This window comes from Serratia sp. Tan611 (genome assembly GCF_905188235.1).
GTDB lineage: Bacteria > Pseudomonadota > Gammaproteobacteria > Enterobacterales > Enterobacteriaceae > Serratia_B > Serratia_B rhizosphaerae.
This window is the reverse complement of record NZ_LR994655.1, coordinates 861,519-976,039: the sequence shown is the minus strand read 5'-3', so window position 1 is coordinate 976,039 and position 114,521 is coordinate 861,519. Positions and strand designations below refer to the sequence as shown.

At 57.6% G+C, this 114,521-nt stretch carries 107 protein-coding genes, 6 tRNA genes, 3 rRNA genes, 1 other RNA gene and 1 other annotated feature (2 of these 118 cut by a window edge); of the genes, 44 read left to right on the top strand and 73 right to left on the bottom strand.

The window, feature by feature from the left end; genetic code table 11:
• From TAN611_RS04530 to rluD, 18 genes are all read right to left on the bottom strand, one after another.
• On the bottom strand, window positions 1-527 hold the 5' portion of the coding sequence (locus tag TAN611_RS04530) for an outer membrane lipoprotein carrier protein LolA (protein WP_203067330.1). The gene continues 79 nt to the left of window position 1, outside the view; the window shows 527 of its 606 coding nt (coding positions 1-527); it begins with the start codon at window positions 525-527; its stop codon lies off the left edge, out of view.
• On the bottom strand, window positions 524-952 hold the full coding sequence (locus tag TAN611_RS04525; protein WP_105229888.1) for a thioesterase family protein: 429 nt from the start codon (window positions 950-952) through the stop codon (window positions 524-526). The genes TAN611_RS04530 and TAN611_RS04525 overlap by 4 nt, the downstream gene beginning before the upstream one ends.
• Window positions 949-2,667 carry a glycosyltransferase gene (locus TAN611_RS04520; RefSeq protein WP_203067329.1) on the bottom strand — a complete coding sequence of 573 codons (1,719 nt, stop codon included), beginning with the start codon at window positions 2,665-2,667 and terminating at the stop codon, window positions 949-951. Before TAN611_RS04520 ends, TAN611_RS04525 begins: the two co-directional genes overlap by 4 nt.
• Entirely contained in the window at window positions 2,658-3,002 is a 345-nt protein-coding gene (locus TAN611_RS04515; protein ID WP_105229886.1) for a 3-hydroxyacyl-ACP dehydratase FabZ family protein, read from the bottom strand. Before TAN611_RS04515 ends, TAN611_RS04520 begins: the two co-directional genes overlap by 10 nt.
• A complete protein-coding gene (locus TAN611_RS04510) occupies window positions 2,999-4,366 on the bottom strand; it encodes an AMP-binding protein (protein WP_203067328.1) in 1,368 nt (455 codons plus the stop codon). The genes TAN611_RS04515 and TAN611_RS04510 overlap by 4 nt, the downstream gene beginning before the upstream one ends.
• Window positions 4,333-4,911, bottom strand: coding sequence for a hypothetical protein (locus TAN611_RS04505; protein WP_197951321.1), 579 nt, complete (start codon window positions 4,909-4,911; stop codon window positions 4,333-4,335). Before TAN611_RS04505 ends, TAN611_RS04510 begins: the two co-directional genes overlap by 34 nt.
• Before the next feature lie 15 nt (window positions 4,912-4,926).
• A complete protein-coding gene (locus TAN611_RS04500) occupies window positions 4,927-5,178 on the bottom strand; it encodes an acyl carrier protein (protein ID WP_105229883.1) in 252 nt (83 codons plus the stop codon).
• A 9-nt stretch (window positions 5,179-5,187) separates the two neighbouring features.
• Window positions 5,188-5,448 carry a phosphopantetheine-binding protein gene (locus tag TAN611_RS04495; protein WP_105229882.1) on the bottom strand — a complete coding sequence of 87 codons (261 nt, stop codon included), beginning with the start codon at window positions 5,446-5,448 and terminating at the stop codon, window positions 5,188-5,190.
• A 4-nt stretch (window positions 5,449-5,452) separates the two neighbouring features.
• Window positions 5,453-6,262, bottom strand: coding sequence for a 1-acyl-sn-glycerol-3-phosphate acyltransferase (locus TAN611_RS04490; RefSeq protein WP_105233217.1), 810 nt, complete (start codon window positions 6,260-6,262; stop codon window positions 5,453-5,455).
• On the bottom strand, window positions 6,255-6,962 hold the full coding sequence (locus TAN611_RS04485) for a beta-ketoacyl synthase chain length factor (protein WP_105229881.1): 708 nt from the start codon (window positions 6,960-6,962) through the stop codon (window positions 6,255-6,257). The genes TAN611_RS04490 and TAN611_RS04485 overlap by 8 nt, the downstream gene beginning before the upstream one ends.
• A gap of 310 nt (window positions 6,963-7,272) precedes the next feature.
• A tRNA-Asp gene (locus tag TAN611_RS04480) sits at window positions 7,273-7,349 on the bottom strand.
• Between the two features lie 91 nt (window positions 7,350-7,440).
• A 5S ribosomal RNA gene (rrf, locus tag TAN611_RS04475) occupies window positions 7,441-7,556 on the bottom strand.
• 106 nt (window positions 7,557-7,662) lie between these two features.
• Window positions 7,663-10,570, bottom strand: a 23S ribosomal RNA gene (locus TAN611_RS04470).
• Window positions 10,571-10,791: 221 nt separating this feature from the next.
• Window positions 10,792-10,867 (bottom strand) — tRNA-Glu (locus TAN611_RS04465).
• A gap of 173 nt (window positions 10,868-11,040) precedes the next feature.
• A 16S ribosomal RNA gene (locus TAN611_RS04460) occupies window positions 11,041-12,582 on the bottom strand.
• Together the 16S, 23S and 5S rRNA genes with 2 tRNA genes alongside form the textbook arrangement of a ribosomal RNA operon.
• 500 nt (window positions 12,583-13,082) lie before the next feature.
• A complete protein-coding gene (clpB, locus tag TAN611_RS04455; RefSeq protein ID WP_105229880.1) occupies window positions 13,083-15,656 on the bottom strand; it encodes an ATP-dependent chaperone ClpB in 2,574 nt (857 codons plus the stop codon).
• A 129-nt stretch (window positions 15,657-15,785) separates the two neighbouring features.
• The gene (gene yfiH / locus TAN611_RS04450; protein WP_111737689.1) at window positions 15,786-16,517 is read right to left on the bottom strand and encodes a purine nucleoside phosphorylase YfiH; all 732 of its coding nucleotides are present in this window, start codon (window positions 16,515-16,517) and stop codon (window positions 15,786-15,788) included.
• Window positions 16,517-17,494: a 23S rRNA pseudouridine(1911/1915/1917) synthase RluD gene (gene rluD / locus TAN611_RS04445; RefSeq protein WP_105229878.1), complete on the bottom strand. Its 978-nt coding sequence runs from the start codon at window positions 17,492-17,494 to the stop codon at window positions 16,517-16,519. Before rluD ends, yfiH begins: the two co-directional genes overlap by 1 nt.
• A gap of 131 nt (window positions 17,495-17,625) precedes the next feature.
• Here rluD and bamD point away from each other — a divergent pair, with 131 nt between their 5' ends.
• From bamD to pheA, 4 genes are all read left to right on the top strand, one after another.
• Window positions 17,626-18,357: an outer membrane protein assembly factor BamD gene (gene bamD, locus TAN611_RS04440; protein WP_015671036.1), complete on the top strand. Its 732-nt coding sequence runs from the start codon at window positions 17,626-17,628 to the stop codon at window positions 18,355-18,357.
• A 312-nt stretch (window positions 18,358-18,669) separates the two neighbouring features.
• Window positions 18,670-19,014 carry a ribosome-associated translation inhibitor RaiA gene (gene raiA, locus TAN611_RS04435; protein WP_105229877.1) on the top strand — a complete coding sequence of 115 codons (345 nt, stop codon included), beginning with the start codon at window positions 18,670-18,672 and terminating at the stop codon, window positions 19,012-19,014.
• Window positions 19,015-19,135: 121 nt separating this feature from the next.
• Window positions 19,136-19,262: a sequence feature (Phe leader region), on the top strand.
• Window positions 19,137-19,184: a pheA operon leader peptide PheL gene (gene pheL, locus TAN611_RS04430; RefSeq protein ID WP_102024999.1), complete on the top strand. Its 48-nt coding sequence runs from the start codon at window positions 19,137-19,139 to the stop codon at window positions 19,182-19,184. (Overlaps the previous feature by 48 nt.)
• Before the next feature lie 32 nt (window positions 19,263-19,294).
• Window positions 19,295-20,452, top strand: coding sequence for a bifunctional chorismate mutase/prephenate dehydratase (gene pheA / locus TAN611_RS04425; protein ID WP_105229876.1), 1,158 nt, complete (start codon window positions 19,295-19,297; stop codon window positions 20,450-20,452).
• Between the two features lie 221 nt (window positions 20,453-20,673).
• Here pheA and tyrA read toward each other — a convergent pair whose 3' ends face one another.
• Both tyrA and TAN611_RS04415 read right to left on the bottom strand, forming a co-directional pair.
• Entirely contained in the window at window positions 20,674-21,795 is a 1,122-nt protein-coding gene (tyrA, locus tag TAN611_RS04420) for a bifunctional chorismate mutase/prephenate dehydrogenase (RefSeq protein ID WP_105229875.1), read from the bottom strand.
• A gap of 6 nt (window positions 21,796-21,801) precedes the next feature.
• Window positions 21,802-22,875: a 3-deoxy-7-phosphoheptulonate synthase gene (locus tag TAN611_RS04415; protein WP_105229874.1), complete on the bottom strand. Its 1,074-nt coding sequence runs from the start codon at window positions 22,873-22,875 to the stop codon at window positions 21,802-21,804.
• A 548-nt stretch (window positions 22,876-23,423) separates the two neighbouring features.
• Here TAN611_RS04415 and TAN611_RS04410 point away from each other — a divergent pair.
• Entirely contained in the window at window positions 23,424-24,767 is a 1,344-nt protein-coding gene (locus TAN611_RS04410) for an anaerobic C4-dicarboxylate transporter (RefSeq protein ID WP_187043592.1), read from the top strand.
• Window positions 24,768-24,795: 28 nt separating this feature from the next.
• On the opposite strand, the gene TAN611_RS04405 is transcribed toward TAN611_RS04410, so the two are convergent.
• Complete coding sequence (locus tag TAN611_RS04405; RefSeq protein WP_370576239.1) at window positions 24,796-25,431, bottom strand: phage repressor protein CI; 636 nt, start codon at window positions 25,429-25,431, stop codon at window positions 24,796-24,798.
• A gap of 461 nt (window positions 25,432-25,892) precedes the next feature.
• Here TAN611_RS04405 and TAN611_RS04400 point away from each other — a divergent pair, with 461 nt between their 5' ends.
• The 20 genes from TAN611_RS04400 (at window position 25,893) to TAN611_RS04310 (ending at window position 38,661) form a co-directional block, all read left to right on the top strand.
• Window positions 25,893-26,087 carry a hypothetical protein gene (locus TAN611_RS04400; protein ID WP_105229872.1) on the top strand — a complete coding sequence of 65 codons (195 nt, stop codon included), beginning with the start codon at window positions 25,893-25,895 and terminating at the stop codon, window positions 26,085-26,087.
• A gap of 207 nt (window positions 26,088-26,294) precedes the next feature.
• Window positions 26,295-26,498 carry a tail protein X gene (locus TAN611_RS04395; RefSeq protein WP_105229871.1) on the top strand — a complete coding sequence of 68 codons (204 nt, stop codon included), beginning with the start codon at window positions 26,295-26,297 and terminating at the stop codon, window positions 26,496-26,498.
• 3 nt (window positions 26,499-26,501) lie between these two features.
• Window positions 26,502-26,720: an HP1 family phage holin gene (locus tag TAN611_RS04390; protein ID WP_105229870.1), complete on the top strand. Its 219-nt coding sequence runs from the start codon at window positions 26,502-26,504 to the stop codon at window positions 26,718-26,720.
• Window positions 26,704-27,216: a lysozyme gene (locus TAN611_RS04385; protein ID WP_203067327.1), complete on the top strand. Its 513-nt coding sequence runs from the start codon at window positions 26,704-26,706 to the stop codon at window positions 27,214-27,216. The genes TAN611_RS04390 and TAN611_RS04385 overlap by 17 nt, the downstream gene beginning before the upstream one ends.
• Window positions 27,213-27,626: an Rz-like lysis system protein LysB gene (gene lysB / locus TAN611_RS04380; protein WP_105229868.1), complete on the top strand. Its 414-nt coding sequence runs from the start codon at window positions 27,213-27,215 to the stop codon at window positions 27,624-27,626. The genes TAN611_RS04385 and lysB overlap by 4 nt, the downstream gene beginning before the upstream one ends.
• Entirely contained in the window at window positions 27,529-27,762 is a 234-nt protein-coding gene (lysC, locus tag TAN611_RS23455) for an Rz1-like lysis system protein LysC (RefSeq protein WP_105229867.1), read from the top strand. The genes lysB and lysC overlap by 98 nt, the downstream gene beginning before the upstream one ends.
• Complete coding sequence (locus TAN611_RS04375) at window positions 27,737-28,201, top strand: phage tail protein (RefSeq protein WP_203067326.1); 465 nt, start codon at window positions 27,737-27,739, stop codon at window positions 28,199-28,201. Before lysC ends, TAN611_RS04375 begins: the two co-directional genes overlap by 26 nt.
• A gap of 88 nt (window positions 28,202-28,289) precedes the next feature.
• A complete protein-coding gene (locus tag TAN611_RS04370; RefSeq protein WP_105229865.1) occupies window positions 28,290-28,925 on the top strand; it encodes a phage baseplate assembly protein V in 636 nt (211 codons plus the stop codon).
• Complete coding sequence (locus TAN611_RS04365; protein WP_105229864.1) at window positions 28,922-29,272, top strand: GPW/gp25 family protein; 351 nt, start codon at window positions 28,922-28,924, stop codon at window positions 29,270-29,272. Before TAN611_RS04370 ends, TAN611_RS04365 begins: the two co-directional genes overlap by 4 nt.
• A gap of 4 nt (window positions 29,273-29,276) precedes the next feature.
• Window positions 29,277-30,185, top strand: coding sequence for a baseplate assembly protein (locus TAN611_RS04360; protein WP_187043594.1), 909 nt, complete (start codon window positions 29,277-29,279; stop codon window positions 30,183-30,185).
• A 163-nt stretch (window positions 30,186-30,348) separates the two neighbouring features.
• Complete coding sequence (locus TAN611_RS04355) at window positions 30,349-31,518, top strand: phage tail sheath protein (protein ID WP_203067325.1); 1,170 nt, start codon at window positions 30,349-30,351, stop codon at window positions 31,516-31,518.
• A 13-nt stretch (window positions 31,519-31,531) separates the two neighbouring features.
• Entirely contained in the window at window positions 31,532-32,041 is a 510-nt protein-coding gene (locus TAN611_RS04350) for a phage major tail tube protein (protein ID WP_203067324.1), read from the top strand.
• Between the two features lie 69 nt (window positions 32,042-32,110).
• Window positions 32,111-32,398 (top strand): phage tail assembly protein, encoded by a 288-nt coding sequence (locus TAN611_RS04345; protein WP_105229861.1) that lies wholly within the window; start codon window positions 32,111-32,113, stop codon window positions 32,396-32,398.
• A 20-nt stretch (window positions 32,399-32,418) separates the two neighbouring features.
• On the top strand, window positions 32,419-32,553 hold the full coding sequence (locus TAN611_RS04340) for a GpE family phage tail protein (RefSeq protein ID WP_105229860.1): 135 nt from the start codon (window positions 32,419-32,421) through the stop codon (window positions 32,551-32,553).
• Window positions 32,546-34,588: a phage tail tape measure protein gene (locus TAN611_RS04335; RefSeq protein WP_203067323.1), complete on the top strand. Its 2,043-nt coding sequence runs from the start codon at window positions 32,546-32,548 to the stop codon at window positions 34,586-34,588. Before TAN611_RS04340 ends, TAN611_RS04335 begins: the two co-directional genes overlap by 8 nt.
• 12 nt (window positions 34,589-34,600) lie before the next feature.
• Window positions 34,601-35,083, top strand: coding sequence for a phage tail protein (locus TAN611_RS04330; protein WP_203067322.1), 483 nt, complete (start codon window positions 34,601-34,603; stop codon window positions 35,081-35,083).
• Complete coding sequence (locus TAN611_RS04325) at window positions 35,080-36,231, top strand: contractile injection system protein, VgrG/Pvc8 family (protein WP_203067321.1); 1,152 nt, start codon at window positions 35,080-35,082, stop codon at window positions 36,229-36,231. The genes TAN611_RS04330 and TAN611_RS04325 overlap by 4 nt, the downstream gene beginning before the upstream one ends.
• A gap of 76 nt (window positions 36,232-36,307) precedes the next feature.
• Window positions 36,308-36,541 (top strand): ogr/Delta-like zinc finger family protein, encoded by a 234-nt coding sequence (locus TAN611_RS04320; protein ID WP_105229856.1) that lies wholly within the window; start codon window positions 36,308-36,310, stop codon window positions 36,539-36,541.
• Between the two features lie 3 nt (window positions 36,542-36,544).
• Complete coding sequence (locus TAN611_RS04315; RefSeq protein ID WP_105229855.1) at window positions 36,545-37,111, top strand: phage tail protein I; 567 nt, start codon at window positions 36,545-36,547, stop codon at window positions 37,109-37,111.
• A gap of 11 nt (window positions 37,112-37,122) precedes the next feature.
• Entirely contained in the window at window positions 37,123-38,661 is a 1,539-nt protein-coding gene (locus TAN611_RS04310) for a phage tail protein (protein ID WP_203067320.1), read from the top strand.
• A gap of 219 nt (window positions 38,662-38,880) precedes the next feature.
• Here the strand turns inward: TAN611_RS04310 and rplS are convergent, their stop codons facing one another.
• From rplS to ffh, 5 genes are all read right to left on the bottom strand, one after another.
• Window positions 38,881-39,237 (bottom strand): 50S ribosomal protein L19, encoded by a 357-nt coding sequence (rplS, locus tag TAN611_RS04305; RefSeq protein ID WP_004932484.1) that lies wholly within the window; start codon window positions 39,235-39,237, stop codon window positions 38,881-38,883.
• A gap of 43 nt (window positions 39,238-39,280) precedes the next feature.
• A complete protein-coding gene (gene trmD / locus TAN611_RS04300; RefSeq protein WP_105229852.1) occupies window positions 39,281-40,048 on the bottom strand; it encodes a tRNA (guanosine(37)-N1)-methyltransferase TrmD in 768 nt (255 codons plus the stop codon).
• Window positions 40,049-40,100: 52 nt separating this feature from the next.
• Window positions 40,101-40,649, bottom strand: coding sequence for a ribosome maturation factor RimM (gene rimM / locus TAN611_RS04295; protein ID WP_105229851.1), 549 nt, complete (start codon window positions 40,647-40,649; stop codon window positions 40,101-40,103).
• Window positions 40,650-40,667: 18 nt separating this feature from the next.
• On the bottom strand, window positions 40,668-40,916 hold the full coding sequence (rpsP, locus tag TAN611_RS04290; protein WP_004712517.1) for a 30S ribosomal protein S16: 249 nt from the start codon (window positions 40,914-40,916) through the stop codon (window positions 40,668-40,670).
• A 215-nt stretch (window positions 40,917-41,131) separates the two neighbouring features.
• Window positions 41,132-42,493: a signal recognition particle protein gene (gene ffh / locus TAN611_RS04285; RefSeq protein ID WP_105229849.1), complete on the bottom strand. Its 1,362-nt coding sequence runs from the start codon at window positions 42,491-42,493 to the stop codon at window positions 41,132-41,134.
• Between the two features lie 167 nt (window positions 42,494-42,660).
• On the opposite strand from ffh, the gene TAN611_RS04280 reads away from it, so the two are divergent.
• Complete coding sequence (locus TAN611_RS04280; protein ID WP_015671002.1) at window positions 42,661-43,452, top strand: inner membrane protein YpjD; 792 nt, start codon at window positions 42,661-42,663, stop codon at window positions 43,450-43,452.
• 59 nt (window positions 43,453-43,511) lie between these two features.
• Window positions 43,512-44,801 (top strand): HlyC/CorC family transporter, encoded by a 1,290-nt coding sequence (locus tag TAN611_RS04275; protein ID WP_203067319.1) that lies wholly within the window; start codon window positions 43,512-43,514, stop codon window positions 44,799-44,801.
• A gap of 69 nt (window positions 44,802-44,870) precedes the next feature.
• Here TAN611_RS04275 and luxS read toward each other — a convergent pair whose 3' ends face one another.
• The 14 genes from luxS to pncC form a co-directional block, all read right to left on the bottom strand.
• On the bottom strand, window positions 44,871-45,386 hold the full coding sequence (luxS, locus tag TAN611_RS04270) for an S-ribosylhomocysteine lyase (protein WP_105229847.1): 516 nt from the start codon (window positions 45,384-45,386) through the stop codon (window positions 44,871-44,873).
• A gap of 167 nt (window positions 45,387-45,553) precedes the next feature.
• Window positions 45,554-47,155, bottom strand: a complete 1,602-nt coding sequence (gshA, locus tag TAN611_RS04265) for a glutamate--cysteine ligase (protein WP_187043601.1) — start codon at window positions 47,153-47,155, stop codon at window positions 45,554-45,556.
• A gap of 111 nt (window positions 47,156-47,266) precedes the next feature.
• Window positions 47,267-47,695 (bottom strand): YqaA family protein, encoded by a 429-nt coding sequence (locus TAN611_RS04260; protein ID WP_105229845.1) that lies wholly within the window; start codon window positions 47,693-47,695, stop codon window positions 47,267-47,269.
• On the bottom strand, window positions 47,692-48,258 hold the full coding sequence (gene yqaB / locus TAN611_RS04255) for a fructose-1-phosphate/6-phosphogluconate phosphatase (protein WP_187043603.1): 567 nt from the start codon (window positions 48,256-48,258) through the stop codon (window positions 47,692-47,694). The genes TAN611_RS04260 and yqaB overlap by 4 nt, the downstream gene beginning before the upstream one ends.
• Before the next feature lie 162 nt (window positions 48,259-48,420).
• Window positions 48,421-48,539, bottom strand: a non-coding RNA gene (locus TAN611_RS04250) — RtT sRNA.
• Window positions 48,540-48,567: 28 nt separating this feature from the next.
• Window positions 48,568-48,644: transfer RNA gene (locus TAN611_RS04245), tRNA-Arg, on the bottom strand.
• Window positions 48,645-48,694: 50 nt separating this feature from the next.
• Window positions 48,695-48,771 (bottom strand) — tRNA-Arg (locus TAN611_RS04240).
• 107 nt (window positions 48,772-48,878) lie between these two features.
• Window positions 48,879-48,955 (bottom strand) — tRNA-Arg (locus TAN611_RS04235).
• A gap of 3 nt (window positions 48,956-48,958) precedes the next feature.
• Window positions 48,959-49,051: transfer RNA gene (locus tag TAN611_RS04230), tRNA-Ser, on the bottom strand.
• A gap of 312 nt (window positions 49,052-49,363) precedes the next feature.
• On the bottom strand, window positions 49,364-49,549 hold the full coding sequence (csrA, locus tag TAN611_RS04225) for a carbon storage regulator CsrA (protein ID WP_004091602.1): 186 nt from the start codon (window positions 49,547-49,549) through the stop codon (window positions 49,364-49,366).
• 252 nt (window positions 49,550-49,801) lie between these two features.
• A complete protein-coding gene (gene alaS / locus TAN611_RS04220; protein ID WP_105229843.1) occupies window positions 49,802-52,429 on the bottom strand; it encodes an alanine--tRNA ligase in 2,628 nt (875 codons plus the stop codon).
• Between the two features lie 134 nt (window positions 52,430-52,563).
• Window positions 52,564-53,094 (bottom strand): recombination regulator RecX, encoded by a 531-nt coding sequence (recX, locus tag TAN611_RS04215; protein WP_203067318.1) that lies wholly within the window; start codon window positions 53,092-53,094, stop codon window positions 52,564-52,566.
• Window positions 53,095-53,155: 61 nt separating this feature from the next.
• The gene (gene recA / locus TAN611_RS04210; RefSeq protein WP_203067317.1) at window positions 53,156-54,208 is read right to left on the bottom strand and encodes a recombinase RecA; all 1,053 of its coding nucleotides are present in this window, start codon (window positions 54,206-54,208) and stop codon (window positions 53,156-53,158) included.
• 112 nt (window positions 54,209-54,320) lie between these two features.
• Window positions 54,321-54,809, bottom strand: a complete 489-nt coding sequence (pncC, locus tag TAN611_RS04205) for a nicotinamide-nucleotide amidase (protein ID WP_187043605.1) — start codon at window positions 54,807-54,809, stop codon at window positions 54,321-54,323.
• A 237-nt stretch (window positions 54,810-55,046) separates the two neighbouring features.
• Here pncC and TAN611_RS04200 point away from each other — a divergent pair, with 237 nt between their 5' ends.
• Window positions 55,047-56,450 carry an MFS transporter gene (locus tag TAN611_RS04200; RefSeq protein WP_105229839.1) on the top strand — a complete coding sequence of 468 codons (1,404 nt, stop codon included), beginning with the start codon at window positions 55,047-55,049 and terminating at the stop codon, window positions 56,448-56,450.
• A 38-nt stretch (window positions 56,451-56,488) separates the two neighbouring features.
• On the opposite strand, the gene mltB is transcribed toward TAN611_RS04200, so the two are convergent.
• Complete coding sequence (gene mltB, locus TAN611_RS04195) at window positions 56,489-57,580, bottom strand: lytic murein transglycosylase B (RefSeq protein ID WP_203067316.1); 1,092 nt, start codon at window positions 57,578-57,580, stop codon at window positions 56,489-56,491.
• A gap of 323 nt (window positions 57,581-57,903) precedes the next feature.
• On the opposite strand from mltB, the gene mutS reads away from it, so the two are divergent.
• Window positions 57,904-60,456: a DNA mismatch repair protein MutS gene (gene mutS / locus TAN611_RS04190; protein ID WP_111737704.1), complete on the top strand. Its 2,553-nt coding sequence runs from the start codon at window positions 57,904-57,906 to the stop codon at window positions 60,454-60,456.
• Window positions 60,457-60,529: 73 nt separating this feature from the next.
• On the opposite strand, the gene rpoS is transcribed toward mutS, so the two are convergent.
• The 8 genes from rpoS to ftsB all read right to left on the bottom strand — a co-directional run bounded on the left by rpoS (window position 60,530) and on the right by ftsB (window position 66,829).
• Window positions 60,530-61,528 (bottom strand): RNA polymerase sigma factor RpoS, encoded by a 999-nt coding sequence (gene rpoS / locus TAN611_RS04185; protein ID WP_105229836.1) that lies wholly within the window; start codon window positions 61,526-61,528, stop codon window positions 60,530-60,532.
• Window positions 61,529-61,582: 54 nt separating this feature from the next.
• Window positions 61,583-62,584 (bottom strand): murein hydrolase activator NlpD, encoded by a 1,002-nt coding sequence (gene nlpD / locus TAN611_RS04180; protein ID WP_203067315.1) that lies wholly within the window; start codon window positions 62,582-62,584, stop codon window positions 61,583-61,585.
• Between the two features lie 319 nt (window positions 62,585-62,903).
• On the bottom strand, window positions 62,904-63,530 hold the full coding sequence (locus tag TAN611_RS04175) for a protein-L-isoaspartate(D-aspartate) O-methyltransferase (RefSeq protein WP_105229834.1): 627 nt from the start codon (window positions 63,528-63,530) through the stop codon (window positions 62,904-62,906).
• The gene (gene surE / locus TAN611_RS04170) at window positions 63,524-64,285 is read right to left on the bottom strand and encodes a 5'/3'-nucleotidase SurE (protein ID WP_105229833.1); all 762 of its coding nucleotides are present in this window, start codon (window positions 64,283-64,285) and stop codon (window positions 63,524-63,526) included. The genes TAN611_RS04175 and surE overlap by 7 nt, the downstream gene beginning before the upstream one ends.
• Window positions 64,266-65,312, bottom strand: coding sequence for a tRNA pseudouridine(13) synthase TruD (gene truD, locus TAN611_RS04165; protein WP_105229832.1), 1,047 nt, complete (start codon window positions 65,310-65,312; stop codon window positions 64,266-64,268). The genes surE and truD overlap by 20 nt, the downstream gene beginning before the upstream one ends.
• Window positions 65,313-65,316: 4 nt before the next feature.
• Entirely contained in the window at window positions 65,317-65,790 is a 474-nt protein-coding gene (ispF, locus tag TAN611_RS04160) for a 2-C-methyl-D-erythritol 2,4-cyclodiphosphate synthase (protein WP_105229831.1), read from the bottom strand.
• Window positions 65,791-65,801: 11 nt separating this feature from the next.
• The gene (ispD, locus tag TAN611_RS04155; RefSeq protein WP_105229830.1) at window positions 65,802-66,509 is read right to left on the bottom strand and encodes a 2-C-methyl-D-erythritol 4-phosphate cytidylyltransferase; all 708 of its coding nucleotides are present in this window, start codon (window positions 66,507-66,509) and stop codon (window positions 65,802-65,804) included.
• 2 nt (window positions 66,510-66,511) lie between these two features.
• A complete protein-coding gene (ftsB, locus tag TAN611_RS04150; protein WP_105229829.1) occupies window positions 66,512-66,829 on the bottom strand; it encodes a cell division protein FtsB in 318 nt (105 codons plus the stop codon).
• Window positions 66,830-67,232: 403 nt separating this feature from the next.
• Between ftsB and TAN611_RS04145 the strand changes: the two genes are divergently transcribed.
• The 3 genes from TAN611_RS04145 to TAN611_RS04135 all read left to right on the top strand — a co-directional run bounded on the left by TAN611_RS04145 (window position 67,233) and on the right by TAN611_RS04135 (window position 69,525).
• Window positions 67,233-67,994 carry a basic amino acid ABC transporter substrate-binding protein gene (locus TAN611_RS04145; RefSeq protein WP_105229828.1) on the top strand — a complete coding sequence of 254 codons (762 nt, stop codon included), beginning with the start codon at window positions 67,233-67,235 and terminating at the stop codon, window positions 67,992-67,994.
• A gap of 105 nt (window positions 67,995-68,099) precedes the next feature.
• Complete coding sequence (locus tag TAN611_RS04140; protein ID WP_105233214.1) at window positions 68,100-68,819, top strand: amino acid ABC transporter permease; 720 nt, start codon at window positions 68,100-68,102, stop codon at window positions 68,817-68,819.
• Window positions 68,803-69,525 carry an amino acid ABC transporter ATP-binding protein gene (locus TAN611_RS04135; RefSeq protein WP_111737705.1) on the top strand — a complete coding sequence of 241 codons (723 nt, stop codon included), beginning with the start codon at window positions 68,803-68,805 and terminating at the stop codon, window positions 69,523-69,525. The genes TAN611_RS04140 and TAN611_RS04135 overlap by 17 nt, the downstream gene beginning before the upstream one ends.
• A 51-nt stretch (window positions 69,526-69,576) precedes the next feature.
• Here the strand turns inward: TAN611_RS04135 and TAN611_RS04130 are convergent, their stop codons facing one another.
• The 6 genes from TAN611_RS04130 to TAN611_RS04105 form a co-directional block, all read right to left on the bottom strand.
• Window positions 69,577-69,894, bottom strand: coding sequence for a DUF3561 family protein (locus TAN611_RS04130; RefSeq protein WP_105229826.1), 318 nt, complete (start codon window positions 69,892-69,894; stop codon window positions 69,577-69,579).
• Window positions 69,895-69,988: 94 nt separating this feature from the next.
• On the bottom strand, window positions 69,989-70,618 hold the full coding sequence (gene cysC, locus TAN611_RS04125; protein ID WP_105229825.1) for an adenylyl-sulfate kinase: 630 nt from the start codon (window positions 70,616-70,618) through the stop codon (window positions 69,989-69,991).
• A gap of 2 nt (window positions 70,619-70,620) precedes the next feature.
• Window positions 70,621-72,048, bottom strand: coding sequence for a sulfate adenylyltransferase subunit CysN (cysN, locus tag TAN611_RS04120; RefSeq protein WP_105229824.1), 1,428 nt, complete (start codon window positions 72,046-72,048; stop codon window positions 70,621-70,623).
• A gap of 11 nt (window positions 72,049-72,059) precedes the next feature.
• Entirely contained in the window at window positions 72,060-72,968 is a 909-nt protein-coding gene (cysD, locus tag TAN611_RS04115) for a sulfate adenylyltransferase subunit CysD (protein WP_105229823.1), read from the bottom strand.
• A 10-nt stretch (window positions 72,969-72,978) separates the two neighbouring features.
• Complete coding sequence (gene cysG / locus TAN611_RS04110) at window positions 72,979-74,409, bottom strand: siroheme synthase CysG (protein WP_105229822.1); 1,431 nt, start codon at window positions 74,407-74,409, stop codon at window positions 72,979-72,981.
• A 194-nt stretch (window positions 74,410-74,603) separates the two neighbouring features.
• On the bottom strand, window positions 74,604-74,984 hold the full coding sequence (locus TAN611_RS04105; RefSeq protein WP_105229821.1) for a hypothetical protein: 381 nt from the start codon (window positions 74,982-74,984) through the stop codon (window positions 74,604-74,606).
• 236 nt (window positions 74,985-75,220) lie between these two features.
• Between TAN611_RS04105 and TAN611_RS04100 the strand changes: the two genes are divergently transcribed.
• The gene (locus TAN611_RS04100; protein WP_105229820.1) at window positions 75,221-76,294 is read left to right on the top strand and encodes an aminopeptidase; all 1,074 of its coding nucleotides are present in this window, start codon (window positions 75,221-75,223) and stop codon (window positions 76,292-76,294) included.
• A 64-nt stretch (window positions 76,295-76,358) separates the two neighbouring features.
• On the opposite strand, the gene TAN611_RS04095 is transcribed toward TAN611_RS04100, so the two are convergent.
• From TAN611_RS04095 to cysJ, 3 genes are read right to left on the bottom strand one after another with little or no spacing between them, the layout of a single operon-like run.
• On the bottom strand, window positions 76,359-77,090 hold the full coding sequence (locus tag TAN611_RS04095) for a phosphoadenylyl-sulfate reductase (protein WP_105229819.1): 732 nt from the start codon (window positions 77,088-77,090) through the stop codon (window positions 76,359-76,361).
• Window positions 77,091-77,107: 17 nt separating this feature from the next.
• Window positions 77,108-78,823 carry an assimilatory sulfite reductase (NADPH) hemoprotein subunit gene (gene cysI / locus TAN611_RS04090; RefSeq protein ID WP_105229818.1) on the bottom strand — a complete coding sequence of 572 codons (1,716 nt, stop codon included), beginning with the start codon at window positions 78,821-78,823 and terminating at the stop codon, window positions 77,108-77,110.
• Window positions 78,823-80,628, bottom strand: a complete 1,806-nt coding sequence (gene cysJ, locus TAN611_RS04085; protein ID WP_105229817.1) for an NADPH-dependent assimilatory sulfite reductase flavoprotein subunit — start codon at window positions 80,626-80,628, stop codon at window positions 78,823-78,825. Before cysJ ends, cysI begins: the two co-directional genes overlap by 1 nt.
• Window positions 80,629-81,042: 414 nt before the next feature.
• Here cysJ and queD point away from each other — a divergent pair, with 414 nt between their 5' ends.
• Window positions 81,043-81,402, top strand: a complete 360-nt coding sequence (gene queD / locus TAN611_RS04080; protein WP_105229816.1) for a 6-carboxytetrahydropterin synthase QueD — start codon at window positions 81,043-81,045, stop codon at window positions 81,400-81,402.
• Between the two features lie 63 nt (window positions 81,403-81,465).
• On the opposite strand, the gene queE is transcribed toward queD, so the two are convergent.
• Window positions 81,466-82,137, bottom strand: a complete 672-nt coding sequence (gene queE / locus TAN611_RS04075) for a 7-carboxy-7-deazaguanine synthase QueE (protein ID WP_105229815.1) — start codon at window positions 82,135-82,137, stop codon at window positions 81,466-81,468.
• A 264-nt stretch (window positions 82,138-82,401) separates the two neighbouring features.
• Here queE and TAN611_RS04070 point away from each other — a divergent pair, with 264 nt between their 5' ends.
• The 8 genes from TAN611_RS04070 (at window position 82,402) to hutH (TAN611_RS04035) (ending at window position 93,197) form a co-directional block, all read left to right on the top strand.
• Window positions 82,402-83,742, top strand: coding sequence for an aromatic acid/H+ symport family MFS transporter (locus TAN611_RS04070; RefSeq protein WP_203067314.1), 1,341 nt, complete (start codon window positions 82,402-82,404; stop codon window positions 83,740-83,742).
• A gap of 386 nt (window positions 83,743-84,128) precedes the next feature.
• The gene (hutU, locus tag TAN611_RS04065; RefSeq protein ID WP_105229813.1) at window positions 84,129-85,820 is read left to right on the top strand and encodes a urocanate hydratase; all 1,692 of its coding nucleotides are present in this window, start codon (window positions 84,129-84,131) and stop codon (window positions 85,818-85,820) included.
• Window positions 85,817-87,352 (top strand): histidine ammonia-lyase, encoded by a 1,536-nt coding sequence (hutH, locus tag TAN611_RS04060; RefSeq protein ID WP_105229812.1) that lies wholly within the window; start codon window positions 85,817-85,819, stop codon window positions 87,350-87,352. The genes hutU and hutH (TAN611_RS04060) overlap by 4 nt, the downstream gene beginning before the upstream one ends.
• A 101-nt stretch (window positions 87,353-87,453) precedes the next feature.
• Window positions 87,454-88,848 carry an amino acid permease gene (locus TAN611_RS04055; RefSeq protein ID WP_203067313.1) on the top strand — a complete coding sequence of 465 codons (1,395 nt, stop codon included), beginning with the start codon at window positions 87,454-87,456 and terminating at the stop codon, window positions 88,846-88,848.
• Between the two features lie 63 nt (window positions 88,849-88,911).
• Window positions 88,912-89,892, top strand: a complete 981-nt coding sequence (locus tag TAN611_RS04050) for an ABC transporter substrate-binding protein (RefSeq protein ID WP_061324952.1) — start codon at window positions 88,912-88,914, stop codon at window positions 89,890-89,892.
• 59 nt (window positions 89,893-89,951) lie between these two features.
• On the top strand, window positions 89,952-90,800 hold the full coding sequence (locus TAN611_RS04045) for a proline/glycine betaine ABC transporter permease (protein ID WP_054305148.1): 849 nt from the start codon (window positions 89,952-89,954) through the stop codon (window positions 90,798-90,800).
• Window positions 90,800-91,663: a glycine betaine/L-proline ABC transporter ATP-binding protein gene (locus TAN611_RS04040; protein ID WP_238404507.1), complete on the top strand. Its 864-nt coding sequence runs from the start codon at window positions 90,800-90,802 to the stop codon at window positions 91,661-91,663. The genes TAN611_RS04045 and TAN611_RS04040 overlap by 1 nt, the downstream gene beginning before the upstream one ends.
• Before the next feature lie 10 nt (window positions 91,664-91,673).
• Entirely contained in the window at window positions 91,674-93,197 is a 1,524-nt protein-coding gene (hutH, locus tag TAN611_RS04035) for a histidine ammonia-lyase (RefSeq protein ID WP_203067312.1), read from the top strand.
• Between the two features lie 56 nt (window positions 93,198-93,253).
• On the opposite strand, the gene TAN611_RS04030 is transcribed toward hutH (TAN611_RS04035), so the two are convergent.
• The 8 genes from TAN611_RS04030 to rlmD all read right to left on the bottom strand — a co-directional run bounded on the left by TAN611_RS04030 (window position 93,254) and on the right by rlmD (window position 104,283).
• On the bottom strand, window positions 93,254-94,441 hold the full coding sequence (locus tag TAN611_RS04030; protein WP_203067311.1) for a methionine gamma-lyase: 1,188 nt from the start codon (window positions 94,439-94,441) through the stop codon (window positions 93,254-93,256).
• Window positions 94,442-94,469: 28 nt separating this feature from the next.
• A complete protein-coding gene (locus TAN611_RS04025) occupies window positions 94,470-94,850 on the bottom strand; it encodes a hypothetical protein (protein WP_105229809.1) in 381 nt (126 codons plus the stop codon).
• Window positions 94,851-94,861: 11 nt separating this feature from the next.
• A complete protein-coding gene (locus TAN611_RS04020; protein ID WP_111737713.1) occupies window positions 94,862-96,052 on the bottom strand; it encodes an NAD(P)/FAD-dependent oxidoreductase in 1,191 nt (396 codons plus the stop codon).
• 262 nt (window positions 96,053-96,314) lie between these two features.
• A complete protein-coding gene (gene eno / locus TAN611_RS04015) occupies window positions 96,315-97,610 on the bottom strand; it encodes a phosphopyruvate hydratase (RefSeq protein WP_105229807.1) in 1,296 nt (431 codons plus the stop codon).
• A gap of 82 nt (window positions 97,611-97,692) precedes the next feature.
• Window positions 97,693-99,330 (bottom strand): glutamine hydrolyzing CTP synthase, encoded by a 1,638-nt coding sequence (pyrG, locus tag TAN611_RS04010; RefSeq protein WP_105229806.1) that lies wholly within the window; start codon window positions 99,328-99,330, stop codon window positions 97,693-97,695.
• 380 nt (window positions 99,331-99,710) lie between these two features.
• Window positions 99,711-100,505, bottom strand: a complete 795-nt coding sequence (gene mazG, locus TAN611_RS04005; RefSeq protein WP_197951279.1) for a nucleoside triphosphate pyrophosphohydrolase — start codon at window positions 100,503-100,505, stop codon at window positions 99,711-99,713.
• A gap of 181 nt (window positions 100,506-100,686) precedes the next feature.
• On the bottom strand, window positions 100,687-102,918 hold the full coding sequence (relA, locus tag TAN611_RS04000; protein ID WP_160028317.1) for a GTP diphosphokinase: 2,232 nt from the start codon (window positions 102,916-102,918) through the stop codon (window positions 100,687-100,689).
• Window positions 102,919-102,954: 36 nt separating this feature from the next.
• Window positions 102,955-104,283, bottom strand: coding sequence for a 23S rRNA (uracil(1939)-C(5))-methyltransferase RlmD (rlmD, locus tag TAN611_RS03995; RefSeq protein ID WP_203067310.1), 1,329 nt, complete (start codon window positions 104,281-104,283; stop codon window positions 102,955-102,957).
• A 62-nt stretch (window positions 104,284-104,345) separates the two neighbouring features.
• Here rlmD and barA point away from each other — a divergent pair, with 62 nt between their 5' ends.
• Window positions 104,346-107,075 (top strand): two-component sensor histidine kinase BarA, encoded by a 2,730-nt coding sequence (gene barA / locus TAN611_RS03990; protein ID WP_203067309.1) that lies wholly within the window; start codon window positions 104,346-104,348, stop codon window positions 107,073-107,075.
• Between the two features lie 42 nt (window positions 107,076-107,117).
• Here barA and TAN611_RS03985 read toward each other — a convergent pair whose 3' ends face one another.
• Genes TAN611_RS03985 through TAN611_RS03960 form a run of 6 tightly spaced genes read right to left on the bottom strand, consistent with a single transcriptional unit; the run spans window position 107,118 to window position 114,043 of the window.
• Complete coding sequence (locus TAN611_RS03985) at window positions 107,118-108,257, bottom strand: glycerate kinase (protein ID WP_105229801.1); 1,140 nt, start codon at window positions 108,255-108,257, stop codon at window positions 107,118-107,120.
• 18 nt (window positions 108,258-108,275) lie between these two features.
• Complete coding sequence (garR, locus tag TAN611_RS03980; protein WP_105229800.1) at window positions 108,276-109,160, bottom strand: 2-hydroxy-3-oxopropionate reductase; 885 nt, start codon at window positions 109,158-109,160, stop codon at window positions 108,276-108,278.
• 10 nt (window positions 109,161-109,170) lie between these two features.
• Window positions 109,171-109,944, bottom strand: a complete 774-nt coding sequence (gene garL / locus TAN611_RS03975) for a 2-dehydro-3-deoxyglucarate aldolase (RefSeq protein WP_111737718.1) — start codon at window positions 109,942-109,944, stop codon at window positions 109,171-109,173.
• A gap of 44 nt (window positions 109,945-109,988) precedes the next feature.
• Complete coding sequence (gene gudD / locus TAN611_RS03970; protein WP_105229798.1) at window positions 109,989-111,329, bottom strand: glucarate dehydratase; 1,341 nt, start codon at window positions 111,327-111,329, stop codon at window positions 109,989-109,991.
• Window positions 111,330-111,353: 24 nt separating this feature from the next.
• Window positions 111,354-112,691, bottom strand: coding sequence for an enolase C-terminal domain-like protein (locus tag TAN611_RS03965; RefSeq protein WP_203067750.1), 1,338 nt, complete (start codon window positions 112,689-112,691; stop codon window positions 111,354-111,356).
• Entirely contained in the window at window positions 112,691-114,043 is a 1,353-nt protein-coding gene (locus TAN611_RS03960) for an MFS transporter (protein WP_105229796.1), read from the bottom strand. Before TAN611_RS03960 ends, TAN611_RS03965 begins: the two co-directional genes overlap by 1 nt.
• Window positions 114,044-114,494: 451 nt before the next feature.
• On the opposite strand from TAN611_RS03960, the gene garD reads away from it, so the two are divergent.
• A protein-coding gene (garD, locus tag TAN611_RS03955; RefSeq protein WP_111737719.1) for a galactarate dehydratase crosses the window boundary here: on the top strand, window positions 114,495-114,521 show its 5' end (the start). It continues 1,539 nt past the right edge of the window; 27 of the gene's 1,566 nt are visible here — the first part of the coding sequence; its start codon is at window positions 114,495-114,497; its stop codon lies beyond the right edge, outside the window.

Here is a 114,521-nt window from a genome sequence, read left to right as displayed (position 1 = left end):
GCGTCGTTTTGTTTATCATCGATATCGATGGTGTTCAGGAATTGGGCGCCGTTGAGCGTGATGCGGGTAAACAGCTTGTCCAGCGGCGTGGTTTTCGGCGTCAGCACCAGGCGCCAGTTTTCATCACCCCGATCGCTGAACTGCAGGGTAAAGTTTTGCTCCAACGCCTGACCGTCCGCATGAAATAGCGCGCTCAGCAGATGGTTGAACTGAAACATCTGCGGGTTATTTTCCGCCGTTATCACCTGCGGCGCCTGCCCGCCCACGGTTTGCACCATGCGCTTGTCATCCAGCAACAGCGTCAGCGGGAAGGGGCGCTGCTGCGCCCACCACAGCCCTTTCTGCTGGGAGATCAGCAACTCGCCGCCTGAGTACAGCGGCTTGGCCATGCCGCTGATGCTGCGCTGTTGCTCAAATTCGGCGCGCAGCACCGCCTGCTGGCTGAAGCGCTGTTGCAGCTGCGGCAGCGTGACGGCCTGCGCCCCCACGGCAAACAAGCACAGCGTCAGCAAGAGCCACTTTTTCATCGCTTACCCTCCAGCTTGTCCAACAGCACCTGCGGCGCAGCAAAGCACATCTCCTGGCTGCTCGCCTCCACCGCCACCTGAATGGTGTAACCGCTGGTAGTACGCTGGCCGCTTTCCGCATCCAGGATCTGATAGCCGATACGCAGGCGATTCTCATACTCCTGCAGCATCGCGCAGACAATCACCCGCTGTTCAAAACGCAGCGGCGCGATATATTTCACCCGCGTATCCACGATCGGCCAGATATAGCCGGAAGCCTGCATCTGCCGATAGCCATAGTCGAACTGTTTCAGCAGCGCTTCGCGCGCCACTTCAAAGTAGCGAAAATAGTTGCCGTGCCAGACTACGCCCATCGCATCAACGTCGTGGAACGGCACGGTCATCTCCACCCGTACGGAAAAACGCGGATCGTCTTGCAGATTCATACCTCAGGCTCCTGTCGTGCAAGCGGCGTGGCCGCCAAGTGCCAGAAATCGAAAAAATTAAACCAGTCGAGCGGTGCCTGCAGGCAATAGTGCTCCAGCCGAGCCGCATAGCGATCCACCGCCTGCTGCAGCGCCCGCTGCCGATCGCCGCGCGGCAGAGGCAGCGGGTCGGCGAAGGGTTCAAAGTAGACCCGCAGCTCGCCCTGCTGTTTAAGGCCGAACATCAGAAAGACCGGGCAGCGCAGCGCCGCGGCCAGCACGAACGGCCCCTGGGGAAAAGGCGCCGCCTGGCCGAGAAAGTCGCTCCAGACTACGCGCGGCTGTTCGCCGCGCTGGTACTGTCCGGCGGAGGTGCGGTCGCCGACGATGGCCACCCATTCGCCGGCGTTCAGCTTATCCATCAGCCGCATGGCCGTTTCCGGTCCCAGTGAGGAAACCTGGATCAGGTTCAGGTTGGCGCGCGGATTTACCTCTTGCATCACCTGGTTAAAGCGTTCGGCGTGTTTGGTAAACACCAGCGCATTGACCTTGACCGCGTCGCCCAATTCGCCCAACGCGCGGCACGATTCGATATCGCCAAGGTGCGATGCCAGAATCAGCGTGCCTTTGCCCGAGTCGATCTGCTGCCGACAACGCTGGCGATCCATCAGCCGGATTCCCTGCAGATCGCCCTGCCAGCTGGCCAGCTTATCCAGCATGGCATCGCCAAAACGCATAAAGTGGCGAAAGCTGTTCAGCGGCTGCGGTAACGGCTGTTGACGCTGCTGCGCAAAACGCCGCAGGCGCTGTAAATAATCGCGCGATGCCCGGCGCTGCGCGCGTCCGGTCAGCCAGAAATAGCCGGCCACCGGATACAGCAGCAGCTGAAACGCCCGGCGGCCGAACAGCTTGTACACCCTGAGCATCAGGCGAATGCCCCACAGCCCCTGGCGCTCACGCGCCGCCGACCAGTGCTGCGGTTCCGCCTGCCGCCGGCGCTGGCGTAATAAACGCGGAATGCGCGGCAGCATGCCGATAAACAACCGGGTATGCATCCAGGAAATACGCAGGTTGTCACGCAGCGCGTCGAAGTGGGAAATGCCGCCCGCCGGATAGATCACGCGGGTCGGTAAAAAGCGGCTGGGTACGCCGCGCCAATACAGGCGCACCATCACTTCAGTATCGAAATCCATGCGCTGCCCCAGCCGGCGGCTGTTCAGCAGCGCCAGCGTTTCTGCCAGCGGATAGACGCGAAAGCCGCACATGCTGTCCTGCAGAGAAAAGGAGAGCGTTTCCAGCCATACCCAAAAGTGGGTGATATAGCGGCCATACAGTCGCGCCTTCGGTACCGATTCATCGTATACCGGGCGGCCGGAGATCAGCGTATGCGGATAACGGCGGGCCTCATCCAGCATGGCTGGAATATCGCTTAATTGATGCTGGCCGTCGGCGTCCAGCTGCAGCGCATGGCTGAAGCCACGCTGCTGTGCCAGTTGCAGGCCGGCGCTTACCGCGCCGCCTTTACCGCGGTTTTGTTCCAGCCGCTGCAGCGTCATCCACGGCCACTGCGCCGCCAGACGCTGTAATTCCGTCGCCGTCTCGGCATCGCTGCCGTCGTCAATCACCAGGCACGGCAGTTGATAGGCCGCCAGTTGCTCCAGGACACCGGCCATCATCGCGCCGTGATTAAAACAGGGGACGATCAGGCAGGGCAGAAACTCACGATTTAGCGGCATAGTGCAATCTTCCCGCTGCTGGCGATAACCTCACCGACGCGATAGCTGAACAGCAGTTTCTGCCGGGCCGGCTGCCACTCCAGCAACAGCGTCACCGTCTCCAGCGGCAGAATCGGCCGCTGAAACTTCAGCACTTCCATACCGCAGAAATCACCGTCAATCGGCAACAGCGCGGCGGCGAACTGCATCGCCCAGTTAACCTGCGCCACGCCGGGCAAGATAGGGTGCCGGGGGAAATGACCGCGAAACCACGACAGCTCTGCGGGCAGCCGCATCGTCACCGTGGCGTGGGTCGTATCCGTTGTCTGCTGTTGCAGCACCTCGGGATGCATCATAAAAAGAGTTCCTGTAATTCAGCGTAGGCGCGTTTCCCCTGCGGATTGCGCGGGATCGCCGTGACAATCCGCCAGCTGCGCGGCAGCGCCACCGGCTCCAGCCACGGGCGCAGCGCCTGATGTAAACGCCGGGTGAACAGACCTTCCGACAGCGTCTGCCGTTCGGCGCGGCCCTGTGCCGACAGGACAATCACCGCCCCCAGGCTGATGCGCCCTTTACGCCGTAACGGCAATACCGCCGCATCGCTGACGGCCGGCAGCGCCCGCAAGCGTCGTTCCACTTCAGTCAGCGACAGGCGCTTTTCTTCGATTTTAATAATGCGGTCGCTGCGCCCCAGCAGGTGAAAATAACGCGTATCCGCCGCCGGTTGCAAAATATCATTCAGCGACAGCGGCGCATCCAGCAGCGGTGAGTCAATCTGCGGCAGCCCCTGCGCATCAACCTGCAGGGTGACGCCGTCAAACAGGCGCCACGCCGTCTCTGGCTGATGCTGCTGCCGCCAGCCGATAATGCCGGTTTCCGTCGCACCATAAATCTCCAGCGGTAACGTCCCCAGCAGATGCTGCGCGCGCTGCGCCTCTGCGAACGGCAACGGGCCGCCGGCGGAGAACACCAGCGCGCAATCCAGCGGGCTTAGCGCAGCGTCCAGCCGTGTTAGCCAGGCCGGGCTGCTGATAAACAGCAACTGCCCCACCTGACGTTTGGCAATCAGTTGTTCATGATATTCCGTAAGTTGCGCATCGAACGGCACGCCGCAGGCCATCGGCATAAAAAGCCGGAAGCTCAGGCCATATAAATGCTGATGAGAGACGGAGGCCGCGATCCAGCGCCCCTGAAACTGCGGCAACCAGCGGGCTGCCAGTAACGCGCATTCTTCATCCAGCGCCGCGACCGGCTTGTGTACCTTCTGCGGTTCCCCCGTCGAACCGGAGGTATAGAGAACCAGGCTGGCGGCATCCGGCCAGTCCGGCAACGCGACACTGCCTGCGGCGCCTTCTTCGACCGTCAGCCTCGGTACGCCAAGCATCAGCGGCAAATCACTCAACAACGCATCAAAATCCGCGCGCTGCTCTTGCAAAATGGCTTCTCGCTGATGGCCGAAGATAATCGGCACTTTGCCGCAGTACAGCGACGCTAACAACGCGACCGTAAAACGGTAGCAGTCATCGAAGCAGAGCGCCCAACGCTTTTCCCTGTACGCGTTAAGCTCGCGATACAGCCCGGCGACATCGCGACGCAGCTGAGCCAGCGTTATGCGCAGCTCACCGCGCCAGGCGACCACGGTATCAGGCGCTCGCTCCTGCGCCAACCAGCGGCTCATCGGCAAGGTCAGCGGCGTTTTACCCTTTGTCTCGCGATCCATTCTCCCCCCATCAGGGCGCCCATCAGCAGGTAACTGATCCCGCCGTTGTATAACGTCCATAGCTTGATATCCCCCAGTTGGCAGGTGATTAATGCTATTGAGGCGTTGACAATAAAGAACCCGCACCAAACCTGGGTGACCCGGCGCGTATAAGCCACGCCCGCGGCAGACAGCGCCGGTTCGCGCAGACGCGCCAACCGCTCGACCACCGTCGGGGGAAACCACAAGGAATAGGCGAATAACGCCAGCAACAGCAGGCTGACCAACACCGGGTAGTACAGCAGCCAGTGGGATTGCCCCAGCAACCAACTGCTCACGGCCAGCACGATGCCCACCAGAGCCAACATTTTCGCCAGACCGCCATGCTGACGCCATCCGCCGCGCAGCGACAGCAGGCGCAGGGTGAAGAGTAAAGCCAGCAATGGCGCCAGCAGCTGCGTACCCCAGCGGCTGACGCCAAACCATACCGCAAACGGATACAGCACCAGCAGCAGCCAGGTCAGCGCCTGTAACAGCGTCCGACTATGCGCCAGCCAGCGTCTCACCGTGCGCCACCTGTATCAGTTTCCAGGGTTAAGCAATTGATCGATAGCATCGACCACGTCTTGTACCGTACGCACCGATTTGAACATTTCCGGTTTGATCTTCTCACCGGTGATCTTTTGCAGATGCACCACCAGGTCTACGGCGTCGATGCTGTCCAGATCCAGCTCGTCATACAGGCCGGACTGCGGCGTAATATCCTGGGCATCAAGCTCAAACAGCTTCGCCATCAGCGTCTGAACCTCTACAAAAATCTGCTGCTTATCCATGAAAACCCCTTATTTGCTACGCTGTGCGGAAACAAACGCGGCCAACGTTTCCACAGAATAAAAATGCTGACGCATATCGTCGCTTTCGGCCGACAGCACAACGCCATAGCGGTTTTTCAACGCCAGCCCCAATTCCAACGCATCAATGGAATCCAGTCCTAATCCTTCGCCGAACAAAGGCGCCTGTGTGTCAATCTCATCCGGCGTCATGCCTTCAAGATTGAGCGAATCAATAATCAATTGCTTGATTTCGGTGCTCAATAAATGCATTCCACTATTTCTCATTATTTATAGAATCTGACTGTAAGGCGTCAGTTAAATGCTGGGTTAAACGTCTTGCTGCGCGGGCAGGAGAAACATCGTCCTCGCGCATAAAAGTGCGCGTATCGATCTTATCCAGAACAGTTACGCGAAACTGCGGTTTTGTCGCCGGGATATTATACCATTTGCCCTGTTTCGTCAGCATTGGCGGCTCGCAGTGGATCTGCACCAGTCGGATGGGACATTGGCTGCGAATCGCGATATTCGCCGCACCGCGCTGCAGCGTCAGCATGGTTCCCGGCGTGGTGCGCGTCCCCTCCGGGAAGATGAGAATCGTGCCGCCGCTGGCCAGACGTTGCCGGCACTGCTCCAGTAAACGCTCAGATTCGGCATTCGCCAGATAACCGGCCGCCTTAATCACGCCGCGCACGAATACATTGCGCAAAAGCGCCTGTTTAACGATGCAGTCACAGCGCGGCATGCGCGAAGCCAGTAGCACATAGTCCAATAGGCTGGGATGATTGGCGATCACCAGACAGCCGGCATCCTCTTGCAGACGTTCTTCATGCTCGAAAGCATAATCGAGTACGCCGAAAAAACGGCAGGCGGCCAGAAAAACGCGAAAGCTGTGGCGGATAGAATCCTGAGTTAGCTGATGACGCCGGGCCGAATCACGCACCAGCAGGCGCAGCAGATTGAACCAAACGCAGGAGAGCAGCAGGCCGCCGACGCCAAACAGGGCGAATAATCCGCCGGTCGCAACCACGCGCCAGCTGCGGTTCAGCCACGATGAGGGTGGCGTGGGGTTAGCTTTCCTAGCCATCATACGTCCAGCGCCAATCGTGTCGCGGACCCGGCACGATAAACTCTGTTTGCCCGCTTAACCAGTGGCGCAGGAAGGATAAACTTTGTGGTAAAGACTCAGCGGCCGCTTGCCTGGCGACCGGCACGCATTGTAATGACTCCCCCGCCGCCAACAGCAGCGCCAGCGCATAGGGGCGAGCGGTTAACGTGACAAAAGGCTGGTAGTCCTCAGGCAGCGCACCGTCAAAATCCACCAACAAAACCCGTTCCGCCGCGCCGCTGGCCAATATCCCCTGCGCTTCCAGTATTCCCTGTTGAAAACTGTCTTCGCCAGCGGCCAGAGAGGTGGTGGGTAAGGTATTTTTAGCAATGATGGTTAACCAGCCTGCGGCGGTATTATGCACCGACATGGCAAAATCGGTCGGCGACAGCGGTTGTTGCTGGTTCAGGTGCTGCAGGATCTTATGGGTGCGCTCCAGCTCGCCGTGGCGGCTGGTAAAGATGGCCATATCCACAGCCTGCTGCTCCAACAATGTCAGACCACATTCGACGGCCAAGCGTGTGCCTGCGCTCATGCGTCGTAAAGACATCATGGGAATATGTGGGCAAGGAGGCAAAGTCTGCGTGGTTATCTCGCCATGTGGCTGTCTGGCCCACTGACGCCAGCTATCTGCAGTTTCACGCCCGTCGGCCAACGCCCACCAATTGAGTATCTTCATGCGACCCGCTTGTCACCAGAATATATCGTGCATAAATTTATGATATTTACCCCCGGATAACATGGCTAAAAGTCTGATTTTATAACCTGCATTTATTTTAGTGAAAATAAATTTTATTTATTAGTCAGTTAACTATATATCAACCTGCCAGTGTCGCATTGTGCTAACGCATTAAAGCCGAACGAGACAGGAATAAAATAGGCTGATAACCGCAGCGTTCTTTCCAGAGTAAGGTACTAAGAGTTTTATTAGGTGTGATTTTTGCACATGAAAAAGCCCTGAGTCAGAGACTCAGGGCTTATCAATAAAGTGGCGGAACGGACGGGGCTCGAACCCGCGACCCCCTGCGTGACAGGCAGGTATTCTAACCAACTGAACTACCGCTCCACCGATTCTGTTACGTTGCTTTTTTCAAAGCAGCAAGGCTTCTTCTGAGCCTTGCAATTATCAGGCGTCACTCTGATAACGTTTATTTGATGCCTGGCAGTGTCCTACTCTCGCATGGGGAGACCCCACACTACCATCGGCGCTACGGCGTTTCACTTCTGAGTTCGGCATGGGGTCAGGTGGGACCACCGCGCTATTGCCGCCAGGCAAATTCTGTTTCAATCAACCCGCAACGCTTCCACGCCGCCAGTCAATCCAATCTCGGAACTTCACTGAAAATCAAATCGCGTCTCTAAAACACCTTCGGTGTTGTAAGGTTAAGCCTCACGGTTCATTAGTACTGGTTAGCTCAATGCATCGCTGCACTTACACACCCAGCCTATCAACGTCTTAGTCTTAAACGTTCCTTCAGGGGCCTTAAAGGCCCAGGGAAGACTCATCTTGAGGCAAGTTTCGCGCTTAGATGCTTTCAGCGCTTATCTTTTCCGCACTTAGCTACCGGGCAATGCCATTGGCATGACAACCCGAACACCAGTGGTGCGTTCACTCCGGTCCTCTCGTACTAGGAGCAACCCCTCTCAATCTTCCAACGCCCACGGCAGATAGGGACCGAACTGTCTCACGACGTTCTAAACCCAGCTCGCGTACCACTTTAAATGGCGAACAGCCATACCCTTGGGACCTACTTCAGCCCCAGGATGTGATGAGCCGACATCGAGGTGCCAAACACCGCCGTCGATATGAACTCTTGGGCGGTATCAGCCTGTTATCCCCGGAGTACCTTTTATCCGTTGAGCGATGGCCCTTCCATTCAGAACCACCGGATCACTAAGACCTGCTTTCGCACCTGCTCGAGCCGTCACTCTCGCAGTCAAGCTAGCTTATGCCTTTGCACTAACCTCACGATGTCCGACCGTGATTAGCTAACCTTCGTGCTCCTCCGTTACTCTTTGGGAGGAGACCGCCCCAGTCAAACTACCCACCAGACACTGTCCTCACCCCCGATTAGGGGGCCGAGTTAGAACATCAAACATTAAAGGGTGGTATTTCAAGGTTGGCTCCATGCAGACTGGCGTCCACACTTCAAAGCCTCCCACCTATCCTACACATCAAGGCTCAATGTTCAGTGTCAAGCTATAGTAAAGGTTCACGGGGTCTTTCCGTCTTGCCGCGGGTACACTGCATCTTCACAGCGAGTTCAATTTCACTGAGTCTCGGGTGGAGACAGCCTGGCCATCATTACGCCATTCGTGCAGGTCGGAACTTACCCGACAAGGAATTTCGCTACCTTAGGACCGTTATAGTTACGGCCGCCGTTTACCGGGGCTTCGATCAAGAGCTTCTGGTTACCCATAACCCCATCAATTAACCTTCCGGCACCGGGCAGGCGTCACACCGTATACGTCCACTTTCGTGTTTGCACAGTGCTGTGTTTTTATTAAACAGTTGCAGCCAGCTGGTATCTGCGACTGGCTTCAGCTCCATCCGCGAGGGACTTCACCTACGCGCCAGCGTGCCTTCTCCCGAAGTTACGGCACCATTTTGCCTAGTTCCTTCACCCGAGTTCTCTCAAGCGCCTGGGTATTCTCTACCTGACCACCTGTGTCGGTTTGGGGTACGATTTCGTGTTACCTGGAGCTTAGAGGCTTTTCCTGGAAGCTTGGCATCAACTACTTCTGCACCGTAGTGCATCGTCATCACGCCTCAGGGTTAACAAGTAACCGGATTTACCAGGTCACTCCCCCTACACGCTTAAACCGAGACAACCGTCGCTCGGCTAGCCTAGCCTTCTCCGTCCCCCCTTCGCAGTAACACCAAGTACAGGAATATTAACCTGTTTCCCATCGACTACGCTTTTCAGCCTCGCCTTAGGGGTCGACTCACCCTGCCCCGATTAACGTTGGACAGGAACCCTTGGTCTTCCGGCGTGCGGGTTTTTCACCCGCATTATCGTTACTTATGTCAGCATTCGCACTTCTGATACCTCCAGCATGCCTCGCAGCACACCTTCAACGGCTTACAGAACGCTCCCCTACCCAACAACACCTAAGTGTCGCTGCCGCAGCTTCGGTGCATGGTTTAGCCCCGTTACATCTTCCGCGCAGGCCGACTCGACCAGTGAGCTATTACGCTTTCTTTAAATGATGGCTGCTTCTAAGCCAACATCCTGGCTGTCTGTGCCTTCCCACATCGTTTCCCACTTAACCATGACTTTGGGACCTTAGCTGGCGGTCTGGGTTGTTTCCCTCTTCACGACGGACGTTAGCACCCGCCGTGTGTCTCCCGTGATAACATTCTTCGGTATTCGGAGTTTGCATCGGTTTGGTAAGCCGGGATGGCCCCCTAGCCGAAACAGTGCTCTACCCCCGAAGATGAGTTCACGAGGCGCTACCTAAATAGCTTTCGGGGAGAACCAGCTATCTCCCGGTTTGATTGGCCTTTCACCCCCAGCCACAAGTCATCCGCTAATTTTTCAACATTAGTCGGTTCGGTCCTCCAGTTAGTGTTACCCAACCTTCAACCTGCCCATGGCTAGATCACCGGGTTTCGGGTCTATACCTTGCAACTAGACGCCCAGTTAAGACTCGGTTTCCCTACGGCTCCCCTATTCGGTTAACCTTGCTACAAAATATAAGTCGCTGACCCATTATACAAAAGGTACGCAGTCACACCACGAAGGTGCTCCCACTGCTTGTACGTACACGGTTTCAGGTTCTATTTCACTCCCCTCGCCGGGGTTCTTTTCGCCTTTCCCTCACGGTACTGGTTCACTATCGGTCAGTCAGGAGTATTTAGCCTTGGAGGATGGTCCCCCCATATTCAGACAGGATAACACGTGTCCCGCCCTACTCATCGAACTCACGACCTGTGCATCTTCGTGTACGGGACTATCACCCTTTACTGTGCGACTTTCCAGACGCTTCCACTGACACACAAGCCGATTCAGGTTCTGGGCTCTTCCCCGTTCGCTCGCCGCTACTGGGGGAATCTCGGTTGATTTCTTTTCCTCGGGGTACTTAGATGTTTCAGTTCCCCCGGTTCGCCTCATGCCACTATGTATTCATGACATGATAGTGTGTCGAAACACACTGGGTTTCCCCATTCGGGTATCGTCGGTTGTAACGGTTCATATCACCTTACCGACGCTTTTCGCAGATTAGCACGCCCTTCATCGCCTCTGACTGCCTAGGCATCCACCGTGTACGCTTAGTCACTTAACCTCACAACCCGAAGGTGTCTTTCGACATCGTCGCGTTGCTACATTTGAGAGACTCTATGACAGGTTACTCCTCATCCCAAACGTCTACGGGGGACAAGTTTCAGCTGCCATGTTTCAATTTTCAGCTTGTTCCAGATTGTTAAAGAGCAAATATCTCAAACATGACTCGCAAGCCAGTTTTGAGATATCGTTTGATACCGTCTTTCACCCGATATCAGCAAGTGGCGTCCCCTAGGGGATTCGAACCCCTGTTACCGCCGTGAAAGGGCGGTGTCCTAGGCCTCTAGACGAAGGGGACACGAAATTTGCTTAGCGAATCACTGATTCGCTAATTTCGTGTAAGGGCGAGATTTTCCCAGGAAAATCGAGCGACAGTGTTATTTGTCACCGTACCCCCAACGCATCGACGCTTTGCTCGTTCTTTTCATCAGACAATCTGTGTGGACACTGCACAGTCAGGATATCTTTAGGTAAGGAGGTGATCCAACCGCAGGTTCCCCTACGGTTACCTTGTTACGACTTCACCCCAGTCATGAATCACAAAGTGGTAAGCGCCCTCCCGAAGGTTAAGCTACCTACTTCTTTTGCAACCCACTCCCATGGTGTGACGGGCGGTGTGTACAAGGCCCGGGAACGTATTCACCGTAGCATTCTGATCTACGATTACTAGCGATTCCGACTTCATGGAGTCGAGTTGCAGACTCCAATCCGGACTACGACGTACTTTATGAGGTCCGCTTGCCTTCGCAGGTTCGCTTCTCTTTGTATACGCCATTGTAGCACGTGTGTAGCCCTACTCGTAAGGGCCATGATGACTTGACGTCATCCCCACCTTCCTCCAGTTTATCACTGGCAGTCTCCTTTGAGTTCCCGGCCGAACCGCTGGCAACAAAGGATAAGGGTTGCGCTCGTTGCGGGACTTAACCCAACATTTCACAACACGAGCTGACGACAGCCATGCAGCACCTGTCTCAGAGTTCCCGAAGGCACCAATCCATCTCTGGAAAGTTCTCTGGATGTCAAGAGTAGGTAAGGTTCTTCGCGTTGCATCGAATTAAACCACATGCTCCACCGCTTGTGCGGGCCCCCGTCAATTCATTTGAGTTTTAACCTTGCGGCCGTACTCCCCAGGCGGTCGATTTAACGCGTTAGCTCCGGAAGCCACGCCTCAAGGGCACAACCTCCAAATCGACATCGTTTACGGCGTGGACTACCAGGGTATCTAATCCTGTTTGCTCCCCACGCTTTCGCACCTGAGCGTCAGTCTTCGTCCAGGGGGCCGCCTTCGCCACCGGTATTCCTCCAGATCTCTACGCATTTCACCGCTACACCTGGAATTCTACCCCCCTCTACGAGACTCTAGTCTGCCAGTTTCAAATGCAGTTCCCAAGTTAAGCTCGGGGATTTCACATCTGACTTAACAAACCGCCTGCGTGCGCTTTACGCCCAGTAATTCCGATTAACGCTTGCACCCTCCGTATTACCGCGGCTGCTGGCACGGAGTTAGCCGGTGCTTCTTCTGCGAGTAACGTCAATGTAATGCCGTATTAAGACACTACCCTTCCTCCTCGCTGAAAGTGCTTTACAACCCGAAGGCCTTCTTCACACACGCGGCATGGCTGCATCAGGCTTGCGCCCATTGTGCAATATTCCCCACTGCTGCCTCCCGTAGGAGTCTGGACCGTGTCTCAGTTCCAGTGTGGCTGGTCATCCTCTCAGACCAGCTAGGGATCGTCGCCTAGGTGAGCCATTACCCCACCTACTAGCTAATCCCATCTGGGCACATCCGATGGTGTGAGGCCCGAAGGTCCCCCACTTTGGTCCGAAGACGTTATGCGGTATTAGCCACCGTTTCCAGTGGTTATCCCCCTCCATCGGGCAGTTTCCCAGACATTACTCACCCGTCCGCCGCTCGCCGGCAAAGTAGCAAGCTACTTTCCGCTGCCGCTCGACTTGCATGTGTTAGGCCTGCCGCCAGCGTTCAATCTGAGCCATGATCAAACTCTTCAATTAAAAGCTTGATTCGCTAAGTTAATAGCTGTTGCTCAAAGATTTACTGCATGAATTTTACTTCAGTTAGTCACTCTTCAAGACTTGATATTTTTTTTGCATCCGAAGATGCTGGATATCGTCTTGTGAGTGCCCACACAGATTGTCTGATAAATTGTTAAAGAGCATCGCCGGAGATAATTCTCATCGGCGCGGGCTGCGTATACTACGCTTTTCGCCCGGAGAGTCAAGCGTTTATTTCGCTTTCTTCTCGCTGACCCGGCGGCTTGTCAGTCGTTGTTCCCGGTCAGTGGAGGCGCATTATAGGGAGTTCTCAGAACGCCGCAACCCCTAATTTCAAAAAAAATGCCAACCGCACAAAAAACACGCGATATTGTCATTTTAGGATATTTATTAGGCAAAAAAGGGACTTTTTTGCCCCTCTTCAGTGACAACCCCGACAAAACCGCCAAAAAGAAAAGGAGCGGTTACCCGCTCCTCTTTATAGATACCACTCACGCCCTTTACTGTTTGGCGACAATATGGTCGTTTTCCACGTCCAGCGTCACCGGTTTGCCGGGCACCAGCTCACCGGAAAGGATTTGCTGCGCCAGCGGATTCTCAATCTCCTGCTGGATAGCGCGTTTCAACGGACGTGCGCCATAGACAGGGTCGTAACCGGTCTTGCCAAGCAGCTCCAACGCCGGCTCGGTGATGGTGACTTCGTAACCGCGCTCTTCCAGACGTTGATACAGACGATCCAACTGAATCTTGGCGATAGCGGCGATGTGTTTTTGCCCCAGCGGGTGGAATACCACAACCTCATCTATACGGTTGATGAATTCAGGACGGAAGTGATGCCCCACCATTTCCATCACCGATTCTTTCATCTGCGCATAGTTCATCTGGCCAAAGTGTTCCTGAATCAAATCAGAACCCAGGTTAGAGGTCATGATCACCACGGTATTACGGAAGTCGACGGTACGCCCCTGACCATCCGTCAGGCGACCATCATCCAGCACCTGCAGCAGAATATTGAACACGTCCGGGTGCGCCTTTTCCACTTCATCCAACAGGATGACGGAATAAGGACGACGGCGGACGGCTTCCGTCAGGTAGCCCCCTTCTTCATAACCAACATAGCCCGGAGGCGCACCCACCAGCCGAGAGACCGAGTGTTTCTCCATAAACTCGGACATATCGATACGCACCATCGCGTCGTCGCTGTCGAACAGGAACGATGCCAACGCTTTACACAGTTCGGTTTTACCCACCCCGGTCGGGCCGAGGAACAGGAAGGAACCGATCGGCCGGTTCGGGTCAGACAGGCCGGCACGGCTGCGGCGAATCGCATTGGATACCGCGCTGACCGCTTCATCCTGACCAATCACCCGTGAATGCAGCTCTTGCTCCAAACGCAGCAGCTTATCGCGCTCGCCTTCCAGCATGCGCGCCACCGGAATACCGGTCGCTTTGGCCAACACCTCGGCGATTTCCGCATCCGTCACGCGGTTACGCAGCAGCTTCATGGTCTTGCCTTCAGCCTGCGTTGCCGCCGCCAGCTGTTTTTCCAAATCAGGGATCTTGCCGTATTGCAGTTCGGACATCCGGCCCAGGTCGCCGACGCGACGCGCCTGTTCCAGCGAGATCTTCGCCTGCTCCAGCTCAGCCTTGATATTCTGCGTGCCGGAGAGGGAGGCTTTTTCCGCTTTCCACTCTTCTTCCAGTTCAGAATATTCACGCTCTTTCTGTTCCAGTTCGGTGCTGAGCATTTCCAGCCGTTTCTTACTGGCGTCGTCCGACTCTTTATTCAGCGCCTGCTGCTCCAGCTTCAGCTGGATAATGCGGCGCTCCAGACGGTCGAGCGATTCCGGTTTGGAATCCATCTGCATACGGATGCTGGAAGCGGCTTCATCGATCAGGTCGATGGCCTTGTCCGGCAACTGGCGGTCAGAAATATAGCGGTGCGACAACGTTGCCGCGGCCACGATCGCTGGGTCGGTGATCTGTACGTGGTGGTGCAGTTCATAGCGCTCTTTCAAGCCACGCAGGATCGCAATGGTGTCTTCCACGCTCGGTTCTGCCACAAAGACTTTCTGGAAACGACGTTCGAGCGCCGCATCCTTCTCTATATACTGACGGTATTCGTCCAGCGTCGTGGCCCCAACGCAGTGGAGCTCACCGCGCGCCAGCGCCGGCTTCAGCATATTACCGGCGTCCATCGCGCCGTCGGCCTTACCGGCCCCGACCATGGTGTGCAGTTCATCAATAAACAGAATGACGCTGCCTTCCTGTTTGGCGAGATCGTTCAGTACGCCTTTTAAGCGCTCTTCAAACTCGCCGCGATATTTGGCGCCGGCAATCAGCGCGCCCATATCCAACGACAGCACGCGTTTGTTCTTCAGACCTTCCGGCACTTCACCGTTCACAATACGTTGCGCCAGCCCTTCGACGATCGCGGTTTTACCCACGCCTGGCTCACCAATCAGCACCGGGTTGTTTTTGGTACGGCGCTGCAGCACCTGGATGGTGCGGCGGATTTCCTCGTCACGGCCGATTACCGGGTCAAGCTTGCCCTGCTCAGCGCGTTCGGTAAGGTCGATAGTGTATTTTTTCAATGCCTGACGCTGATCTTCAGCCCCTTGATCTTCCACGCTGTCACCACCCCGCATTTGGTCAATTGCCTTGCTGATTTTGTCGCCCGTTGCGCCGGCGGCTTTCAGCAGTTCGGTCAGGGTGCCGCGATCTTCCAGCACCGCCAAAACGAATAATTCGGAAGAGATAAATTTGTCGGCGCGCTTCTGCGCCAGTTTGTCGCACAGGTTCAGTACACGCACCAGTTCATGGGACGGCTGTACGTCACCACCGGTACCTTCAACCTGCGGCAGGCGCGATAGTGCCTGTTCGATGTCAACACGCACGCGACCGGCATCAATACCGGCGGACGTTAATAAAGGACGAACCGAGCCCCCTTCCTGATTGAGCAGCGCGCTCATCAGATGTAACGGTTCGATAAATTGATTGTCGTGCCCAAGGGCGAGAGACTGGGCATCGGCGAGGGCCAGCTGGAATTTGTTGGTAAGACGATCCAGACGCATAACACCTCCAATATGGTCAAAATTGCTACTGGAGATTAAATGAGGTCATTCCTCAAATTTTCAAGGTTATTTCGACACTATATTATCGGTACTACGTTATGCGTCAGTGGATCGTCCTAATTCAATAGGTTATATCAGCCAGATTAAACTTGCCAGACGTCCGGTTATGCCATCGCGCCGATAGGAAAAGAAATCGCTCTTTTCGCTAACGGTACAGCGGTCACCGCCGTAAACGGCGTTGATGCCGGCGCGTTGCAGTCGCTGGCGCGCCAGCAGATAAATATCGGCAAGATATTTCTCCCCGAATGGGGTAAAGGCCCGCTCGGCAAGCGCATCCGCAGCGATAAACGCCGTCCGCACCTCAGCACCGACCTCAAACTGCCGCGGGCCGATCGCCGGCCCCAGCCAGGCGCTGATCTCGCCCGGCTCGGCATAAAACTCGGCGATCGTCTGCTCCAGCACGCCATGGCACAACCCGCGCCAGCCGGCATGGGCGGCGGCCACTTCGTCGCCGCGACGGGAGCAAAACAGCACCGGCAGACAATCCGCCGTCATCACCGCACACACCTGCCCCGGCTCACGGGTATACACCGCATCGGCCTGCAGATCGTCCGGCGTCTGCCCGTTAAGGCGTACCACCCGCGTACCATGCACCTGGTCCAGCCAGTGCGGCATCTGCGGCAGGCCGGCGACGCTCACCAGGCATTCCCGGTTTTGCTGTACCGACTGTGGCCGGTCGCCGACGTGCATGCCGAGATTCAGGGAATCATAAGGCGGCAGGCTGACTCCGCCCCGGCGGGTGGTGCTGCAGGCCTGAACGCCTTGCGGCAACGGCCAGTCGGGCAGAATCAACGTCTCCATCACCAATCCATCTGGTCTTTAAATTCTTCGGTATCCGCTTTCAGCGCGTCGATAAGGTCGACCATATCCTGCGGCAGCGGCGCATGCCACTCCATCTGGATGCCGCTGATCGGATGATACAAACGCAGCATGGTGGCATGCAGCGCCTGACGGTCAAAACCGCGCAGGGTATGGATAAACGCGTCCGATGCGCCTTTAGGCGGACGCGGACGGCCGCCGTACAGCGGATCGCCTACCAGCGGGTGGCTGATATGCGCCATATGTACGCGAATCTGGTGCGTACGCCCGGTTTCCAGCCGCAGCCGCAGCCGCGTATGCGCGCGGAAGTGCTCCATAATGCGGTAATGGGTTACCGCCGGTTTCCCCATCGGATGCACCGCCATGTGGGTACGTTTGGTGGAGTGGCGCGCAATCGGCTCCTCCACCGTACCGCCGGCGGTCATGGTGCCAATCGCCACCGCTTCATACTCGCGGGTAATATCACGCGCCTGCAGCGCTTCCACCAGGCGCGTCTGCGCCGGCACGGTTTTGGCGACCACCATCAGGCCGGTGGTGTCTTTATCCAGACGGTGCACAATGCCGGCGCGCGGTACGTCAACAATCTCGGGATAGTGGTACAGCAAGGCGTTAAGCACCGTGCCGTCCGGGTTGCCTGCCCCCGGGTGCACCACCAGATCGCGCGGCTTGTTGATCACCAGAATATCCCCGTCTTCATAGACGATATCCAGCGGGATGTTCTGCGGCTCCCAACGCGCTTCTTCTTCAATCTGCGCATCAATGGCGACCGTCTCTCCTCCCAGCACCTTCTCTTTCGGTTTGTTTATCGTTTTGCCGTCGACCTGCACCCGATCTTCCAAAATCCACTCTTTTATGCGAGATCTTGAATAATCAGGGAACAATTCGGCCAAAGCCTGATCTAAACGTTGTCCGAGTTGAGATTCGGCCACCGTTGCGGTGAGTTGTACTTGTTGTGCCATATGCAGCTTCTTCGTTAACGTTGGGTTTTCACGGCGATGCCGTTTAATATAATGTGCTATTGTAACTGGTCTTTGTCGGGAGCTTAACGGACAGTCTCCCGGAATAACACCCTGAGGATAATCAAAACGTCATGACGCGTATGAAATATCTGGTGGCTGCAGCCACGTTGAGCCTGGCGCTGGCAGGTTGCTCCAGTTCCAAGGATGCGGTTCCCGACAACCCGCCTTCGGAAATCTATGCTAACGCCCAGCAAAAACTGCAGGACGGTAACTTCAAGGGCGCGATTACGCAACTCGAAGCGTTAGACAACCGCTATCCATTCGGGCCTTACTCCCAGCAGGTACAGCTCGATTTGATCTATGCCTACTATAAATCGGCCGATCTGCCGCTGGCGCAGGCGTCTATCGATCGCTTTATCCGCCTTAACCCGACGCACCCGAACATCGACTATGTGATGTATATGCGCGGGCTGACGGATATGGCGCTGGATGACAGCGCGCTGCAGGGCTTCTTCGGGGTCGATCGTTCAGACCGTGATCCGCAGCACGCCCGTGCCGCGTTTCGCGACTTCAGCCAGCTGATTCAGCAGTATCCGAACAGCCAGTATGCGACCGACGCGCAAAAGCGTCTGGTGTACCTGAAGAACCGTCTGTCCAAGTATGAGCTGTCAGTGGCGGAATACTACACTAAACGCGGTGCGTACGTCGCGGTTGTTAATCGCGTCGAGCAGATGATGCGTGAATACCCGGATACCAAAGCGACCCGCGATGCGTTGCCGCTGATGGAAAATGCGTATAAGCAGCTGCAGCTGAACAGCCAGGCGGACAAAGTGGCGAAAATCATCGCCGCCAACCGCGCCTGATGCATCCTGCACAGCAGAAAGACAAAACGGCAGCCCAGGGCTGCCGTTTTTTTTGGCGCATTCTTAACGGATGATGACAAATACGCCAGTCAAAACACGGCGTTAGCAAAGAACTTTCACCGGTTAACCTATCGATAATGCGCCATTACGCACCAAGACTCAAGCGCCAGTTAACAGTTTCCGAAAGCAAATCACAGATTGAACTAACTTTGCAAAAAGTGACAAAAAAAGGCGATTTTCGTCGCCCATTTACGCCAAAACGGGGGTATGCTGAATTTATCCAAAGACGGAAAGACAAGAGAGGTAAGTCATATGACAATCAACATTACCAGCAAACAAATGGATATCACCCCCGCAATCCGTAGTCATGTCGAAGACCGTCTCACCAAACTGGATAAATGGCAGGCCCAACTGATTAACCCGCATATCGTGCTGTCCAAAGAGCCGAAAGGGTTTGTGGCCGACGCCACCATCACCACGCCGAATGGCCCGCTGGTTGCCAGCGCCAAACATGAAGACATGTATACCGCCATCAACGAGCTGATCGCCAAGCTGGAACGCCAACTGAACAAGGTGCAGCACAAGGGTGAAGCACGCCGCGCCTACGCCAGCGTGAAAGATATCGTGCCGGAAGCGGCGCCGGAGCAAGAATCCTAATATCAGGCCTGTGCCACATCAAACGCGCCTCCCGGCGCGTTTTTTGTCTGCCGGTTTTTATTGACACAGGGAAAAGCCTGCGGTTACTTTAAAACCTGTTGGCAACAGACTTGGATACCCAAATGCAACGCACACCGTTTTTCTTCGCATTCTTTTTTACCTTCCCCTGATTGGGAGGCGTTTCGTCGTGTGATAAAGAATGCGAAGACGAACAGCAAAGCCTCCTGGAGACAGGGGGCTTTTTTTATGACTATTAGAAAAACATAAGGCACAACTGATTATGACCGATAACCCGTTACTGGTGCTGCGCGAACGCATCAGCGCGCTGGATCTGAAGCTGCTGGCACTGCTGGCAGAGCGCCGTGAGCTGGCACTGGAAGTAGGAAAAAGCAAACTGCACTCTCACCGCCCGATCCGTGATAAAGAACGCGAGCGCGATCTGCTGGATGCGCTGATTGCCGCCGCCAAGCCTTATGACCTTGACGGCTTCTACGTCACCCGCCTGTTCCAGCTGATTATCGAAGACTCGGTGCTGACCCAGCAGGCGCTGCTGCAGCATCAGCTGAACCAAACCAGCCAGCATTCCGCGCGCATCGCCTTCCTTGGTCCTAAAGGCTCCTATTCGCATCTGGCGGCGCGCCAGTACGCCGCGCGCCATTTCGACCAGTTAATCGAACACGGTTGCCAGAAATTCCAGGACATCTTCACCCAGGTTGAAACCGGCCAGGCGGACTACGCAGTGCTGCCGATTGAAAATACCAGCTCCGGCTCCATCAACGACGTGTACGATTTGCTGCAGCACACCAGCTTGTCGATCGTCGGCGAACTCACCAATCCGATAGACCACTGCGTACTGACCACCGGCAACGGCACGTTGGATCAGATTGAAACCGTCTACAGCCACCCGCAGCCGTTCCAGCAATGCAGCCAGTTTATCAGCCGTTATCCGCACTGGAAAATCGAATACTGTGAAAGCACCGCCGCGGCCATGGAGCAGGTCGCCAAACTCAATTCACCAACGGCCGCCGCGCTCGGCAGCGAAGCCGGCGGCGCGCTGTATGGCCTGCAGGTGTTGGAACATAACCTGGCCAATCAACAGCAAAATATCACGCGTTTTATCGTGCTGGCGCGCAAGGCCATTGATGTCTCCGAGCAGGTGCCGGCGAAAACCACGCTGATCATGGCGACCGGCCAGCAATCCGGGGCTTTGGTGGAGGCGCTGCTGGTGCTGCGCGAGAACGGCATCATCATGACCAAGCTGGAGTCGCGCCCGATCAACGGTAATCCGTGGGAAGAGATGTTTTATCTTGATGTGCAGGCAAATATCCGCTCAGAGGCGATGCAGAAAGCGCTGCAGGATCTGACGCCAATCACCCGCTCGCTGAAGGTGCTCGGCTGTTACCCCAGCGAAAACGTGGTACCGGTCAATCCTTCCTGATACGCGTAAAAAACCACCTGCTTAGCAGGTGGCATTGATTTCGCCCCAGAGGGGCGTACTAAAAGCCCTACAATTAGTCTCTGCCTGTTCTGAACGATTTAATTCCAAAGACAATAAGGCAAAGCCAAAACCTGTTGCTGACCACCTCCATAGGAGGTGGTGTTCATGCAGGGATAAAAAAGGTCTGGCGAATGCCAGACCTTGTTCTTTCACCAAGATGTTTAGCGACGGCTGTCGTTCGCCTGACGCAGCAGTGAGCGGCTCTCAACCAGGAAACGCTGGGCGTAATCGCCAAACCAGTGCTCAACCTTGCGGAAACTGTCGATAAACGCCTGTTTATCGCCCTGCTCCAGCAGTTTGATCGCCTCGCCAAACCGGGTGTAGTAGCGTTTAATCAGCTGCAGGTTGTCGCCTGAAGACATAATAATGTCAGCGTACAGCTGCGGATCCTGCGCAAACAGCCGCCCTACCATCGCCAGTTCCAGGCGATAAATCGGTGATGACAGCGCCAGCAACTGCTCCAGTTGCACATTCTCTTCTGCCAGATGTAGTCCGTAAGCAAAGGTGGCGAAGTGACGCAGCGCCTGAATAAACGCCATATTTTGGTCGTGCTCCACCGCGCTGATGCGGTGCAGTCTGGCGCCCCAGACCTGCAGCTGTTCCAGCAGCCACTGGTACGCCTCCGGCTGACGGCCGTCGCAGTACACCACCACCTGCTTGGCTACGCTGCCGACATCCGGCCCGAACATCGGGTGCAATCCCAATACCGGCCCGCTATGCGCCGTCAGCATCGCCTGCAGCGGCGGATTTTTCACCGAGGCCAAATCCACCAGAATACAGTCATCCGGCAGCTTGGGCAGACGGCCAATCACCTGCTCCGTTACGTGGATCGGCACGCTGACGATCACCATCCCGGCATCGCTGAGCAGGCTTTCCGCCTGCGGCCAGTCCTGCTGATCCAGCACGTTGACCTGATAGCCGGACAGCGTCAGCAGGCGGTTGAACAAACGCCCCATCTGCCCGTTACCGCCGATAATCACGATAGGCCGCAGCTGCGGACACAGCGTTTTAAAGCCTTTGTCGTTTTCGCTGGTATAGGATTCACGCATCACGCGGCGCAAAATATCCTCAATCAAATCCGGCGGTACGCCGAGCGTTTCCGCCTCCTGCCGGCGTGACGCCAGCATGGCCGCCTCCCGCTCGGGAACATAGACCGGCAAGCCGTAGCGGCTTTTTACTTCTCCCACTTCCGCCACCAGATGCAGGCGCTTTGCCAGCAGATCCAACAGCGCCTTATCCACCTCGTCGATTTGATCGCGTAATGCGGTCAGTTCAGCCACCATAACTTGCTACTCTCCAGTGCGGGCCATCAGCGCGGCGCCCAATTGCTGATGCATATCACGCAGCAGCGTTTCCGTGCTTTCCCAGTCAATGCAGGCATCGGTCACGGACACGCCGTAGCGCATCTCCGCGCGCGGTTGTTCGGAGGACTGATTGCCTTCATGCAGGTTGCTCTCCAGCATAATGCCGGTAATTGAGCGGTTGCCCGCGTTAATCTGCTCAACCACGGAAGCGGCAACCGCAGGCTGACGACGGTAATCTTTATTTGAGTTGCCGTGACTGCAATCTATCATCAGGGACGGGCGGAGTCCCGCATCGCGCATCTGTTTTTCACAGGCGGCGACGTCTTCCGGGCCGTAGTTCGGCGTTTTGCCGCCGCGCAAAATCACATGGCCGTCCGGGTTGCCCTGCGTCTGCAGCAGGCACACCTGTCCGGCCTGATTGATGCCGACAAAGCGGTGCGGCATTGCCGCAGCGCGCATGGCGTTAATGGCCGTACTCAGGCTGCCGTCAGTGCCATTCTTAAAGCCGACCGGCATCGACAGGCCAGAGGCCATTTCACGGTGGGTCTGAGATTCGGTGGTGCGTGCGCCAATCGCCGACCAGCTGAACAGATCGCCCAGGTATTGCGGGCTATTCGGATCCAGCGCTTCGGTCGCCAGCGGTAATCCCATTTCCACCAGATCCAACAGCAGACGACGTGCAATGTGCAAACCGGCTTCAACATCAAACGAACCGTTCATATGAGGATCGTTGATCAGGCCTTTCCAGCCGACGGTGGTTCTCGGTTTCTCAAAATAGACGCGCATAACGATATACAGCCGATCGCTCAAGTCGGCCGCCAGTGCTTGCAAACGACGGGCGTAGTCCAGCGCCGCATCAGGATCATGGATAGAACACGGCCCGCAGACCACCAGCAGACGGGGGTCGCGCCCCTGCAGAATATCGGCGATGGTTTTGCGCGCCGTGGCGATTTGGGCCTCATCCGCCACGCTGAGCGGGAATTGATTCTTCAGTTCTTCCGGCGTAATCAAAACCTGTTCTGCACTGATGTGCACGTTGTTGAGCGCGTCTTTTTGCATGGTGATATGTCCTGTCGTTTGCCGTTATGCATAAATGAAGTAAAACATTGAGCGTTTCGAGGACTACCTTATCACGCATTGTAAAGTTTTCAATCCATTATGTGTAAATAAAAAATTACCACGCAGGTCAGCATGAAGGAATCAATTAAAAAACCATAAATAACAATAAAATAACCAAACAAAATAAAACAACAAATGACATTACACAAGAATAAAAACACCGCAGTGTAAATAAAACATTACATAATTTCTAAGACCGGCGCCCAGACGGCACTTAAATGCCATAGCCCCGCCAGGCCATTTCAGACAATGTAAAAACACTGGCGCCACAAACAACAACCCGTTGATTTTCAATAATTACGCATTACTACACTGATAAGAATCACGCGATTCCCTTATAAACATTGAGCTATCTCAGGGTTATGTCTGCGCAATTCATGAATGATGGCAGAAACGGCCAATACCTCTTTCCGGTTAGCTTGCGGTCAACGCTAACGTCGGCGGCAAAGGTAATAAGCCGGCCTCTCTTTTTCAGCGAAGGAACCCGCATGATAACTCTGGAATTCGGCATCATCATTGCTTGTTTATTGGTCGGCACGCGCTATGGCGGTATGGGGCTGGGATTAATCAGCGGTGTCGGTATCTTTGTGCTGTGCTTTGTCTTTGGGCTGCAGCCGGGCAAGCCGCCTATTGATGTGATGCTGACCATTCTGGCGGTAATCGGCTGTGCCTCGGTACTGCAAACCGCCGGAGGACTGAACGTATTGATGCAATATGCCGAACGTCTTCTGCGCCGGCACCCTCAGCATATTACGCTACTCGCGCCGTTCACCACCTGGATGCTGACATTTCTGTGCGGTACCGGCCACGTGGTATACACCATGTTCCCGATCATCGGCGATATCGCGCTGAAAAAAGGCATCCGCCCGGAACGCCCGATGGCCGTGGCCTCGGTCGCCTCACAAATGGCCATCACCGCCTCGCCGGTTTCCGTCGCCGTCGTGTCTCTGGTATCGATTATCGCCGCCGGGCACGGTATCGGCCGCGCCTACTCCCTGGTGGAAATCCTGGCGGTTTCCATTCCCTCGTCTTTGGTTGGCGTGCTGATCGCGGCGCTCTGGAGCCTGCGCCGCGGTAAAGATCTGGAGCACGACGCCGATTTTCAGGCGCGTATCAGCGATCCTGAGCAGCGCGCCTATATTTACGGCGCCGGCGAAACCCTGCTGGATCAGCGTTTTGCCAAATCTGCCTATGCATCAACCCTGATCTTTTTTGCCGCAATCGCCGTCGTGGTCTTGCTCGGTGCCTTCTCTGAACTGCGTCCGGCCTTCGCCGTCAAAGGCGTGATGAAGCCGCTATCGATGAACCTGGTAATTCAAATGATGATGCTGATTGCCGGCGCCGTCATGCTGATCGGCTGTAAGGTCAAGCCAGGCGATATCGCCAACGGCGCGGTGTTCAAGGCGGGTATGGTCGCCATTTTCTCGGTATTCGGCGTCGCCTGGATGAGCGACACCTTCTTCCAGGCGCATATGGGAGATTTAAAACTGCTGCTTGAAGACGTGGTTAAAAGCCAGCCCTGGACTTACGCCATTGTGCTGTTTCTGGTATCGAAACTGGTTAACAGCCAGGCCGCCGCGCTGACCGCAGTTGCGCCAATGGCGCTGCAGCTGGGCGTCGAACCGAAAATGCTGCTGGCTTTTTTCCCGGCGGCCTATGGTTACTTCGTATTGCCGACCTACCCCAGCGATCTGGCCTGTATCGGCTTCGACCGCTCAGGAACGACGCGCATCGGGAAATTTATCATCAACCACAGTTTTATCCTGCCGGGGCTGATTGGCGTTTCATCCGCCTGCGTAACCGGCTACCTGCTGGTTACGACCCTGCTGTAAGAGGATGCTGCGGCCCGACACGGGCCGTTTACGCCTGCGGCGTCAAGGTCAGCCACACCATACCCAGCGCTTTTACGGCATCGGTACTGCACTGAAAATCTGTCCCGTTGCCGCTGACCTGCAGCTGATTGCCCGGCAAACGGGCAATATCATATACGTCCAGGTTGCCGTCGATATCGAGCAGCCAGCGTCCGTTGGCAATGTTCGTTACCGACAAATCCACCAGCCAGGCTACACGCCCACCGTCCACGTATGCGGGCTGCTCGGCCGTTGATGGAATCAACGTTCGATCGGCCAGCCATTCACCGCCATCTTTCAGCTGGCCGGCAATCAGTCGATACAGCGGCACGGCACGTGCTGGCGGCACCATATCCTGCGGATCGGACGCGCGCATTTCCCCCTGCCCGGTAGCCAGCCACTGCAGAGAAACGCCGGTATCCAACGCGCAGGTCACCACAATATCCCCCGGGAAGTAATTACGGCGCACCCAGGTGCTCATGGTGCCGGATGAAATACCCAGTAAATCCCCCAGCTCCTTCTGCAAGCTGAAACCATAGGCATCCAGAATCCTACGCAGCACGCCCTTGCCGCCGGACGCCAGTACGCGCTCATACAACGCCTTACCATGCGCCGCAGCCCGCCCATTCACAGTATCTTCAGCCATATTTTCCCCGGTCATCATTAAAACTTGCAGAAGCAAGCCGTACTTTTCGACTTAACGCACATAGGATTCGTTATTAACGCCAGGCTCGCCTGCTATTTAACCTATGGTTAAATGATGCAATATAGTCGCCGAAAATACAAATGCCGATACCTGCCACAAACATTGCTCAGCACTGAAAAATTACGTGATGCACCTACTTCACAATGATAATTAAGGGAAAAATACAAAACTTGAATTTGCGAGAAAAATAAAAAACTTATGACATTTCCCCCTTCCCAGACGCACAAGGCATAGCAGCAAACAACGCCGCCCTCTACGGGCCGAGCCGACGTTATCCTGCCAGGCTTGTCCGTTTGTGCCGCTCGGCCATACCAATAAATGGCGTCGAGAACCATTGACCCATTTAGCGTTTTGCTTAATACTGTATAAATACACAGTATATTTAAGCGAGGGCAAACACGGTGGAAATTACGGATAAACAACAACTAACACTGTCACGCATCCAGTTCATCGCCGATGTATCACAGGCAGCCCAGTGCAGTCCGTCCGAATACCTGATCGCACTGTCACTGATTTCCGATCTGGCCGCTCAGGAACTCCCCGAGCACGACTACCAAGCCGTCTACTATCCGGCAGACCAGCAACACTCCCGCTAGCACCGCCCCCCGCTTCTTAATACCGATTTTTACCCGCCATCCGGCGGGTATTTTTTTATCCGCCTTCCGGGGATTTATCCCGATCCGTTGTGCCACAACGACCACAACCCTATTGCATTGTGGCGGCAGGCCGTCATCAGGAAACTACTGCTAACCGGGCGCACTCCCCGCGTCCTCAACCAACAACCGCATCGCAGGATGGTAATGATGAAAATTTATGCACAACAAGGCGACACCATTGACGCGATGTGCTGGCGCTATTACGGCAGCACAGAAAACGTGGTGGAACAGGTTTATCGCGCCAATCGCGGGCTGGCGGCATACGGAGCGCTGCTGCCGCACGGCTGCCCGGTAGAAATGCCCGAACTCAACGCCGCCGCCAGGCGGGAAACGGTGAAACTGTGGGACTAAACGATGGAAAAATTTACCTCAACACTTTCCTACCTTATCGCCGCCTGCCTGGCCTGGTTCGGCCGTCACTCGACGGAAGACATCGCCATGATGGTCGGCGCTGCGGTAGGCGTAGGCACCTTTGCGGTGAACTGGTACTACCGCCATAAGAGCTACCAGTTACTGAAATCGCTCAGAAAGAAAATTCTCAAACGGGGGAAATACGATGAACCCACTCCTTAAACGCTGCAGCGCCGTCGCCATTTTGGCGCTGGCCGCTACTCTGCCGCAGTTTGGCCAACTGCATACCTCCGAACGGGGACTGCGCCTGATCGCCGACTTCGAAGGTTGCCAACTGTCCCCCTACCAGTGCAGCGCCAACGTCTGGACCAACGGCATCGGCCATACCGCGGGCGTGAAACCCAATACGGCGATCACCGAGCGTCAGGCGGCAGCCAACCTGCTGGACGACGTACGCAATGTGGAAAAAGGCATCGCGCGCTGTATGAGTGTGGATATGCCGCAGCCGGTTTACGACGCGGTCAGCGCTTTTGCCTTTAACATCGGCGTCGGCGCCGCCTGCCGCTCTACGTTGGCCGGTTTCATTAAACAACGTCGCTGGCAACAAGCCTGCGATCAACTGCCGCGCTGGGTATACGTCAACGGCGTAAAGAGCAAAGGACTGGAGCGTCGTCGTCAGGCCGAACGTGCGCTGTGTTTGCAGGGGGTGTCGCCATGAATCGCTGGCTGCTCAGCCTTGGCGCGCTGCTATTGACCCTGCTCGCGGCGTCGCAGTGGCAGAACCAGCGTCTGCAACAAACGCTGGCGCATCAACAGCAACGCCTTGGCGAGGCGCAGGCCACGCTAACGACACGCGATGCCCAGATCAACCAACTGAAACAACAGCGCCAACGGCGTGAACGCGCTGAACTGGCGCTGCGTCAGGCGCTGAGCAGCGCGCAGGATTTAACGCTGCAGCGAGAAAAACGATTACAGGAGTTACTCAATGAAAACAAGAAATTGCGCGACTGGTATCGCACTGGGTTGCCTGATGATGTTATCCGGCTGCAGCAGCGCCCCGCCTTCGCCAGGCCCGGAGATTACCTACGCTGGCTGTCCGAAAGTCAGCAGTTGCCCCATTCCCGGTAATCACCTCGCCACCAACGGCGATCTCAGCGCCGACATCCGCCAGCTTGAGCATGCGCTCATACAGTGCGCATTACAGATAGAAGCGATTAAACAGTGTCAGGAGGAACACGATGTTAAAACCCGACCAGCTGCGTGACGCCTTATTCAAGGCGTTACCGGACCTACAGGCCCAGCCGGAAAAACTGACGATGAAACTGACGGACGGCCGCGTCGTCGCCACGCCAGGCCCATCGTTGTCATTTGAATACCGCTACTCGTTGAAGTTAACGCTGGCCGATCGCGCGGCCGACTGCGAGCTGGTGATGGTCACCCTATTGGCATGGCTGCGCAGCCACCAGCCGGATCTGCTGGCTAACGTGGAAAAACGCAACGGTGATTTTGCTTTTGCCCTGCACGACGAAGCGCACGGCCAGCTCGACATTCAGTTGCAGCTCACCGAACGGATCTTGGTGGAACAGCGTGAGGAGACGTTGCATATCACGCCGCTGCCGGAACCGCCGGAGCCGCAAGACGTTTTGCGTTTTACCGACGTCTACCTGCATGGGGAGTTGATCAGCCACTGGCAACGCTCTTAACCCCGGGCAGGCGGCGGGTTTTGTTGTGCTGTCAGCCGTCAAATCCCGCCGCGTTGCCGCCCTTTTCTCTTACCGGCATGGTAACCACATGAACACATATAACCCTGATATTCAGCGCCTGGTGCGCAACCTAATCCGCATTGGCACCGTCAGCGACATCGATCTCGAACGCGGACGCTGCCGCGTGAGGACCGGCGGCAATCATACCGACTGGCTGTGTTGGATGACCAGCCGTGCCGGCAGCGCCCGCAGCTGGTGGGCGCCGAGCCTTGGCGAACAGGTGCTGGTGCTGTCGCTGGGCGGCGAGTTGGATACCGCTTTCGTGCTACCCGGCATTTTTTCCAATGCCTTCCCGCCGCCGTCGCATTCGGCCGAGGCGCTGCATATTACCTTTGCCGACGGCGCAGTCATTGAGTACGAGCCAGCGCAAGGCGCTTTGAAAGCCAGCGGCATGAAAAGCGCCACGCTGGAGGCGACGGAGACGGCGACGGTCAGCGCCGCCAATATCGTCTGCCGCGCCAGCAGCAAAATCACCCTGGATGCCCCGGAAGTGGAGTGCACCCAGCACCTGGTTACCGGTTCACTCGCCGTCCGTCAGGGCGGTTCAATGACCGGTGATGTCACCCACTCCGGCGGCAGCATCACGTCTAACGGCATTGTGGTGCATACCCACACCCACGGCGGCGTACAAAACGGCGGAGGCCAAACGGATAAACCCTTATGAACAACGCAAAATATATTGGCATGGGCCGCAACTCCGGCCGCGCCATTAACGATATCGAACATATTCGCCAGTCGGTGAGCGACATTCTGGTCACCCCGATAGGTTCACGCGTGATGCGTCGCCAGTACGGATCGCTGCTTTCCGCACTGCTGGATCAACCGCAAAACGATGCGCTGCGCCTGCAAATCATGGCCGCCTGTTACAGCGCCCTGCTGCAGTGGGAACCAAGGATCCGTCTGACCGAGATCGCGGTCAACACCACCTTCGACGGAAAAATGGTGGTCGACCTGACCGGCAGTCGTACCGACACCCCGGATAATTTTTCCCTTTCAGTTTCAGTGAGCTAACGCTATGCCTACGATTGATTTGAGTTTATTGCCCGCCCCGACGGTGGTGGAACCGTTAAATTACGAAAGTTTACTGGCCGAACGTAAGGCCAGGCTGATCGCCCTTTACCCCGAAGATCAACGCGACGCCATTGCCCGCACCCTGGCGCTGGAATCGGAACCGCTGGTCAAACTGCTGCAGGAAAACGCCTACCGCGAGATGATTTTGCGCCAACGCGTAAATGAAGCGGCACAGGCGGTAATGCTCGGCTACGCCACCGGCAGCGATCTAGATCAGATCGGCGCCAATTTCCAGGTTGAGCGCTTAGTGGTGCAAAAACCCGATAACAGCGTCGTGCCGCCGGTGCCGGCGATTATGGAGTCCGACAGCGATTTCCGCGTTCGCATCCAGCAGGCATTTGAAGGATTGAGCGTGGCGGGATCCAGCGGATCCTATGAATATCACGGCCGCTCGGCGGACGGGCGCATCGCCGACGTTTCCGCCACCAGCCCCAGCCCGGCAACCGTCGTTATCGCCGTGTTGTCCCGTGAAGGCGACGGCACCGCCAGCGACGATCTGCTGGCCGTTGTCGAACGCGCGCTGAACGACGAAGACGTGCGACCGGTCGCCGACCGCGTGACGGTGCGCTCCGCCGATATTGTCAGTTACGCCATCGACGCGACGCTATACCTGTATCCCGGCCCGGAAGCCGAGCCGATTCGTCAGGCGGCCGAAGCCAAACTCAAAAAATACATCAGCGCCCAGCACCGTCTGGGACGCGATATCCGCCTGTCGGCCATTTACGCCGCCCTGCATGCCGAAGGGGTACAGCGCGTCGAGCTGGCCAGCCCGAAAAACGACATCGTGCTGGACAAAACTCAGGCTTCTTACTGCAACAGCTACGTACTGAAAATCGGGGGGTCGGATGAATAATTACTTTTTCCACCTCTATACCACCTACTGACACGCCCCTTTGGGGCGTTTTTTTATCTTATTTTTCCTGATGTTGTGTCAGATTTAGTACATACCCAATGACGTGCACGCCCGCCTTGAGAAGCGCATCCTACTCCTACCAACCAACAAACGGAGTAATACTATGGGTGACTATCACCACGGCGTACGTGTCCTTGAAATCAATGAAGGCACTCGCGTAATTTCTACCGTCTCAACGGCGGTCATCGGCATGGTTTGTACCGCAGAAGATGCCGATACCAGCGTTTTCCCACTTAACCAACCGGTGCTGATCACCGACGTACTGGCCGCCAGCGGCAAAGCCGGTAAAAAAGGCACGCTGTCCGCCGCGCTGCTGGCCATCGCCGAACAGGCCAAACCGGTCACCGTGGTCGTACGTGTCGCCGAAGGTCAGGACGAAGCGGAAACCACCACCAATATCATCGGCGGTGCCGATGAGAGCGGCAAATACACCGGCATGAAGGCCCTGCTGGCGGCACAGGCCGAACTGGGCGTAAAACCACGTATTCTCGGCGTACCCGGCCTCGATAACCTGCAGGTAGCAACGGCGCTGGCAACCATTTGCCAGCAGCTGCGCGCCTTCGGCTACATCAGCGCTTACGGCTGCAAAACCGTTACGGAAGCCATTGCCTACCGTAAAAACTTCAGCCAGCGTGAACTGATGCTGATTTGGCCTGACTTCGTCAGTTGGAACACCGCCACCAACAGCAGCGATATTGCCTACGCGACCGCCCATGCGCTCGGCCTGCGCGCCAAAATCGACCAGGAGACAGGCTGGCATAAGTCGCTGTCCAACGTCGGCGTTAACGGCGTCAGCGGTATTTCCGCCAGCGTATTCTGGGATCTGCAAACTGCCGGCACCGATGCCGACCTGTTGAATGAAGCCTGCGTGACCACGCTGATCCGCAAAGATGGCTTCAAATTCTGGGGTTCGCGCACCTGCGCCGACGATCCGCTCTTCCAGTTTGAAAACTACACCCGCACCGCGCAGGTTCTGGCGGACACCATGGCCGAAGCGCATCTGTGGGCGGTGGATCGCCCCCTGACGCCAACGCTGATCCGCGACATGATCGACGGCATCAAAGCCAAATTCCGCGAACTGAAATCCGCCGGTCTGATTATCGACGGCGACTGCTGGTACGACGAAAGCGCCAACGATCAGGAAACCCTGAAAGCCGGCAAGCTGTTTATCGATTATGACTACACCCCTGTGCCGCCGCTGGAAGACCTCACCCTGCGTCAACGCATCACCGACCGCTACCTGGCGAACTTCGCCGCATCCGTAAACGGCTAAGGAGAACAACAAAATGGCATTACCAAAGAAATTGAAATACCTGAACCTGTTTAACGACGGCTTCAACTATATGGGCGTGGTTTCCTCGCTGACCCTGCCAAAACTGACCCGCAAGCTGGAGAAATACCGCGGCGGCGGCATGAACGGCGCGGCATCGGTCGACTTTGGCCTGGACGACGATGCGCTGGTGGTCGAATGGACTATGGGCGGTATCGATGAACTGGTGCTGAAGCAATGGGGTCAGGTCGATGCAGTTCCGCTGCGTTTCACCGGCTCGTTCCAACGCGATGACAGCGGCGACGTTTCCGCGCTGGAAGTGGTGATGCGCGGCCGCCACAAAGAGATCGACAGCGGCGACTTCAAGCAAGGCGAAGATACGGAAACCAAGGTTTCGACCGACTGTACCTACTTCAAGCTGAGCATCGACGGCAAAGAGCTGATTGAGATCGATACCGTCAACATGATCGAGAAAGTGGACGGCGTCGACCGGCTGGCCGCACACCGCAAGGCCATCGGCCTGTAATCGTTATACCCACGGCCAGCCGTACGCTGGCCGCTTTACCCCATAGCCAACACAGTTAAGGAAAAAACAATGGAAATGATCACCTCTCAGGATACCAGCGTCGTACTCGATACCCCAATCAAACGCGGCGACAGCGAAATTAGCGAAGTCATGGTCACCAAGCCCAACGCCGGCAGCCTGCGCGGCATCGGCCTGGCTGCGCTGGCCAATGCCGACGTGGATGCGCTGATCACCATTTTACCGCGCGTCACCTATCCGAACCTGACCAAAGAAGAGTGCGCCCGTCTGGAACTGCCGGATCTGATCGCGCTGGCAGGCATGGTGATCGGTTTTTTAGCGCCGAAGTCGGCGGAGTAAGCATCGACCCGGCGCTGACCGTGGACGATCTGATGGCGGATATCGCAGTGATTTTTCACTGGCCGCCATCAGAGATGAACGGTATGGGGCTGGGGGAGTTGATCGACTGGCGTCGCCGTGCCCTTCAACGTAGTGGAGCAGAGACCAATGAGTAATCAACAGGCAGTCAACGATAGCACCATCAAGACCGCCAATCGTAATGTGATCCTGTCGACCAAACAGGTCCACTATGCGCAACGACAGCTCGCACAGCTGAAAAAGTTGGCGGCACTGAAGCGTCAGACTGACGATATTCAGCAACAGTTAAATAACAACCGGGCGGTGCGTACATCGCTGCCCGCCGCGATTTCCTCTATCGAGGATATTCAAACCGTCCAACAATTAAACTTCGACGACGTGCTCCAACGGGCACACCGTAAACTCCTCGCTTTCCAAAAGGGGCAGTTAAGTAAAAAGCTCGAAAAAAAAGGTTTCAACACCGCACGGCTGGACGAGGCGCAGCAACAGCAAAGCCAGCATCTGAATAATGCGCAGGCATCTCTGGGCGCCAACAAAGCTGAACAAAGCCGCCTGCGCCAGCAACATCGTGCGCAAATTTTTGCCAATCACGACCGTCGTCAGGGCCGTATTGATGCGCTGGGCAAATTTACCGAACCTGCCGCCGCAATCAGCAATCAGCTGTTTGCCGGCGGTAAGCAGTTGTTCACGCCCGGCGCGCAATTCGAGCAGCAGCTTTCCGCTCTGCAGGCACGGTTGGGATTAAAGCAAAACGATCCTCACTTGCTGGCGCTACAGCAGCAGGCCAGCCAACGACAAAACGGCGCGAATACGCCAGCCGATATACAGCAGGCGCAGGCGGCGCTGGCAAACAGCGGTTATGACGCCGAAGCCGTGCTGGCCGCCACGCCGGCCGCGTTGAATTTGGCCAAGGCGAGCGGCAGCAGCATTAAAGATGCGGTAAAAGCACTCACCGGCGTGCAACAGGCCTTTAAGCTGCCCGTCGATCAGGCCAACAACATCGCCGACGTCATGGCCAAAGCCAGTAACAGTTATGCACTTCCCCTGACGGATCTGAACAAACAGCTGTTATCGGCGGCGCCCGACGCGCTCAGCCGAGGGACTGGCCTGGAGCAAACGGCGGCGCAGCTGGCTCCGGCCGACAAACAGCTGGGCAACGTCGCGGGCGCCGCTCAGGCCATCGTGACGGTACGTGGCGACAACCTGGACGGCGATATCCAAAAGCTGTTCGCCAGCTGGGACCGCATTCGTATCAACCTTTTTGACGGACAGAACACCGCGCTGCGGGCACTGACGCAAACGGCGACCAAGTGGCTGGATACGCTACAGCAGTGGGTTACCAATAATCCGGATCTGACCGCAACGCTGATAACCGTTGCCGGCGCCGTATCCGTGCTGCTAGGCGGCCTGGGTTCCATCGGCACCTTTATTGTTCCGGCCCTCGGCGCCATCAATATGCTGATGAGCGGCGCCGCACTGCTCGGCGGTATTTTCACCGGTGTCGGCAGCGCCATCGCCGCCGCATTCGCCGCGCTTGGCCTCCCAATTATCGCTGTCATCGCCGCCGTCGTCGCGGGCGCGGCGGTAATTTATAAATATTGGCAGCCGATTTCTGCATTTATCGGCGGCATTATCGACGGCGTTCTTGAGGCGCTGGCGCCGTTTAAAACCCTCTTCGAGCCTATCGGTCAGGTGTTCAGCTTCGTGGTTGGCAAAATTAAGGAGTTCCTTACTCCGGTAAAAATGACGCAAGAAGGCTTAAACAAAATTTCAGACGTTGCGAGATCCCTGGGAAAAACCTTGGTTGAAGCCTTAACCGATCCGCTATCGCTAGTGAAAACTGCCAGCGATTACGTCGTCGGGTTGCTGGAGAAAGTGGGGGTAATCAAAAAAGAGGCAAAACAGGAAAACAGCCTGCCGTCGCCTGCAACGACCATATCGGAACACGATACCGTAATTAATCCGCCACGTTCCCCGTTGACGGCCTATCAACCGGCCCTAACGCCCGGCGCCGCCGTCACGGCCAATCATCGAACGGTGACCAATAACGTGACGATCCATACCACGCCGGGCATGGACCGCGAGGAAATACAGAATATCTATCATCAACTGAATCAGCAGCAGCAGCGGGAACAGGAGCGTGTAGCGCAATCCCAATTCGCCAATATTTAAGGAACCAACACTATGATGCTAACCCTTGGGATCTACGTATTTATGCTGCGTACTCTCCCCTACCAAACCATCAAACGTGACGTCACCTATCAGTGGCCGGAAAACAAACGCATGGGCCAACGTGCGACCTCGCAGTTTCTCGGCCCCGACGTCGAAACCATCACCCTGGCGGGACAGTTAATGCCGGAACTGACGGGAGGCCGCGTCTCGCTCGCCGCTTTGCAGGCAATGGCGGATCAGGGGCGCGCCTGGCCGCTGATTGAAGGGAGCGGAACGATTTACGGCATGTTTGTGATTCAACGATTAAGTCAGACCGGTACGCAGCTGTTCCCTGATGGCCAGCCAAGACAAATCAATTTTGATATCACGCTGAAACGCGTGGATGAGTCTCTGCACGCCATGTTTGGCGACCTGCGTACGCAGATGGAAGGCGTGTTACACAAAGCCGGAGCGTTGCTGGATAAGGCGCAGCAGGCAGCGGGGATTAATTCATGATAACCGACACCTCTCTGCCAATGGGGGGCAAGATTGCCCCTGATTTTATTATCACGCTGGACGACAAGGATATTACCGCGTCAATCGCACCCCGGCTGATTTCGCTGACGTTGAAAGACGTCAGCGGCTTTGCCGCCGACTCTCTGAGCATCACTTTGGACGATAGCGACGGCCAGCTCATCATGCCCAGACGCGGCGCGCTGTTAACACTTTATATCGGCTGGCAAGGTTCGGCGTTATTTGGACATGGCTCATTCGTCATTGACACCATTACCCACACCGGCGCACCGGACCAGCTGACAATATCGGCTAACAGCGCTGATTTTAGACGCTCACTTAACCAATTACGCAGCCAGTCTTATTCAGGTATCGAGCTGGGAGACATCATTAAACAAATATCGGAGCGCAACCAACTGCGCGCCCCTAATGTAGATGCCGAGATAAGCACAATAACCATTCCGCATATCGATCAGACCAATGAGTCAGACCTGCAGTTCCTGGTGCGGCTGGCGACGCTCAACGGCGCCAAGGTGAGTATTCGCTTCCAGAAAATTTCATTTAGCAAACCGGGAGCGGGCGGTGTCAGCAACGGTCAGCCGCTGCCCATAAGCGTTCTTACCCGCAATGATGGCGATCGGCATACCTTCAATATTGCGGATAAAAACGCCTATACCGGCGTCAGCGCCGTCTGGCTCAACACCGACAATCCTGACGAAGCGAGTAAAAAAATTCGTCTCGACCGTCAATTGCCCGGAGCTCAAAAAACAGCCTCTGCATCACCGCCGGCGACGTCAAACGCTCAGAAATCGCCAAATAACTACCTGCTTGGTGCTGCAGACAATGTATTCAATATCCCTAAACTATTTCGGGATAAAAATGCTGCGATGCGTGGCGCCGAGGCCGTATTCAAACGAATACAGCAAGGATTGGCCAAGTTCACCATCAACCTGGCTATCGGGCGTCCAGATCTGGTGCCAGACACGCCAATCATTGTCCGCGGCTTCAAATCACAGATTGATAGTCAGCGATGGCTCATCAACGCAATCACTCACAACCTGAGCAGCAGCGGCTACACCTGCACCTTGGACTTACAGGTGATGCTTGATGACGTCACGTACCACACAACAGAAACACGAACTCAAATTTGAGCTCGAAACTTGTATTTACAAGATTGAGGTGTAATATGAATATTACTGTTTGAATAAACACTAGAGGAATTTAATTATGATGCACTGTCCAGTATGCGGTAACGTCGCTCACACCCGTTCCAGTCGTTACCTGAGCGAATCAACCAAAGAACGCTATCACCAATGTCAAAACATCAACTGCAGCTGTACGTTTGCCACGCATGAGTCGGTTGCACGCGTCATCGTTAAGCGCGGTGATAACCCACAAGTGCCGGCGGCGGTAGCCACGGGCAAGGCACGCCCAGCGGCGCAGACTGCGGCCAAGAGGTAAACCATGCTGCCGTTTGACTCCGATTTACTGCCGACTCCGGCAACCAACCGGCTACTGCCGGTTGGTTCAGCACCGCTCGAAGTCGCCGCCGCACAGGCCTGCGCCGAACTGGAACACATATCGGTATCGCTGCGCGATTTATGGAACCCGGCAACCTGCCCAGCCAATTTATTGCCTTATTTGGCCTGGGCCTTTTCCGTCGATCATTGGGATGAAGCATGGCCGGAGGAGACAAAACGCAGCGTCATCGCATCATCCTTTTTTGTCCACCGGCATAAAGGAACGATCGGCGCGATACGCCGCGTGGTTGAACCGCTGGGTTACCTGATTAACGTTGACGAATGGTGGCACGGCGGCGATGACCCACCCGGTACTTTCCGGCTCAATATCGGCGTATTGGAAAGTGGCATCAGCGAAGAGATGTACCTTGAGATGGAACGCATGATCGCCGATGCCAAACCCGTAAGCCGGCATTTGATTGGCCTGACGATTTCACAAGCCGTGACAGGATATGCCTATACAGGCGCGGCGGCTATTGACGGTGATGTCACCACCGTTTACCCCGGATAGAGATAACCCGTATGACAAAATATAAAGCGATAGTGACCACTGCCGGCGCGGCAAAAATTGCCGCAGCAACGGCCGGCGGGACACAGTTAAAGATTACACACATGGCCGTCGGCGACGGCAATGGCACACTGCCCGAACCAACGCCAGAACAGACACAGCTGATTAACGAGCAATACCGCGCTGCGCTAAACGCATTGGATATCGCCAATGCGTCACAAAACCATATTGTCGCTGAACTGATCATCCCGGCAAACGTCGGCGGTTTCTGGCTGCGCGAGATGGGGCTGTTCGATGAGTCGGGCGAACTGATCGCCGTCGGCAATATGGCCGAAAGCTACAAACCCAAGCTGGAAGAAGGCAGCGGGCGTACGCAAACGCTGCGCATGGTCCTGGTTGTCAGCAGCATCAATGCCATCCAGATCATTGCCGGTGGTGATACCGTGCTGGCAAGCAGGGACTTTGTCGAAAAAGCCATATTGGAGCATGAAGGCTCACGCAATCATCCTGACGCCACCACCACGGTGAAAGGCTTCGTGATGTTGTCAAACGCAACCAACAGCCCGAGCGAAAGCAAGGCGGTAACACCGGCAGCGCTGAAACAGGTCAGTGATGCAGGATTAAAGAAAGCATCAAATCTGAGCGACCTGCAAAACAAAGAGGCAGCCCGCAGCAATCTGGCTCTGGGCACGGCAGCAATGCGTAATGTCGGTACGGAAACCGGACAGCTAATGGCTGCAGACGAAATAGACCGGCGCTATTTGAAAAAATCTGGCGATACAATGGATGGATCGCTCGAGTTAAAAAGCACGATCGCCGCGAATTACTACGAATCGATGCCGGATCAATACCCTGAGGGCAGCGGTGCATATGATGGGCAACTCAATTCAAAAGCACCGTTTTATCAGCCAGATTTTTACTGGCAAATAGCTCCTGGTGGGCATTACGTACCATTGGTGAAAGGACGCAGTACGAGAAAAAATAGAGGTTGGCCGACAGCGGTCAGTTACGGCTATCTGATACCGGAGCAAGATATGCACGCCCATCCAGTCATTCATGCGCAAGGTGATAGCGGTGTGAAATGTTCCTGGGAATTCAACACGATATCCGGAAAAATCACCAGCAAGGCTGGTGAATTCACACCAATTAATGAAACACTTAACACCATCTATCCCATTGGGATTGTCGTTCTGTTTGCGAATACAACGAATCCAAACACTGCTTTCCCTGGCCAACGCTGGGAGGATTTAAGCGCTAAAGGCTATGACACGCGTGTTCTGGCTTTAGGGTATAACCCACTAACAACAGGGGGAAGTAATAATGTGACCATTAGCGCTCATAACTTGCCAGACCACAGCCATAAGGGTGGAATGAATGCACCTGGCAAGTGGTATGACACTACCGTAACAGGTACTGACAATAGCGGGAATTATAAATTAGGTTTGACAACAAACACATATACCGACGGAACGGGAAATGAATTTGTCAGAAATGAACCGCTCAACGTTAGAAACGAGTATGTCCATATGCGTGGCTGGATGAGAGTTGGATAAAATATATCCTGTAACGCCACCGATTAAAAAGGCGGCCCTTTAACTGTCATTTACGAACGCATATGTACACCTATCAAAACCTGAAGATGATGTACGACCGTAAGCTCGAGGCCAGCAAACAAGACTTAAACCGGTAATGTCCCGTCAAAAAATGCCAATAAAAAAAGGGTCTGCCAGCAAGGCAGACCCTTTATTCACTATTAACTTTCGGATGCAGCGTTAGCCGACGCGGTTCAGACGCTCTTTGATACGAGCAGCCTTACCAGTACGCTCACGCAGGTAGTACAGTTTGGCTTTACGAACGGCACCACGACGTTTCACAGTAATGCTGTCGATTACTGGGGAGTGAGTCTGGAATACGCGCTCAACACCTTCGCCGTTGGAAATCTTACGAACAGTGAATGCAGAGTGCAGACCGCGGTTACGGATAGCGATAACCACGCCCTCGAATGCCTGCAGACGTTTTTTGCTACCTTCAACGACCCATACCTTAACTTCCACGGAATCACCCGGACGGAACGCAGGTACGTCTTGCTTCATCTGCTCTTGTTCAAGTTGCTTAATAATGTTGCTCATAATATGTCTCTTACCCTAGGTAAACTGATATATCGGCGTCGTCTTAGACGTTGCCTTCATAGTCCTGTTGCGAAGCCCGGTGTTCCCGTTGGAACTCGGCCAGCAACACCTCTTGCTCGTCAGTCAGAGCTAGGCTTTCTAGAAGTTCAGGTCTTCTAAGCCAGGTTCGGCCCAGCGACTGCTTTAAGCGCCAGCGACGTATCTCGGCATGGTTGCCCGACAGTAAAACCGGCGGTACTTCCATCCCTTCCAACACCTCAGGCCGGGTATAGTGCGGGCAATCCAGCAATCCGTCGGCAAAAGAGTCTTCTTCTGCTGACGCCTGACGTCCCAGCACGCCCGGAATAAATCGGGCGACAGAGTCGATCAGGGTCATTGCCGGCAGTTCCCCGCCGCTGAGAACGTAATCGCCGATTGACCACTCTTCGTCAATTTCGGTTTGGATCACGCGCTCATCGATCCCTTCGTAGCGGCCACACACCAAAATCATCTTTTGGTTGGCCGCCAATTCGCAAACGCCGGTTTGATCCAGCTTGCGCCCCTGAGGTGAAAGATAAATCACCTTTGCACCCTCGCCTGCCGCTGCCTTCGCAGCCGTGATGGCTTCCCGTAAAGGTTGCACCATCATCAGCATTCCCGGGCCGCCGCCGTATGGGCGATCGTCCACGGTACGATGCCGGTCGTAGGTGAAGTCACGCGGACTCCAACACTGGACGCTCAGCAGGCCATTCTTTACTGCCCGGCCAGTCACTCCGTAATCGGTGATTGCGCGAAACATTTCAGGAAACAGGCTTACAATACCAATAAACACAAGCCAATCTCCGTACCGTTATTCCGCTTGCTTCGACCACATGATCCGGAGGTCAAAAACCAGGATCCCAATCTGCCTCGATCACCTTGGCAGCGAGATCGACTTTCTTGATAACCTGCCCATGAAGGAACGGAATCAACCTTTCCTTCATACCGAATGCATCTTTCAGGTTTGCCCGCACGACCATTACGTCGTTTGATCCGGTTTCCATCATATCGATGACTTTGCCCAGATCGTAGCCGGAGGCGGTGACTACCTGGCAGCCCATCAGGTCTTTCCAGTAGTAATCATCCTCTTCCAACTGCGGAAGCTGATTGGAATCCACGACAATTTCGCAATTGGTCAGCAGATTCGCCTCATCCCGATCGTCAATGCCTTTCACCTTAACGATCAGATCCTGATTGTGACGACGCCAGCTCTCAAGCTCAACGTGCTGCCACTGACCCGCCTTCTGGATAAACCAGGGCTGATAGTCAAAAATGCTTTCGGCGTTTTCGGTGGATGAAAACACTCTGAGCCAACCACGAATGCCGTAACTGGAACCCAGTTTGCCGAGTACAATCGGCTGTTCAGGCACCAGCGGTTTATGTTGCTTGCTCATTGCCACCACCGCGACAGATTAAGCTGCTTTCTTAGCGTCTTTGATCAGCGCAGAAACGCGATCAGAAACGGTTGCACCCAGGCCGACCCAATGTTCGATACGGTCCAGGTCCAGACGCAGTGCTTCAGCCTGACCAGAAGCGATCGGGTTGAAGAAGCCTACGCGCTCGATGAAGCGACCGTCACGAGCGTTGCGGCTGTCGGTCACTACTACTTGATAAAACGGACGCTTTTTAGCGCCGCCACGTGCCAAACGAATTGTTACCATAACATCCTCTTTAGTTAATAAAACAGCCGGGCCCCATTGAGGGACGGGGCCCGGTTGCAATATAAAAAGCCCGAAAATTTTACTCATTTTGGCGCAAAAAGCAATCTAAAGCGTAGATCACCGCTAATTCGTTTTGGCGCCATCACACTTTCGGGCATTTTTTTGCCGCAAGCGGCAATACGGTCAGCGCCGAGATCTCCAGGAGATCGCGACGCTTAGCGGCCCGGGAAGCCCGGCGGCATCATGCCTTTCATGTTGCGCATCATCTTCGCCATGCCGCCCTTTTTCATCTTCTTCATCATGCGCTGCATTTCGTCAAACTGCTTGAGTAGACGGTTAACGTCCTGCACCTGCATGCCGGAACCCATCGCGATGCGGCGCTTGCGCGAGCCTTTGATGATTTCCGGTTTGGCGCGCTCTTTCTGCGTCATCGAGTTGATGATCGCTTCCATACGCACCAGCACCTTGTCGTCCATCTGCGATTTGACGTTATCCGGCAGCTGGCCCGCGCCCGGCAGTTTGCTCAGCATGCTGGCCATACCACCCATATTGCGCATCTGCTTCAGCTGATCCAGGAAGTCGGTCAAATCGAAGCCGTCGCCCTTTTTCAGCTTGCTGGCCAGTTTTTCAGCCTGCTCGCGGTCAACCTTGCTCTCGATATCTTCGATCAGCGACAGCACGTCGCCCATGCCGAGAATGCGCGAGGCAACGCGATCCGGGTGGAACGGCTCCAGCGCTTCGGTTTTCTCGCCGACGCCCAGGAATTTGATCGGTTTGCCGGTGATGTGACGAATGGACAGCGCGGCACCGCCGCGTGCATCGCCGTCAACCTTGGTCAGCACCACGCCGGTCAGCGGCAGCGCTTCATTAAAGGCTTTCGCGGTATTGGCGGCGTCCTGACCGGTCATGGCGTCAACCACAAACAGCGTTTCCACCGGGTTAATCGCCGCGTGCACCTGTTTGATTTCGTCCATCATCGCTTCGTCGACGTGCAAACGGCCGGCGGTATCGACGATCAGCACGTCATAGAACTTCAGCTTCGCCTGCTGCAGCGCGCGGTTGACGATATCAATCGGCTTGTCTTTGGCGTCGGACGGGAAGAAGTCGATGCCGACGTTTTCGGCCAGGGTCTCCAGCTGTTTGATCGCCGCAGGGCGATAAACGTCGGCAGACACCACCAGTACTTTCTTCTTCTGTTTCTCTTTCAGGAATTTGCCGAGCTTACCGACGCTGGTGGTTTTACCGGCGCCCTGCAGGCCCGCCATCAGCACCACCGCCGGCGGCTGTGCCGCCAGGTTCAGTTCGGTGTTCACCTCGCCCATCGCGGCGATCAGCTCGCCCTTGACGATTTTGACGAACTCCTGCCCCGGCGTCAGGCTCTTGTTGACTTCATGACCGACCGCGCTCTCTTTCACGCGATTGATAAAGTCCCGCACCACCGGCAGCGCCACGTCGGCTTCCAGCAATGCCATGCGCACTTCGCGCAGGGTTTCCTTGATATTCTCTTCTGTCAGCCGCCCGCGGCCGCTGATATTGCGCAGTGTGCGCGATAATCGATCGGTTAAATTTTCAAACATCGTCTCAGGCTCAACGTAATGACAGGCCGCCATGGCGACACAATTGCGGCGATTATAACACGAAGCGTTAACGATCTCTGCCTCAGCGTTGGAGATCGGTTGGAGTGCGGCGCGCTCAACGCTATACTGACCGTTCGATTAACCACGCCGATGCCTAAAATAACGCTATGCCAGTATTTTCCATCGTGGCTTTGATAGCCTACCTGCTCAGCCTTGGACTGATCATTCCCAGCTTGTTGCGGCAGAATAGCGCATACCGTCGGCTTGCCATCATTTCCGCCGTGGTGGCGCTGGTCAGCCATGCCATTGCGCTGCAACAGCGGGTATTCGACGTCAGCACCGGGCAAAACCTGAGCCTGCTGAATATTGGATCCATCGTCAGCCTGATCATCTGCACCGTGATGACGATTGTCGCTTCACGCAACCGTGGCTGGTTCCTGCTGCCGATCGTCTACAGCTTCGCCATGATTAATCTGGCCTTCGCCAGCCTGCTGCCCGGAGAGTTTATCACTCACCTGGAGGCCAGCCCCGAACTGATGGTGCATATCGGCCTGGCGCTGTTCGCCTACGCCACGTTGATTATCGCCGCGCTGTACGCGCTGCAGCTGGCGTGGCTCGATTATCTGCTGAAGAACAAAAAGCTCAGTTTCAGCGCAGATATGCCGCCGCTGATGAGCATTGAACGTAAAATGTTTCATATCACGCAGATCGGCGTGGTGTTGCTGACGCTGACCCTGTGCACCGGGCTGCTGTATATGGATAATCTGTTCAGCAAAGAGAACGTGCACAAGGCGGTGCTGTCGATCATGGCATGGTTTGTCTATATCGTTCTGCTGTGGGGCCATTACCATGAAGGCTGGCGCGGTCGCCGCGTGGTCTGGTTCAGTTTCGCCGGGGCGTTCTTACTCACGCTGGCCTATTTTGGCAGCCGACTCATTCAGGAAATCATGGTGCGCTGAGCGCGCCATGCCTCATTCACCCATGAGGCAATCTTTCTCCATATATAAGGAATCTCGCGTTGGAGCACGTTTCGACAGCCACCCTAATCATCATTCTGGTGATCATGATTGTGGTTTCCGCTTATTTTTCAGCTTCCGAAACCGGCATGATGACGCTCAACCGCTATCGTCTTCGTCACCTTTCCAAACAGGGCAACCGATCTGCCCGCCGGGTAGAGAAGCTGCTGCAAAAGCCTGACCGCCTGATCGGACTGGTGCTGATCGGCAACAACCTGGTGAACATTCTGGCCTCGGCGTTGGCGACCATCGTCGGGATGCGTCTGTACGGCGATCTGGGCGTGGCCATTTCCACCGGCGTACTCACCTTCGCCGTCCTGCTGTTCGCCGAGGTGCTGCCGAAAACCTTTGCCGCCCTGTACCCAGAGCGCATCGCGTTCCCCAGCAGCATGCTGCTGGCGCCGCTGCAAAAAGTGATGTTCCCGCTGGTCTGGGTGCTTAACGGCATTACCAGCATGGTGCTGCGGCTGTTCGGCATCCGCATGAATCAGCAAATCAGCGACGCGGTCAGTAAAGAAGAGCTGCGTACCATCGTGAACGAATCCCACTCGCAGATTTCACGCCGCTATCAGGATATGCTGATTTCGGTGCTCGATCTGGAGAAGGTCACGGTGGAAGACATCATGGTGCCGCGCAATGAGATCATGGGCATTGACGTCAATGACGACTGGAAGTCCATCATGCGCCAGCTGACGCACTCGCCGCACGGCCGCATCGTGCTGTACCGCGATTCGCTGGACGACGCCATCGGCATGCTGCGCGTGCGTGAAGCCTACCGTCTGATGACGGAAAAGAACGAGTTTAATAAAGAAAATCTGCTGCGCGCCGCCGATGAAATCTACTACGTACCGGAAGGCACGCCGCTGAATGTACAGCTGGTCAAATTCCAGCGGAATAAAGAGAAAGTGGGCATCGTCGTTGATGAATACGGTGATATTCAGGGGCTGGTCACGGTGGAGGATATCCTGGAAGAGATCGTCGGCGACTTTACCACCTCCATGTCCCCGACGCTGGCAGAGGAAGTCACGCCGCAAAGCGACGGTTCCATACTGATCGACGGCACAGCCAACGTGCGGGAGCTGAACAAGGCCTTCAACTGGAACCTGCCGGCCATTGAAGCGCGCACCATCAACGGACTGCTGCTTGAAGAGCTGGAAGAGATTCCGGAAAGCGGCACCCGCATCCGCATTGGCCACTATGATTTTGACATTCTGGACGTGCAGGACAATATGATTAAACAGGTGCGCGTCACACCAATCAAGCCGCTGGAGGAGAGCGTGCAAAATAGCTAGCGCCCTCTGTCTGCCATCCATAAAAAAGACGCGATAATCGCGTCTTTTTTATTGCCTGCCAACGCCCTATCAGATGTGCAGTTCCTGCAATTTATCTGCCGGCAGCGCCAGTTCGTCATTGCGGTTCACTACCACGTCGCGATCCAGAATATGCTTGGCGATATCCTGCGCTTCCTGCAGCGAGTGCATCTCGTAAGTCCCGCACTGGAATTCATTCAGCTCAGGGATTTTACGCTGGTCGGTCACCTTCAGCACGTCCGCCATCGCCGCTTTCCAGGCGTCGGCAACGCGTTGCTCGTCCGGCACGCCGATCAGGCTCATATAAAAGCCGGTGCGACAGCCCATCGGCGAGATATCAATGATCTCTACGCCCTGGCCATTCAGGTGATTACGCATAAAGCCCGCGAACAGGTGCTCCAGCGTATGGATACCGCGCTCAGGCATCACTTCTTTGTTTGGGATGCAAAAACGCAGGTCAAACACGGTGATGGTATCGCCATGAGGAGTTTTCATGGTTTTCGCAACGCGGACAGCCGGGGCTGCCATGCGAGTGTGGTCTACGGTAAAGCTATCCAGCAGTGGCATGTTGTCACCTCCTCGTAAAAGAAAAATTATTTAGGATTTTTTTTAGCGATCCAAGGAAACCTTTTCCCACCCTGCGGGTCTCAGTATATGAAAGACGCGCATTTGTTATCATCATCCCTGTCATCAGAGATGCATATTTGGCCACATTGATGTGGCCTTTTTCTTTTTCAGCCCCCGCCGTTTGCCTTCAGGAACTGTTCAAAGCTTAGCGTATCCGCCGCTTCTACGTCGCGCTGTCGCTGCCATGACTCACGTGATTCTTGTGTAAACAGCTCGTCGCTAAGAATTTCCAGCGGTTCAGACTGCAGCATCTGGCGATAATGTTCCGCCAGTTCAAGACCCACCTTACCGGTTCCGTCTTCCAGCATCGCCTTTAAAATACGGGCGGAGAACGTCTGCTCCGGATCGTCAAAAGCGGCAACCAGTTGATCGCACACCTGCTGGTACGCCCGGTCGCCGGCTTCGCTGTCCAGCACTTCCGCCACGCGCCGCAGATCGGCAAATAATGCTTTCCCCACCTGCACCAGCGGCTTACGCGTATCGTTACAACCGATGCCGATGGTTTGCCCCGGTTTACGGCCTTCCAGAATCACCCGGTTCCAGTTTTTACGCGTACACAGCAGTTCATCGCTGCTCATTTCCGGCGCATCCGCCAGGGTGCACCAGATCAGGAACAGGTCAAGGAAACGTGCCTGTACCGCATCAACGCCAATCGGCGAGAATGGGTTAATATCCAACGAACGCACTTCAATATATTCAATACCGCCGCGCAGCAAGGCATCGGACGGCGTTTCGCCGCTGCGGGTCACGCGCTTGGGACGAATCGGCGCATACAGCTCATTTTCAATCTGCAGCACATTGGTGTTCAGCTGCAGATAATGGTCGCCTTGTTTCACGCCTAACTGAGCAAACTCTTCCGACGGCGTCGCAATCGCCTTTTTCAACCCCTGGACATAGCTGTGCAGGTCATTGAAGGTAATACCCAGATTGCTTTGCGACTTGTTGGTATAACCCAGGTCGCTCAGACGCAGCGAGGTTGCATACGGCAGATACAGCATGCCGCGTCCGTTGCTTTCAAACGGCAGCGAGGTTTCCCGCCCTTTCAGGAACGAGGAGCAAATAGCCGGCGATGCACCAAACAGATAAGGGATCACCCAGCCGAACCGGTAATAGTTGCGGATCAGACGGAAATAACCGGCGGAGATTTGCTCTTTGCCACTTTCCGCATCCTCAACCCCCGCCCAGGCCTGCCAGAACTCCATCGGCAGCGAGAAGTTATAGTGAACGCCGGAGATGGTCTGCATCAAGGCGCCATAGCGATTCTTCAGCCCTTCGCGGTACAGCGTTTTCATCCGGCCGATATTTGATGAACCGAACTGCGCCAGTTCAATATCCTGCTCAGCGCCGATAAAACACGGCATACTCAGCGGCCACATACGCTCTTCGCCAATATTGCGCGCCACATAGCGGTGGATGTCGCGTAAAAACGTCAGCAGGTGATCGATATTGTCATCAACCGGCGTAATAAACTCTAACAGCGCTTCGGCAAAGTCCGTGGTAATCCAATGGTGCGTTAATGCCGCCCCCAGATGTTCCGGATGTCCGGTTGTTGCCAGCTTGCCATCCGCCGTCACGCGTAGCGTTTCACGCTCAATACCGCGGCGGATGCCTTTTAATGCCTGAGGGTGGGCTTCCAACCAAGAAAGCGCCTGTGATACGTCCGGGATCAAATTGACCTCCCGCTCCAAAAAACGATTACTCGTAAGCATACTAAAACCACGCCCGAAGAATATTGTATTCATTCCCGCTAATTTCAGTTGCGGCAACGCATGCGCAGTCCGCCATCAATCTGAAACCTTCCGGGGTTATGTTTAACTTCGTTAGTGCCACCAGGAAATCCCCTGTAGCGTTATCATAGTCAAAATGACGTAACGCAGCGCCTTTCCGATCGCCAGAAACAGCACAACAGATCCCCATGGCATGCGCAGCCAGCCTGCCAACACGCACAACAAATCGCCCACTACCGGCAACCAACTGAGCAACAGCGCAGCCGGGCCAAAGCGTTGTAACCAGCGCAGTGCCGTTTCCAGCCCGCGTTGCGGCTTCAACGCCGGTAACAGGCGCCCGATAATCACATTCGTCAGTCCGCCAAGCGTATTGCCCAAAGCAGCCGCCAGCACCAGCCATTCCGGTGCAACACGGCTTTTAGTCAGCAAGGCGACCAAAAGAATTTCTGAATTTCCCGGCAGCAGCGTCGCACTGAGAAAACTGCTGCCGAATAATGAAAATAGCGTTAGCGTACTACTCACAACGTACGGACGTCTACCACCGCCATATTGGCGCTGCGTGCCGCCTGAATGCCGAAGTCGGCGTCTTCAAACACTACGCACTGTTCCGGCGCTACGCCGATCAACTCCGCACAGCGCAGGAAGGTGTCCGGCTCCGGCTTGTGACGCTGGACGTCATCGGCACCGACAATCGCGTCAAAGCACTGATACAGCCCCAGATGACGCAGCAGTCTCTCCGCCATACGGTGTTCACTGCCGGTGCCCACCGCCATTGGGCGGCGCCCGTGATAAGACTTCACCACCTCAACCAACGGCAACGGACGCACGCTATCGAGCAACATCGCTTCTACCGCACGAGTTTTCTCCGCGGCGAGCTGATGAGGATCGAGATCGGCCTGCTGAGCGGCAAGAATCGCCTCGGCGATGCGCCAGGACGGCGAACCGTTCAGTGCCACCACGGCAGACTCGTCAAATGTCATGCCATAGCGCCCCAGCACGTCACGCCACGCTTGCCGGTGTGTAGGTTCGGTATCCAGAATCGTGCCGTCCATGTCAAAGATCAGACCTTGGTAGCGATCGTACATCGTTACTCCATGATCATTGAGGAAAGAAAACTACTTTATCGCAAAGCAGGGAAATTGTCGCCGATCGCGTGATGTCGGAAAATGCCGCGTTGTGGGTAAGGGTTTCAGAACGGGAGCGGTTTGCAGAAAGCGAAAAACCCGCCGAAGCGGGTTTCTCTTAGATGGTGCATCCGGGAGGATAATTCGGCTGCGCCTCCCCTGCGGGCCGTTGCTCACGCAACGTTGTCTCGCTGCGCTCGGCTCGAACCTCCCACCGCTCTCCTCGCGGTCGGAAAAGCGAAAAACCCGCCGAAGCGGGTTTCTCTTAGATGGTGCATCCGGGAGGATTCGAACCTCCGACCGCTCGGTTCGTAGCCGAGTACTCTATCCAGCTGAGCTACGGATGCATTGTCTATTTTTGCTTGCCTGACAAGACAATCAGGAAAGACTTGAAGAATGGTGCATCCGGGAGGATTCGAACCTCCGACCGCTCGGTTCGTAGCCGAGTACTCTATCCAGCTGAGCTACGGATGCACAGTAATTCTTTTTGATACCGTATGGTATTTTGTTACTCACCCTACCATACTGCTCTATGGCGTGACACAGGTCTGAATTACGACGTTCAAACACATGTCTAAATATGGTGCATCCGGGAGGATTCGAACCTCCGACCGCTCGGTTCGTAGCCGAGTACTCTATCCAGCTGAGCTACGGATGCAAATGGCGGTGAGGCGGGGATTCGAACCCCGGATGCAGCTTTTGACCGCATACTCCCTTAGCAGGGGAGCGCCTTCAGCCTCTCGGCCACCTCACCAACACGCTTCTTTCGAATTGTGCCTAACTCGCTTTAGAGAAGCTCATCGGCACTGCGTGGCGCACATATTACTTTCCCCGACTTATAAGTCAAACAATTTTTCCCAACTTATTTTTGTTTGCACACTTCGCAGGCAATATGGGCAATTACACGGCAAAAAGGGTGTTTTATCAACAGACAAACGGCGATATCCGTGCAACAACCTGAATAGCGCTCAGAGAAAAAATTATCAGCGAGGGGAAGAAAAACGGCGTCGGAAAGGAGAAAAAAGGCAGAAGCGTCCCGTTAGGCAACGAGACGCTACGATTGAAATCAGTAAGTCGTCTGCTGAGACTTCTCTGCCTGGATACGTTGATAGATTTCTTCCCGGTGTACGGACACTTCTTTCGGAGCATTCACACCAATACGAACCTGGTTGCCTTTTACCCCTAGCACTGTGACCGTAACCTCATCGCCAATCATGAGGGTTTCACCAACTCGACGAGTCAGAATTAACATTCTTTGCTCCTTGAAAGATTAAAAGAGTCGGGTCTCTCAGTTTCCCCGCCATTATCCATCATATGTGGTGAAAAAGTAAGCCATAGAACCCACAGTAAATGTAAGTAGACTTGGTATCACCCCAGTTAATGATAAGTTTAGCCGACCTGAAAAACTTTGTTCCCGTTATTATAACCACATTGTTTTAGCACGCTGAAAAAACGCCATAATCAACAATGAGTTATGGCGTTCAGCGAGGCTATTTATTTATATTCACAGTTTCGAAGCCACCCAGGCTTCTACGCTGCCTAATGCCGCAGGCAAGGCGTTGACGTCGCTTCCCCCCGCTTGCGCCATATCCGGACGACCACCGCCCTTGCCACCTACCTGCTGGGCGACGCTGCCAATCAGCTCGCCGGCTTTTACCCGGTCGGTCAGATCTTTGGTCACGCCAGCAATCAGGCTGACTTTACCGTCAGCAACCGTAGCCAGAACGATGATTGCAGAACCCAGTTGATTTTTCAGATCGTCAACCATGGTTCGCAGCATTTTCGGTTCGACGTTATCCAACTGGCTAACCAGCAGTTTCACACCGTTGACCAATTGCGCTTTGCTGGACAGTGAAGCGCTTTCCGACGCCGCCTGCTGGTCTTTAAGCTGTTGCAGCTCTTTTTCCAGCACGCGAGAGCGATCGAGCACCGCACGCACTTTGTCCGTCAGGTTGTTGCTATCACCTTTCACCAGGTGGGCAACCTCCTGCAGTAAATCACTCTGCTGATGCAGTGAAGCAATTGCACCTTCGCCGGTTACCGCTTCAATACGACGAATCCCCGCAGCCGTACCAGACTCGCTCTGAATACGGAACAGGCCGATATCGCCGGTGCGGGCCGCATGCGTACCGCCGCAAAGCTCGGTAGAGAAGTCGCCCATGGTCAGTACGCGCACATGGTCGTCGTACTTCTCACCAAACAGCGCCATGGCGCCCTTCTCTTTTGCATCATCCAGCGCCATCACCTCGGTCTGCACCGGCAGATTACGACGAATCTGCTGGTTGACCAAATCTTCCACCGCACGCAGCTGTTCAGGTTTTATCGCTTCAAAATGAGAGAAGTCGAAACGCAGATACTTATCGTTAACCAGTGAGCCTTTCTGCGCTACGTGTTCGCCCAGCACCTGGCGTAACGCCGCGTGCAGCAGGTGAGTGGCAGAGTGGTTCAGGCGAATGCGGTTACGACGCGCCTGGTCAATCTCGGCGGCAACGCTGTCGCCGACCTTCAGCGAACCTTGTACCAATTTGCCCTGATGGCCGAGCGCCTGACCATATTTTTGCGTATCGCCGACGACAAATTCCGCCGCCGAAGCTTTCAACACGCCTTTATCGCCAACCTGGCCGCCAGACTCACCATAAAACGGCGTACTGTCCAGCACCACCACGGCTTCTTCACCGGCAGCGATAGCATCAACGGGCTGGCCATCACGGAACAGCGCGGTAACCTTGGCCTGCTGCTTATCATGGTCATAGCCGCAGAACTCGCTGGCGCCATCAACGCGAATCATGCTGTTGTAATCCGCACCAAAACCGCTGGATTCACGAGCACGGCGGCGCTGCGCTTCCATCGCCTCGTCAAAACCGGCCTCATCAACTTTCAGACCGCGCTCGCGGCAAACGTCAGCGGTCAGGTCAACCGGGAAGCCGTAGGTGTCATACAGACGGAAAGCCGTTTCGCCATCCAACGTATCGCCCTGCAACTTGGACAGCTCATCGTCCAGCAGCGCCAGACCACGCTCCAGCGTACGGGCAAACTGCTCTTCTTCTGTTTTCAGCACCTGCTCGACCATCGCCTGCTGACTCTTCAGCTCTTCGGCTGCCGGCCCCATCACCTCGATTAACGGTGCAACCAGTTTATAGAAGAAGGTCTCTTTCGCCCCCAGCATATTGCCGTGACGTACCGCGCGACGAATGATGCGGCGCAGTACATAGCCACGGTTTTCGTTAGACGGGATAACGCCATCGGAAACCAGGAAAGCGCAAGAACGAATATGGTCGGCGATAACGCGCAGAGATTTGTTATCCAGATCGGTCGCGCCGGTCACTTTGGCGACCGCAGCGATCAGGGTGCGGAACAGGTCGATTTCGTAGTTGGAATTAACGTGTTGCAGTACCGCGGTAATGCGCTCCAGCCCCATGCCGGTATCCACCGACGGTTTAGGCAACGGCAACATTGTGCCGTCAACCTGCCGGTTGAACTGCATGAAGACGATATTCCAGATCTCGATATAACGGTCACCATCCTCTTCCGGACTCCCCGGAGGGCCACCCCAGATATGATCGCCGTGATCGTAGAAAATTTCGGTACACGGACCGCACGGGCCGGTGTCGCCCATCTGCCAGAAGTTATCGGAAGCAAATGGCGCCCCCTTGTTGTCGCCGATGCGAATGATGCGTTCGGCAGGAATACCGATTTCGTTCTGCCAGATATCAAACGCTTCATCATCGGTTTCGTAGACGGTCACCCACAGCTTTTCTTTCGGCAGGTTAAACCAGTTTTCACCGGTCAGCAGCTCCCAGGCATAGGCGATAGCATCACGTTTGAAGTAATCACCGAAGCTGAAATTGCCCAGCATTTCGAAGAAGGTGTGGTGACGAGCGGTGTAACCGACGTTTTCCAGGTCATTATGCTTACCACCCGCGCGAACGCAGCGCTGAGAGGTGGTCGCGCGGGTATAGGCGCGTTTGTCCAGCCCCAGGAAAACATCTTTGAATTGGTTCATACCGGCGTTGGTAAACAGCAACGTCGGATCATTGTTAGGCACCAGGGAGCTGCTTGCTACGACCTGATGACCTTTACTATGAAAGAAATCGAGAAACGCTTGACGGATCTCAGCGGTGCTCTTGCTCATATTTTTCCCGGAAAGACTAGAATAACGATACGTGAACAGGGCGCGCGTCATCCTTACGATGGCAGCCTGCTCACGAACAAAGTGGGGATAAGATAAATTTTCTTCAGAGGGAAGTAAAACCCCGTGTGCGATGATTACGCAAAATCACGGTAAATCGACTGAATTTCTTCCTGAAAAAAGCCGCGATAAAGCAGATAACGCTGCACTTTGGCTTTATCTTTCCACTCCTTCGGCAACGGGTCGCCAAACTTACGCTGCGCAACCTCTTTGGCCTGTTCACACCAGTCGATGTCACATTCGGCCAACGCCGTCTGCACCACCTCTTTATCTACACCCTTTTGCATCAGCTCGGAACGAATACGCTGGGCACCGTAGCCTTTACGGCTGCGGCTGCCGATATAACGCGTCGCAAAACGCCGATCGTCCAACCAATTATGCTGATAGCAATAATCAATGACTTGTTCGACAACGGCTGGGTCGATGGGTTCATCGCAAGATGGGGAAGAAGTGTTGTTGGAGAATTTGGCGCGGGAGAAAAACGGCTGCGCCGTCAGCTTGCGGCGCAGTTCGTCTTCACTATGATCGCGTTGTGACAGCAAGCGCATCGCGCGGCTTAGCAGGTCATTCTGCGTGTTTCCGGTCTTTGGGGAAACCCGTTCGTTCATAGGATTACAACCTTGGCGTGCGGCGATACGTCAGAATCAGAACGTATCGCCTCTGTCGCGATTAAAACTCTTCGCTGGTTTCGGCGTCGCCATCAAAGCCTTCATCAGCTTCAACGGTGCTGCTGTGTAGCAGCAGATCGCGCAACTTCTTGTCCAACTCGGCAGCGATCGCCGGGTTTTCCTTCAGGAAGTTACAGGCATTCGCCTTACCCTGGCCGATTTTATCACCGTTGTAGCTGTACCAGGCGCCAGCTTTTTCAATCATCTTGTGCTTCACGCCCAGGTCAATCAATTCACCACGGCTGTTGATGCCTTCGCCGTACATGATCTGGAACTCGGCCTGTTTGAACGGCGCGGCAACCTTGTTCTTCACCACTTTGACGCGGGTTTCGCTGCCGACCACTTCATCGCCCTCTTTAATCGCGCCGATACGGCGGATATCCAGACGAACAGAGGCATAAAACTTCAGCGCGTTACCGCCAGTGGTGGTTTCCGGGTTGCCGAACATCACACCAATTTTCATACGGATCTGGTTGATGAAGATCAGCAGCGTGTTGGCGTTTTTCAGGTTACCGGCCAGCTTACGCATCGCCTGGCTCATCATACGCGCCGCCAGGCCCATGTGCGAATCACCGATTTCACCTTCGATTTCCGCTTTTGGCGTCAGCGCCGCAACGGAGTCGACGATGATCACGTCAACCGCGCCGGAGCGGGTCAGCGCGTCACAGATTTCCAGCGCCTGCTCGCCGGTGTCTGGCTGAGAACACAGCAGATTATCAATATCTACGCCCAGCTTTTTCGCATACACCGGATCCAGCGCGTGTTCGGCATCGATAAAGGCGCAGGTTTTGCCTTCACGTTGCGCGGCGGCGATAACCTGCAGCGTCAGGGTGGTTTTACCGGAAGATTCCGGCCCGTAGATTTCTACGATACGGCCCATCGGCAGGCCGCCAGCGCCCAGTGCGATATCAAGTGACAGTGAGCCGGTAGAGATCGTTTCCACGTCCATGGAACGGTCTTCACCCAGACGCATGATGGAGCCTTTGCCGAATTGTTTTTCAATCTGGCCCAGTGCCGCAGCTAACGCCTTTTGCTTGTTCTCATCAATAGCCATTTTTGCTCCTTCGTTACGCAATGTCGGTTTTACCCCACACTGCCACTGAATGTATGTTGTGCAGGAAATGTCACTAATTATACTGTACAGTCATACAGTATCAAGCCTAATTTTACAAAAATTCATCGAGCACGGTTTGCAGCGCGAAAACCGTCGCCTGCAGCCGGACGGCGTCACGATCGCCGCTGAAATGCCTTTCGCACGCCAACACCCGCCCCGAACGCTCGGCAAAGCCAAACCATACGGTGCCGACCGGTTTCGCCGCGCTGCCGCCATCCGGTCCGGCGATGCCGCTGACCGACAGCGCGATATCGGCGTCCGCCGCATGCAGCGCGCCCTGCGCCATCTCACGCACTACCGCTTCGCTGACCGCGCCATGCACCTGCAGCGTCCCCTCGGATACGCCCAGCAGTTGGTGCTTCGCCCGGTTGCTGTAGGTCACGAAACCGCGGTCGAAATAGGCGGAGCTGCCGGCGATATCGGTAATCGCCTTGGCAATGCCGCCGCCGGTGCAGGACTCCGCCGCCGTGATCCAGCGTCCGCCTGCCTTTAATTTTTCGCCGACGGCCACGCTAAGTTTATGCAGGCTCTCTTCGCTCATAACGCCTCCTCAATGAATCATCGCTATATGCGTCCGATAGTAGCATTTATCAAGCGCCGGCGAGGGCGGGCTCAATGAATTGCGCAGCGACGCGCAAAACCGGCAAGGTTTGAAGCCGCAGAGCAAACTGCTAGTATCAGAGAATGCGCCCAGGTAACGGGCGGAACGCAATAGCGCACACAACAAGGATGCTGGTGGCCGGGCAATAATCAGCGCCGATGACGATAGGATGAGCGAGTGAAAAAAACGTTTGGCGTATTCTTTCCGTTATATACCACAACGCTGCTGATGCTGCTTGGCTCCGGGCTGCTGACCACTTATATCTCTTTGCGCCTGACCTCAATTCACGTCACCGGCGGCCTGATCGGTGCCATTACCGCCGCCAACTATATCGGGCTGGTGATCGGCGGCAAGGTCGGTCATTTTTTGATTGCGCGCGTCGGGCATATCCGCGCCTACGTCTCCTGTGCGGGCATTATTACCGCCGCGGTGCTGGGGCACGGTTTGACCGAATTCATCCCGATTTGGGTGGTGCTGCGGATGATTATCGGCCTGTGCATGATGTGCCAGTTTATGGTGCTGGAAAGCTGGCTTAACGATCAGGCCGAATCCAATCAGCGCGGCGTGGTTTTCGGCTTCTATATGGCCGCCACCTATCTGGGCCTGTCTCTGGGCCAGGTGGTGCTGATGCTGCAAACCGATCTGGGCATCACCACCCTGCTGATTATCGCCCTGTGCTTCGCGCTCTGCCTGGTGCCCATCGCCCTTACCACCCGCACCAATGTCCGCCATATGTCGCCGGCGCCGCTGGAGCTGCTCTACTTTATTCGCAACATCCCCAGCGTGCTGACCAATACGTTGGTTATCGGCATGGTGGTAGGCTCGTTCTACGGCCTGGCACCGGTGTATACCAGCCAGCAGGACCTCAGCACCCAGCATACCGGCCTGTTTATGGCGCTGGCGATTTTCGCCGGCCTGGTGGCGCAGTTCCCCTTGAGCTGGTTGTCCGATCGTTACAACCGTACGCTGTTGATGCGCCTTAACGCTATTCTGCTGGTGTTAGCGGCGCTGCCGCTGGCGATTTTGCCGCACATCACTTTCCCGCTGCTGCTGGCTATCGGTTTTGTCGTCAGCATGCTGCAGTTTACGCTGTATCCGCTGGCGGTGGCGCTGGCCAACGACCTGGTCGAGCCGGAGCGCCGTGTGTCACTGGCGGCCTGTCTGCTGATGGCCTTCGGCGTGGGCGCCAGCATCGGGCCGCTGACGGTCGGCATGCTGATCCAGCCGCTGGGCGGCAATATTCTGTATGTATTTTTCGCCCTGTGCGGCGTGCTGATTGTCGGCTTTAGCCGCACGGTGAAAGAGGATGAATCGCAGTTTGTCGACGATGCGCCGCTGCCGCACATTCCGATGCCGGACAGCCTGGTCAGTTCGCCGCTGTCGCCGGCGTTGAACCCGACCTTCGATGAACAAACGATTCATGACACCATGCCGCCGCCGGAAGCCGCACCGGATCCGGTCGAACCGGAACCCGCCGCAGAGAATACGGAAGCGACGGATGAGGAAACGGCAGAAGCGCCTGCCCAAGGAGCGGACCCAGATGAGGACACCGGGCTGAAAAAAGCCTACACCATGCTGTAGAACAAAGAAAAAGGGCCGTCACCGGCCCTTTTTGCTGTTCAGAATACGCTGCCACCGCGCCGCTCGCGCCCGACCGCCTCACCCAACTGCCATACCGCCATCGCATAGTGCGTGCTGTGGTTATAGCGGGTGATGGTGTAAAAGTTAGGCAAACCGAACCAATACTGATAGTCGCTGCCCATATCCAGACGCAGCAGACTCACCTCCTGGTCATGGCCCAGCCCGCCCTGCGGCGTCAGCCCCGCGGCCTGCAGGGCGCCGACCGTATAGCGGGTCTTGAAGCCGTGCTCCATATATGGCGCCTGGCCGCTGGCCGGCACCGCTACCGGCGCATCGCGCTGCCAGCCGTGCGCGCGGAAATAGTTCGCCACGCTGCCGATCGCGTCCTCAGGGTCCCACAGGTTAATGTGTCCGTCGCCGTTAAAGTCGACCGCATAATCCTTAAAGGAGGACGGCATAAACTGGCCGTATCCCATCGCGCCGGCATAAGAACCGCGCAGATCCAGCGGATCGCGCTGTTCTTTACGCGCCATCAGCAGGAAAGTTTCCAGCTCGCCGGTAAAGTACGTCGCACGACGGGGATAATCAAAGGACAGCGTCGCCAGCGCATCGATAATGCGCGTTTTCCCCATCACCCGCCCCCAACGTGTTTCCACCCCGATGATGCCGACGATAATTTCCGGCGGTACGCCATATACCCGGTGAGCGCGCTCCAGCGCGTCGGCATACTGATTCCAGAAGGCCACGCCGTTGGGAATATTGTCCGACGTAATAAACTTATTACGATACCGCAGCCAGGCCCCATTCGGCCCGGAAGGCGGCTGGCCGGTCGGCCTTGGCGCCTGACGGTCCATCAGACGAATTACCCAGTCCAGGCGTTTGGTCTGCGCGAAAACATCGTGCAGCTGTTGGCGATCAAAGCCGTGCTCGCGCACCATTTTGTCGATAAAGCGCTGGGCCGCCGCGTTATAGGCATAATCGCCGGACAGCATCGGATTAACGTGATCGGCCTCCAGCAGGAAACCGCCTTGCACCGTGCGGCTCTGCGGCGGCTGGGTGGTATTTTCCGGCTTGCTGCTGCAGGCGGAAAGCAAAACAACCAGAGGAATGAGAGGGGCAAATTGACGCATCAGGTATCCATACAGCCAGGCTAAAAAAATTTTGGTTATGGTAAATCATAGACGGTGATGCACAAACAGGAATATCCGCGTTAAATAATCAGTGAAATACCGCCGTCTTTTCGCTACCGCCAACCAGTAATGCGAACAATTTAGCAGAAGTTAAGGAAAAAAACGCCGGCGCTTGCAGATGCGTTTGAAACTGAGGTATCACCTGTTAACATCTTCACTCTAACAGAGCAGCCGGCATTTGGCCTTTTTGCAGGACGCATCAACGTGGCTACGGTAAGCATCATGCTCATGACGCATAATCAGAACATAACGCAGTGAAAATTATGGAAAAAAAAGAATACGTCGAACACACGCCGATGATGCAGCAGTATCTGCGCTTAAAGGCGCAGCATCCTGAAATTCTGCTGTTTTATCGGATGGGTGACTTCTACGAGCTGTTTTATGACGATGCCAAGCGCGCCTCGCAGCTGCTAGATATCTCCCTGACCAAACGCGGCGCCTCGGCGGGCGAACCGATCCCGATGGCCGGCGTGCCGCACCATGCGGTAGAAAACTATTTAGCCAAGCTGGTGCAGTTGGGCGAATCCGTCGCCATCTGTGAGCAGGTTGGCGATCCCGCCGCCAGCAAAGGCCCGGTGGAACGTAAAGTAGTGCGCATCGTCACGCCCGGCACCGTCAGCGACGAAGCGCTGCTACAGGAGCGGCAGGACAACCTACTGGCCGCCATCTGGCAGGACGCGCGCGGCTTCGGCTACGCAACGCTGGACATCAGCTCCGGCCGTTTCCGCGTCGCCGAGCCGGAAGATGTGGAAACCATGGCGGCCGAACTGCAGCGCACCAACCCGGCCGAGCTGCTGTACCCGGAAAGCTTCGAGCAAATGGCGCTGATCGAACAGCGCCATGGCCTGCGCCGTCGCCCGCTGTGGGAGTTTGAGCTGGACACCGCGCGTCAGCAGTTGAACCTGCAGTTCGGCACCCGCGATCTAACCGGCTTCGGCGTAGAGCAGTCGCAGCAGGCGCTGCGCGCCGCCGGCTGTCTGCTGCAGTACGTCAAAGACACCCAGCGTACCGCGCTGCCGCACATCCGCGGCATCACCATGGAGCGCCAGCAGGACGGCATCATTATGGATGCCGCCACCCGGCGTAATCTGGAGATCACCCAAAGCCTGTCCGGCGGCAGCGAAAATACGCTGGCGGCGATCCTCGATCGCACCGTCACGCCGATGGGCAGCCGGATGCTGAAGCGCTGGCTGCATATGCCGACCCGCGACGTCAAAGTGCTGAACAACCGTCAACAGGCAATTGGCGCATTACAGGATCTGACTGCCGATCTGCAGCCTCCGCTGCGTCAGGTGGGCGATTTGGAGCGTATTCTGGCGCGTCTGGCGCTGCGGACCGCGCGCCCGCGCGATCTGGCGCGCATGCGCCACGCCTTCCAGCAACTGCCGGAAATTCGCGCGCTGCTGCAGGACGTTGAGGCGTCGCACGTGCAGCAACTGCTGGCGCAGGTCGGCCAGTTCGATGAGCTGCAGGACCTGCTGGAGCGCGCCGTGGTTGAAGCGCCGCCGGTGCTGGTGCGCGACGGCGGCGTCATCGCCACCGGCTATAATGACGAGCTGGACGAGTGGCGCGCGCTGGCAGACGGCGCCAGCGACTACCTCGATCGTCTGGAAGTCCGCGAGCGTGAAAAGCTGGGCCTGGATACGCTGAAGGTCGGCTTCAACGGCGTACATGGCTACTATATTCAGGTCAGCCGCGCCCAAAGCCATCTGGTGCCGATTCATTACGTGCGCCGCCAAACGCTGAAAAACGCCGAACGTTATATCATTCCCGAACTGAAGGAGTATGAGGACAAGGTTCTCACCTCCAAAGGCAAGGCGCTGGCCATTGAAAAGGCGCTGTATGACGAACTGTTCGACCTGCTGCTGCCGCATCTGGGCGAACTGCAGCAAAGCGCCAGCGCGCTGGCTGAACTCGACGTGCTCGGCAACCTCGCGGAACGGGCGGAAACGCTCAACTACGCCTGCCCGACCATGAGCGATCAGCCAGGCATTCGCATTACCGAAGGCCGCCACCCGGTAGTGGAACAGGTGTTGAGCGAGCCGTTTATTGCCAACCCGGTTGCGCTGTCGCCGCAACGTCGCATGTTGATCATTACCGGCCCTAACATGGGCGGTAAAAGTACCTATATGCGGCAAACGGCGCTGATCGTGCTGATGGCGCATATCGGCAGCTACGTGCCGGCCGCCAAAGCCAGCATCGGCCCGGTCGACCGTATCTTTACCCGCGTCGGCGCGGCGGACGATCTGGCCTCCGGCCGCTCCACCTTTATGGTGGAGATGACCGAAACCGCCAATATTCTGCACAATGCCACCGAGCACAGCCTGGTGTTGATGGATGAAATCGGCCGCGGCACCTCAACCTACGACGGCCTGTCGCTGGCCTGGGCCTGTGCCGAAAACCTGGCTAACCGCATCAAGGCGATGACGCTGTTCGCCACCCACTACTTCGAGCTGACTACCCTGCCGGAGAAAATGGAAGGCGTCGTCAACGTGCACCTGGATGCGCTGGAGCACGGTGACACCATCGCCTTTATGCACAGCGTACAGGACGGTGCCGCCAGCAAGAGTTACGGGCTGGCGGTAGCCGCGCTGGCCGGCGTGCCGCGCGACGTTATCAAACGCGCACGGCAGAAATTGCGCGAGCTGGAAACACTCTCCAACCACACCGCCGTCGGTACAGTAGACGCCACCCAGATGACGCTGCTGACTGAAGAAACTTCGCCGGCGGTTGAAGCGCTGGAAACGCTGGATCCGGATTCGCTGAGCCCGCGTCAGGCGCTGGAATGGATTTATCGCCTGAAAAGCCTGGTCTAATCCGCTTTTGTAGCCATAAAAAAACGGTGAGCGCAGGCTCACCGTTTTTATTTCATTCATCAGGCAACCGACGCTACTCGCGGAACAGCGCCTCAATGCTCAGTCCCTGCGTCTGCAGGATTTCACGCAGGCGACGCAACCCTTCCACCTGAATCTGACGAACGCGCTCACGCGTCAGGCCAATCTCACGGCCAACGTCTTCCAACGTCGCCGCTTCATAGCCCAACAGGCCGAAACGCCGTGCCAACACTTCACGCTGTTTGGCGTTCAGTTCGAACAGCCATTTGACGATACTCTGCTTCATATCATCGTCTTGCGTGGTGTCTTCCGGTCCGTTGTCCTTTTCATCAGCCAGAATATCCAGCAGCGCCTTCTCCGAGTCCCCACCCAGCGGTGTATCAACCGAAGTAATGCGCTCGTTCAGACGCAGCATACGGCTCACATCATCCACAGGTCTGTCGAGCTGCTCGGCAATCTCTTCAGCACTCGGCTCATGATCCAGTTTATGTGAAAGCTCGCGCGCGGTGCGCAGGTAGACGTTAAGTTCTTTAACGATATGGATGGGCAAGCGAATGGTACGGGTTTGGTTCATGATCGCCCGCTCAATGGTCTGCCGGATCCACCAGGTGGCATAGGTGGAGAAGCGGAAACCGCGTTCCGGGTCGAACTTTTCAACCGCGCGGATCAGACCCAAGTTACCTTCTTCAATCAGATCCAGCAGCGCCAGGCCGCGGTTGCTGTAGCGACGGGCGATTTTCACCACCAGACGCAGGTTACTTTCGATCATACGACGGCGGGACGGCACGTCACCACGTAGCGCCCGCCGCGCAAAATAAACTTCCTCCTCTGCGGTCAGCAGAGGCGAATAGCCAATTTCTCCGAGATAGAGCTGCGTTGCGTCTAACACACGCTGGGTTACCCCTTGGGACAGCAGCTCTTCTTCAGCTAAATCATTCTCGCTGGCCTCGGTTTCTGCCAGCGCTTTTTCATCAAATGATTCCGCCTCAACTCCATTCTCGTCGAAATCTGCATCAGTCTGTAACTCGTTAACTTTCAGCGTATTGTGGCTCATAAGCTGCTCCTACCCGTGATACCGCGAGCAGAATATCAGCATATTCTGCCCAATCTATCGCTGCGGAAGATAACGCAGCGGGTTTACGGATTTCCCCTTGTAACGAATTTCAAAATGCAAACGTACTGAACTGGTTCCGGTGCTACCCATGGTGGCTATTTTTTGACCCGCCTTCACTTCTTGTTGTTCCCGGACCAGCATTGTGTCGTTATGAGCGTAGGCGCTCAGGTAATCATCATTATGTTTGATGATGATTAGATTACCGTAACCTCGTAAAGCATTGCCGGCGTACACAACGCGACCATCAGCGGTCGCAAAAATGGCTTGCCCACGAGTGCCAGCGATATCGACCCCTTTATTCCCACCGTCTGATGAGGAAAAGTTATCAATAACCTTACCGTCAGTCGGCCAACGCCAGGTACTGACCGGCGAATTATTACTGGCGGCGCTGCTCGCCGGAGGCGTAGCAACTGGCGCGGTAACAGGAGCAGTGGTGCTTCCCGCCGCGGCGGCTCCTGCTGCAGGTAACATCTTACCTACATTCTGTTTACCCGAATTGTCAGAATACGCGTTAGTTGGTTGAGAATCAACCGTTGCCGTTTGGATCTGACTGCTGGATGGTGGTTTAGGAATACCGCCACCGGTAGCGTCCGTGGCCGCTACTACGCCGCCGCCGGCATTGGCAGAACCATTACCAAGTTGAATGGTTTGGCCAACATTCAGGCTATAGGGTTCAGGGATATTGTTGCGCTGCGCCAGATCACGGAAATCATTGCCGGTGATCCAGGCGATATAGAACAGCGTGTCGCCGCGCTTTACCGTATAGGTGCTGCCGTTGTAGCTGCCCTTTTGAATTGAGTCATAACTGCGATTATAAACGATACGCTCTTGCGGCGTGGCCTGCGCAGACGGAGCTGCAACGCTGCCAGCCGTCATCGGGCTACCGCCACCGCCGTTGACGCTGCTGATAGGAGCAGAAGACGAACCGCTGTTCGTACAACCCGCCAACCACACACCGATCATCGTACACACCGCAACCCGGCGAAAAGTAATCATTGGGCTTCCCGTGCTCATGCTTCCCCCATTACAGCATCTATAGCCAAAAAATATCCTATACAGCGTAGCTGAGCTTTAAGTCTTTTCTCAGTTTCTACCTGAAGAGGTTCCCCTGACCGATGCCTGAATACCAGGCCATCTCCCGTCAGAGAGCCAAAAATTCGTTGTCAATGTAGCGGCCTCAACGCGTCCGCGCTATCAGATAACGCCGCAGAAAGGCAATTGTATTGGAAATTAGTCTTATTGGAACGTTAAAAACCGCTCCTGACGTATGAAAGTGCAACAGATTTTGCGTTTAGCCGATAAAACAGACAGCCGGTTAGGCCAGCTCGCCTTTTACCAACGGGACAAAACGCACCGCCTCCACCGCATCAATAACAAATTCGCCACCGCGACGTTGAATACGCTTGAGTATTTGTGACTGTTCTCCCACCGGCAGCACCATAATGCCGCCCTCGTCCAGCTGTGCCATCAGCTCCTGCGGGATTTCCGGCGGCGCAGCCGTGACGATAATGGCGTCAAACGGCCCGCGCGAGGCCCAGCCTTGCCAGCCGTCGCCGTGGCGGGTGGAAACATTATGCAGATCGAGCTGCTTCAGGCGGCGCTTGGCCTGCCACTGCAACCCTTTGATGCGCTCAACGGAGCACACATGCTGGACCAGATGCGCCAGGATAGCCGTCTGGTAACCGGAACCGGTGCCGATTTCCAGCACGCGCGACGTCGGCGTCAGGTTCAGCAGTTCGGTCATACGCGCCACCGTATACGGCTGGGAGATAGTCTGCCCCGACCCTATCGGCAACGCGGTATTTTCATAGGCTTTATGCTGGAGCGCTTCATCGACAAAGCGCTCACGCGGCACGGCCGCCATGGCCTGCAACAGTCGTTCGTCCTGGATCCCCTGCTGACGCAGCTGAGCCAGCAATGTTTGCATTGACTTACTCACCATTCCCCGCTGACCTCGGCTTTGGTTAACCATGTTTTTACCACATCCTGGGCGGCATACGCGGTTAAATCCACCTGTAACGGCGTTACCGCAACATAGCCCTGCTCAACGGCAGCAAAATCCGTATCCGGCCCGGCATCAAATTTATCGCCCGGCGGCCCAATCCAGTAGAGATCCCGACCGCGCGGATCCTGCTGACAAAACACCTGCTCCGCCGGATGGCGGCTGCCGCAGCGGGTCACGCGAACCCCTTTGATTTCTGCCAGCGGCACGTCCGGCACGTTGACGTTGAGAATCTTTCCGGTGCGCAGCGGTTCACGCAGCAACGCACGCAACAGACGGCAGGTTACGGCTGCTGCGGTGTCATAATGCCGGTGGCCATTCAGCGACACCGCCAACGCCGGCAGGCCTAAATGCCGCCCTTCCATTGCTGCCGCCACGGTGCCGGAATAGATCACATCGTCGCCCAGGTTAGGGCCGGCGTTAATGCCGGAAACCACAATATCCGGCGCCGGACGCATCAGGGCGTTCACGCCCAGATACACGCAGTCGGTCGGCGTGCCCTGCAGTACGGCGATATCGCCGTTGGGCAACGTTTGGGTACGCAGAGGCGCTTCCAGCGTCAACGCATTGGACGCGCCGCTGCGATTGCGATCGGGGGCGACAACCATCACTTCGGCAAACTCACGCAACGCCGCGGCCAGCACCTGAATGCCCGGCGCGCTGACGCCGTCATCGTTACTCAGTAATATCCGCATCACGGTTATCCTGCTGCATAATCTCGCGAACTACGCTGGTGGCGAAACTGCCGGCCGGCAGCCAAAAACGCAGTTCAACGGTGACATCATCCCACCAGTTCCATTGCATATTCTGCGGCTGCAACAGCAAAGCGCGTCTGGCAGGGTCTACGCGCTCACGCTTTAAGAGACTAAGCAATTGTGGCTGCTGCGCCAAGCACTGTTGTTCAAAATCCAGCGCGGCGCCGGCGGTGCCAGGCTCGCCATCTCCCGGCAACGGCGCGGTAATCAGCAGTTCACCGTCATTCACGCGCTGCTGCACATTCTCCAGCTCATCCGCCTTGGCGACAAACCAGCTGCCGCGTCCGCTCAGTTGCAACGCATCACCTTCCAGCACGCTGCGCTGCTGCTGATTGGCCAGCCGCGTCGACGTCACCAGATTAAACAGGGCGCTGCGGCTGGCGGAAAGGTAAAAGCTGCGCTTGTTGCGTTCTTTAACGCGAATCTCGTCATTGGCCCAGCGGCGCGCCATCGTCAGATTATTACCGCCGTGGCCAAAGCGCTGGCTGCCGAAATAATTCGGCACGCCGTCTGCGGCAATCGCCTGCAGACGACGCTCTACGTCGTCACGATCGCTGATATGGCGCAGCACCAGCGTAAAACCGTTGCCTTTCAGCGTGCCAATGCGCAGTTTACGGCGATGACGAGCGGCGGCGAGCACTTCGCAGCCTTCCAGCTCAAAACGGGCGAGATCGGGCGTTTCCTTGCCCGGCAGGTGCAGGCAGAACCACTGCTCGGTCACCGCGTGGCGGTCTTTCAGGCCGGCATAGCTGACCGCGCGTCCGTGAACGCCGGCAAAACGCGCCAGATAGTCGGCGACAAACTGCGTATTGCAGCCGTTTTTGCGGATATTGACCAGCAGATGCTCGCCCTCACCGTCCGGCGTAAAGCCCAGGTCTTCCACCACCACGAAATCTTCCGGGTTGGCCTTCAGTACGCCGCTGGACGACGGCTGACCGTGCAACCAGGTCAGGTTTGCCATATCCATCGGCTTACTCCTTGATTAACAAGGCAACCGCTTCGCAGGCAATCCCTTCGCCACGGCCGGTGAAACCCAATTTTTCCGTAGTGGTCGCCTTAACGTTGACATCATCCATATGACACTGCAGATCTTCCGCCAGAAAAACGCGCATCTGCGGAATATGCGGCGCCATTTTCGGCGCCTGAGCGATAATCGTGACGTCCAGGTTGCCCAGACGGTAGCCTTTGGCGCGGATACGGCGCCAGGCTTCACGCAGCAGTTCGCGGCTGTCAGCGCCTTTAAAGGTCGGGTCGGTATCCGGGAACAGCTTGCCGATATCGCCCAGCGCAGCGGCGCCCAGCAGCGCGTCGGTAGCGGCGTGCAGCGCCACATCACCGTCGGAATGGGCCAGCAAACCTTGTTCGTAAGGAATGCGGACGCCACCGATCACCAGCGGGCCTTCGCCGCCGAATTTATGTACATCAAAACCGTGACCGATTCGCATCGAGCCTGCTCCTATTGGTTCAACTGGGTTAAATAAAACGCCGCCAGCCGTAAATCTTCCGGCCGCGTCACTTTAATATTATCGGCGCGTCCCGCCACCAGCAGCGGATGGTAGCCGCAATGCTCCAGCGCCGAGGCTTCATCGGTGACGTTCGCCCCTTCATCCATCGCCCGCTGCAGGCACTGTTTCAACAGCGCCTGCGGGAAGAGCTGCGGCGTCAGCGCGTGCCATAAGTCCTGGCGCTCCACCGTATGGGCGATGGCCGCAACCCCGCTTTCCGCACGTTTCATGGTGTCGCGCACCGGCGCGGCAAGAATGCCACCCACTTTACTGTGTTCGGTAATCGCCAGCAGACGCTCAAGATCGTCAGCATGCAGACACGGACGCGCGGCGTCGTGCACCAGCACCCATTCGGCGTCGCCCGCCAGCTGCAGGCCGGCCATCACCGAATCGGCGCGCTGCTGGCCGCCGACCGTCACCACCACCCGCGGATCGCGGGCAATCGGTAAACGGGCAAAGTGGCCATCGTCCGGGCCGATGGCGACGATCGCCTGACGGACACGCGGATGACGCAGCAAAGCGTGGATCGCATGTTCAAGGATAGTTTGGTTGCCGATGGTGAGGTACTGCTTTGGGCAATCTGTTTGCATACGGCTGCCGATGCCTGCCGCCGGCAGTACGGCAACCACCTGCGGCAAGGAGCCTGCGGAGTGATTCATGTTTATTTTACGTTGTTTTGCGAGGAAGGCGTCACGCCGCGTCTGGATTGGTCAGGAACCAGACGATAGAAAGTTTCTCCGGGCTTGATCATGCCCAGCTCGTTACGCGCGCGCTCTTCAATCGCTTCCTGACCACCGTTAAGATCGTCGATTTCGGCGAACAGCTGATCGTTACGCGCCTTCAACTTGGCGTTGCTGCCCTGCTGGACTGCAACATCGTCATTGACCCGCACGTAATCGTGAACCCCATTCTTGCCCAGCCACAGCGAATACTGCAACCAACCAAGCAATGCCAACAATAGTAGCGTAAGTTTTCCCATCCCCGCCCCCTGAAAAACTGCCTAATCATCCCACAACTTTTCGTTGGACTCCACACTGAGAGCGGCAATTCGCCGCCAGTTTAAGAATACGGATGAGAACTTATGTGCGTTTATAACCTAAAAACGCGTTGAAAGCGGCAAAAAAAACCCTCACAGCCGGAAAAAACCAGACGAACGCCCAATGACCGAGCGCTCATGGTTCATATTTTATACAGCGAATAACACTGGCTTACCGGCAACGCCGCCAAGGTTTCAACCAGCCGACGGAGGAAAATGAATATTTAACACCGTAAAACAACAAAACCTACCGGCTTAGTTGTAATTTTACCCCTGCGTTATTATTTTTATGCATCAAATATGAATAAACACCAACAAAGACAACCATAACTTCCGGGGACTCGCCATGTTAAAACACCTGCTGCTGATAGCAGCCTGCCTGACCGCCAGCTTTTCCGCCGCTGCTGAGACGACCTATGTGGTCGGCTCCGGCGGCACCTACCGTCCGTTCGAGTTCGAAAACAGCAATAAACAGCTGGAAGGCTTTGATATTGATATTATTAAAGCCGTCGCCGATGCCGAGGGCTTCAAGATCAAGCTGGTCAATACGCCGTGGGAAGGCATCTTCGCCACGCTGAACTCCGGCGATCGTGACATCATTATCTCCGGCATTACCATTACCGATAAACGCAAGCAGATGGTGGAATTCTCCGCGCCGTACTTCCCGGCGGAGCAGGCGATCGTGGTGCCGAAGGATTCGACGGTCGACGCCATCGCCGCGCTGAAGGCGCTGAAGGTCGGCGTAGTCAACTCCAGCACCGGCGATATCGTGGTATCCGACGTGCTGGGGAAAAACAGCACCGCCATCAAACGCTTCGACAATACGCCGCTGATGCTGCAAGAGCTGTATGAAGACGGCATCGGCGCGGCAGTCGGCGACGTCGGCGTCGCCAAGTTCTATATCAAGACGCATCCGGAAAAGCAGTTCAAGCTGGTGTCCGACGCCAAGTTTGAACGGCAGTATTTCGGCATCGCCGTCGCCAAAGGCAACGATGAGCTGCGCGACAAGATCAACGCCGGCCTGAAGAAAATCATCGCCGACGGCACCTACGCCAAAATCTACCAGACCTGGTTTGACAACAACGTCCCCACGCTGCCGGCCCAATAATCCACGCGCCGATACGGGCCGGATACGTCCGGCCCTGCAACTGCCAATAAGGAACTTACCGTGAACTTCCGCTGGGAGATCATCCAGGAGTACGCCCCGCTGTTTATGGAAGGCGCCTGGATGACCATCAAATGCACCATTATCTGCGTCCTGCTGGGCACCACCTGGGGCCTGATACTCGGTTTAGGCCGGCTGGCGCAGGCGCCGCACGGCGTCTGGAAACCTATTTTGCACTACGGCGTTCAATGGCCGGTGCGTATCTATATCAGCGCCTTCCGCGGCACGCCGCTGTTCGTGCAGATCATGGTGGTGCACTTCGCCCTGGTGCCGCTGTTTATCAACCCGCGCGACGGCCTGCTGATCGCCGGCGGCATTATGAGCAGCGATTTCGCCCGCGAACTGCGCGCCGATTACGGCGCTTTCCTGTCCTGCGTGGTAGCGATTACGCTTAACGCCGGCGCCTATGTGTCCGAAATTTTCCGCGCCGGGATCCAGTCTATCGACCGTGGGCAAATGGAGGCCTCGCGCTCGCTCGGCATGAGCTACGGCAAGACCATGCGCAAAGTCATTTTGCCGCAGGCGTTTCGCCGCATGCTGCCGCCGCTGGGCAATAACGCCATCGCCATCGTGAAGGATTCCTCGCTGGCCTCTGCCATCGGCCTGGCCGATCTGGCCTACGCGGCGCGCACCGTATCCGGCGCCTACGCCACCTACTGGGAACCCTATCTGACCATCTCGCTGGTCTATTGGGTCATCACTTTCTTGCTGTCGCTGATGGTGCAGCATATGGAAAAGAGGTTCGGGAAAAGTGATTCGCGTACATAATCTGCAAAAACAGTTTGGCGCCACCCATGTGCTGCGCGGCATTGACTGCCAGATTGCCGCCAACGAAGTGGTGTGCGTCATCGGCCCGTCCGGCTCCGGCAAAAGCACCTTCCTGCGCTGCCTAAACGCGCTGGAAAGCCTGTCCGGCGGCGAAATCGAGGTTAACGGCTTCGCGATTCACGATCGGAAGACCGATCTCAATAAAATGCGCGCCAGCGTCGGCATGGTATTCCAACGCTTTAACCTGTTCCCGCATATGACCGTGCTGGAAAATATTATTATGGCGCCGATGGACGTGAAACAACTCTCCCGCGCCGACGCCACGCGGCAGGCCGAAACGTTACTGCGCAAGGTCGGTCTGCTGGATAAAATCGACGCCTATCCCGGCAGCCTGTCCGGCGGCCAGCAGCAGCGGGTAGCGATTGCCCGTGCGCTGGCCATGGAGCCGAAAGTCATGCTGTTCGACGAGCCGACCTCCGCGCTCGACCCGGAGCTGGTCGGCGAAGTGCTGGCGGTGATCAAGGCACTGGCCCATGAAGGCATGACCATGGTGGTAGTGACGCACGAAATGGCGTTTGCCCGCGAGGTGGCGGATCGGGTGCTGTTTATCGATCAGGGCGTCATTCAGGAGGAAGGGACGCCGCAGCAGATTTTCGGCCAGCCGGCCAATCCGCGTACTCAGGCGTTTTTAAGCAAAGTTTTGTAACCTTCGGCACGGCTTTGCAATCAGTCGGCGCGCGCTTACGCGCCCGGCTGGTTACCAACCGCTCAACAGACTGAACACCAGCCAGAACAGACAAAGCACCACGACGCCGGTCAGCAGCAGCGTCAAAATCAGACGCCCGCGCAGCAGCATACTGAGCGTGATGCCGATCAGGACCGACACCGGCATTAAAGCCAGGAAGAAAGGCCAGGTATACAGCAGGAAAAACAGCGTGTTGGAGCCATAGACCAAGAACGGCAGCGTAAACGCCAGCCAATAGAAAACGAAACCGCTGACGCCACCGAGAAACGAGTAAGAAGGTTCTTCTTTCTCTGATGTTGAATCAATCACGACGGGCGAGACATTTTGCATAGTAATCCCTGGTTATTCATCGCTCTCAGCACGCTCTGCGGCGTGTCAGAGTAAAAAGCGCATGGCAGATAACCGCCACACGCTTTTTGGGAACTCAGGGTTTGATAATAGCCTGACCACGCAGCACGTCTAACAATTGCGCAACCAAATTTGTTACCAATTGTTCGCCATTCAGGTGGATATCTGCCGCCTCCGGCGCCTGATAAACCGCGTCGATGCCGGTGAAATTGCGCAGCTCGCCGGCGCGGGCTTTTTTGTATAAGCCCTTCGGATCGCGCGCTTCACAGATGGCCAGCGGCGTGTCGACAAACACCTCGACAAACTGGCCGTCGTCCAGCATGTCACGCACCATTTGCCGTTCAGCGCGGTGCGGAGAAATAAACGCGGTCAGCACCACCAGGCCGGCATCCACCATCAGCTTCGCCACTTCGCCGACCCGGCGAATGTTCTCGCGACGGTCATCATCCGAAAAGCCCAGATCGCGGCATAGCCCGTGGCGCACGTTATCGCCGTCAAGCAGATAGGTGCGCACGCCCATCGCGTGCAGCGCCTGCTCCAGCGCGCCAGCCACGGTGGATTTTCCCGAGCCGGACAGCCCGGTAAACCACAGCACCACGCCGCGATGGCCATTGCGCGTTTCGCGGTCCGCACGCGTTACCGCATGCGGATGCCACACCACGTTTTCATCGTCCGGCCCGGTCGGCCGCTGTTCACGCTCGGCCACGCTTACCGGCCTCCGAGCAGGTCGCGCGCGCCCCAGTGCGGGAAGTGCTTGCGCACCAGCGCATTCAGCTCCAGCTCAAACGCGCTGAACTCGCCGGCGGCGGCCGTGGTTGCCTGCTGCGCCTCACGGATCAGGCCAGCGCCGACGGTGACGTTGCTCAGACGGTCGATAATAATCATGCCGCCGGTATCCGGGTTGCTCTGGTAGCTGTCGAGCACCAGCGGTTCGTCAAAGGTCAGCGCCACCAGGCCGATGCCGTTCAGCGGCAGGCTGTCGGTCTGATACTGCGCCAGCGAGTTGATTTCTACCTGATGGCGAATCGCCTCCACCCGGGCGCGGGTTTTCTTGCCGGCCACCTTGATATCATAGCTCTGCCCCGGCTGCAGCGGCTGTTCCGCCATCCAGACCACATCCACCAGCGCGCTTTGCGCCGCCTGCAGGTCATCATCGGCCGCCACCAGCAGATCGCCGCGGCTGATATCCACTTCATCCTGCAGCACCAGCGTCACCGCCTCGCCCGGCACCGCTTCCTGCAGGTCGCCGTCAAAGGTGACGATGCGCGCAATGCTGGACTCCACGCCGGAAGGCAGCACTTTTACCCGCTGCCCGACGCGCGCCTTGCCGGCGGACAACGTGCCGGCATAGCCGCGGAAATCCAGGTTCGGGCGGTTAACGTACTGCACCGGGAAACGCAGCGGCTGGGCTTCCGAACGGCCAATCACCTCCACACTTTCCAACACTTCCAGCAGCGTCGGGCCGCTGTACCATGGCATGTTGGCGCTCTGGCCGGCAACGTTATCGCCATCCAGCGCCGACAGCGGCACAAACTTGATATCGAGATCGTTTGGCAGCTGTTGGGCAAAGGTCAGGTAGTCCTGTTTGAACTGCTCAAACACCTGCTCGCTGTAATCCACCAGATCCATTTTGTTGACCGCCACCACCAGGTGACGAATGCCAAGCAGCGTGGCGATAAAGCTGTGGCGGCGCGTCTGGTCCAGCACGCCTTTACGCGCATCAATCAGCAGAATCGCCAGATCGCAGGTCGATGCGCCGGTGGCCATATTACGGGTGTACTGCTCATGCCCCGGCGTATCGGCGATGATAAATTTGCGCTTCTCGGTGGAGAAGTAGCGATAGGCCACGTCGATGGTGATGCCCTGCTCGCGTTCGGCCTGCAGGCCGTCCACCAGCAGCGCCAGGTCGAGCTTTTCGCCCTGCGTGCCCAGACGTTTGCTGTCGGTGTGTAGCGTAGACAGCTGATCTTCATAAATCTGACGGGTATCGTGCAGCAGGCGGCCAATCAGGGTGCTTTTGCCGTCATCGACGCTGCCGCAGGTCAGAAAACGCAGCAGGCTCTTATGCTGCTGCGCGTGTAAATAGGCTTCCACCCCGCCCTGCTCGGCGATTTGTTGTGCAATTACGTTATTCATCCGGCGGCTCCTTAGAAATACCCTTGACGCTTTTTCAGCTCCATCGAGCCGGACTGATCGCGGTCAATCATACGGCCCTGACGCTCGCTGGTGGTGGAGACCAGCATCTCCTCGATGATTTCCGGCAGCGTTTCCGCCGAGGACTCCACCGCGCCGGTCAGCGGCCAGCAGCCCAGCGTGCGGAAGCGCACCATACGCTGGCTGATCACTTCGCCCGGCTGCAGATCGATACGGTCGTCATCCACCATCATCAGCATGCCGTCACGCTCCAGCACCGGACGCGGCTTCGCCAGATACAGCGGCACGATGTCGATGTTTTCCAGGAAGATGTACTGCCAGATGTCCAGCTCGGTCCAGTTCGACAGCGGGAATACGCGGATGCTTTCCCCTTTGTTAATCTGGCCGTTGTAGTTGTGCCACAGCTCCGGACGCTGGTTCTTCGGATCCCAGCGGTGGAAACGGTCGCGGAATGAGTAAATACGCTCTTTGGCGCGGGATTTTTCCTCATCGCGCCGCGCGCCGCCAAAGGCAGCGTCAAAACCGTACTTGTTCAGCGCCTGCTTCAGGCCTTCGGTTTTCATGATATCGGTATGCTTGGCGCTGCCGTGCTCGAACGGGTTAATCCCCATCGCCACCCCTTCCGGGTTTTTATGCACCAGCAGCTCAAAACCGTACTCTTTCGCCGTGCGGTCGCGGAACTGATACATCTCCTGGAATTTCCAGCCGGTATCCACATGCAGCAGCGGGAACGGCAGGGTGCCCGGATAGAAGGCCTTGCGCGCCAGATGCAGCATCACCGAAGAGTCTTTACCGATGGAGTACAGCATCACCGGGTTGCTGAATTCAGCGGCAACTTCACGGATGATATGGATACTCTCCGCCTCCAATTGCCGCAAGTGAGTGAGTCGTTTTTCGTCCATAACAGATCCTTTAAGCCAAATTCACTACGGCGGGACGCGCGGCCCCGTCCGTCTGAGGTTGATGCCCAAACCAGGCGATTTGATGGTGCAGTTCCACCACTTCGCCAATCACCAACAGCGCCGGCAACGGCGCCTGTCGGGCTAATTGTTCCAACTGCTGCAGCGTACCGGTCAGCACCTGCTGGTCGGCACGCGTGCCACGGCTGATCACCGCCACCGGGGTCTGCGCCTCGCGGCCATGGGCGATCAGGCGCTGGCTGATATCCGCCGCCTTCATGGTGCCCATGTAAATCGCCAGCGTCTGGCGCGCACGCGCCAGGTCGGCCCAGTCCAGCCCGTCGCCGTCGGGACGGCAGTGGCCGGTGATAAAGGTCACGCTCTGCGCATGGTCACGGTGGGTCAGCGGGATGCCGGCATAGGCCGTCGCACCGGCCGCCGCCGTGACGCCCGGCACCACCTGGAACGGAATCCCCGCCGCCGCCGCAACCTGCAGCTCTTCGCCACCGCGGCCAAAGATAAACGGGTCGCCGCCCTTCAGGCGCACCACGCGCTTGCCCTGCTGCGCCAGTTCCACCAGCAGGCGGTTGGTCTCTTCCTGGATCACCAGATGCGCGCCGGCGCGTTTGCCTACGCAGATGCGTTCCGCGTCACGACGCACCAGATCGAGAATCTCGTCGCTCACCAGGTGGTCGTACAGCACCACGTCGGCCTGCTGCATCACCTGCAGGCCGCGTAAGGTCAGCAGACCAACATCGCCCGGCCCGGCGCCGACCAGCGCAATCTCGCCCTGCGCTGCCTCATCGCCGGCGGCAAACGCGGCCAGGTCTTGTTCCAGCTGTTGCTGCGCCTGCTGCGGCTGCTCATTGGCCGCCAGCGTGGCAAAGCGGCCGTTAAGAGATTTTTCCCAGAAACGGCGGCGTGCGCCGATCGAACTCAGCTGCTGTTTTACCCGAGCGCGAAAACCGCCAGCCAGTTGCGCCATGGTGCCAAGGCTGGCCGGCAGCAGCGCTTCCAGCTTTTCACGCAGCATCCGCGCCAGCACCGGCGCCTTGCCGCCGGATGACACCGCCACCATCAGCGGTGAACGGTCAACAATCGACGGAAAGATAAATGAGCAACGCGGCTGATCGTCCACCACGTTGGCCAGCAAGCGGCGCTTATCCGCCTCGGCATAAACCTGGGCGTTCAACGCGGCGTCGTCGGTTGCGGCGATCACCAGAAACACCTCATCCAACTGGTGCGGCGCAAACGCCTGCCCCAGCCAGTTGATGCGTCCAGACTGGCGATGCTGTTCAAGTTCCGGTGAGAGCGACTGCGCAACTATCCGTATTTCAGCCCCGGCGCGCGCAAGCAGTTCAACTTTACGCGCAGCAACTTCACCGCCGCCAACGACCAGTACCGGACGTTGTTTCAGATCGGCAAATATTGGTAGATAGTCCACAACAGCCTTTTCATATAACGGAAAGATAGTGTGACTATACGGGCTGCGATTTAGCCCCTGAAATGACGAAAAGGAATGAGATGTGCATTTATGGAATATAGGCCGCAGCGTCGGCGCGGCGCAGCGCTGGGTTACGCCGCCATCATGCCTGAACAGACAGGCACATAACGCCGTTTAAGAGATGGCGAAACCGCTCAGAACCACAGCTTAGCGGCGGTCATGCACAGTGCGGCAACGCCGAATATACAGCTGACCATCCATTTGGTTTGGCTGACAACCTCTTTATTCACCAAACCAATTTCCCGGTGCAGCAGGGCCACCTCCTTATGCAGATCGCCCTTGGTGACAAATTCCAGCGAACGCATGTTCAGCGCGGCCAAATCCAGTTTGACCTGGTTAACGTCCACCTCCACCCGTTCGACGCGCTTTTCCACTCCCTCAATGCGCTGCCCCATCCCCTCAATGCGCAGATCCATCCCCTCAATGCGCTGCTCCAGCCGTTCAACTCGCTGATCCATGCGCTCAATCTTTTGCTCAACGACACCCAGACGGTTTTCCAGTTTATCCAGCATCATGCGCTCTCCCTGCCGAGAAAAATCATCTCGCCGGATAGTAGCCACATTTTTCAGACGGTTAAATAGCGATTCCGCTAATTTGCCATACGCCTCGCAATCGCCTTCCAGCGACGACGTTCAGCTTTTACCGCCATAAATTAAGAGCGGATGAAATTGTCTAATCCACCATTGCGTTTCATACTAAGGCCGAAAAAATAATCGGCGTCATTGAGCGCCTACGAGAAGGATTTTCCGCTATGTTTTCCCGCCAGTGTCTGAAAGCCGGCCTGTTGGCCGCGGCATTCAGCAGCGTTTTTTGCGCCTCAGCCGCGACGCATCCCGGCCAGGATGCGCCAATAGGCAAATTCGCCGCCGAAAAAATGCGGTATATCGCCACCTACTTTCCGGGGCGTATGGCCGGCAGCCCGGCTGAGCAGCTGACCGCTGACTACCTGAAACAGCAATTCACCCAGATGGGTTATCAGAGCAATATTCGCAGTATTAACAGCCGCTATCTCTATACCAACAAAAACGGCAGCGAGAACTGGCGCAATATTCGCGTCAATTCCGTGATCGCCGCCAAAAGCGGCGATCGGCCGCAGCAGATCGTCATCATGGCGCATTTCGATACCTATACGCCGCGCAGCGATGCCGACGTCGACAACAACCTGGGCGGCCTGACGCTGCAAGGGGTCGACGATAACGCCTCCGGCGTCGGCGTGATGCTGGAGCTGGCGCAGCGGATGAAGGATATCCCCACCCGCTACAGCCTGCGCTTTATCGCCACCAGCGGCGAGGAGCTTGGCTCGCTGGGCGCGAAAAATTATCTGCAGCGCATGAGTGCGGAAGAGCGGGCGAACACGCTGCTGGTGATTAATCTCGACAGCCTGATCACCGGCGACAAACTCTATTTCCACGCCGGCCGCAACACGCCGCCGAAGGTCGCCAAACAGAGCCGCGATCGGGCGCTGGATATCGCCCACCGCTACGGCATCGCCGCCTCGCTCAACCCCGGCAGCGACCACTATCCGAAAGGCACCGGCTGCTGCTCCGATCAGCAGGTATTTGACGACGCGCGTATTCCGGTCATGGCGGTCGAGGCCACCAACTGGGCGCTGGGCAAAAAAGACGGCTATCAGCAGCGTGCGGTCAGCCCGCACTTCCCGCAGGGCGTCTCCTGGCACCGGCCGCAGTACGACAACGTACAATATCTGGACCGCTACCTGCCGGGACGGATTGATAAGCGCAGCCGGGACAGCGTTCAGGTGCTGCTGCCGCTGTTAAAAGAGCTGGCGCAGGCGCACCCGGCGCCAAAAGCGAAAAAACCATAAAAAAAAGGGATGGCCGGCGCCATCCCTTCTTCGTTATTCCGTCTGCGCACTCAGCGCATCCGGATTACTCATGCAGCCCGCATTCACGTTTCAGGCCGAAGAAGCGCGTCTCTTCTTCATTCATGCCCGGCTCCCACTTGCGCGTGGTGTGGGTATCCCCCACCGACAGGTAGCCCTGCTCCCGCAGCGGGTGATAGCTCAGCCCGTGATCCGTCAGATACTGATAAATCTGACGGTTGTCCCAGTCAATGATCGGCAGCACCTTAAAGACGCCGCGCTGTACCGCCAGAACCGGCAGGTTGGCGCGGCTGCCGGACTGCTCGCGGCGCAGGCCGGCGAACCAGGTGTTGGCGCCCAGCGTTTCCAGCGCGCGGTTCATCGGCTCAACCTTATTGAGCTGGTTATAGCGCTCAATCCCTTCGACGCCCTGCTCCCACAGTTTGCCGTAGCGCGCTTCCTGCCAGGCCGGCGAGTGCTCGGCGCGGAACACCTGCAGGTTCAGGTTCAGTTTGTCGGTCAGCTGATCGACAAACTGATAGGTTTCCGGGAACAGATAGCCGGTATCGGTCAGGATCACCGGAATATCCGGCTGGATACGCGTCACCAGATGCAGACAGACCGCGGCCTGAATCCCGAAGCTGGAAGAGAGCACAAACGCGCCCGGCAGCTGTTCCAGCGCCCACTCCACGCGCTGTTGCGCAGAGAGCCGCTCCAGTTTGCCGTTGACCTCAGCCAGCGCCAGCGCCTGCCCGGATTTCGGCAGCGCATTCAGCGCCGCCAGATCGAATTCAGCCATGTTGTCAGCCTCCTCGGTTAGTCCCAGAAATCCTGCGCCGGATCCACCACCGGACGGATAATGCCGGCGCGGATGGTGAAGTCGCCGAACCCTTCGCCCGCGTTGCGCTCTTGCGCCCAGCGGCCGACCAGTTGGTCGATCTCCTGCAGGATCTGCTCTTCATTGATATTCTCGCGATACATGCGCGGGATACGCGTCCCTTCGCGGTTGCCGCCCAGATGCAGGTTATAACGGCCGACCGCTTTGCCCACCAGGCCGATCTCCGCCAGCAGCGCGCGGCCGCAGCCGTTCGGGCAGCCGGTCACGCGCAGCACCACGTGCTCATCGCCCACCCCGTGCTGATGCATGATGCCTTCAACCTTGGTGACAAACTGCGGCAGGAAGCGCTCGGCCTCCGCCATCGCCAGCGGGCAGGTCGGGTACGACACGCAGGCCATCGAGTTTTTACGCTGCTCGCTGACGCCGTCATCGATCAGACCGTGTGCGCGGGCGATGGCTTCAATATTGGCCTTCTCGCTTTCCGGCACGCCGGCGACGATCAGGTTCTGGTTGGCGGTCAGGCGGAAGTCGCCCTGATGCACTCTGGCAATTTCCGCCACGCCGCTTTTCAGCGGACGGCCCGGATAGTCCAGCAGACGGCCGTTCTCGATAAACAGCGTCAGGTGCCAGTGGTTATCGACCCCTTTCACCCAGCCGATGCGGTCGCCGCGGCCGGTAAACTCATAAGGACGAATCGGCTCGAAGGTGATGCCGGCGCGTTTTTCCACTTCGGCGCGGAAGGTGTCGACGCCGACACGCTCCAGCGTATATTTGGTTTTGGCGTTTTTACGATCGGTACGGTTGCCCCAGTCACGCTGGGTGGTTACCACCGCCTCGGCCACCGCCAGCGTATGCTCCAGCGGAATGTAGCCGAACTCGCTGGCGTTACGCGCGTAGGTTTTCTTGTTGCCGTGTTCAATCGACAGGCCGCCGCCCACCAGCAGGTTAAAGCCCACCAGCTTGCCGTTTTCCGCAATGGCGACAAAGTTCATGTCGTTGGCGTGCAGATCGACGTCGTTCTGCGGCGGGATCACCACCGTGGTTTTGAACTTGCGCGGCAGATAGGTCGGGCCGAGGATCGGTTCTTCGTCAGTGGTCGCCACCTTCTCTTTATCCAGCCACACTTCCGCATAGGCGCGGGTGCGCGGCAGCAGATGCTCGGAGATTTTTTTCGCCCACTCGTAGGCTTCCTGATGCAGCTCGGACTCCACCGGGTTCGAGGTGCACAACACGTTACGGTTAACGTCGTTGGCGGTCGCCAGTGCGTCCAGCCCCAGCTTGTTCAGCAGCTGGTGCACCGGCTTCACGTTGCCTTTCAGAATGCCGTGAAACTGGAAAGTCTGACGGTTGGTCAGGCGAATGCTGCCGTACAGCGTGCTCTCCTCGGCAAACTTATCAATGCCCAGCCACTGCTGCGGGCTGATAATGCCGCCGGGCAGACGGCAGCGCAGCATCATCGCATGGCGCGGCTCCAGTTTCTGCTCGGCGCGTTCGGCGCGGATATCGCGATCGTCCTGCTGATACATGCCGTGGAAACGGATCAGCAGGAAGTTGTCGCCGTTAAAGCCGCCGGTCAGACCGTCATTCAGATCTTCGGCGATGGTGCCGCGCAGGAAGTTACTCTCACGCTTCATGCGCTCGGCATCGGCCAGTTTGCCTTCTACAACCAGAGGGCCGGGGTGTTTATCACTCATCAGTAAACATCTCGCTGATAACGGCGCTCAAAGCGCAGCTCACTTAAAAATTCGTCGGCCTGCTCGGTATCCATCCCACCGTGCTCGGCGACCAGTTCCAGTAATGTATTTTCCACGTCTTTCGCCATGCGATTGGCATCGCCGCAGACGTAAATGTGCGCGCCTTGCTGGATCCAGCGCCACACTTCCGCGCCCTGTTCGCGCAGTTTGTCCTGTACATACACTTTGTGCTGCTGGTCACGCGACCAGGCCAGATCGATGCGGGTCAGCAGGCCGTCTTTCACGTAGCGCTGCCACTCCACCTGATAGAGGAAGTCTTCGGTAAAGTGCGGGTTGCCGAAGAACAGCCAGTTCTTGCCGCCGGCGCCGTCGGCGTCGCGCTGCTGCATAAAGGCGCGGAACGGCGCGATGCCGGTGCCGGGGCCGATCATGATCACCGGCGTGTCCGGGTTGGCCGGCAGGCGGAAGTTGTCGTTGTGTTCGATAAACACCCGCACATCACCGTCTTCCTCCAGGCGATCGGCCAGGAAGCTCGATGCGCCGCCGGCGCGCGCGCGGCCGTCGATGTCATAGCGCACCACGCCGACCGTGACATGCACTTCGTTTTCCGTTTCCGCCTGCGAAGAGGCAATGGAGTACAGACGCGGCGTCAGCGGACGCAACAGGCCAAGCAGCTGTTCGGCGCTGAGTTCAACCGGCGCCTGACGCACCATATCGACGATCGGCGTATTATGCGCATACTGCTGCAGCGCGGCTTTGTCGGCCACCAGCGCCAGCAGCTTTTCATCACGCGCCAGCGCGGCGTATTTCTCTACGATTGGTGTAGTGTTCTGCGTCAGCTCATAGTGGCTGCGCAATGCGTCGCTCAGCGGCAGCGTTTTACCGTCCACCTCGACCGCTTCATCACCTTTCAGCCACAGCAGTTGCACCAGTTCGTCGACCAGCGCCGGATCGTTATCGAACCAGACGCCCAGCGCATCGCCAGGCTGATAGCGCAGCCCGGAGTCGCCCAGGTCGATCTCAATGTGGCGCACGTCTTTATCGGAATGACGGCCAGTCACCTTTTGGTTCACCGCCAGCTGCGCCGTCAGCGGCTGCTCTTTGCTGTACGGACTGCTGTCGAGCTGGTCTACCGCACCGCCGGCCAGCACGCCCGGCGCGGCGCTTTCCGTTGGCGCGCGCTCTTTCAGCACCGTCACCACCTGTTTGCGCCAGGCAGCTGCCACGTCCTGATACTCGACGTCGGCATCAATACGTTCAACCAGACGCTCGGCGCCCAGTTCCGCCAGTTTGGCGTCGAAATCCTTGCCGGACTGGCAGAAATTCTCATAGGACGTATCGCCCAGGCCAAATACCGCAAAGGCGGTTTCATTCAGCTTCGGCGCTTTTTTGGAATGCAGGAACTTATGCAGCGCCACCGCCTCTTCCGCCGGTTCGCCTTCGCCCTGGGTGGAGGCCACCACGATCAGCAGGCGTTCCTGAGCGATCTGCTTATATTTGTAATCCCCGGCATTGGCCAGGTTGACGCTCAGCTTGGCCTCCAGCAGATCGTCGCGCAGCTGTTCCGCCAGGCGACGGGCGTTGCCGGTCTGCGAGGCGGAAATAATGGTAATGCTCGGCGCGGCAGCAGCAGCGGGCGCGGCCGGCAAGGCGACGGCTCCGGGCTGTTGGTTAACCATTCCCCAGAAGTAACCGGACAGCCACGCCAGCTGCGTCGGCGAATAGTCGCCAATCGCCGCCTGCAGGTTAGAGAGCTGTTCGGGCGTCAGCGGGAGCAAAGATGTTGGAGGAGCCTGAGTCGTCATTGCGGACATAATTCCTATGCTTAGCCAGTGTCATTCGCTGTCTTTTCGTTCAGTCTGATTTCCTGAAAAGATCAGGAGAGTTTGTAAGGTTACCGAGCCAAATAGCAACGAATAAATAAGGGATAGCAATAATTAATAACCAAAATGACTAAGCTGTTTTACTGGTAAGGCATAACGCTTAAAGCGCTAAGGTTTCATTTTTATCATTTTGAATTTAATGCGATTTTTTTGATGTTTTTTGAATGAATCGCATTTACCCGCTAACCGGCCCGGCCGGTAAGGCCCCGCAGGCGTCAATAAAAAATGCAGAGGATGCATTGCGTGCGCAATCATGTAGACCATAACGGTATAAATGGCAAGCAATCACGCTTTCCGGTAGTATGCGTCGGTTTTTGAGTCAATGAGGCCGTAACAATGGCAACCACGCTGTTTAAAGATTTTCAATTTGAAGCCGCACACCGCCTGCCGCATGTGCCTGAAGGCCATAAATGCGGCCGTCTGCACGGGCATTCGTTTATGGTGCGTCTGGAGATAACCGGTGAGGTGGATCCGCACACCGGCTGGGTAATGGACTTTGCCGAACTGAAAGCCGCATTCAAACCCGTTTGGGAGCGGCTGGATCACCATTATCTGAACGATATTCCAGGGCTGGAAAATCCGACCAGTGAAGTGCTCGCCGCCTGGATCTGGCAGCAGATGAAACCGCTGCTGCCGGAACTGAGCGCGGTGATGGTGAAAGAGACCTGCACCGCCGGCTGCGTCTATAAAGGTTAAGCGCGCAACGATAACGGGCGCGCAGTGCCGCGTCCCGCTATCTTGCCCGCCGGCCGGACAGCCTTAAGCAATATTCAGATACTTGTGCGTCTGCATCGACAAGCGCCAGTTGCGCTCGATGCAGGTGGCGATACAAAGCTTCGTCGCTTCATCTTTCTGACTGATCGGCTGCAGGGCGATCACCCGCCGTTTCTCATCGTGCAGCGTCTCCAACAGCGCATCCAGCGCGTCAATATCGCGCTGACGCCCGACCGGATGTTTGATTTCATCCGCACGCGTTAGCGCCTGATCCAATACTTTCATGCCGCCGCGCATATTCACCTTCGGGGAAACCGTCACCCAGGTATCCGCCGTGCACTGCACCTCGTGGGTGCCGCTGGTTTCGATCTGGCAGCCGTAGCCGTGCTCTTCAAACAGGCGGGTCAGCGGGGTTAAATCGTAAATGCACGGTTCGCCGCCGGTAATGACGATATGGCGCGCGCTATAGCCCTGCTGGCGTATTACCGCCAGCAGCTGTTCGGCGCTGGCGCTGCCCCAGGCGTCGCTTTCCTCGGTTTTCACCAAAATGCGCTGCATGTCCACTTCCCGATGAGCATCCTTTTCCCAGGTGTGTTTGGTATCGCACCAGCTGCATCCTACCGGACACCCCTGCAGGCGGATAAAAATAGCCGGAACGCCGGTGAAATAACCTTCGCCCTGTAAAGTCTGGAACATCTCATTAATCGGGTACTGCATGCATCTCTCAATATTGGACAGGTAAAACGCGATTATCTCAGATTCCCGCCCGGCGGCCAAATAACCTCATCGCTGCCTATGTCGCGCTCTGGCGCACAACAATCGATCCTGCGTCGCAAAAATAACAATTAGCCAACAAATAAGATAAATGTATTTGACATTAATCCCCGCACACATCACTGATGTATATACATGCAAGCACAAGTCGGGCATCCGTTCCGGCGTTCGATACAACAACCATCACAAGCACTTTTCGAGGGGACTATGGCTCATTCCACCAAGTTGAACATCCAGCAGGCGATCGACGACAGTAAGTTCTCGCTGTTCCACTGGACGCTGATTATTCTCGGTTTTCTGGTTCTGGCCATCGACGGCTTCGACACCGCCGCCATGGGCTATATCGCGCCGGCGCTGGCCGAGGACTGGGGGATCGTCAAGCAGGATCTGGGGCCGGTGCTGAGCGCCGCCCTGCTCGGGCTGTCGCTGGGCGCGCTGGTGGCCGGACCGCTCTCCGACCGCATCGGCCGTAAGCGGGTGCTGGTGTTTTCCTGCCTGTTCTTCGGCTTGTCCAGCCTGGCGACCGCCTACGCCGGTTCGCTCAACAGCCTGACGCTGTGGCGCTTTCTTACCGGTCTCGGCCTTGGCGCCGCCATGCCTAACGCCATTACGCTGATTTCCGAGTATGCGCCGCAGCGCTGCCGTTCACTGGCGATCAACACCATGTACTGCGGTTTTCCGCTGGGCGCCGCCGCCGGCGGCGCGATCTCCTCCTGGCTGATACCGGGCTACGGCTGGCACAGCGTGCTGCTACTCGGCGCGATCGCACCGCTGATGCTGACGGTGCTGCTGATTCTGCTGCTGCCGGAATCGGTCAAATATCTGGTCAACCGCGGCAAGGATATGCAAAAGATCAAACGCATCACCCAGCGCTTCAGCGGAAAAAACCTCGACGGCGTCGAGCATTTTTATCTGTACGAAGCGCCGCTGGCAGTGTCAAAAAGCAGCGTCGGCCTGCTGTTCAGCCGCCCCTATCTGCTCGGTACCCTGATGCTGTGGGTCACCTACTGCATGGGGCTGGTGATCTACTACATGCTGCTGAGCTGGATGCCGATTCTGATGCAGGGCCTGGGTTATCAGTTGGAGCAGTCCGCCATGCTGACCTCGCTGTTCACCTTTGGCGGCACCGCCGGCATCCTGATGGCCGGCTGGATGATGGACCGCTGGAACGCGCATAAGGTGGTCGCCGCCGGCTTCATCGTCACCGCGCTGTTGATCGTCGGCATGGCCACCGAAGATCGCCATATCGTTCTGCTGGGCGGCTTGATTTTCCTGATGGGTATTACCATGAACGGCGCACAGTCGGGGCTGCAAACGCTGGCCGCCACCTTTTACCCGACCCACAGCCGCGCCACCGGCATCGCCTGGATGCAGGGCATCGGCCGTTTCGGCGGCGTGGCCGGCACGATGATTGGCGCACAGCTGATGGCGCTGCAGTGGGAAGTGCACAGCATTCTGCTGTTCCTGTGCCTGCCGGCGGTCGTTGCCGCCGTCGCCACGCTGGTTAAAATGGCGCGCCGCAAGACGCTGCAGACGGCCAATCCTTGATGCCAACGGGCGCGGCCGGCCGCGCCCGACTCTCCCGCCATAACGCTTTTTTATCCATCACGCCGACATGTAATTCTTATGTAAATTAATTGTGATTTAACGCTCAAAAATGACGCATTTTTTATTCGTTTTTGCCTGTCAGCTCACTATTCCTCGCCTTATTTTCTTCCCCACACCGAACCAACAAAACAATAACCACATGATTAAAAACAAAAATAACTTTTACTTATGCCATTTTAGCGGTTAATTGATTCCCTATTGCATATGCTTGTACATACAAGTATATGTTAATAAAACCTGACGCCCGATTCAGACATGATGGGCAGGCAACGACGCCATCAATTCACACCGATTGAATTGCCACACTTCAAGTTGAGGAAAGAGCTGTGACTGCAAATAACAAAGTTCGCAATGTCGATGTACGCGCGCCTCGCGGCACACAATTAAACGCAAAAAGCTGGCTGACCGAAGCGCCGCTGCGCATGCTGATGAACAACCTCGATCCGGAAGTTGCAGAAAACCCGCATGAGCTGGTGGTTTACGGCGGCATCGGCCGCGCCGCCCGCGACTGGGACTGCTACGACAAAATCGTCGAAACCCTGAAAACGCTGGAAGAAGACGAAACGCTGCTGGTGCAGTCCGGTAAGCCGGTCGGCGTGTTCAAAACCCACAGCAACGCGCCGCGCGTACTGATCGCCAACTCCAACCTGGTGCCGCACTGGGCCACCTGGGAACACTTTAACGAACTGGACGCCAAAGGGCTGGCGATGTACGGCCAGATGACCGCCGGCAGCTGGATTTATATCGGCAGCCAGGGCATCGTGCAGGGCACCTACGAAACCTTCGTCGAAGCCGGCCGCCAGCACTACGACGGCAACCTGCAGGGCCGCTGGGTGCTGACCGCCGGTCTGGGCGGCATGGGCGGCGCGCAGCCGCTGGCGGCCACGCTGGCCGGCGCCTGCTCGCTGAATATCGAATGCCAGCAGAGCCGCATCGATTTCCGCCTGAAGACCCGCTACGTCGACGAACAGGCCAGCGATCTGGATGACGCGCTGGCGCGCATCAAGCGCTATACCGCCGAGGGCAAGGCAATCTCCGTCGCGCTGTGCGCCAACGCCGCAGATGTTCTGCCGGAACTGGTCAAACGCGGCGTACGCCCGGATATGGTTACCGACCAGACCAGCGCCCACGATCCGCTCAACGGTTACCTGCCGCAGGGCTGGAGCTGGGAAGAGTATCGTGAACGCGCCCAACGCGAGCCGGCGGTGGTAGTGAAGGCCGCCAAAAATTCGATGGCGGAACACGTCAAGGCAATGCTGGCGTTCCAGCAGATGGGTATCCCGACCTTTGACTACGGCAACAACATCCGTCAGATGGCCAAAGAAATGGGCGTCGACAACGCCTTCGACTTCCCGGGCTTTGTGCCGGCCTACATTCGTCCGCTGTTCTGCCGCGGCATCGGGCCGTTCCGCTGGGCTGCGCTGTCCGGCGACCCGCAGGATATCTACAAGACCGACGCGATGGTCAAGGAGCTGATCCCCGACGACGAACACCTGCACCGCTGGCTGGATATGGCGCGTGAGCGCATCAGCTTCCAGGGCCTGCCGGCGCGCATCTGCTGGGTCGGCCTGGGCCAGCGCGCCAAGCTGGGCCTGGCGTTTAACGAAATGGTACGCCGCGGCGAACTGTCAGCGCCGATCGTCATCGGCCGCGATCACCTGGACTCCGGTTCGGTCGCCAGCCCGAACCGTGAAACCGAAGCGATGCAGGACGGTTCCGACGCCGTGTCCGACTGGCCGCTGCTCAACGCCCTGCTGAACACCGCCAGCGGCGCCACCTGGGTTTCCCTGCACCACGGCGGCGGCGTCGGCATGGGCTTCTCACAACACTCCGGCATGGTGATCGTCTGCGACGGCAGCGACGAAGCCGCCGAACGTATTGCCCGTGTTCTGCACAACGATCCGGCGACCGGCGTGATGCGCCATGCCGATGCGGGTTACGATATTGCCATCGACTGCGCCCGCGAGCAGGGTCTGAACCTGCCAATGGTTGCCGCCACTCAGGGGAAAAAAGCATGAAAACTCTCACTATCCGCCCTGGTAAACTGACGCTCGCCGAACTGCGCGACGTGTATCACCATCCGGTCAAATTAACCCTGGATGACAACGCTTACGCCGCCATCGAGCAGAGCGTCGCCTGCGTTGAACGCATCGTCGAGGAGAACCGCACCACCTACGGCATCAACACCGGCTTTGGCCTGCTGGCCTCGACCCGCATCGCCCGGGACGATCTGGAAAATCTGCAGCGCTCCATCGTGCTGTCCCACGCCGCCGGCGTCGGCGCACCGACCGACGACAGCCTGGTGCGCCTGATTATGGTGCTGAAAATCAACAGCCTGTCGCGCGGTTTCTCCGGCATCCGCCTGGAGGTGCTGCAGGCGCTGATGGCGCTGGTTAACGCCGAGGTCTATCCGCATATCCCGCTGAAAGGCTCGGTAGGCGCCTCCGGCGATTTGGCGCCGCTGGCGCACATGAGCCTGCTGCTACTGGGGGAAGGCAAAGCGCGCCATCAGGGCGAGTGGCTGTCTGCCGGCGACGCGCTGGCGAAAGCCGGTCTGAAGCCGCTGCAGTTGGCGGCCAAAGAGGGGCTGGCCCTGCTGAACGGCACCCAGGTGTCCACCGCTTTCGCACTGCGCGGCCTGTTTGAGGCGGAAGATCTCTACGCCGCCGCCACGGTCTGCGGCAGCCTGAGCGTAGAGGCGGCGCTGGGTTCGCGCAGCCCGTTCGATCCGCGCATTCACGAGGTTCGCGGCCAGCGCGGCCAGATCGACGCGGCGGCGGCCTATCGCCACCTGCTGGGCGAACGCAGCGAAGTGTCCGACTCGCACCGCAACTGTGAAAAAGTGCAGGATCCCTACTCACTACGCTGTCAACCGCAGGTGATGGGCGCCTGCCTGACGCAAATTCGTCAGGCCAGCGAGATTCTGGCAGTCGAAGCCAACGCGGTGTCCGATAACCCGCTGGTGTTCGCCGAGCAGGGCGACGTGCTGTCCGGCGGCAACTTCCACGCCGAACCGGTGGCGATGGCCGCGGATAATCTGGCGCTGGCGTTCGCCGAAATCGGCTCGCTGTCCGAACGCCGCATCTCACTGCTGATGGATAAGCATATGTCGCAGTTGCCGCCGTTCCTGGTGAAAAATGGCGGCGTTAACTCCGGCTTTATGATCGCGCAGGTGACCGCTGCGGCGCTGGCCAGTGAGAACAAAGCGCTGGCGCACCCGGCCAGCGTCGACAGTATCCCAACCTCCGCCAACCAGGAAGACCACGTCTCCATGGCGCCGGCCGCCGGGCGTCGCCTGTGGGAAATGGCCGACAACGTGCGCGGCATTCTGGCGGTCGAATGGTTGGCCGCCTGCCAGGGTCTGGATCTGCGCGAAGGGCTGCACACCAGCGAAGGGCTGGAGCAGGCGCGCCGTCTGCTGCGCGAGCAGGTCAGCCATTACGATCAGGATCGTTTCTTCGCCCCTGATATTGAAGCGGCCAGCCAGCTGTTGGCGGCCCGTCACCTGACAGCGCTGCTGCCTGCGGCGCTGCTGCCAAGTCTGGCATAACCACATACTGACCACGCAGTTTGTTCTGCCCCGCCGGGTACGTTTCACCCGGCGCGGGCAGCATGTACCTGTTTCGCAAAACAACAACAACGGGAAGCAACATGCGTAGCGACACAACACAACTCAGACGCGGACTTAACGCGCGACATATTCGGTTTATGGCATTGGGTTCGGCGATCGGCACCGGCCTGTTTTATGGCTCCGCTGGCGCCATCCAGCTGGCCGGCCCGGCGGTCCTGCTGGCCTATCTGGTGGGCGGCGCGGCGGTGTTTATGGTGATGCGCGCGCTGGGAGAGATGGCGGTGCATCAGCCGGTTTCCGGCTCGTTCGGCCATTACGCCAGCCGTTACCTCGGCCCGCTGGCCGGTTTTCTCACCGGCTGGACCTATACCTTTGAAATGGTGATCGTCGCGCTGGCCGACGTCACCGCCTTCGGCATCTATATGGGGCTGTGGTTCCCGGACGTCGCCCAGTGGGTCTGGGTGCTGAGTATCATCCTCTTTATCGGCGCACTGAATATGTGCAGCGTAAAAGTATTCGGCGAAATGGAATTCTGGCTGTCGCTGATCAAAGTAGCGGCGATCGTCGCCATGATTATCGGCGGCGCGGCGGTGATGATGTTTGGCTTCGGCCAGGCCCAGCAGGCCACCGGCCTCAGTAATTTATGGCAGCACGGAGGCTTTATGCCTAACGGCTTCGGCGGCGTGGTGGCCTCGCTGGCGGTGGTGATGTTCGCCTTCGGCGGCATTGAAATTATCGGCATCACCGCCAGTGAAGCGAAGGATCCCGCCAAGGTGCTGCCAAAGGCGATTAACGCCGTCCCGCTGCGCATCCTGCTGTTTTACGTGCTGACGCTGATGGTGCTGATGGCGATCTATCCGTGGAACAGCATCGGCCAGAACGGCAGCCCGTTTGTCGAGATCTTCAGCAGCCTGGGCATTGAATCGGCCGCCAACCTGCTGAACGTGGTGGTGATCACCGCCGCTATTTCCGCCATCAACAGCGATATCTTCGGCGCCGGACGCATGATGTACGGCATGGCGCAGGAGGGCCAGGCGCCGAAAAGTTTCACCAAACTGACCGACAACGGCGTTCCCTGGATGACAGTGCTGGTGATGGCGATCGCCCTGCTGGTCGGCGTGGTGCTCAACTACCTGATCCCGAAACAGATCTTTATGATCATCGCCTCCATCGCCACCTTCGCTACCGTGTGGGTGTGGCTGATGATCCTGCTGTCGCAGATTGTGATGCGCCGCACCATCAGCAAAGAGGAAGCCGCCGCGCTGAGCTTCCCGGTGCCGTGGTGGCCGGTCGCACCGGCGCTGGCGACGGCGTTTATGGTGTTTGTCATCGGCCTGCTCGGTTACTTTGAGGAGAGCCGCATCGCGCTGTATGTCGGACTGGCCTGGGTGGCACTGCTCACGCTGGCCTACTGGCTGTGGGTGCGCAAAAAAGGCGGGGGTTCACCCGTCGCGACCCTCTCCCAGAATATGTAGTCATCAGGCCCGCCGTTCCCGGGCCTTTATTCGTTACCCTCTACACAACGGGGAAATACTGCTATGCAAACAACAACATCGGGGTTGGTGAAAACACTGCGGCTGCCGCTTATCACACTTGGACTGGCACTGGCCAGCGGCGGCGCCAACGCCGCCGGCTGGTGCGAAACCGGTAAACCGGTCAAGTTCGCCGGTCTGAACTGGGAAAGCGGCATGCTCCTGACCGATATCATGCAATACGTACTACAAAAGGGTTACGACTGTAAAACCGACACCCTGCCGGGCAACTCGATCACGATGGAACAGGCGGTCAGCACGGATGATATTCAGGTGTTTGCCGAAGAGTGGATTGGCCGCAGCGAGGTCTGGAAAAAGGCCGAAGCGGCCGGCAAGGTGGTCAGCGTCGGCGCCCCCATCGTCGGCGCTGAAGAAGGCTGGTACGTTCCGCGCTATGTGATCGCGGGCGATGCCAAGCGCGGTATCAAACCGGCGGCGCCGAACCTGAAAAGTATTGCGGATTTGACCCAATACGCCTCACTGTTCCGCGATCAGGAGGAACCCGATAAAGGTCGTTTCTATAACTGCCCCGCCGGCTGGACCTGCGAATTGGACAACACCGCCATCCTGAAAAAATTCAAGCTGGACGACAAGTTCACCAATTTCCGCCCCGGCACCGGCCCGGCGCTGGATACGGCGATTTTATCCGGCTACCGCCGCGGCGAACCCATTCTGTTCTACTACTGGTCGCCAACGCCGATGATGGGCCAGCTCGATCTGGTCAAACTGGAGGAGCCAGGCGCGGATAAGCAAATTCATATCAAAGTCGGCCTGTCTCAGGTCTTCAATCAGCAAGCGCCGGAACTGGTTACGGTGTTGAGCAAGGTAAACCTGCCGCTGGATCTGTTGAATCAGAATCTGGCGCTGATGAAACAAAAGCGCATCAGCTCAGAAAAACTGGCGCAGGCGTTCTTCAAACAGCATCCGGAAATTTGGCAAAAGTGGGTAAGCGACGACGCCGCGAAGAAAATTCAGGCGTCCTTGTAACACAGTCAAACCGATAACCATCGGGGCCATCCGGCCCCGCGCTCAGACAGGGGCTAACCATGTTTCCAGAACGCTTTACCTTCTCGATTGCCGATTGGATCAACGGCTGGGTTGAAACCCTGGTCAACAATTACGGCGATACCTTCCGCGCTATTTCCGACAACCTGCTGTGGGTCGTCATCCAATTGGAGAGCCTGCTACGCATGACGCCCTGGTGGCTGATGCTGGCGATCGTCGGCTTGCTGAGCTGGCATGCCACGCGCCGCTGGCTGCCGACGGCGGTAATGGTCGGCCTGACTCTGCTGGTCGGCGCCGCCGGACTGTGGGATAAATTAATGCTGACGCTGGCGCTGGTGTTGGTCGCCACGCTGCTTGCCGTCATGATCGGCATTCCGCTGGGTATTCTGGCCGCCCGCAGCAACCGCGTGCGGGCCGTGATGATGCCTTTGATGGACGTGATGCAAACCATGCCCAGCTTTGTCTACCTGATCCCGGTGCTGATGCTGTTCGGGCTGGGTAAAGTCCCCGCGATTCTCGCCACGGTGATCTACGCCACGCCGCCGCTGATCCGCCTGACGGATTTAGGCATTCGTCAGGTCGATGCCGAAGTGATGGAGTCCGCCACCGCGTTCGGCGCCAACCGCTGGCAAAAACTCTTCGGCGTACAGCTGCCGCTGGCGATGCCAAGCATTATGGCCGGCATCAATCAGACCACGATGATGTCGCTGTCGATGGTGGTGGTGGCCTCCATGATCGGCGCCCGCGGGCTAGGGGAAGACGTGCTGGTCGGCATTCAGACGTTAAACGTCGGCATGGGGCTGGAGGCCGGGTTGGCCATAGTGATTCTCGCGGTGGTGATTGACCGTATAACTCAGGCCTATGGCCGCTCAGCCGTGGTTGCGGGGTAATGATGATGAACAAAATCGATATCAAAAACGTCTACAAGATCTTCGGCCATAAGACCGCAGCGGCGCTGGCGCTGAGCCGGCAGGGGAAAACCAAGCAGGAAGTGCAGGCGGAAACCGGCTGCGTGATCGGCGTGCACGATCTTTCCCTGTCGATCAAAGCCGGCGAGATATTCGTCATCATGGGGCTGTCCGGTTCTGGAAAATCCACCCTGGTGCGCCATATCAACCGGCTGATCGAACCCACCAGCGGAGAAATCCTGATCGACGGTGAAGACATTCTGCGTTACGACGAAAAACAGCTCGAGCATTTTCGTCGTCATCAAATCAGCATGGTCTTTCAGAGTTTCGGCCTGCTGCCGCATAAAACGGTGCTGGAAAACGTCAGCTATGGCCTGAAAATCCGCGGCGGCAAAAAAGAGGCCTATCAGGATCGCGCCCGCCACTGGATTGATACCGTCGGGTTAGCGGGATACGAGAAATCCTATCCGCATCAGCTGTCCGGCGGTATGCGTCAGCGCGTCGGTCTGGCGCGCGCCTTGGCGACCGATACCGATATTATCCTGCTGGATGAGGCCTTCAGCGCGCTCGACCCGCTGATTCGCGCCGAAATGCAGGATCAGCTGCTGGCCCTGCAAAAAGATCTGCACAAGACGCTGGTCTTTATCACCCACGATCTGGACGAGGCGGTGCGCATCGGCAACCGCATCGCCATCCTGAAAGACGGCCGCCTGATCCAGGTCGGCACGCCGCAGGAAATCCTGAGTAAGCCGGCGGACGAATACGTCAATCGCTTCGTCCAGCGCCGGCTGGCCCTGGATGAAAATATGCACAAACCCCGTCCGCATATCATGGTCAGCGCCTGAGGATACCGCCATGCATGATATTTCCGTTGTGGAGATCGGCAGCCAGCCCGTGCGCTGGCAGGATGTCTTCGCCGTCGCCCGCGATGGCGCACGGCTGGCCCTCACCGAGAACGCCTGGCGGCGGATCGAAAACGCTCAGGCCATCGTGACGCATATCGTCGCCGGTGAACAGCGCGCCTACGGCGTCAACACCGGGCTTGGTGCCTTATGCAATCAGGCGCTGCACGGCGAACAGCTGGCGCAACTGTCGCGCAACACGCTGATGAGCCATGCCTGCGGCGTCGGCGAACCGCTCAGCGTGCCGCAGACGCGGGCGATTATCTGCTGCGCCATCGTCAACTACAGCCACGGCAAGTCGGGGATTCAACGTCACGTCGTGGAGACGCTGCTGGCGTTGCTTAACCGGGGCATTACGCCGCAGGTGCCTTCACAAGGCTCCGTCGGCTACCTGACGCATATGGCGCATGTCGGCGTAAGCTTACTGGGCATGGGACAGGTCAGCTACCGCGGGCAGCTCGTCTCCGCCGCCCAGGCATTCGCCGCCGAAGGGCTCGAGCAGCCGTCGCTCGGCGCCAAAGACGGACTGTGTCTGGTGAACGGCACGCCATGTATGACCGGTCTTGCCTGCCTGGCGCTCGCCGATGCCTGGCGGCTGGCGCGCTGGGCCGACGTGCTGGGCGCCATGAGCTTCGAGGCGCTGCGCGGGCAGATCGCCGCCTTCGACGCCGAGATCCTGGCACTCAAGCCTCACCCCGGTATGCAACAGGTCGGCGGTAACCTGCGCGCATTGCTGGCGAACAGTGAGCTGATTGCCGCCAGCGAAGGCATCCGCACGCAAGACGCACTAAGCCTGCGCGCCATACCGCAGGTCCACGGCGCCTGCCGCGATCAGTTGGCGCACGCCACGCAACAGATTGAATGCGAACTGAACGGCGCTACCGATAACCCGCAGCTGCTCGGCACGCCGGAATGCTACCGCGTCGTATCGCAGGCCAACCCCCACGGCGAGTCCGTGGCGATGGCCGCTGACCTGCTGGCCATCGCCATCGCCGAACTGGGCGGTATTGCGGAACGGCGCATCGACAGGCTGGTCAATCCGCTGGTCAGCGGCCTGCCGGCATTCTTAGTCAGCGAACCCGGCGTCAATTCCGGCATGATGATCGCGCAATACGTCGCCGCTTCACTCTGTGCGCAGAACCGCCAGCTGGCCCAGCCCTGCAGCGTGGATAATTACGTCACCTCAGCACTGCAGGAGGATCACCTCAGCCTTGGCACTAGCGCCGCGTTACGCGTGCATCAGATGCTGGCGAACTGCCAGCAGGTTCTGGCCATTGAATACCTGCTGGCAGCCCAGGCGTTCGAATTCCTAACCCCTTGCCGCTTCGGCGACGGGACGGGGCGCGCCTGGCGCTATCTGCGGCAAAACATCGCCCCGTATCACCAGGACCGCTGGCTCGCGCCGGATATCGCCCTCAGCGCGGCGTTAATTGCTGATGAACGCGCGCTGGCCGAGATTGCTCCCACCTTAACCTGACGCACAAGGCCCACCGGTTACCGCGTGGGCCTGTTACTTTCACCTGCCGGCCCGCCTTATTGCGCCAGCGCCTGCTCGATATCCGCCAGCAGATCGTCGGCGTCTTCCAGCCCGGCGGAAAGCCGGATCAATCCGTCGCTGATATGGTGACGGTGGCGCTCCTCTTCGCTATAGGCCGAATGCGTCATACTGGCCGGATGCTCCGCCAATGATTCACAATCTCCCAGGCTGACCGCCCGCAGAATCAGCTGCAGCGCATTGAGGAAACGGATGCCCGCCGCCATGCCGCCCTTCAGCTCAAAGGCAATCATGCCGCCCGGGCGCGCCATCTGCCGCTGCGCCAGTTGGTACTGCCGGAAGGCCGGCAGCCCCGGATAATAAACCCGCTCGACCGCCGGATGCCGCGCCAGCATTTCTGCGAGGCGTTGCGCGGTGTCGCAGTGGCGCTCCATCCGCAGCGGCAGGGTTTTCAGCCCGCGCAGCAGCAGCGCCGCATCCTGCGCCGACAGCACCGCGCCGTTCATATCCTTCAGGCCGATCAGGCGGATATCCTGCGCCAGCTCGGCGCGGGTCACCACCACCCCGGCCAGCAAATCGCCGTGCCCGCCAAGGTACTTGGTCGCCGAGTGCAGGACGATATCCGCCCCCAGCGCCAGCGGCTGCTGCAGATAAGGCGTACAGTAGGTATTATCCACCAGCAGCAGCGCCGCATGCCGGTGGGTAATCGCCGCCACCGCCGCAATGTCCACCAACCGCATATTGGGGTTGGCCGGCGTTTCACAATACACCAGCCGGGTGCGCGGCCCGATCGCCGCCGCCAGCGCCTCTGGCTGCGTCATATCGACGTGGGTCACCTTGACGCCGAAACGCTCCAGCCCGTGATGGAAGTAGCTGAAGGTGCAGCCGTACAGCGTTTCATCCACAATCAGCTCATCGCCCGGCCCGAGCAGAGTCCAGCAGCAGGCCGTCACCGCCCCCATGCCGGATGAAAACGCCACCGCCGCTTCGCCGCCCTCCAGATTGGCGATACGCTGTTCCAGCAGGTTAAGCGTCGGATTGGCGATGCGCGAGTAGAAATAGCCGGGTTCGGTGCCGGCAAAACAGGCGCCGCCGTATTCCGCCGACGGGAAAGTAAAGGTGGAGCTCATAAACACCGGCGGGCACAGTGCGCCATGATACTGCTGCGGGTCATAACCATGGTGGATGGCCCGCGTGGCGAAAGCCTGCTTGCTTGCTGACGACATAGTGACTCCTTGATATGGATGGTGACGATTATTCCGGTGTGACATCCGCCGGTAGGCTCGCGGCGCGCATGCGTCCGCCGATAATATTCAGAGTGCGCAATACCAACATCAGCCCGAGCAGCGTTTCCGGCTGACGCAACAGTGCGTACAGCCCGCGCAAAGTCGCCGGCTGCTCATTCTGCTGCAGTTCGCTATAGGCCATTTTCAGCGCCGTCCCCCCTTCCCAGCCGGCGCTGGTCAGGTCTTCAAATACTGCGGCCAGCTTCTCGACCAGCGCGCTATCCGCCATGTCAATCAAATCCGAGGTAAGCGAGAGCGCGTCGACCACGTTATTCAGCCGGCCGCTCGCCAGCAACGGGGACAGTTTTTCCATCAGCGCCGCCAGCGCCTCAGTCTGCGTGTTTTCCATGCTCCACTCCGTTATATCAGACCGCGCACCGCAGCCCAGTACAGACCGCGGTTCACGCCGTTGCGTAACATACCGCCCAGTTTGGTGGCCGGGGTTGGCACGACGTCATGACGATAGTCATACACCAGCGGCATACCGCTGCTCAGGCCGAACTGCGCCACCGCCTGCACCTTGCCGTCGTAATGGCGCACCGGATGGCCCAGCTGCATCTCCGCCACGATATTGTCGGCGATCACCGGCGCCTGATTGTGGCAGGAGCCGCCCGCCTTGCTGATCGGCAGGTCGACCGTATCGCCGATCACATATACCCCCCGCTGGTCGTAAACCTGCAGCGTCTGCGGGTCAGTCGGCAGCCATCCTTCGCCGTTATCGATATCGCTCAGGCCGGTATTGCGCACCATTTCCACCGCGCGAATCGGCGGTGTCGCCATCAGGATGTCGAACGGTTGTTCATCTCCCTCGGCGGAATAGGCGATGCGCCGCCCGGCATCCACCTGATTCAGGGTAAAGCCGCGCTGGTGCTTAATGCCGCGCGCGGCAAAAATTTCCGGCAGCGCTTCGCCGGTAGGACGCTGTAAAAACAGACAGTTACGCAGCAGCTGGGAAATGGTCGGGTAGGTATAAATTATCTCTATCTGATTACGCACGCCGCGCTGGCGCAGGTACTCATCCAGCATCAGAGTGGTTTCAATCGGCGCGATGCCGCACTGATGCGGAACGTTGGGCGTCTGCGGGAAAGAGACGGTGATAAAGATGCGCCCTTTTTCAATCGTCGCCAGCTTATCCGCCAGCCGGCGTGCCGCCTGATACTGATAAAAGTGATCGCCGCCTTCGGCCAGCCCGGGAATTCTTTCCGTCCAGGGCAGGCATCCGGTGGCAAAGACCAGAAAGTCATAGTCATAATTATTGCCGCTGGCGGTAAATAACCGGCGCTGCTGAAAATCAACGCCCTCCGCTTTATCGACAATAAATTTAATTTCCGGACGTAACAGACTTTGCTGCGCACGCATTAATTCATATTTAAAAAATGCGTTAAACGCGACATACATAAATGCCGGTTTGAAATAATGCGCCGCCGTTTGAGAAATCATTAATAACTCAACTTTATTATTAATAATTTCACGATGTAGTTTGCGCGCCAGAATGTTGGCCAGCATGGTGCCGCCGGTGCCGCCACCGACAATCACGATTCTTTTCCGCATGATATCTCCATTCAACCCGGCGCCAGGCCGGCGAAAGTGATAAAGAATATCCTTACGGAATATAAGTCTAGTGATGAAAGGTTATAATGCCAGCAAAAAAAGAATAAATAATTAACGCTATGGTTATTAACAATAAATATCACCGGAAAAGAAAAAATAAATGATGAGATATTAATAAATAACCGGCATATAATTTCTCTGCGGACTGGCGTAAAAAAACCCGCCGCAGCGGGTTTTTATTATTCGCGACAATTCGCGATTATTACTGGCCTTTAACTTCTTTCAGACCATTGAACGGCGCACGCTCGCCCAGCGCTTCTTCGATACGAATCAGCTGGTTGTACTTAGCAACGCGGTCAGAACGGCTCATAGAACCGGTTTTGATCTGGCCTGCTGCAGTACCTACCGCCAGGTCAGCGATGGTCGCGTCTTCGGTTTCACCGGAACGGTGAGAGATAACCGCGGTGTAGCCGGCATCTTTCGCCATCTTGATCGCCGCCAGGGTTTCGGTCAGAGAACCGATCTGGTTGAACTTGATCAGGATAGAGTTGGCGATGCCTTTTTCGATACCTTCTTTCAGGATCTTGGTGTTGGTGACGAACAGGTCGTCGCCAACCAGCTGGATTTTGTCGCCCAGTACTTTGGTCTGGTAAGCGAAGCCGTCCCAGTCAGACTCGTCCAAACCATCTTCGATGGAAACGATCGGGTACTGTTTGGTCAGCTCTTCCAGGAAGTGGGTGAACTCTTCAGAGGTGAAGGCTTTATTGCCTTCGCCGGCCAGCACGTACTTGCCGTCTTTGTAGAATTCGGACGCTGCGCAGTCCATCGCCAGGGTGATGTCTTTGCCCAGTTCGTAGCCCGCTGCTTTTACCGCTTCCGCGATAACCGCCAGCGCTTCAGCGTTGGAGCCCAGGTTTGGCGCGTAGCCGCCTTCGTCGCCGACAGCGGTGTTCATGCCTTTGGATTTCAGCACTTTCGCCAGGTGGTGGAACACTTCAGAGCCCATGCGCACCGCTTCTTTCAGGGTCTTCGCGCCAACCGGCTGAATCATGAATTCCTGAATGTCGACGTTGTTGTCAGCGTGCTCACCGCCGTTGATGATGTTCATCATTGGCAGAGGCATGGAGAATTTGCCTGGGGTACCGTTCAGTTCAGCAATGTGCTCGAACAGCGGCATGCCTTTGGAGGCAGCGGCAGCTTTAGCAGCAGCCAGGGAAACCGCCAGAATGGCGTTGGCGCCGAACTTGGATTTGTTCTCGGTGCCGTCCAGTTCGATCATGATCTTATCGATGTTAGCCTGGTCTTTGGCATCTTTGCCCACCACGGCTTCAGCGATTGGACCGTTTACTGCGGCAACGGCTTTCAGTACGCCTTTACCCAGGAAACGAGACTTGTCACCGTCACGCAGTTCCAGCGCTTCACGGGAACCGGTAGAAGCACCTGACGGCGCAGCAGCCAGACCAACGAAACCGCCTTCCAGGTGAACTTCGGCTTCTACAGTTGGGTTACCGCGTGAGTCGATGATTTCACGGCCGATGACTTTAACGATTTTGGACATAGTAGGTTTTCCTCAAGTCACAAGTTAACTAAAACTCCAGACAAACAACGCGCGGTTCTCACCGCGCGTTGTTGCTAAAACGTTACTTCTCCTGACGCTTCTGCTGGTCAGCCGCCGCCTTCACAAAACCGGCGAACAGCGGATGCCCATCACGCGGCGTCGAAGTGAATTCCGGGTGGAACTGACAAGCGACGAACCATGGATGGTCCGGCAGCTCGATAATTTCAACCAACTTGTTGTCCGCAGAGCGGCCGGCTACGCGCAGCCCGGCGGCTTCAATCTGCTTCAACAGCATATTGTTAACTTCATAACGGTGACGGTGACGCTCGACGATGGTCGGCTCGCCGTACAGCTGACGCACCAGGCTGTCGTCGCTCAGATGACACTGCTGGCCGCCGACGCGCATGGTGCCGCCCAGGTCGCTCTCTTCGCTGCGCATTTCGACGTTGCCGTCTTCGTCGCGCCACTCGGTGATCAACGCCACGACCGGGTACTTACAGTCTGGCTCAAATTCGGTGGAGTTGGCGTTTTCCATACCCGCAACGTGACGGGCAAACTCCATCAGCGCCACCTGCATACCCAGACAAATGCCCAGATAAGGAATATTGTTCTCGCGCGCATAGCGTGCGGTCATCACTTTGCCTTCCACGCCGCGGTAGCCGAAGCCGCCAGGGATAAGGATAGCATCCAGCCCTTTCAGCACTTCCACGCCGCGCGTCTCCACGTCCTGCGAATCAATCAGCTTGATGTTCACGGTAACGCGGTTTTTCAGGCCGCCGTGCTTGAGCGCCTCAATCACGGATTTATAGGCATCCGGCAGTTCGATATATTTGCCGACCATACCGATGGTCACTTCGCCGCCCGGATTGGCTTCTTCGTAAATCACCTGCTCCCACTCGGCCAGGTTGGCTTCCGGCGCGTTGAGGCTGAATCGTTTACAAATATAATCATCAAGCCCCTGAGATTTCAATAGGCCTGGGATTTTATAAATAGAATCAACGTCTTTCAGGGAGATAACCGCTTTTTCCGGCACGTTGCAGAACAGCGCAATTTTTGCCCGTTCATTGGCCGGAACGGCGCGATCGGAACGGCAAATCAGCACGTCCGGCTGAATACCGATGGAAAGCAGTTCTTTAACGGAATGCTGGGTAGGTTTGGTTTTCACTTCACCGGCTGCGGCCATGTACGGCACCAGCGTCAGGTGCATGTACAGCGTGTGCTCACGACCCACTTCCACCGCCATCTGGCGGATAGCTTCGAGGAACGGCAGTGATTCGATATCGCCGACGGTGCCGCCGATTTCCACCAGCACCACGTCGTGGCCTTCGCCGCCTTCGATGATGCGCTCTTTGATCGCGTTGGTGATGTGCGGAATAACCTGTACGGTCGCGCCCAGATAGTCGCCGCGGCGTTCTTTACGCAGCACGTCGGAATAGATGCGGCCGGTGGTGAAGTTGTTGCGGCGCGTCATTTTGGTACGGATGAAGCGCTCGTAGTGACCCAAGTCCAGATCGGTTTCTGCGCCGTCTTCGGTGACGAAAACTTCCCCATGCTGAATCGGGCTCATGGTGCCCGGATCCACGTTGATGTACGGGTCCAGTTTCATGATGGTAACGTTGAGGCCACGGGCTTCAAGAATAGCCGCCAGAGAGGCTGCGGCAATGCCTTTACCCAGAGAGGATACGACCCCGCCGGTCACAAAAATATAATTAGTTGTCATGCTGAACCTGAGAGTTTAGGTTTAAAGACGATGGAAGAACCAAGACGGGAAAGTAGTATACCCGAACCTGTCTTGACCTACAAACGATCGTTTTACTCTCCATCATCTCTGTCATCCCCGCGAGTTCCTCAGGTTTTTGCCGTTTACCGCCATCCGGGTAGGCTTTTAAAACAAAGGGTTAGCGATAAAAACCGTCGATTAACGCACGTCAGGGCCACTAAAACGCCTTACATTTCAGTTTGTTGGCTTTTTTAGCAGGCGCCGCTGCGCCGTATCCGCAACTGACGATAAGCTTAACCGTTTCAGCCTGAGCGAACATTGTGATCGATCAAACAAGCCGCCGGATGCCGTTACGCTAAATCAGACAGCGCAAAACGCATTTAGTTTTCCTGCTGCTTAACCTGCTGCCAGGCGTCTTCCATCTGTTCCAACGTCGCCTCCGCCATCGTCAGCCCCTGCTGCGCGATGATGCTTTCCACCTGACGGAAGCGTCGTTCGAACTTGCGGTTGGCGGCCTGCAGTGCGTTTTCCGCCTTGTGGCCCAGATGGCGCGACAGATTCACCGTGGCGAACAGCAGGTCGCCGATTTCCTCTTCCAGCTTTTGTTGGTCCACCACCGCCTGCTGCGCTTCGTGCATCACTTCGTCAATCTCTTCATGCACCTTGTCGAGCACCGGGCCGAGCGTATGCCAGTCAAAGCCTACCGCGGCGCAGCGCTTCTGAATTTTATGCGCCTTCATCAGCGCCGGCAGTGCATTGGGAATATCGTCCAACGCCGAGTGCAGCGCCTTCTCTGCCCGCTCGCCGGCCTTCAGCTGCTCCCAGCGCGCCGCAATCGTCGCGTTGTCCGCAGCGTCAGCGTCGCCGAAGATGTGCGGGTGGCGGCGTTCCAGCTTGTCGCTGATGGCGGTGCACACCTCGTCAAAATCAAACAGCCCCTGCTCCTGCCCCATCTGGGCGTAGAACACCACCTGAAACAGCAGATCGCCCAGCTCATCGCGCAGGTCGGCGTAGTCCTGGCGCTCAATGGCATCCAGCACCTCATAGGTTTCTTCCAGCGTATACGGCGCGATGGTGGCGAAGGTTTGCTTGCGGTCCCACGGGCAGCCCGCCTGCGGGTCGCGCAGCGTTTTCATGATATTGAGCAGACGCTGCAGCGGAGTAGATGGAGTCATGGCAAAATCTCTGAAAAAGAACGGACGCTCATTATGGCGTCCGTCTCCTTGATGGCTCAATAAGTTTTGCGTTGTATTTCAACAGCTGCGCCGCATCCAAACGTCAGGCACCTGAATCCCCAATGGATTTCGCGCCACATCTAGGCGGCAACAACGAGGCGGTGTGAAAGACGCCGGAGATTCAGCTGCCGTGCAGACGCTTGGCATCTATCACATCCGGCAGTTGGTTCAGCTTCGCCAGCACCCGGCCCAGCACCTGCTGGTTGTAGATTTCGATATCCATATCGATGGTGGCCATCTGCTTTTTGGTATCGCTCCGGCTGGCGACGCCCAGCACGTTCACCTTTTCGTTGGCGAGGATGGTGGTGATATCACGCAGCAGGCCGCTGCGATCGTTGGCCATCACCCGCACCACCAGCGAATAACCGCTGGAATAGCTTTCCCCCCACACGGCGTCGACGATGCGCTCCGGCGCGTGGGATTGCAGTTCGGTCAGCTGGTCGCAATCGGCGCGGTGGATGGAGATACCGCGCCCCTGAGTGATAAAGCCGACGATATCGTCGCCCGGAATCGGCTGGCAGCAGCGGGCGATGTGGTGCATCAGATTGCCGACGCCCTCCACCACCACCCGGCCATCGTCTTTCTTGCGGGTCGCCGGCGGCGCCTTGTGCTGCACCAGTTGGCGCAGCGCTTCGCGATCCTGCTCTTCGGCGCTCGGCTTATTGAACTTGCTCTGCAGGAAGTTCACCATCTGATTGAGGCGAATATCCCCGCCGCCAATCGCCGCCAGCACTTCGTCCAGCGAGTTCATGTTGTAGCGCGGGATCAGCAGTTTTTCCGCCTCTTTCAGGCTGATGCCGAGGTGTTCCAGTTCGTTGTCCAGCATCTGGCGGCCGGCCAGGATGTTTTTATCGCGATCCTGCTTACGGAACCAGTTATGAATCTTCGAACGTCCGCGGCTGGTGGTAACGTAGCCAAGGTTCGGGTTCAGCCAGTCGCGGCTCGGGTTCGGCTGCTTCTGAGTGATAATTTCAATCTGGTCGCCCATCTGCAGCTGATAGGTGAACGGCACGATGCGCCCGCCGATCTTGGCGCCGATGCAGCGGTGGCCGACGTCGCTGTGGATGTGGTAGGCAAAGTCCAGCGGCGTTGAGCCGGCCGGCAGGTCGACCACGTCGCCCTTCGGCGTAAACACATACACCCGGTCGTCGAACACCTGGCTGCGCACTTCGTCGAGCATTTCGCCGGAGTCGGCCATCTCTTCCTGCCAGGCGATCAGCTTACGCAGCCAGGCGATGCGCTCTTCGTAACCGGAACGCACCGTAACACCGGCGCCCTCTTTGTATTTCCAGTGCGCGGCGACGCCCAGCTCGGCGTCCTCGTGCATCTGGCGGGTACGGATCTGGATCTCGACCGTTTTGCCGCGCGGGCCGAGCACCACGGTGTGGATCGACTGATAGCCGTTGGGTTTCGGGTTGGCGACATAGTCGTCGAACTCGTCCGGCAGATGACGGAAATGGGTATGCACAATGCCAAGCGCCGCATAGCAGTCCTGCAGCCGTTCGGCCACGATGCGCACCGCACGCACGTCGAACAGCTCGTCGAACGCCAGCGCCTTTTTCTGCATTTTGCGCCAGATGCTGTAGATATGCTTGGGACGGCCGTAGATTTCCACCCGAATATCTTCGTCCGCCATCGCCTTGCGCAGCGAAGCAACAAAATCATCAATAAACTGTTCGCGGTCGATACGGCGTTCATGCAGCAGCTTGGCGATGCGCTTGTATTCTTCCGGATGCAGGTAGCGGAAGCAGAAATCCTCCAGCTCCCACTTCAGCTGGCCGATACCCAGGCGGTTGGCCAGCGGCGCATAGATATTGGAGCACTCCTTGGCCGCCAGCACCCGTTCATCTTCCGGCGCGTCTTTCACTTCACGCAGGTGGGCGATACGTTCCGCCAGTTTGATCACCACGCAGCGGAAATCTTCCACCATCGCCAACAGCATGCGGCGCACGTTATCGACCTGCTCGGAGCCCATCGAGTCGTTGTGGGTCGCCTTCAGCTGGCGAATCGCATCCATATCGCGCACGCCGTGTACCAGCGCGACGATATTGTTGCCGAACGCCTCGTTCAGGGTCTCTTCCTGCACCAGACCGGCGTCGGCCAGCGGGAACAGCAGCGCGGCGCGCATGCTGTCGTTGTCCATGCTGAGGGTCGAGAGAATTTCCACCATCTCCAGACCGCGCCCCAGCAGTTTCGGCGCGTCCGGATGGTCTTTGGTCTGTTGCTCGCAATAGCGCCAGGTATCGGCCAGCCGTTCAACGGACTGTGGGTTGGGTAGCCCAAGACCGGCAAGCCACTCGTCGAGAGCGAATTCACCCGCCGTGTTCAAATGTGCACTTCTTACCGCAACCATACCTTCTCCCTACTTTGCAGCGACCACAGGCGACCGTTATTCCTGACGGATAAACAGCGCCATTGATTCAAGATGCCCCGTGTGCGGGAACATATCCAGCATACGCACACGCGCAAGACGATAACCGGCGGACAGCAACGTTTTGCTGTCGCGCGCCAGCGTGGTGGGGTTACAAGAAACGTACACCACCCGCTCCGGCGCCAGTTTTACAATATGTGACATCACTCCAGCCGCGCCCGCCCGGGCAGGATCCAACATAACCTTATCAAATCCCTGTTGCGCCCAAGGCTGCCGCTCCACGTCTTCTTCCAGGTTCTGATGAAAAAACGACGCATTACTCAGTAAATTCTTATGTGCATTATATTGCCCATTCGCTACCAGCGTGGCAACACCTTCGATGCCGACCACCGCTTTCGCCCGCCGAGCCAGCGGCAGGGTGAAATTGCCCATACCGCAGAACAGATCCAGCACCCGATCGTCGGGCTGAATCTCCAGCCACTCCAGCGCCTGCGCCACCATCTGCTGGTTGACCGCATCGTTCACCTGAATAAAGTCGCGCGGACTGAAGTCTAAGCGTAGCCCGTCAACCTGATAATACGGCGTATCACCGCACAGTTTCTCCAGTTGTTCGCTGTCCGACGCCAAATAAATCGTTACGGCATTTTGCCGGGCGAAGGTCAGCAGCGCCTCGCGGTCGGCCGGCCTGAGCGCATCCAGGTGCCGCAACACCAGCAGCGGCCCGTTGTCCGCCAGCACCAGTTCGGCATGCCCCAGGCGCTTCACCGCCTGCAGCCCGCTCAGGCAGGCGCGCAGCGGCGTCAGCAGTCGCTCCAGCTCCGGCGCCAGCACCGGGCACTGAGTCACCGACACCAGCTCGCTGGAGCCAGCCTGACGAAAGCCCATCTGCAGGGTTTGCCGCTTCGGCTGCCACATCAGCCCCAGACGCGCGCGCCGGCGATAGCCGTATTGCGGCCCGGCGATCACCGCCTCCTGCGGCACGCTGACGCCGGTTTCGCGGGCGATCATCCGTTCCAGCGCCGCTGCCTTGCTCTGCTGCTGCAGGCTTTCATCCGCATGCTGCTGCTGACAGCCGCCGCAGACGCCGAAGTGCGGACAGCGCGGCTCCACCCGCTGCGGGCTGCGGCTCAGCAGGCGTTTCAGCTTGCCTTTGGCGAACTGACGCTTGTTTTCCGTCAGCTGAATTTCCGCCTTTTCGCCCGGCAGTACGTCCGGGATAAACACCGCTTTACCGTTGTGGCGCGCCACACCCTGACCGAAGGGATCGAGGTCGCTCACCGTCACGGTGAAGATTTGTGTGTTCTGCCGGGTCGTCACGCGGCGTTTGGGAGAGTAGAATTGCGCCATAAAATTGTCGGTTGCTGGTTCATTAAGCTAGGATTAGCGCAATTCTCCCACATTGGAATCTCATGACCAAATACAGCCTGCGCGCGCGCATGATGATATTGATTCTGGCCCCTACATTATTGATCGGCCTGTTGCTCAGTACCTTCTTCGTCGTGCACCGTTATAATGAGCTGCAGGAGCAGCTGGTGGACGCCGGCGCCAGCATTATCGAACCGCTCGCCGTCGCCAGCGAATACGGCATGACCTTCCGCAGCCGTGAGTCGGTGCGCCAATTGGTCAGCCTGCTGCACCGCCGCCACTCCGATATCGTGCGCTCCATCACCGTGTTCGACGCGCAGAACAACCTGTTTGTCACTTCCAATTATCACCATAATTTCGCCCAGTTGCAGATCCCGAAAGGTGTGCCATTGCCCACCGATCTGATGCTGACGCGCCGCGGCGACTCGCTGATTCTGCGCACGCCGATCATGTCGGAGAACCAATACCCCGACGAGGCTGCCGAAAGCGGCGCGCACGGCGACAATAACCTCGGCTATGTGGCCATCGAGCTGGATCTGCAGTCGGTGCGCCTGCAGCAGTACAAAGAGGTGTTTGTCTCCACGCTGCTGTTGCTGCTGTGTATGTGTATCGCCATCCTGTTCGCCTACCGGCTGATGCGCGACGTCACCGGGCCGATCCGCAATATGGTCAACACCGTCGACCGCATCCGCCGCGGCCAGCTCGACAGCCGGGTGGAAGGCTTTATGCTCGGCGAACTGCACATGCTGAAAAACGGCATCAACTCCATGGCGATGTCGCTGACCGCCTATCACGAAGAGATGCAGCAGAATATCGATCAGGCAACCTTCGACCTGCGTGAAACGCTGGAGCAGATGGAGATCCAGAACGTCGAGCTGGATCTGGCCAAAAAGCGCGCGCAGGAAGCCGCGCGCATCAAATCCGAGTTCCTGGCTAATATGTCGCACGAGCTGCGCACCCCGCTGAACGGCGTGATCGGCTTTACCCGCCAGATGCTGAAAACCGAACTGAGCGCCACCCAGAACGACTACCTGCAAACCATCGAGCGTTCGGCGAACAACCTGCTGACCATCATCAACGACGTGCTGGACTTCTCCAAGCTGGAAGCCGGCAAGCTGGTGCTGGAGCATATTCCGTTCGCGCTGCGCGAAACGCTGGACGAAGTGATCGTGCTGCTGGCGCCTTCCGCCCATGAAAAAGGGCTGGAGCTGACGCTCGACGTCCACAACGACGTGCCGGAGCAGGTGGTCGGTGACTCGCTGCGCCTGCAGCAGGTGATCACCAACCTGCTGGGCAACGCGGTCAAATTTACCGAAACCGGCAATATCGATATCCGGGTGGAGTTGCGCAACCAGCTGGAACATCAGGTCGAGCTGGAGGTGCAAATCCACGACACCGGCATCGGCATCTCCGAACGCCAGCAGTCGCAGCTGTTCCAGGCGTTCCGTCAGGCGGACGCCAGCATCTCGCGCCGCCACGGCGGCACCGGCCTCGGGCTGGTGATCACCCAGAAGCTGGTGAAAGAGATGAACGGCGATATCTGTTTCCACAGCCAGCTTAACCGCGGCTCCACCTTCTGGTTCCATATTACGCTGGACCTGAATGAAGATCTGATGACGCGCCAGCCGTGCCTGCCGGAGCTGAGCGGTAAGACGCTGGCCTATATCGAATCCAATCCGACGGCGGCGCAGGCGACGCTGAATATGCTCAACGCCACGCCGCTGGTCGTCACCCATTCGCCGACCCTCGGCCAGCTGCCCGTCGGCGATTATGACTTTATGCTGGTGGGCGTACCGATCCCGTTCCGCGACAAGATGGCGCAGCATCAGGACAAACTGCTGAAAGCACTCAACTATGCCAGACGGGTAATTCTGGCCCTGCCGTATCAGTCACAGATCGATGCCGAACTGCTGAAAGAACAGGGCGCTATAGGCTGCCTGGTCAAGCCGGTCACCAGCACCCGCCGGTTCCCGCTGCTGCGCATGGAAACGCCGCGTCAGGAACACGCCGCGCCGGCGCGTAAACGCCTGCCGCTGACCGTGATGGCGGTGGACGACAACCCGGCCAACCTGAAACTGATCGGCACCCTGCTGGCGGAACAGGTGGAAAAAACGCTGCTGTGCGAAAGCGGCGAAGAAGCCATTGCGCTGGCGCGTGACAACGTGCTGGACCTGATTCTGATGGATATCCAGATGCCGAATATCGACGGCATCCGCACCAGCGAGCTGATCCGCCAGCTGCCGCACCATAACTCCACGCCGATCGTTGCAGTCACCGCCCACGCGGTCAGCGGCGAGCGGGAGCACCTGCTGCAGGCCGGCATGGACGATTATCTGGCGAAACCGATTGACGAAGCGATGCTGACGCGCGTTCTGTCGCGCTACCACAGCGGCGTACAAGAGGCGGAGGCCACACCGCCGCCAGGCACAGAACCGCTGGCGTCGCTGGACTGGCCGCTGGCGTTGCGTCAGGCGGCCAATAAACAGGATCTGGCGCGCGACCTGCTGCAAATGCTGCTCGACTTCCTGCCGCAGGTGAGGGAGCGGGTGCAGGCGGTACTGGACGGCGCGCAGGACGACACGCTGCTGGATCTGATCCACAAACTGCACGGCAGCTGCAGCTACAGCGGCGTGCCGCGGCTGAAGCAGACCTGCTTCTATATTGAACAACAGCTGCGTCAGGGCGTCGCCATCGAGGATCTGGAGCCGGAGTGGCTGGAGCTGCTCGATGAAATCGAGCTGGTCAGCCAGGCGGCCAGAAAACACCTGGGTTAACCGTCAGAATACGGCCTCTTCCCCGTCAGGAAGAGGCCGCCGTTACTGCCCCTGCGCCACCTTCAGCGTCGCCGCAATATTGCGCGCCGTCGCCCGTACGTTTTCAGCAGCGTCGTGCAACGCCTCTTCCAGCGTACAGACGCGATACAGCACGCTGAACACCGCATCCACTCCGTGCTGATGCACCACGCCGACATCGTCGCTCAGGCTGCCGGCAATGCCGATCACCGGTTTGCCGTAACGTTTGGCGACCCGCGCCACGCCAATCGGCACCTTGCCTTTGATGCTCTGGCTATCGATGCGTCCTTCGCCGGTGATCACCAGCGTCGCATCACGCACCAGCGCGTCCAGCCCCAACGCCTCGGTGACGATCTCAATCCCCTGGCGCAGTTCTGCCCGACAAAACGCCAGCAGTCCGGCGCCCATGCCGCCGGCCGCGCCGGCGCCGGGCACCTGCTGGACATCCACGCCCAGCGTACGCTTGATCACCTGTGCATAGTGGCCCAGCGCGCCGTCCAGTTCCGCCACCATCTGCGGCGTCGCCCCTTTCTGCGGGCCGAAAATGGCGGAAGCGCCCTCCGGCCCGGTCAGCGGGTTGGTCACATCGCAGGCCACCTCAAACCGGCACTGGCCGATACGCGCATCCAGCCGGCTGAGGTCAATCTGCGCCAGCGTCGCCAGCGCGGCGCCGCCAAAACCGATCTCCTCGCCGCGCTCGTCCAGCAGCCGCGCGCCCAGCGCCTGTACCATGCCGGCACCGCCGTCATTGGTCGCGCTGCCGCCAATGCCGATAATGCAGTGCCTGACGCCGTGCTCCAGCGCGCAGCGGATCAGCTCTCCGGTACCGTAGGAGGTGGTTTTCAGCGGGTTGCGCCGCCCGGTGGGCAGTCGCTCCAGCCCGCTGGCCGCTGCCATCTCGATAAACGCGCTACGCCCGTCGCCGGACAGGCCGAAAAACGCCGGCGTCGTCTCGCCTAACGGCCCGGTAACGTCCACCTTGATAATCCGCCCGCCGGTCGCCGCCACCATGGCTTCCACCGTTCCTTCTCCGCCGTCGGCCAGCGGCAGTTTGACGAACTCCGCAGCGGGGAAAACCTCGCGGAACCCGTCCTCAATGCAGGTGGCCACCGCCAGCGCGGATAAACTCTCTTTATATGAATCCGGCGCGATCACTATTTTCATAAGCTGCCTGCACAATCCCTAACTCGTGACTTGGACTTTGGCCAACTTCTCGTAATAACAGGCCAAAGCGCTGTGGTCCGCACCGCCCAGATCGTCGACCCGCAGCGCCTGCATCATCTCCATCACCGCCGAGGTCAGCGGTAGCTGCGCACCGATACCGTGCGAAGTGTCCAGCGCGTTAGCCAGATCCTTGATGTGCAATTCGATGCGGAACCCCGGTTTGAAATTACGCGCCAGCACCATCGGCGCTTTGGCGTCCAGCACCGTGCTGCCCGCCAGCCCGCCGCGAATCGCCTGATAGACCCGCTCAGGATCGACGCCGGCCTTGGTGGCCAACACCAGCGCTTCCGACATCGCGGCGATATTCAGCGCGACGATCACCTGGTTCGCCAGTTTCGTCACGTTGCCGGCGCCGATCTCGCCGGTATGCACCACCGATCCGGCCATCGCCTTCATCACCTCATAGCAGCGGTCGAACACCGCCTTCTCGCCGCCGACCATCACCGACAGCGTGCCGTCAATCGCCTTCGGCTCGCCGCCGCTGACCGGCGCATCCAGCATGGCAACCTGCTTTTCCGCCAGTCTGGCGCTGATTTCCCGGCTGGCCAACGGTGCGATCGAACTCATATCAATCACCACCGTGCCCGGCTTCGCCCCCTCAATAACGCCGTTCTCCCCCAGCACCACCTCCTGCACCTGCGGTGAGTTGGGCAGCATGGTGATCACGATGTCGCACTGCGCCGCCACCGCTTTAGGCGTATCGGCGCTCTCCGCACCCAGCTCGCTCAGCTCGGCGGTGGTTTCCGCCCGATGATTCAGCACCACCAGCGCATAGCCGGCTTTCAACAGGTTTTTGCTCATCGGTTTGCCCATAATGCCCAGGCCGATAAATCCAATTTTCATCTTCTGCTCCTTATTTCACACCAGGTTTAAAACGGTCGCGCAGCGCCTGCGTCGCACCGCGCAGCACGCCTAAATCACTGCCGACAGCGACAAATTTCGCCCCCCACTCCAGATAGCGGCGCGCATCGGCTTCGGCCGGTGCCAGAATGCCGCTCGGTTTCCCCGCCGCCGCCGCGCGCTCAAAAATATGCCGGATCGCCGCCTGCACCTGCGGATGATTCGGCTGGCCGAGATAACCCAGCGCGGCGGACAGATCCCCGGGGCCGACGAAGATACCGTCAACGCCCTCCACCGCGGCAATGGCATCCAGATGGTCGATGCCCGCCTGCGTTTCGATCTGCACCAGCACGCTGATATTGTCGTTAACGCTGCTGAAGTAATCGCTGACCGTGCCGTAGCCGTTGCTGCGGTGGGAGACCGACACGCCGCGAATGCCGGCCGGCGGATAGCGCGTGGCCGCCACCGCCTGCAGCGCCTGCTCTTCACTCTCCACAAACGGGATCAGGAAGTTAAAAAAACCGATATCCAGCAGGCGTTTGATAATCACCGGCTCGTTACAGGGCGGCCGCACCACCGCCGCACTGCTGCTGCCCTTCAGCGCCATCAGTTGCGGCACAAAGGTGGTGATATCATTCGGCGCATGCTCGCCGTCCAGCACCAGCCAGTCGAAACCGGCCAGCCCCAGCACTTCGGTCGAGATCGGGTTGCCCAGCGCCGACCAACAGCCGATAAGGGTTTCCCCCTGCTGCAGAGACTGACGAAAGCGGTTGTGACAACTGTTCATGGCGTATCCTTTACGTTGAAGGGTGAAAAGACGAACAAGGCGGATTAGCGCACCAGGCAAGGGCGTTTATTATCGAAGGCCCAATCCGGCACCAGGAACTGCATACCCATCGCGTCATCGCGCGCGCCGAGGCCGTGGGTTTTATACAGCTCATGCGCCTTCATCAGGCGATCGCGATCCAGCTCGATCCCCAGCCCCGGCTTCTGCGGCACCGCCACGCGGCCGCCGGCGATGGTCAGCGGTTCGCGCGTCAGGCGCTGGTTGCCTTCCTGCCAGATCCAGTGGGTATCAATGGCGGCGATGTTGCCCGGCGCGGCGGCGGCCACGTGGGTGAACATCGCCAGCGAGATATCGAAATGGTTATTGGAGTGCGATCCCCAGGTCAGACCGAATTCGTGGCACAGCTGCGCCACCCGCACCGATCCCTGCATCGTCCAGAAGTGCGGGTCCGCCAGCGGGATATCCACCGACTGCAGCTGCAGCGTATGGTGCATCTGGCGCCAGTCGGTAGCGATCATATTGGTGGCGGTCGGCAAGCCGGTGGCGCGGCGGAACTCCGCCATCACTTCGCGACCGGAGAAGCCCTGCTCGGCGCCGCACGGATCCTCGGCGTAAGCCAGCACGTTGCGCAGCCGCCTGCCCAGACGGATCGCTTCTTCCAGCGACCAGGCGCCGTTCGGATCGAGCGTGATGCGCGCCTGCGGGAAACGCTCCGCCAGCGCGGTGACCGCATCGGCTTCTTCTTCGCCGGCCAGCACCCCGCCTTTCAGCTTGAAGTCGTTAAAACCGTATTTCTCATAGGCGGCTTCCGCCAGGCGCACCACCGCCTGCGGCGTCAGCGCCTCCTCATGGCGCAGCCGGTACCAGTCGCAGGCATCGTCCGGCTGGCTCTGATACGGCAGCGGGGTTTTATTGCGGTCGCCGATATAGAACAGATAGCCGAGCATCTCCACCGACTCGCGCTGCTGCCCGTCCCCCAGCAGCGCCGCCACCGGCACCTCCAGGAACTGCCCCAGCAGATCGAGCATCGCCGCTTCAATGCCGGTTACCACGTGGATGGTGGTGCGCAGATCGAAAGTCTGCTGGCCGCGCCCCGCCGCATCGCGATCGGCGAAGCGCTGGCGCACCGCCGTCATCACGTTTTTATATTCGCCGAGCGTTTTCCCCACCACCAGCGGCTGCGCATCCTCCAGCGTCTGGCGGATCTTTTCGCCGCCCGGCACTTCTCCGACGCCGGTATTGCCGGCGTTATCCTGCAGAATCACAATATTGCGGGTGAAAAACGGCGCGTGGGCACCGCTCAGGTTCAGCAGCATGCTGTCATGGCCGGCGACCGGCACCACCTGCATGGCGATAATTTTTGGAGCACTGTGAAACGTGGTCATAAGTCTGTCCTTTTCAGAGTGAAATCAACGGCCGAACGCCGGGCGCCGGCGGTCAAAACGCCAACCGGGCACCAGATACTGCATCGCCTGGGCATCGTTGCGCGCCCCGCTCGGCAGCGTCTGATGCAACCGGTGCGCCTGTTCCAGCGCCTGCCAGTCCAGCTCGATGCCGAGACCCGGCGCGTCAGGCAGCGCAATTTTTCCGTCGACGATTTGCAATGGGTTTTTCGTCAGATGCTGGCCTTCCTGCCAGATCCAGTGGGTATCGATGGCGGTCGGTTTCCCCGGCGCCGCCGCGCCGACGTGGGTAAACATCGCCAGAGAAATATCGAAGTGGTTATTGGAGTGGCAGCCCCAGGTCAGCCCCCACGCGTCGCACAGCTGCGCCACCCGCACCGCACCGGACATCGTCCAGAAGTGCGGATCCGCCAGCGGAATATCCACCGCCTGCAGCTGTGTGGCGTGGCGCATTTCCCGCCAGTTGGTGGCAATCATATTGGTCGCCACCGGCAAGCCGGTTGCCCGGCGGAACTCGGCCATCACTTCACGGCCGGAAAAGCCCTGCTCTGCGCCGCACGGGTCTTCCGCATAGGTCAGGATGCCGTTCATGCCGCGGCACAGCGCGATAGCCTCATCCAGCCGCCAGGCGCCGTTGGGATCGACGGTGATACGCGCCTGCGGGAAGCGCTGCGCCAGGGCGCACACCGCCTCGATCTCCTGCTCGCCCGGCAGCACGCCGCCCTTGAGTTTAAAATCCTTAAAGCCGTAGCGATCCTGCGCCGCCGCCGCCAGCTCGACGATGGCTGCCGTATCCATCGCTTCCTGATGGCGCAGGTGATACCACGGGTGGCCGCCCTGCTCACCGGCCTGATACGGCAAATCGGTGCGCCGGCGGTCGCCGATGTAAAACAGATAGCCCAGCACCGTCACCGCATCGCGCTGTTTGCCGGGGCCAAGCAGCTCCGCCACCGGTACGCCAAGACACTGCCCCAGCAGATCCAGCAGCGCGGCCTCCAGCGCCGCCACCGCGTTGACCCGCAGTTCAAACGTCCAGGCGCCGCTGGCGAAGGCGTCGAAATCTGCCGGCTGGCTGCCGCCGTGCAGCGCGTGCACCAGACTGTTCATCCGCGCAACCTGCTGCCCCACCACCTGCGGCATCGCCGCCGTCAGAGTCTGGTAAATCACCTCGCCGCCCGGCGCTTCGCCCACGCCGGTATGGCCGGCGCTGTCGGTCAGCACCACGATATTGCGGGTGAAACAGGCGCCGTGGGCGCCGCCGATATTCAGCAGCATGCTGTCGTAGCCGGCGACCGGGATCACGCGCATGGCGGTGATGGTTGGCGTGCTCTGCGTATTGCTCATCATGCCCCCCGTGCGACAGGTTTCAGTTCGATGCGTTTGATTTCACCGACGATAAACAGATAGCTGACCACCGCCAGCAGAGCATGGATGCCGACGTACAGCAGCGCGCCGTTGAATGAGCCGGTGGTGCCGATGATGTAGCCGATGGCGATCGGCGTCACGATGCCGGAGATATTGCCGAACATATTGAACAGCCCGCCGCTCAGGCCGCTGATCTCTTTCGGCGCGGTATCGGCCATCACCGCCCAGCCCAACGCCCCCAGCCCCTTGCCGAAGAACGCCATCGCCATAATGCCGACCACCATCCACTCGGTGTCTACGTAGTTACAGAAGATCATCGACATCGACAGCAGCATGCCGATCACGATCGGCGCCTTGCGCGAGAAGGTCAGCGAGTTGGTGCGGCGCATCAGATAGTCAGAGATCACCCCGCCCAGCACGCCGCCGACGAAGCCGCAGATGGCCGGCACCGAGGCGACAAAGCCGGCTTTCAGAATCGACATGCCGCGCGCCTGCACCAGATAGACCGGAAACCAGGTAATAAAGAAGTAGGTCAGCGCGTTGATGCAGTACTGGCCGATATAAACGCCGACCATCATGCGCGACTGCAGCAGCTGTTTGATCTGCCGCCATTTCTCGCCTTTCACCGGCTGCGCCTGCGGCTGCTTCTGATCCATATTGGTCAGCGCGCCGCCGGCTTCGATATAGTCCATTTCGGCCTGGTTAATGCGCGGGTGATCTTTCGGGTTATGCACCACCTTCAGCCAGATAAAACTCAGCACAATCCCCAGCCCGCCCATAAAGAAGAACACGTGCGACCAGCCGACGGCGTGCGTCAGCCAACCCATGATCGGCGCGAAGATCACCGTGGCGAAATACTGCGCCGAGTTGAAAATCGACACCGCCGTGCCGCGCTCATGAGCGGGGAACCAGGCGGCGACGATGCGGCTGTTGCCCGGGAACGACGGCGCTTCCGCCAGTCCGACCAGAAAACGCAGGGCAAACAGCGCCACCACAATGCCGAAGCCGCTGAAGATATCGACAAACCCCTGCAGCAGGGTGAACAGCGACCAGATAAAGATGCTCCAGAAATAGACGCGCTTCGATCCAAAACGGTCCAGCAGCCAGCCGCCGGGGATCTGGCCGATGACGTACGCCCAGGAAAAGGCGGAGAAGATGTAGCCCATCCCGACCGGATCCAGCCCGATATCCTGAGCCATTGACGAACCGGCGATCGACAGCGTGGCGCGGTCGCCGTAGTTAAATGACGTGACGATAAACAGCATCACCACAATCCAGTAGCGCGTATTGGTTCTTTTTATTGCGCCGGTTGCGGAACTGATTGTTGACATGGTGTTCTCCTGAATCTAGCCATTGCTATCTTCATCCTGAACTGCATGAATATCTCAGAACGAAATGGGTTGAATTAAATAAACCTCACCTGTGAGCAGTGCGATTAATTCCGTTGCGGTTAATATCAAAGCCCAATAATTTTGCTCTGCGAAAAGTATATGTAGCCCGCAAACGAAGCTCATCGGGCAATATTCCAAGTATCAGCCCAATATGCGCGTTAGTTTGGGGCATCTGCCCAAGATAACGCCGGACGGCTCACGAAACCCCGTCAGGCCGTGATCGGCCTCACGTGCCGTTGGCGCAATGCCAAATAATTTACCGCTGCCGCCGCGTAATACCGGTCATTTGCATAATGTCGCCCTCTGACTGGTAAACCTATACTTACTCAGGTGAGCACATCTGCCGATTAATCTCGCAGCAAAAATAATAATTAAGGCAAGTGAGGTTGTAATGTCTGAAATAAATATCCGCCACGAC

What these genes read in the sequence shown, in the direction of transcription:
- TAN611_RS04515 (WP_105229886.1), bottom strand. Translation starts at nt 3,002, where the DNA reads ATGATGCATCCCGAGGTGCTGCAACAGCAGACAACGGATACGACCCAC.
- TAN611_RS04370 (WP_105229865.1), top strand. Translation starts at nt 28,290, where the DNA reads ATGAACACATATAACCCTGATATTCAGCGCCTGGTGCGCAACCTAATC.
- TAN611_RS04315 (WP_105229855.1), top strand. Translation starts at nt 36,545, where the DNA reads ATGCTGCCGTTTGACTCCGATTTACTGCCGACTCCGGCAACCAACCGG.
- ftsB (WP_105229829.1), bottom strand. Translation starts at nt 66,829, where the DNA reads ATGGGAAAACTTACGCTACTATTGTTGGCATTGCTTGGTTGGTTGCAG.
- TAN611_RS04410 (WP_187043592.1), top strand. Translation starts at nt 23,424, where the DNA reads ATGATAACTCTGGAATTCGGCATCATCATTGCTTGTTTATTGGTCGGC.
- lysB (WP_105229868.1), top strand. Translation starts at nt 27,213, where the DNA reads ATGAATCGCTGGCTGCTCAGCCTTGGCGCGCTGCTATTGACCCTGCTC.
- TAN611_RS04030 (WP_203067311.1), bottom strand. Translation starts at nt 94,441, where the DNA reads ATGTCGTCAGCAAGCAAGCAGGCTTTCGCCACGCGGGCCATCCACCAT.
- ispD (WP_105229830.1), bottom strand. Translation starts at nt 66,509, where the DNA reads ATGAATCACTCCGCAGGCTCCTTGCCGCAGGTGGTTGCCGTACTGCCG.
- pheA (WP_105229876.1), top strand. Translation starts at nt 19,295, where the DNA reads ATGACCGATAACCCGTTACTGGTGCTGCGCGAACGCATCAGCGCGCTG.
- pncC (WP_187043605.1), bottom strand. Translation starts at nt 54,809, where the DNA reads ATGAGCGAAGAGAGCCTGCATAAACTTAGCGTGGCCGTCGGCGAAAAA.
- yfiH (WP_111737689.1), bottom strand. Translation starts at nt 16,517, where the DNA reads ATGGAGACGTTGATTCTGCCCGACTGGCCGTTGCCGCAAGGCGTTCAG.
- relA (WP_160028317.1), bottom strand. Translation starts at nt 102,918, where the DNA reads ATGGTTGCGGTAAGAAGTGCACATTTGAACACGGCGGGTGAATTCGCT.
- eno (WP_105229807.1), bottom strand. Translation starts at nt 97,610, where the DNA reads ATGTCCAAAATCGTTAAAGTCATCGGCCGTGAAATCATCGACTCACGC.
- hutH (WP_105229812.1), top strand. Translation starts at nt 85,817, where the DNA reads ATGAAAACTCTCACTATCCGCCCTGGTAAACTGACGCTCGCCGAACTG.
- TAN611_RS04390 (WP_105229870.1), top strand. Translation starts at nt 26,502, where the DNA reads ATGGAAAAATTTACCTCAACACTTTCCTACCTTATCGCCGCCTGCCTG.
- queE (WP_105229815.1), bottom strand. Translation starts at nt 82,137, where the DNA reads ATGCAGTACCCGATTAATGAGATGTTCCAGACTTTACAGGGCGAAGGT.
- TAN611_RS04130 (WP_105229826.1), bottom strand. Translation starts at nt 69,894, where the DNA reads ATGCAAAATGTCTCGCCCGTCGTGATTGATTCAACATCAGAGAAAGAA.
- TAN611_RS04415 (WP_105229874.1), bottom strand. Translation starts at nt 22,875, where the DNA reads ATGCAAAAAGACGCGCTCAACAACGTGCACATCAGTGCAGAACAGGTT.
- TAN611_RS04405 (WP_370576239.1), bottom strand. Translation starts at nt 25,431, where the DNA reads ATGGCTGAAGATACTGTGAATGGGCGGGCTGCGGCGCATGGTAAGGCG.
- TAN611_RS04385 (WP_203067327.1), top strand. Translation starts at nt 26,704, where the DNA reads ATGAACCCACTCCTTAAACGCTGCAGCGCCGTCGCCATTTTGGCGCTG.
- yqaB (WP_187043603.1), bottom strand. Translation starts at nt 48,258, where the DNA reads ATGTACGATCGCTACCAAGGTCTGATCTTTGACATGGACGGCACGATT.
- TAN611_RS04355 (WP_203067325.1), top strand. Translation starts at nt 30,349, where the DNA reads ATGGGTGACTATCACCACGGCGTACGTGTCCTTGAAATCAATGAAGGC.
- alaS (WP_105229843.1), bottom strand. Translation starts at nt 52,429, where the DNA reads ATGAGCAAGAGCACCGCTGAGATCCGTCAAGCGTTTCTCGATTTCTTT.
- TAN611_RS04495 (WP_105229882.1), bottom strand. Translation starts at nt 5,448, where the DNA reads ATGCATTTATTGAGCACCGAAATCAAGCAATTGATTATTGATTCGCTC.
- rluD (WP_105229878.1), bottom strand. Translation starts at nt 17,494, where the DNA reads ATGGCACAACAAGTACAACTCACCGCAACGGTGGCCGAATCTCAACTC.
- TAN611_RS04490 (WP_105233217.1), bottom strand. Translation starts at nt 6,262, where the DNA reads ATGGCTAGGAAAGCTAACCCCACGCCACCCTCATCGTGGCTGAACCGC.
- cysD (WP_105229823.1), bottom strand. Translation starts at nt 72,968, where the DNA reads ATGGACGAAAAACGACTCACTCACTTGCGGCAATTGGAGGCGGAGAGT.
- TAN611_RS04525 (WP_105229888.1), bottom strand. Translation starts at nt 952, where the DNA reads ATGAATCTGCAAGACGATCCGCGTTTTTCCGTACGGGTGGAGATGACC.
- TAN611_RS04310 (WP_203067320.1), top strand. Translation starts at nt 37,123, where the DNA reads ATGACAAAATATAAAGCGATAGTGACCACTGCCGGCGCGGCAAAAATT.
- lysC (WP_105229867.1), top strand. Translation starts at nt 27,529, where the DNA reads ATGATGTTATCCGGCTGCAGCAGCGCCCCGCCTTCGCCAGGCCCGGAG.
- TAN611_RS04280 (WP_015671002.1), top strand. Translation starts at nt 42,661, where the DNA reads ATGCCAGTATTTTCCATCGTGGCTTTGATAGCCTACCTGCTCAGCCTT.
- rimM (WP_105229851.1), bottom strand. Translation starts at nt 40,649, where the DNA reads ATGAGCAAGCAACATAAACCGCTGGTGCCTGAACAGCCGATTGTACTC.
- TAN611_RS04045 (WP_054305148.1), top strand. Translation starts at nt 89,952, where the DNA reads ATGTTTCCAGAACGCTTTACCTTCTCGATTGCCGATTGGATCAACGGC.
- TAN611_RS04095 (WP_105229819.1), bottom strand. Translation starts at nt 77,090, where the DNA reads ATGGCTGAATTCGATCTGGCGGCGCTGAATGCGCTGCCGAAATCCGGG.
- gudD (WP_105229798.1), bottom strand. Translation starts at nt 111,329, where the DNA reads ATGACCACGTTTCACAGTGCTCCAAAAATTATCGCCATGCAGGTGGTG.
- csrA (WP_004091602.1), bottom strand. Translation starts at nt 49,549, where the DNA reads ATGTTAATTCTGACTCGTCGAGTTGGTGAAACCCTCATGATTGGCGAT.
- hutH (WP_203067312.1), top strand. Translation starts at nt 91,674, where the DNA reads ATGCATGATATTTCCGTTGTGGAGATCGGCAGCCAGCCCGTGCGCTGG.
- TAN611_RS04510 (WP_203067328.1), bottom strand. Translation starts at nt 4,366, where the DNA reads ATGGATCGCGAGACAAAGGGTAAAACGCCGCTGACCTTGCCGATGAGC.
- TAN611_RS04070 (WP_203067314.1), top strand. Translation starts at nt 82,402, where the DNA reads ATGGCTCATTCCACCAAGTTGAACATCCAGCAGGCGATCGACGACAGT.
- TAN611_RS04325 (WP_203067321.1), top strand. Translation starts at nt 35,080, where the DNA reads ATGATAACCGACACCTCTCTGCCAATGGGGGGCAAGATTGCCCCTGAT.
- TAN611_RS04345 (WP_105229861.1), top strand. Translation starts at nt 32,111, where the DNA reads ATGGAAATGATCACCTCTCAGGATACCAGCGTCGTACTCGATACCCCA.
- TAN611_RS04330 (WP_203067322.1), top strand. Translation starts at nt 34,601, where the DNA reads ATGATGCTAACCCTTGGGATCTACGTATTTATGCTGCGTACTCTCCCC.
- rpsP (WP_004712517.1), bottom strand. Translation starts at nt 40,916, where the DNA reads ATGGTAACAATTCGTTTGGCACGTGGCGGCGCTAAAAAGCGTCCGTTT.
- TAN611_RS04365 (WP_105229864.1), top strand. Translation starts at nt 28,922, where the DNA reads ATGAACAACGCAAAATATATTGGCATGGGCCGCAACTCCGGCCGCGCC.
- raiA (WP_105229877.1), top strand. Translation starts at nt 18,670, where the DNA reads ATGACAATCAACATTACCAGCAAACAAATGGATATCACCCCCGCAATC.
- TAN611_RS04360 (WP_187043594.1), top strand. Translation starts at nt 29,277, where the DNA reads ATGCCTACGATTGATTTGAGTTTATTGCCCGCCCCGACGGTGGTGGAA.
- barA (WP_203067309.1), top strand. Translation starts at nt 104,346, where the DNA reads ATGACCAAATACAGCCTGCGCGCGCGCATGATGATATTGATTCTGGCC.
- mutS (WP_111737704.1), top strand. Translation starts at nt 57,904, where the DNA reads ATGGAAAAAAAAGAATACGTCGAACACACGCCGATGATGCAGCAGTAT.
- ispF (WP_105229831.1), bottom strand. Translation starts at nt 65,790, where the DNA reads ATGCGAATCGGTCACGGTTTTGATGTACATAAATTCGGCGGCGAAGGC.
- clpB (WP_105229880.1), bottom strand. Translation starts at nt 15,656, where the DNA reads ATGCGTCTGGATCGTCTTACCAACAAATTCCAGCTGGCCCTCGCCGAT.
- recX (WP_203067318.1), bottom strand. Translation starts at nt 53,094, where the DNA reads ATGAACGAACGGGTTTCCCCAAAGACCGGAAACACGCAGAATGACCTG.
- TAN611_RS04050 (WP_061324952.1), top strand. Translation starts at nt 88,912, where the DNA reads ATGCAAACAACAACATCGGGGTTGGTGAAAACACTGCGGCTGCCGCTT.
- mazG (WP_197951279.1), bottom strand. Translation starts at nt 100,505, where the DNA reads ATGACTCCATCTACTCCGCTGCAGCGTCTGCTCAATATCATGAAAACG.
- TAN611_RS04055 (WP_203067313.1), top strand. Translation starts at nt 87,454, where the DNA reads ATGCGTAGCGACACAACACAACTCAGACGCGGACTTAACGCGCGACAT.
- mltB (WP_203067316.1), bottom strand. Translation starts at nt 57,580, where the DNA reads ATGCGTCAATTTGCCCCTCTCATTCCTCTGGTTGTTTTGCTTTCCGCC.
- TAN611_RS04320 (WP_105229856.1), top strand. Translation starts at nt 36,308, where the DNA reads ATGATGCACTGTCCAGTATGCGGTAACGTCGCTCACACCCGTTCCAGT.
- TAN611_RS03960 (WP_105229796.1), bottom strand. Translation starts at nt 114,043, where the DNA reads ATGTCAACAATCAGTTCCGCAACCGGCGCAATAAAAAGAACCAATACG.
- truD (WP_105229832.1), bottom strand. Translation starts at nt 65,312, where the DNA reads ATGGATATGGCAAACCTGACCTGGTTGCACGGTCAGCCGTCGTCCAGC.
- TAN611_RS04485 (WP_105229881.1), bottom strand. Translation starts at nt 6,962, where the DNA reads ATGAAGATACTCAATTGGTGGGCGTTGGCCGACGGGCGTGAAACTGCA.
- tyrA (WP_105229875.1), bottom strand. Translation starts at nt 21,795, where the DNA reads ATGGTGGCTGAACTGACCGCATTACGCGATCAAATCGACGAGGTGGAT.
- TAN611_RS03965 (WP_203067750.1), bottom strand. Translation starts at nt 112,691, where the DNA reads ATGAGCAATACGCAGAGCACGCCAACCATCACCGCCATGCGCGTGATC.
- TAN611_RS04020 (WP_111737713.1), bottom strand. Translation starts at nt 96,052, where the DNA reads ATGCGGAAAAGAATCGTGATTGTCGGTGGCGGCACCGGCGGCACCATG.
- TAN611_RS04145 (WP_105229828.1), top strand. Translation starts at nt 67,233, where the DNA reads ATGTTAAAACACCTGCTGCTGATAGCAGCCTGCCTGACCGCCAGCTTT.
- TAN611_RS04500 (WP_105229883.1), bottom strand. Translation starts at nt 5,178, where the DNA reads ATGGATAAGCAGCAGATTTTTGTAGAGGTTCAGACGCTGATGGCGAAG.
- TAN611_RS04100 (WP_105229820.1), top strand. Translation starts at nt 75,221, where the DNA reads ATGTTTTCCCGCCAGTGTCTGAAAGCCGGCCTGTTGGCCGCGGCATTC.
- TAN611_RS04040 (WP_238404507.1), top strand. Translation starts at nt 90,800, where the DNA reads ATGATGATGAACAAAATCGATATCAAAAACGTCTACAAGATCTTCGGC.
- gshA (WP_187043601.1), bottom strand. Translation starts at nt 47,155, where the DNA reads ATGCTTACGAGTAATCGTTTTTTGGAGCGGGAGGTCAATTTGATCCCG.
- TAN611_RS04105 (WP_105229821.1), bottom strand. Translation starts at nt 74,984, where the DNA reads ATGATGCTGGATAAACTGGAAAACCGTCTGGGTGTCGTTGAGCAAAAG.
- cysI (WP_105229818.1), bottom strand. Translation starts at nt 78,823, where the DNA reads ATGAGTGATAAACACCCCGGCCCTCTGGTTGTAGAAGGCAAACTGGCC.
- TAN611_RS04335 (WP_203067323.1), top strand. Translation starts at nt 32,546, where the DNA reads ATGAGTAATCAACAGGCAGTCAACGATAGCACCATCAAGACCGCCAAT.
- TAN611_RS04520 (WP_203067329.1), bottom strand. Translation starts at nt 2,667, where the DNA reads ATGCCGCTAAATCGTGAGTTTCTGCCCTGCCTGATCGTCCCCTGTTTT.
- recA (WP_203067317.1), bottom strand. Translation starts at nt 54,208, where the DNA reads ATGGCTATTGATGAGAACAAGCAAAAGGCGTTAGCTGCGGCACTGGGC.
- bamD (WP_015671036.1), top strand. Translation starts at nt 17,626, where the DNA reads ATGACGCGTATGAAATATCTGGTGGCTGCAGCCACGTTGAGCCTGGCG.
- nlpD (WP_203067315.1), bottom strand. Translation starts at nt 62,584, where the DNA reads ATGATTACTTTTCGCCGGGTTGCGGTGTGTACGATGATCGGTGTGTGG.
- TAN611_RS04140 (WP_105233214.1), top strand. Translation starts at nt 68,100, where the DNA reads ATGGAAGGCGCCTGGATGACCATCAAATGCACCATTATCTGCGTCCTG.
- rlmD (WP_203067310.1), bottom strand. Translation starts at nt 104,283, where the DNA reads ATGGCGCAATTCTACTCTCCCAAACGCCGCGTGACGACCCGGCAGAAC.
- TAN611_RS04025 (WP_105229809.1), bottom strand. Translation starts at nt 94,850, where the DNA reads ATGGAAAACACGCAGACTGAGGCGCTGGCGGCGCTGATGGAAAAACTG.
- TAN611_RS04175 (WP_105229834.1), bottom strand. Translation starts at nt 63,530, where the DNA reads ATGGTGAGTAAGTCAATGCAAACATTGCTGGCTCAGCTGCGTCAGCAG.
- TAN611_RS04375 (WP_203067326.1), top strand. Translation starts at nt 27,737, where the DNA reads ATGTTAAAACCCGACCAGCTGCGTGACGCCTTATTCAAGGCGTTACCG.
- garR (WP_105229800.1), bottom strand. Translation starts at nt 109,160, where the DNA reads ATGAAAATTGGATTTATCGGCCTGGGCATTATGGGCAAACCGATGAGC.
- TAN611_RS04350 (WP_203067324.1), top strand. Translation starts at nt 31,532, where the DNA reads ATGGCATTACCAAAGAAATTGAAATACCTGAACCTGTTTAACGACGGC.
- ffh (WP_105229849.1), bottom strand. Translation starts at nt 42,493, where the DNA reads ATGTTTGAAAATTTAACCGATCGATTATCGCGCACACTGCGCAATATC.
- luxS (WP_105229847.1), bottom strand. Translation starts at nt 45,386, where the DNA reads ATGCCACTGCTGGATAGCTTTACCGTAGACCACACTCGCATGGCAGCC.
- TAN611_RS04395 (WP_105229871.1), top strand. Translation starts at nt 26,295, where the DNA reads ATGAAAATTTATGCACAACAAGGCGACACCATTGACGCGATGTGCTGG.
- garL (WP_111737718.1), bottom strand. Translation starts at nt 109,944, where the DNA reads ATGAACAGTTGTCACAACCGCTTTCGTCAGTCTCTGCAGCAGGGGGAA.
- cysJ (WP_105229817.1), bottom strand. Translation starts at nt 80,628, where the DNA reads ATGACGACTCAGGCTCCTCCAACATCTTTGCTCCCGCTGACGCCCGAA.
- TAN611_RS03985 (WP_105229801.1), bottom strand. Translation starts at nt 108,257, where the DNA reads ATGAAAATAGTGATCGCGCCGGATTCATATAAAGAGAGTTTATCCGCG.
- cysN (WP_105229824.1), bottom strand. Translation starts at nt 72,048, where the DNA reads ATGAATAACGTAATTGCACAACAAATCGCCGAGCAGGGCGGGGTGGAA.
- queD (WP_105229816.1), top strand. Translation starts at nt 81,043, where the DNA reads ATGGCAACCACGCTGTTTAAAGATTTTCAATTTGAAGCCGCACACCGC.
- rplS (WP_004932484.1), bottom strand. Translation starts at nt 39,237, where the DNA reads ATGAGCAACATTATTAAGCAACTTGAACAAGAGCAGATGAAGCAAGAC.
- rpoS (WP_105229836.1), bottom strand. Translation starts at nt 61,528, where the DNA reads ATGAGCCACAATACGCTGAAAGTTAACGAGTTACAGACTGATGCAGAT.
- pyrG (WP_105229806.1), bottom strand. Translation starts at nt 99,330, where the DNA reads ATGACAACTAATTATATTTTTGTGACCGGCGGGGTCGTATCCTCTCTG.
- surE (WP_105229833.1), bottom strand. Translation starts at nt 64,285, where the DNA reads ATGCGGATATTACTGAGTAACGATGACGGCGTCAGCGCGCCGGGCATT.